The 111,078-nt window shown below is 71.6% G+C and carries 110 protein-coding genes, 3 pseudogenes and 1 riboswitch (2 of these 114 only partly in view); of the genes and pseudogenes, 62 read left to right on the top strand and 51 right to left on the bottom strand.

Going from position 1 to position 111,078, the window contains the following annotated elements:
* The 12 genes from BKA00_RS12565 to BKA00_RS12510 form a co-directional block, all read right to left on the bottom strand.
* Positions 1 to 478 carry the 5' portion of an ATP-binding cassette domain-containing protein gene (locus BKA00_RS12565; protein ID WP_185025071.1) on the bottom strand. The gene continues 308 nt to the left of window position 1, outside the view, so the window shows 478 of its 786 coding nt (coding positions 1–478); its start codon is at positions 476 to 478; its stop codon lies off the left edge, out of view.
* Positions 475 to 1,320 (bottom strand): ABC transporter ATP-binding protein, encoded by an 846-nt coding sequence (locus tag BKA00_RS12560; RefSeq protein ID WP_185025070.1) that lies wholly within the window; start codon positions 1,318 to 1,320, stop codon positions 475 to 477. Before BKA00_RS12560 ends, BKA00_RS12565 begins: the two co-directional genes overlap by 4 nt.
* Positions 1,317 to 2,222 (bottom strand): ABC transporter permease subunit, encoded by a 906-nt coding sequence (locus BKA00_RS38845; protein ID WP_185025069.1) that lies wholly within the window; start codon positions 2,220 to 2,222, stop codon positions 1,317 to 1,319. Before BKA00_RS38845 ends, BKA00_RS12560 begins: the two co-directional genes overlap by 4 nt.
* Positions 2,219 to 3,295 (bottom strand): ABC transporter permease, encoded by a 1,077-nt coding sequence (locus BKA00_RS12550; protein WP_185025068.1) that lies wholly within the window; start codon positions 3,293 to 3,295, stop codon positions 2,219 to 2,221. The genes BKA00_RS38845 and BKA00_RS12550 overlap by 4 nt, the downstream gene beginning before the upstream one ends.
* Positions 3,296 to 3,382: 87 nt before the next feature.
* Positions 3,383 to 5,008, bottom strand: coding sequence for an ABC transporter substrate-binding protein (locus BKA00_RS12545; protein ID WP_185025067.1), 1,626 nt, complete (start codon positions 5,006 to 5,008; stop codon positions 3,383 to 3,385).
* 39 nt (positions 5,009 to 5,047) lie between these two features.
* Positions 5,048 to 6,820, bottom strand: coding sequence for a hydantoinase B/oxoprolinase family protein (locus BKA00_RS12540; protein ID WP_185025066.1), 1,773 nt, complete (start codon positions 6,818 to 6,820; stop codon positions 5,048 to 5,050).
* 20 nt (positions 6,821 to 6,840) lie between these two features.
* Positions 6,841 to 8,895, bottom strand: coding sequence for a hydantoinase/oxoprolinase family protein (locus BKA00_RS38835; protein ID WP_185025065.1), 2,055 nt, complete (start codon positions 8,893 to 8,895; stop codon positions 6,841 to 6,843).
* Entirely contained in the window at positions 8,892 to 10,202 is a 1,311-nt protein-coding gene (locus BKA00_RS12530) for an amidohydrolase family protein (protein WP_185025064.1), read from the bottom strand. Before BKA00_RS12530 ends, BKA00_RS38835 begins: the two co-directional genes overlap by 4 nt.
* 14 nt (positions 10,203 to 10,216) lie before the next feature.
* On the bottom strand, positions 10,217 to 11,395 hold the full coding sequence (locus BKA00_RS12525; RefSeq protein ID WP_185025063.1) for an NAD(P)/FAD-dependent oxidoreductase: 1,179 nt from the start codon (positions 11,393 to 11,395) through the stop codon (positions 10,217 to 10,219).
* Positions 11,392 to 12,822 (bottom strand): FAD-dependent oxidoreductase, encoded by a 1,431-nt coding sequence (locus BKA00_RS12520; RefSeq protein ID WP_185025062.1) that lies wholly within the window; start codon positions 12,820 to 12,822, stop codon positions 11,392 to 11,394. The genes BKA00_RS12525 and BKA00_RS12520 overlap by 4 nt, the downstream gene beginning before the upstream one ends.
* On the bottom strand, positions 12,819 to 13,073 hold the full coding sequence (locus BKA00_RS12515; protein WP_185025061.1) for a (2Fe-2S)-binding protein: 255 nt from the start codon (positions 13,071 to 13,073) through the stop codon (positions 12,819 to 12,821). The genes BKA00_RS12520 and BKA00_RS12515 overlap by 4 nt, the downstream gene beginning before the upstream one ends.
* On the bottom strand, positions 13,070 to 14,035 hold the full coding sequence (locus tag BKA00_RS12510; protein ID WP_185025060.1) for a dihydrodipicolinate synthase family protein: 966 nt from the start codon (positions 14,033 to 14,035) through the stop codon (positions 13,070 to 13,072). Before BKA00_RS12510 ends, BKA00_RS12515 begins: the two co-directional genes overlap by 4 nt.
* Before the next feature lie 173 nt (positions 14,036 to 14,208).
* Between BKA00_RS12510 and BKA00_RS12505 the strand changes: the two genes are divergently transcribed.
* Entirely contained in the window at positions 14,209 to 15,264 is a 1,056-nt protein-coding gene (locus BKA00_RS12505) for a LacI family DNA-binding transcriptional regulator (RefSeq protein ID WP_185025059.1), read from the top strand.
* 77 nt (positions 15,265 to 15,341) lie between these two features.
* Here the strand turns inward: BKA00_RS12505 and BKA00_RS40400 are convergent, their stop codons facing one another.
* Entirely contained in the window at positions 15,342 to 15,740 is a 399-nt protein-coding gene (locus BKA00_RS40400) for an SLC13 family permease (protein WP_338072117.1), read from the bottom strand.
* 28 nt (positions 15,741 to 15,768) lie between these two features.
* A complete protein-coding gene (locus BKA00_RS12500) occupies positions 15,769 to 16,185 on the bottom strand; it encodes a cation:proton antiporter domain-containing protein (RefSeq protein WP_230298998.1) in 417 nt (138 codons plus the stop codon).
* Between the two features lie 107 nt (positions 16,186 to 16,292).
* Here BKA00_RS12500 and BKA00_RS12495 point away from each other — a divergent pair, with 107 nt between their 5' ends.
* Positions 16,293 to 16,439: a CBS domain-containing protein gene (locus tag BKA00_RS12495; protein WP_185025058.1), complete on the top strand. Its 147-nt coding sequence runs from the start codon at positions 16,293 to 16,295 to the stop codon at positions 16,437 to 16,439.
* A 35-nt stretch (positions 16,440 to 16,474) separates the two neighbouring features.
* Here the strand turns inward: BKA00_RS12495 and BKA00_RS12490 are convergent, their stop codons facing one another.
* Both BKA00_RS12490 and BKA00_RS12485 read right to left on the bottom strand, forming a co-directional pair.
* The gene (locus tag BKA00_RS12490; RefSeq protein WP_185025057.1) at positions 16,475 to 17,293 is read right to left on the bottom strand and encodes an ABC transporter permease subunit; all 819 of its coding nucleotides are present in this window, start codon (positions 17,291 to 17,293) and stop codon (positions 16,475 to 16,477) included.
* 38 nt (positions 17,294 to 17,331) lie between these two features.
* Complete coding sequence (locus BKA00_RS12485; RefSeq protein ID WP_230298999.1) at positions 17,332 to 18,231, bottom strand: ABC transporter ATP-binding protein; 900 nt, start codon at positions 18,229 to 18,231, stop codon at positions 17,332 to 17,334.
* Positions 18,232 to 18,319: 88 nt separating this feature from the next.
* On the opposite strand from BKA00_RS12485, the gene BKA00_RS12480 reads away from it, so the two are divergent.
* The 4 genes and pseudogenes from BKA00_RS12480 (at position 18,320) to BKA00_RS12465 (ending at position 21,541) form a co-directional block, all read left to right on the top strand.
* The gene (locus BKA00_RS12480) at positions 18,320 to 18,772 is read left to right on the top strand and encodes a GbsR/MarR family transcriptional regulator (RefSeq protein WP_185025055.1); all 453 of its coding nucleotides are present in this window, start codon (positions 18,320 to 18,322) and stop codon (positions 18,770 to 18,772) included.
* Positions 18,773 to 18,860: 88 nt separating this feature from the next.
* Positions 18,861 to 19,757: an alpha/beta fold hydrolase gene (locus tag BKA00_RS12475; protein ID WP_230299000.1), complete on the top strand. Its 897-nt coding sequence runs from the start codon at positions 18,861 to 18,863 to the stop codon at positions 19,755 to 19,757.
* Between the two features lie 743 nt (positions 19,758 to 20,500).
* Positions 20,501 to 20,599: pseudogene (locus BKA00_RS38830) on the top strand (hypothetical protein); the annotation flags it as partial.
* A 183-nt stretch (positions 20,600 to 20,782) separates the two neighbouring features.
* Positions 20,783 to 21,541, top strand: coding sequence for an FAD:protein FMN transferase (locus BKA00_RS12465; RefSeq protein ID WP_230299012.1), 759 nt, complete (start codon positions 20,783 to 20,785; stop codon positions 21,539 to 21,541).
* A gap of 84 nt (positions 21,542 to 21,625) precedes the next feature.
* Here the strand turns inward: BKA00_RS12465 and BKA00_RS12460 are convergent, their stop codons facing one another.
* Positions 21,626 to 23,983, bottom strand: a complete 2,358-nt coding sequence (locus BKA00_RS12460) for a LuxR C-terminal-related transcriptional regulator (RefSeq protein WP_185025053.1) — start codon at positions 23,981 to 23,983, stop codon at positions 21,626 to 21,628.
* A gap of 548 nt (positions 23,984 to 24,531) precedes the next feature.
* On the opposite strand from BKA00_RS12460, the gene BKA00_RS12455 reads away from it, so the two are divergent.
* Together BKA00_RS12455 and BKA00_RS12450 are read left to right on the top strand one after the other, a co-directional pair.
* The gene (locus BKA00_RS12455; RefSeq protein WP_221493125.1) at positions 24,532 to 24,669 is read left to right on the top strand and encodes a hypothetical protein; all 138 of its coding nucleotides are present in this window, start codon (positions 24,532 to 24,534) and stop codon (positions 24,667 to 24,669) included.
* Positions 24,666 to 25,151, top strand: a complete 486-nt coding sequence (locus tag BKA00_RS12450; RefSeq protein WP_185025052.1) for a hypothetical protein — start codon at positions 24,666 to 24,668, stop codon at positions 25,149 to 25,151. Before BKA00_RS12455 ends, BKA00_RS12450 begins: the two co-directional genes overlap by 4 nt.
* Positions 25,152 to 25,352: 201 nt before the next feature.
* Here BKA00_RS12450 and BKA00_RS12445 read toward each other — a convergent pair whose 3' ends face one another.
* Together BKA00_RS12445 and BKA00_RS12440 are read right to left on the bottom strand one after the other, a co-directional pair.
* Positions 25,353 to 25,715: a winged helix-turn-helix domain-containing protein gene (locus tag BKA00_RS12445; protein WP_185025051.1), complete on the bottom strand. Its 363-nt coding sequence runs from the start codon at positions 25,713 to 25,715 to the stop codon at positions 25,353 to 25,355.
* 191 nt (positions 25,716 to 25,906) lie between these two features.
* On the bottom strand, positions 25,907 to 26,467 hold the full coding sequence (locus BKA00_RS12440; protein WP_185025050.1) for a hypothetical protein: 561 nt from the start codon (positions 26,465 to 26,467) through the stop codon (positions 25,907 to 25,909).
* Between the two features lie 357 nt (positions 26,468 to 26,824).
* Between BKA00_RS12440 and BKA00_RS38825 the strand changes: the two genes are divergently transcribed.
* The 3 genes from BKA00_RS38825 to BKA00_RS12425 all read left to right on the top strand — a co-directional run bounded on the left by BKA00_RS38825 (position 26,825) and on the right by BKA00_RS12425 (position 28,712).
* Positions 26,825 to 27,103 carry a transposase gene (locus BKA00_RS38825; protein WP_185025049.1) on the top strand — a complete coding sequence of 93 codons (279 nt, stop codon included), beginning with the start codon at positions 26,825 to 26,827 and terminating at the stop codon, positions 27,101 to 27,103.
* Between the two features lie 128 nt (positions 27,104 to 27,231).
* On the top strand, positions 27,232 to 27,522 hold the full coding sequence (locus tag BKA00_RS12430) for a DUF3303 family protein (protein ID WP_185025048.1): 291 nt from the start codon (positions 27,232 to 27,234) through the stop codon (positions 27,520 to 27,522).
* A gap of 542 nt (positions 27,523 to 28,064) precedes the next feature.
* Positions 28,065 to 28,712: a TetR/AcrR family transcriptional regulator gene (locus BKA00_RS12425; RefSeq protein WP_185025047.1), complete on the top strand. Its 648-nt coding sequence runs from the start codon at positions 28,065 to 28,067 to the stop codon at positions 28,710 to 28,712.
* Between the two features lie 370 nt (positions 28,713 to 29,082).
* On the opposite strand, the gene BKA00_RS12420 is transcribed toward BKA00_RS12425, so the two are convergent.
* Positions 29,083 to 30,048: a MerR family transcriptional regulator gene (locus BKA00_RS12420; protein ID WP_185025046.1), complete on the bottom strand. Its 966-nt coding sequence runs from the start codon at positions 30,046 to 30,048 to the stop codon at positions 29,083 to 29,085.
* Positions 30,049 to 30,185: 137 nt separating this feature from the next.
* Between BKA00_RS12420 and BKA00_RS38260 the strand changes: the two genes are divergently transcribed.
* A complete protein-coding gene (locus BKA00_RS38260; protein WP_221493124.1) occupies positions 30,186 to 30,581 on the top strand; it encodes a hypothetical protein in 396 nt (131 codons plus the stop codon).
* A 132-nt stretch (positions 30,582 to 30,713) separates the two neighbouring features.
* Here BKA00_RS38260 and BKA00_RS12410 read toward each other — a convergent pair whose 3' ends face one another.
* Positions 30,714 to 31,538 carry an SCO6745 family protein gene (locus BKA00_RS12410; RefSeq protein WP_185025045.1) on the bottom strand — a complete coding sequence of 275 codons (825 nt, stop codon included), beginning with the start codon at positions 31,536 to 31,538 and terminating at the stop codon, positions 30,714 to 30,716.
* 420 nt (positions 31,539 to 31,958) lie between these two features.
* Positions 31,959 to 32,336: a DoxX family protein gene (locus BKA00_RS12405; protein ID WP_185025044.1), complete on the bottom strand. Its 378-nt coding sequence runs from the start codon at positions 32,334 to 32,336 to the stop codon at positions 31,959 to 31,961.
* Positions 32,337 to 32,545: 209 nt separating this feature from the next.
* Here BKA00_RS12405 and BKA00_RS12400 point away from each other — a divergent pair, with 209 nt between their 5' ends.
* Complete coding sequence (locus tag BKA00_RS12400) at positions 32,546 to 32,812, top strand: hypothetical protein (RefSeq protein ID WP_185025043.1); 267 nt, start codon at positions 32,546 to 32,548, stop codon at positions 32,810 to 32,812.
* Positions 32,813 to 32,984: 172 nt separating this feature from the next.
* Here BKA00_RS12400 and BKA00_RS12395 read toward each other — a convergent pair whose 3' ends face one another.
* From BKA00_RS12395 to BKA00_RS12365, 7 genes are all read right to left on the bottom strand, one after another.
* The gene (locus BKA00_RS12395) at positions 32,985 to 33,392 is read right to left on the bottom strand and encodes a nuclear transport factor 2 family protein (protein ID WP_185025042.1); all 408 of its coding nucleotides are present in this window, start codon (positions 33,390 to 33,392) and stop codon (positions 32,985 to 32,987) included.
* Between the two features lie 338 nt (positions 33,393 to 33,730).
* Positions 33,731 to 34,366: a response regulator gene (locus BKA00_RS12390; protein WP_185025041.1), complete on the bottom strand. Its 636-nt coding sequence runs from the start codon at positions 34,364 to 34,366 to the stop codon at positions 33,731 to 33,733.
* Positions 34,363 to 35,448: a sensor histidine kinase gene (locus tag BKA00_RS12385; protein ID WP_185025040.1), complete on the bottom strand. Its 1,086-nt coding sequence runs from the start codon at positions 35,446 to 35,448 to the stop codon at positions 34,363 to 34,365. Before BKA00_RS12385 ends, BKA00_RS12390 begins: the two co-directional genes overlap by 4 nt.
* A 15-nt stretch (positions 35,449 to 35,463) precedes the next feature.
* Positions 35,464 to 36,264 carry a hypothetical protein gene (locus BKA00_RS38255; protein WP_221493123.1) on the bottom strand — a complete coding sequence of 267 codons (801 nt, stop codon included), beginning with the start codon at positions 36,262 to 36,264 and terminating at the stop codon, positions 35,464 to 35,466.
* A 135-nt stretch (positions 36,265 to 36,399) separates the two neighbouring features.
* Positions 36,400 to 36,573: an SRPBCC domain-containing protein gene (locus tag BKA00_RS40815; RefSeq protein WP_185034096.1), complete on the bottom strand. Its 174-nt coding sequence runs from the start codon at positions 36,571 to 36,573 to the stop codon at positions 36,400 to 36,402.
* A 77-nt stretch (positions 36,574 to 36,650) separates the two neighbouring features.
* Entirely contained in the window at positions 36,651 to 38,054 is a 1,404-nt protein-coding gene (locus tag BKA00_RS12370) for a tetratricopeptide repeat protein (protein ID WP_230299001.1), read from the bottom strand.
* Entirely contained in the window at positions 38,054 to 38,410 is a 357-nt protein-coding gene (locus tag BKA00_RS12365; RefSeq protein ID WP_230299002.1) for a cupin domain-containing protein, read from the bottom strand. The genes BKA00_RS12370 and BKA00_RS12365 overlap by 1 nt, the downstream gene beginning before the upstream one ends.
* 1,180 nt (positions 38,411 to 39,590) lie before the next feature.
* Between BKA00_RS12365 and BKA00_RS40395 the strand changes: the two genes are divergently transcribed.
* Both BKA00_RS40395 and BKA00_RS12355 read left to right on the top strand, forming a co-directional pair.
* Positions 39,591 to 40,217: a CdiA C-terminal domain-containing protein gene (locus BKA00_RS40395; RefSeq protein ID WP_221493122.1), complete on the top strand. Its 627-nt coding sequence runs from the start codon at positions 39,591 to 39,593 to the stop codon at positions 40,215 to 40,217.
* Positions 40,210 to 40,581: a hypothetical protein gene (locus BKA00_RS12355; RefSeq protein ID WP_185025039.1), complete on the top strand. Its 372-nt coding sequence runs from the start codon at positions 40,210 to 40,212 to the stop codon at positions 40,579 to 40,581. Before BKA00_RS40395 ends, BKA00_RS12355 begins: the two co-directional genes overlap by 8 nt.
* A 94-nt stretch (positions 40,582 to 40,675) precedes the next feature.
* Here the strand turns inward: BKA00_RS12355 and BKA00_RS12350 are convergent.
* A pseudogene (locus BKA00_RS12350) lies at positions 40,676 to 40,929 on the bottom strand (IS5/IS1182 family transposase); the annotation flags it as partial.
* 109 nt (positions 40,930 to 41,038) lie between these two features.
* Here BKA00_RS12350 and BKA00_RS12345 point away from each other — a divergent pair.
* Together BKA00_RS12345 and BKA00_RS12340 are read left to right on the top strand one after the other, a co-directional pair.
* On the top strand, positions 41,039 to 41,566 hold the full coding sequence (locus BKA00_RS12345) for a GNAT family N-acetyltransferase (protein ID WP_185025038.1): 528 nt from the start codon (positions 41,039 to 41,041) through the stop codon (positions 41,564 to 41,566).
* A gap of 293 nt (positions 41,567 to 41,859) precedes the next feature.
* Positions 41,860 to 43,401 carry a serine/threonine-protein kinase gene (locus tag BKA00_RS12340; RefSeq protein ID WP_185025037.1) on the top strand — a complete coding sequence of 514 codons (1,542 nt, stop codon included), beginning with the start codon at positions 41,860 to 41,862 and terminating at the stop codon, positions 43,399 to 43,401.
* Between the two features lie 251 nt (positions 43,402 to 43,652).
* Here the strand turns inward: BKA00_RS12340 and BKA00_RS12335 are convergent, their stop codons facing one another.
* Both BKA00_RS12335 and BKA00_RS12330 read right to left on the bottom strand, forming a co-directional pair.
* Positions 43,653 to 44,690 carry an LLM class flavin-dependent oxidoreductase gene (locus BKA00_RS12335; RefSeq protein WP_221493121.1) on the bottom strand — a complete coding sequence of 346 codons (1,038 nt, stop codon included), beginning with the start codon at positions 44,688 to 44,690 and terminating at the stop codon, positions 43,653 to 43,655.
* Between the two features lie 458 nt (positions 44,691 to 45,148).
* Positions 45,149 to 45,913, bottom strand: a complete 765-nt coding sequence (locus BKA00_RS12330) for an MBL fold metallo-hydrolase (protein ID WP_185025036.1) — start codon at positions 45,911 to 45,913, stop codon at positions 45,149 to 45,151.
* Positions 45,914 to 46,006: 93 nt separating this feature from the next.
* Between BKA00_RS12330 and BKA00_RS12325 the strand changes: the two genes are divergently transcribed.
* The 7 genes from BKA00_RS12325 (at position 46,007) to BKA00_RS12295 (ending at position 52,398) form a co-directional block, all read left to right on the top strand.
* Complete coding sequence (locus BKA00_RS12325; RefSeq protein ID WP_185025035.1) at positions 46,007 to 46,603, top strand: ABATE domain-containing protein; 597 nt, start codon at positions 46,007 to 46,009, stop codon at positions 46,601 to 46,603.
* 587 nt (positions 46,604 to 47,190) lie between these two features.
* Positions 47,191 to 48,513: a pyridoxal phosphate-dependent decarboxylase family protein gene (locus tag BKA00_RS12320; protein ID WP_185025034.1), complete on the top strand. Its 1,323-nt coding sequence runs from the start codon at positions 47,191 to 47,193 to the stop codon at positions 48,511 to 48,513.
* Positions 48,514 to 48,556: 43 nt separating this feature from the next.
* On the top strand, positions 48,557 to 50,113 hold the full coding sequence (locus tag BKA00_RS12315) for a phenylacetate--CoA ligase family protein (protein WP_185025033.1): 1,557 nt from the start codon (positions 48,557 to 48,559) through the stop codon (positions 50,111 to 50,113).
* A gap of 31 nt (positions 50,114 to 50,144) precedes the next feature.
* On the top strand, positions 50,145 to 50,579 hold the full coding sequence (locus tag BKA00_RS12310; RefSeq protein WP_185025032.1) for a hypothetical protein: 435 nt from the start codon (positions 50,145 to 50,147) through the stop codon (positions 50,577 to 50,579).
* 28 nt (positions 50,580 to 50,607) lie between these two features.
* Positions 50,608 to 51,387 carry a hypothetical protein gene (locus BKA00_RS12305; protein ID WP_185025031.1) on the top strand — a complete coding sequence of 260 codons (780 nt, stop codon included), beginning with the start codon at positions 50,608 to 50,610 and terminating at the stop codon, positions 51,385 to 51,387.
* A 40-nt stretch (positions 51,388 to 51,427) separates the two neighbouring features.
* Positions 51,428 to 51,874, top strand: coding sequence for a hypothetical protein (locus BKA00_RS12300; RefSeq protein WP_185025030.1), 447 nt, complete (start codon positions 51,428 to 51,430; stop codon positions 51,872 to 51,874).
* Positions 51,871 to 52,398, top strand: coding sequence for a hypothetical protein (locus BKA00_RS12295; RefSeq protein WP_185025029.1), 528 nt, complete (start codon positions 51,871 to 51,873; stop codon positions 52,396 to 52,398). The genes BKA00_RS12300 and BKA00_RS12295 overlap by 4 nt, the downstream gene beginning before the upstream one ends.
* A 244-nt stretch (positions 52,399 to 52,642) precedes the next feature.
* Here BKA00_RS12295 and BKA00_RS12290 read toward each other — a convergent pair whose 3' ends face one another.
* Entirely contained in the window at positions 52,643 to 53,218 is a 576-nt protein-coding gene (locus BKA00_RS12290; protein ID WP_185025028.1) for a TetR/AcrR family transcriptional regulator, read from the bottom strand.
* Positions 53,219 to 53,306: 88 nt separating this feature from the next.
* Between BKA00_RS12290 and BKA00_RS12285 the strand changes: the two genes are divergently transcribed.
* The 5 genes from BKA00_RS12285 to BKA00_RS12265 all read left to right on the top strand — a co-directional run bounded on the left by BKA00_RS12285 (position 53,307) and on the right by BKA00_RS12265 (position 58,653).
* Positions 53,307 to 54,743: an MFS transporter gene (locus tag BKA00_RS12285; protein WP_185025027.1), complete on the top strand. Its 1,437-nt coding sequence runs from the start codon at positions 53,307 to 53,309 to the stop codon at positions 54,741 to 54,743.
* Positions 54,744 to 54,929: 186 nt separating this feature from the next.
* On the top strand, positions 54,930 to 55,688 hold the full coding sequence (locus tag BKA00_RS12280; protein ID WP_185025026.1) for an SDR family oxidoreductase: 759 nt from the start codon (positions 54,930 to 54,932) through the stop codon (positions 55,686 to 55,688).
* Positions 55,689 to 56,040: 352 nt separating this feature from the next.
* A complete protein-coding gene (locus BKA00_RS12275) occupies positions 56,041 to 56,280 on the top strand; it encodes a hypothetical protein (protein WP_185025025.1) in 240 nt (79 codons plus the stop codon).
* A gap of 37 nt (positions 56,281 to 56,317) precedes the next feature.
* Positions 56,318 to 57,412 (top strand): ferritin-like domain-containing protein, encoded by a 1,095-nt coding sequence (locus BKA00_RS12270; protein ID WP_185025024.1) that lies wholly within the window; start codon positions 56,318 to 56,320, stop codon positions 57,410 to 57,412.
* Positions 57,413 to 57,711: 299 nt separating this feature from the next.
* The gene (locus BKA00_RS12265) at positions 57,712 to 58,653 is read left to right on the top strand and encodes an RNA polymerase sigma-70 factor (protein ID WP_185025023.1); all 942 of its coding nucleotides are present in this window, start codon (positions 57,712 to 57,714) and stop codon (positions 58,651 to 58,653) included.
* Between the two features lie 114 nt (positions 58,654 to 58,767).
* Here BKA00_RS12265 and BKA00_RS12260 read toward each other — a convergent pair whose 3' ends face one another.
* Positions 58,768 to 59,010 (bottom strand): hypothetical protein, encoded by a 243-nt coding sequence (locus BKA00_RS12260; RefSeq protein WP_221493120.1) that lies wholly within the window; start codon positions 59,008 to 59,010, stop codon positions 58,768 to 58,770.
* Between the two features lie 225 nt (positions 59,011 to 59,235).
* Between BKA00_RS12260 and BKA00_RS12255 the strand changes: the two genes are divergently transcribed.
* Positions 59,236 to 59,964 (top strand): SDR family NAD(P)-dependent oxidoreductase, encoded by a 729-nt coding sequence (locus tag BKA00_RS12255; RefSeq protein ID WP_185025021.1) that lies wholly within the window; start codon positions 59,236 to 59,238, stop codon positions 59,962 to 59,964.
* A gap of 208 nt (positions 59,965 to 60,172) precedes the next feature.
* A complete protein-coding gene (locus BKA00_RS12250; RefSeq protein WP_185025020.1) occupies positions 60,173 to 60,955 on the top strand; it encodes a nuclear transport factor 2 family protein in 783 nt (260 codons plus the stop codon).
* A gap of 56 nt (positions 60,956 to 61,011) precedes the next feature.
* Here BKA00_RS12250 and BKA00_RS12245 read toward each other — a convergent pair whose 3' ends face one another.
* Positions 61,012 to 62,139, bottom strand: coding sequence for a helix-turn-helix domain-containing protein (locus BKA00_RS12245; RefSeq protein ID WP_185025019.1), 1,128 nt, complete (start codon positions 62,137 to 62,139; stop codon positions 61,012 to 61,014).
* A gap of 130 nt (positions 62,140 to 62,269) precedes the next feature.
* On the opposite strand from BKA00_RS12245, the gene BKA00_RS12240 reads away from it, so the two are divergent.
* The 9 genes from BKA00_RS12240 to BKA00_RS12200 all read left to right on the top strand — a co-directional run bounded on the left by BKA00_RS12240 (position 62,270) and on the right by BKA00_RS12200 (position 72,853).
* Entirely contained in the window at positions 62,270 to 63,610 is a 1,341-nt protein-coding gene (locus BKA00_RS12240; RefSeq protein ID WP_185025018.1) for a flavin-containing monooxygenase, read from the top strand.
* Positions 63,607 to 64,437 (top strand): SDR family NAD(P)-dependent oxidoreductase, encoded by an 831-nt coding sequence (locus BKA00_RS12235; RefSeq protein WP_221493119.1) that lies wholly within the window; start codon positions 63,607 to 63,609, stop codon positions 64,435 to 64,437. Before BKA00_RS12240 ends, BKA00_RS12235 begins: the two co-directional genes overlap by 4 nt.
* Positions 64,434 to 65,480 (top strand): MFS transporter, encoded by a 1,047-nt coding sequence (locus BKA00_RS12230; protein ID WP_185025017.1) that lies wholly within the window; start codon positions 64,434 to 64,436, stop codon positions 65,478 to 65,480. Before BKA00_RS12235 ends, BKA00_RS12230 begins: the two co-directional genes overlap by 4 nt.
* Positions 65,481 to 65,924: 444 nt before the next feature.
* A riboswitch (cyclic di-AMP (ydaO/yuaA leader) is annotated at positions 65,925 to 66,090 on the top strand.
* 14 nt (positions 66,091 to 66,104) lie between these two features.
* A complete protein-coding gene (locus tag BKA00_RS12225; protein ID WP_185025016.1) occupies positions 66,105 to 66,794 on the top strand; it encodes a CHAP domain-containing protein in 690 nt (229 codons plus the stop codon).
* Between the two features lie 188 nt (positions 66,795 to 66,982).
* Positions 66,983 to 67,753 (top strand): hypothetical protein, encoded by a 771-nt coding sequence (locus tag BKA00_RS38815; RefSeq protein ID WP_230299004.1) that lies wholly within the window; start codon positions 66,983 to 66,985, stop codon positions 67,751 to 67,753.
* 358 nt (positions 67,754 to 68,111) lie between these two features.
* Positions 68,112 to 69,326 carry a sensor histidine kinase gene (locus BKA00_RS12215; protein ID WP_185025015.1) on the top strand — a complete coding sequence of 405 codons (1,215 nt, stop codon included), beginning with the start codon at positions 68,112 to 68,114 and terminating at the stop codon, positions 69,324 to 69,326.
* Entirely contained in the window at positions 69,323 to 69,997 is a 675-nt protein-coding gene (locus BKA00_RS12210) for a response regulator (protein ID WP_185025014.1), read from the top strand. Before BKA00_RS12215 ends, BKA00_RS12210 begins: the two co-directional genes overlap by 4 nt.
* A 235-nt stretch (positions 69,998 to 70,232) precedes the next feature.
* Positions 70,233 to 71,636, top strand: coding sequence for an MFS transporter (locus tag BKA00_RS12205; protein ID WP_185025013.1), 1,404 nt, complete (start codon positions 70,233 to 70,235; stop codon positions 71,634 to 71,636).
* Complete coding sequence (locus tag BKA00_RS12200; RefSeq protein ID WP_185025012.1) at positions 71,633 to 72,853, top strand: FAD-dependent monooxygenase; 1,221 nt, start codon at positions 71,633 to 71,635, stop codon at positions 72,851 to 72,853. Before BKA00_RS12205 ends, BKA00_RS12200 begins: the two co-directional genes overlap by 4 nt.
* A gap of 130 nt (positions 72,854 to 72,983) precedes the next feature.
* On the opposite strand, the gene BKA00_RS40810 is transcribed toward BKA00_RS12200, so the two are convergent.
* The gene (locus BKA00_RS40810) at positions 72,984 to 73,265 is read right to left on the bottom strand and encodes a TetR-like C-terminal domain-containing protein (protein WP_420829681.1); all 282 of its coding nucleotides are present in this window, start codon (positions 73,263 to 73,265) and stop codon (positions 72,984 to 72,986) included.
* Between the two features lie 19 nt (positions 73,266 to 73,284).
* A complete protein-coding gene (locus tag BKA00_RS12190) occupies positions 73,285 to 74,580 on the bottom strand; it encodes an MFS transporter (RefSeq protein WP_185025010.1) in 1,296 nt (431 codons plus the stop codon).
* A 45-nt stretch (positions 74,581 to 74,625) separates the two neighbouring features.
* On the opposite strand from BKA00_RS12190, the gene BKA00_RS38245 reads away from it, so the two are divergent.
* On the top strand, positions 74,626 to 74,850 hold the full coding sequence (locus tag BKA00_RS38245; RefSeq protein ID WP_221494452.1) for a hypothetical protein: 225 nt from the start codon (positions 74,626 to 74,628) through the stop codon (positions 74,848 to 74,850).
* Here BKA00_RS38245 and BKA00_RS12180 read toward each other — a convergent pair.
* On the bottom strand, positions 74,847 to 75,212 hold the full coding sequence (locus BKA00_RS12180) for an ArsR/SmtB family transcription factor (protein ID WP_185025009.1): 366 nt from the start codon (positions 75,210 to 75,212) through the stop codon (positions 74,847 to 74,849). The two genes, BKA00_RS38245 and BKA00_RS12180, sit on opposite strands and share 4 nt — an antisense overlap.
* 132 nt (positions 75,213 to 75,344) lie before the next feature.
* On the opposite strand from BKA00_RS12180, the gene BKA00_RS12175 reads away from it, so the two are divergent.
* Positions 75,345 to 77,018 (top strand): FAD-dependent oxidoreductase, encoded by a 1,674-nt coding sequence (locus tag BKA00_RS12175; protein ID WP_230299005.1) that lies wholly within the window; start codon positions 75,345 to 75,347, stop codon positions 77,016 to 77,018.
* Positions 77,019 to 77,036: 18 nt separating this feature from the next.
* On the top strand, positions 77,037 to 78,377 hold the full coding sequence (locus BKA00_RS12170) for an MFS transporter (RefSeq protein ID WP_185025007.1): 1,341 nt from the start codon (positions 77,037 to 77,039) through the stop codon (positions 78,375 to 78,377).
* 2 nt (positions 78,378 to 78,379) lie between these two features.
* Here the strand turns inward: BKA00_RS12170 and BKA00_RS12165 are convergent, their stop codons facing one another.
* Positions 78,380 to 78,868 carry a MarR family winged helix-turn-helix transcriptional regulator gene (locus tag BKA00_RS12165; protein ID WP_185025006.1) on the bottom strand — a complete coding sequence of 163 codons (489 nt, stop codon included), beginning with the start codon at positions 78,866 to 78,868 and terminating at the stop codon, positions 78,380 to 78,382.
* 30 nt (positions 78,869 to 78,898) lie between these two features.
* On the opposite strand from BKA00_RS12165, the gene BKA00_RS12160 reads away from it, so the two are divergent.
* From BKA00_RS12160 to BKA00_RS12150, 3 genes are all read left to right on the top strand, one after another.
* Positions 78,899 to 79,999, top strand: a complete 1,101-nt coding sequence (locus tag BKA00_RS12160) for a bifunctional NAD(P)H-dependent oxidoreductase/GNAT family N-acetyltransferase (RefSeq protein WP_221493118.1) — start codon at positions 78,899 to 78,901, stop codon at positions 79,997 to 79,999.
* Positions 80,000 to 80,121: 122 nt separating this feature from the next.
* A complete protein-coding gene (locus tag BKA00_RS12155) occupies positions 80,122 to 80,400 on the top strand; it encodes a hypothetical protein (protein ID WP_221493117.1) in 279 nt (92 codons plus the stop codon).
* A gap of 117 nt (positions 80,401 to 80,517) precedes the next feature.
* Complete coding sequence (locus BKA00_RS12150) at positions 80,518 to 81,048, top strand: hypothetical protein (protein ID WP_185025005.1); 531 nt, start codon at positions 80,518 to 80,520, stop codon at positions 81,046 to 81,048.
* A 158-nt stretch (positions 81,049 to 81,206) separates the two neighbouring features.
* On the opposite strand, the gene BKA00_RS12145 is transcribed toward BKA00_RS12150, so the two are convergent.
* Positions 81,207 to 82,100, bottom strand: a complete 894-nt coding sequence (locus tag BKA00_RS12145) for an NmrA/HSCARG family protein (RefSeq protein WP_338072197.1) — start codon at positions 82,098 to 82,100, stop codon at positions 81,207 to 81,209.
* 144 nt (positions 82,101 to 82,244) lie between these two features.
* Here BKA00_RS12145 and BKA00_RS12140 point away from each other — a divergent pair, with 144 nt between their 5' ends.
* Complete coding sequence (locus BKA00_RS12140; protein ID WP_230299006.1) at positions 82,245 to 82,826, top strand: TetR/AcrR family transcriptional regulator; 582 nt, start codon at positions 82,245 to 82,247, stop codon at positions 82,824 to 82,826.
* A 97-nt stretch (positions 82,827 to 82,923) separates the two neighbouring features.
* On the top strand, positions 82,924 to 85,098 hold the full coding sequence (locus BKA00_RS12135) for an Imm49 family immunity protein (RefSeq protein WP_185025003.1): 2,175 nt from the start codon (positions 82,924 to 82,926) through the stop codon (positions 85,096 to 85,098).
* A gap of 64 nt (positions 85,099 to 85,162) precedes the next feature.
* Here the strand turns inward: BKA00_RS12135 and BKA00_RS12130 are convergent, their stop codons facing one another.
* The gene (locus tag BKA00_RS12130) at positions 85,163 to 86,005 is read right to left on the bottom strand and encodes an EamA family transporter (RefSeq protein ID WP_221493116.1); all 843 of its coding nucleotides are present in this window, start codon (positions 86,003 to 86,005) and stop codon (positions 85,163 to 85,165) included.
* Positions 86,006 to 86,116: 111 nt separating this feature from the next.
* On the opposite strand from BKA00_RS12130, the gene BKA00_RS12125 reads away from it, so the two are divergent.
* The gene (locus tag BKA00_RS12125) at positions 86,117 to 86,713 is read left to right on the top strand and encodes a helix-turn-helix domain-containing protein (RefSeq protein WP_185025002.1); all 597 of its coding nucleotides are present in this window, start codon (positions 86,117 to 86,119) and stop codon (positions 86,711 to 86,713) included.
* 109 nt (positions 86,714 to 86,822) lie between these two features.
* Positions 86,823 to 87,179, top strand: a pseudogene (locus BKA00_RS40805) (SDR family NAD(P)-dependent oxidoreductase); the annotation flags it as partial.
* 273 nt (positions 87,180 to 87,452) lie between these two features.
* Here the strand turns inward: BKA00_RS40805 and BKA00_RS12115 are convergent.
* Positions 87,453 to 88,589: a serine hydrolase domain-containing protein gene (locus tag BKA00_RS12115; protein WP_221493115.1), complete on the bottom strand. Its 1,137-nt coding sequence runs from the start codon at positions 88,587 to 88,589 to the stop codon at positions 87,453 to 87,455.
* Positions 88,590 to 88,775: 186 nt separating this feature from the next.
* Between BKA00_RS12115 and BKA00_RS12110 the strand changes: the two genes are divergently transcribed.
* The 4 genes from BKA00_RS12110 to BKA00_RS12095 all read left to right on the top strand — a co-directional run bounded on the left by BKA00_RS12110 (position 88,776) and on the right by BKA00_RS12095 (position 91,698).
* A complete protein-coding gene (locus BKA00_RS12110; RefSeq protein ID WP_185025000.1) occupies positions 88,776 to 89,192 on the top strand; it encodes a hypothetical protein in 417 nt (138 codons plus the stop codon).
* 52 nt (positions 89,193 to 89,244) lie between these two features.
* Positions 89,245 to 89,475 carry a CocE/NonD family hydrolase C-terminal non-catalytic domain-containing protein gene (locus BKA00_RS12105; protein WP_185034074.1) on the top strand — a complete coding sequence of 77 codons (231 nt, stop codon included), beginning with the start codon at positions 89,245 to 89,247 and terminating at the stop codon, positions 89,473 to 89,475.
* A gap of 100 nt (positions 89,476 to 89,575) precedes the next feature.
* A complete protein-coding gene (locus BKA00_RS12100) occupies positions 89,576 to 90,670 on the top strand; it encodes a TIGR03857 family LLM class F420-dependent oxidoreductase (RefSeq protein WP_185024999.1) in 1,095 nt (364 codons plus the stop codon).
* The gene (locus BKA00_RS12095; RefSeq protein WP_230299007.1) at positions 90,667 to 91,698 is read left to right on the top strand and encodes an ecdysteroid 22-kinase family protein; all 1,032 of its coding nucleotides are present in this window, start codon (positions 90,667 to 90,669) and stop codon (positions 91,696 to 91,698) included. Before BKA00_RS12100 ends, BKA00_RS12095 begins: the two co-directional genes overlap by 4 nt.
* Before the next feature lie 115 nt (positions 91,699 to 91,813).
* Here BKA00_RS12095 and BKA00_RS12090 read toward each other — a convergent pair whose 3' ends face one another.
* Positions 91,814 to 92,752 carry a cyclase family protein gene (locus BKA00_RS12090; protein WP_185024998.1) on the bottom strand — a complete coding sequence of 313 codons (939 nt, stop codon included), beginning with the start codon at positions 92,750 to 92,752 and terminating at the stop codon, positions 91,814 to 91,816.
* Positions 92,753 to 93,102: 350 nt separating this feature from the next.
* Between BKA00_RS12090 and BKA00_RS12085 the strand changes: the two genes are divergently transcribed.
* The 5 genes from BKA00_RS12085 to BKA00_RS12065 all read left to right on the top strand — a co-directional run bounded on the left by BKA00_RS12085 (position 93,103) and on the right by BKA00_RS12065 (position 98,118).
* Positions 93,103 to 93,270 carry a hypothetical protein gene (locus BKA00_RS12085; RefSeq protein ID WP_185024997.1) on the top strand — a complete coding sequence of 56 codons (168 nt, stop codon included), beginning with the start codon at positions 93,103 to 93,105 and terminating at the stop codon, positions 93,268 to 93,270.
* Between the two features lie 298 nt (positions 93,271 to 93,568).
* Entirely contained in the window at positions 93,569 to 94,087 is a 519-nt protein-coding gene (locus BKA00_RS12080) for a peroxiredoxin family protein (protein WP_185024996.1), read from the top strand.
* Positions 94,088 to 94,089: 2 nt separating this feature from the next.
* Positions 94,090 to 95,916 (top strand): ABC transporter ATP-binding protein, encoded by a 1,827-nt coding sequence (locus tag BKA00_RS12075; RefSeq protein WP_230299008.1) that lies wholly within the window; start codon positions 94,090 to 94,092, stop codon positions 95,914 to 95,916.
* A complete protein-coding gene (locus BKA00_RS12070; protein WP_221493114.1) occupies positions 95,913 to 96,335 on the top strand; it encodes a S26 family signal peptidase in 423 nt (140 codons plus the stop codon). Before BKA00_RS12075 ends, BKA00_RS12070 begins: the two co-directional genes overlap by 4 nt.
* A gap of 223 nt (positions 96,336 to 96,558) precedes the next feature.
* A complete protein-coding gene (locus BKA00_RS12065; RefSeq protein WP_185024995.1) occupies positions 96,559 to 98,118 on the top strand; it encodes a serine/threonine-protein kinase in 1,560 nt (519 codons plus the stop codon).
* A gap of 31 nt (positions 98,119 to 98,149) precedes the next feature.
* Here the strand turns inward: BKA00_RS12065 and BKA00_RS12060 are convergent, their stop codons facing one another.
* Genes BKA00_RS12060 through BKA00_RS12030 form a run of 7 tightly spaced genes read right to left on the bottom strand, consistent with a single transcriptional unit; the run spans position 98,150 to position 107,368 of the window.
* Entirely contained in the window at positions 98,150 to 99,274 is a 1,125-nt protein-coding gene (locus BKA00_RS12060) for a TRAFAC clade GTPase domain-containing protein (protein WP_185024994.1), read from the bottom strand.
* Between the two features lies 1 nt (position 99,275).
* Positions 99,276 to 100,538, bottom strand: coding sequence for a hypothetical protein (locus tag BKA00_RS12055; protein ID WP_185024993.1), 1,263 nt, complete (start codon positions 100,536 to 100,538; stop codon positions 99,276 to 99,278).
* Positions 100,539 to 100,571: 33 nt separating this feature from the next.
* The gene (locus tag BKA00_RS12050) at positions 100,572 to 101,156 is read right to left on the bottom strand and encodes a hypothetical protein (RefSeq protein ID WP_185024992.1); all 585 of its coding nucleotides are present in this window, start codon (positions 101,154 to 101,156) and stop codon (positions 100,572 to 100,574) included.
* Complete coding sequence (locus BKA00_RS12045; protein WP_185024991.1) at positions 101,153 to 102,289, bottom strand: hypothetical protein; 1,137 nt, start codon at positions 102,287 to 102,289, stop codon at positions 101,153 to 101,155. Before BKA00_RS12045 ends, BKA00_RS12050 begins: the two co-directional genes overlap by 4 nt.
* Entirely contained in the window at positions 102,289 to 105,003 is a 2,715-nt protein-coding gene (locus BKA00_RS12040) for a hypothetical protein (protein WP_185024990.1), read from the bottom strand. The genes BKA00_RS12045 and BKA00_RS12040 overlap by 1 nt, the downstream gene beginning before the upstream one ends.
* Positions 105,000 to 106,373, bottom strand: coding sequence for a hypothetical protein (locus BKA00_RS40390; protein ID WP_185024989.1), 1,374 nt, complete (start codon positions 106,371 to 106,373; stop codon positions 105,000 to 105,002). The genes BKA00_RS12040 and BKA00_RS40390 overlap by 4 nt, the downstream gene beginning before the upstream one ends.
* A gap of 2 nt (positions 106,374 to 106,375) precedes the next feature.
* Positions 106,376 to 107,368, bottom strand: coding sequence for a hypothetical protein (locus BKA00_RS12030; RefSeq protein WP_185024988.1), 993 nt, complete (start codon positions 107,366 to 107,368; stop codon positions 106,376 to 106,378).
* 668 nt (positions 107,369 to 108,036) lie between these two features.
* Here BKA00_RS12030 and BKA00_RS12025 point away from each other — a divergent pair.
* The 3 genes from BKA00_RS12025 (at position 108,037) to BKA00_RS12015 (ending at position 109,561) form a co-directional block, all read left to right on the top strand.
* Positions 108,037 to 108,387: a TraR/DksA family transcriptional regulator gene (locus BKA00_RS12025; protein WP_185024987.1), complete on the top strand. Its 351-nt coding sequence runs from the start codon at positions 108,037 to 108,039 to the stop codon at positions 108,385 to 108,387.
* A 167-nt stretch (positions 108,388 to 108,554) separates the two neighbouring features.
* On the top strand, positions 108,555 to 109,070 hold the full coding sequence (locus BKA00_RS12020; RefSeq protein ID WP_185024986.1) for a hypothetical protein: 516 nt from the start codon (positions 108,555 to 108,557) through the stop codon (positions 109,068 to 109,070).
* 101 nt (positions 109,071 to 109,171) lie between these two features.
* Positions 109,172 to 109,561: a YkvA family protein gene (locus tag BKA00_RS12015; protein WP_185024985.1), complete on the top strand. Its 390-nt coding sequence runs from the start codon at positions 109,172 to 109,174 to the stop codon at positions 109,559 to 109,561.
* A gap of 181 nt (positions 109,562 to 109,742) precedes the next feature.
* Here BKA00_RS12015 and BKA00_RS12010 read toward each other — a convergent pair whose 3' ends face one another.
* Positions 109,743 to 111,078, bottom strand: the 3' end of a protein-coding gene (locus BKA00_RS12010; protein WP_185024984.1) for a cation-translocating P-type ATPase. The gene runs 3,137 nt beyond the window's last position; only the last 1,336 of its 4,473 coding nucleotides appear in the window; its start codon lies off the right edge, out of view — the gene reads right to left on this strand; its stop codon occupies positions 109,743 to 109,745.

Genomic DNA, 111,078 nt, shown 5'->3' with positions numbered 1-111,078 from the left:
CGGCGAGGGCGCGGGCGATCGCGATGCGCTGCCGCTGGCCGCCGGAGAAGGAGCGCGGATGACGGACCGCGTCGGCTGCGGAGAGCCCGACGGTCTCCAGCAGCGCAGCGGCCTTCGCGGTGCGTCTGCGGGAGTCCGGTTCCAGGCCGTGGACGAGCAGCCCCTCCCCGACCAGGGCGCCGGCGGTCATCCGCGGGTTGAGGGACGAGTAGGGGTCCTGGAAGACCATCTGGACGTCTCGGCGGAGCGTGCGCAGCTCCCGGTGGGACGCGCCGAGCACGTCGCGGCCGCCGAGCAGGACCTGGCCGGAGTTCGGCCTGGTCAGCCGGGCGACGCAGCGGGCCACCGTCGACTTGCCGGAGCCCGACTCCCCGACGAGGCCGAGCACCTCGCCGGGCGCGAGGTCGAACGAGACGTCCTTCACCACCGGACGGCCGCCGTAGCTCTTCACCAGGTTCCGCACGCTGAGGGCGGTCATCGGGCGCCTCCTTCCAGGGCCGCCGGAACGTCATCGACGGTGCTGAGCCGGCGGGACGGGTCGTCGTCGATGCGCGGCACCGAGGCCAGCAGCCCGCGCGTGTAGGGGTGCTTCGGCTCGGCGTAGATCTCGTCGACCGGGCCCTCCTCGACGGGCGCGCCGTGCCGCATGACCACGACGCGGTCGGCGAAGCCCGCCACGATCCCGAGGTCGTGGGTGATGAGCAGCACGGCCATGGAGCGTTCGTCGGCCAGTTCCCGCAGCAGGGTCAGGACCTGCGCCTGCACCCGGACGTCGAGCGCGGTCGTGGGTTCGTCGGCGATGAGCAGCGCCGGTTCGGCGATCACCGCGATGGCGATGACGACGCGCTGGCGCATGCCGCCGGAGAACTGGTGCGGGTAGTCGTCGAAGCGGCGGTCGGCGTCGCGGACGCCGAGCCGGCCGAGCAGGTCGACGCCGCGCCGCCGGGCCTCCTTCCTGCGGACGCCGCGGATGAGGAGCGGCTGCATGATCTGCCAGCCGATCGTCATCACCGGGTTGAGGGAGGCGAGCGGGTCCTGGAAGACCAGCCCGATCCGGGCGCCCCGGACGGCGCGCATCTCGCGTTCGGACAGCGTGAGCAGGTCGGCGCCGTCCAGGGTGGCGCGGCCGGTGAGGTCGGCGTCGCGGTCCAGCCGCAGGACGGCCCGGGCCGTGACCGACTTTCCGGAGCCGGACTCGCCGACCAGCGCGACCTTCTCGCCGGCCGCGATGTCCAGGTCCACTCCGCGCAGGACCTCGACGGGCCCGTCCGGCCCGGGGAAGGCGGCGCGCAGGTCCCGCAGTGACAGCAGTGGCTTCATGGCCGCCTCCCGCGGAGCGTCGGGTCGTTGCGGACGCGGAGCCAGTCGCCCACGAGGTTGAAGGAGACCGCCGTCAGCATGATCGCCAGGCCGGGGAGGGCGACGGCCCACCAGCCGTTGGTGAGGTTCCCGGCGGCTCCGGCGATCATCGCGCCCCATTCGGCCGAGGGGACCTGCGCGCCGACCCCGACGAACGACAGGCCGGAAATGACGAGCATGACCGCCGACACGTCCAGCGTCGTCTGCACGTAGAGGGTATCGAGGGAGTTCGGCAGGACGTGCCGGAACACCAGGCGCGGTGTGGAGACGCCGAGCGTGCGGGCCGCCTCCACGTACTCGGCGTCCCGGACGTCGCGGACCAGGGTGCGGACCAGCCGGGCGTACCCGGGCCACCAGGTGAGGCAGAGGGCGATCACGGCGGAGCGCAGGCCGGGGCCGAGCGCGGCGGCGAGCCCGAGCGCCAGGATGATCGCCGGGAGGGACAGGCCGATGTCGCAGATCCGCATCAGGATCTCGTCGACGACCCGCCCGCCGAGCGCGGCGAGCGTGCCGATCAGGGTGCCGATCAGCGTGGCGACGGCGATCACGGTGACGGTGGCGAGCAGCGACACCCGCGCGCCGTACAGGACGCGGCTGAAGACGTCGCGGCCGTTGGCGTCGGTGCCGAACCAGTGCGCGCCCGAGGGGGCGTGCAGCGCCTGCCCGAGGTCCACCGCGTAGGGGTCGTGGGGTGCCAGGAAGGGCCCGACGAGCGCGACGAGGATCATCAGCGCCGCGACCGCGAGCGCGGCCCGGTCCACGATGGACATGCGGCCCGGTCGCCCGCGCCGGCGCCGCAGCACGGGCCTGCCGCGTCCTGTAGCGGGGTCTCGCTTCGTCGTGGGGGCGACGGCCGTCTTCACGATGCCGCCCCTTCCATGACGCCCTTCTCCAGGGGCTCCCCGCCGGGGGCGGCAGCCGGGCGTGCGCGCGCGGGTTGGCGCAGGCGCGGGTTGAGCCAGAGCTGGACGAGGTCGACGATGATGTTGGCCAGCACGAACACCACTCCGATCACGAGCACGCTGCCGATCACCGCGTACAGGTCGTTTTGCAGGACCGCGTTGACCGCGTAGGCGCCGATCCCCTTGCGCCCGAACACCGACTCGACCAGCACCGTGGAGCCGAGCATCCACCCGAGCTGCATGCCGAGGATGGTGCTGACCGGGACGAGCGCGTTGCGCAGGCCGTGCCGGACCACCACCCGGCGCTCCGAGGCCCCCGTCGCGCGGGCCAGCGTGATGTAGTCCGAGTCCAGCACGCTGATCATGGAGGAGCGGACGGTGCGGGCGACCACCGCGACGAACGCGGCCGCGAGCGTGACGGCGGGCAGCAGCAGGTGGGATGCCGCGTCGCCGAACGCGGCCGGGTCCCCGGCGAGCAGCGCGTCCAGCGAGGTCATGCCGGTGATCTCGGGTACCTCGCGGCCGAAGCCGAGCTGCCCGGTCAGGGGCAGCACGCCGAGCCGGTCGGCGAACACGAGCTGGAGCATCAGCCCCAGCCAGAACACCGGTACGCCGGCGCCGAACAGCACGATCAGCCGGGCCGCGACGTCGGCTGCGCGCCCCCGGCGGTAGGCGGCGTACACGCCGAGCGGCACCGCGACCGCCACGTTGATCAGCATCGCGGCGAGGACGAGCTCGATCGACGACGGCAGCGCGCCGGCGATGTCGTCCAGGACGGGGCGCTGGGTGAACACCGACGTGCCGAGGTCGCCCCGCAGGAGGTTCCCGAGGTAGCGCGGGAACTGCTCCCAGATCGGCCGGTCGAGTCCGAGCCGCGCCGACACCGCGGCGACCTGCTCGGCGGTGGCGTTCCGGCCGGCCGCCGCCCGCGCGGGGTCGCCGGGCAGCACCTGGGTCATCAGGAACGTGACGACGCCAAGACCGAACAGCACGACGACGCTGGTGGCGAGCCGCCTCAGCAGGAAACGCGCCATGCCGTGCCTCCCCTCGCTGGAGATCTCATGGATGGTGCGCCGGGCCCGCGGCGTCCCTGTCGGGTCCGGGGGCCCGGCGCGGGCAGGTCAGCCGACCTTGACGCCGTAGACGTCGACGGTCTGGTGGTGCGACGCCTGGTAGGCGTAGCCCTCGACGCCCTTGCGCAGGACGGTCACGGTCTGCGGGTTGGACATGTTGACCGACGGGACGTCGGCCGCGATGAGCTGCTGCGCCTGCTTGTAGAGGCCGCAGCGCTCGTTCTCATCGGTGAGGGCCTGGGCCTTCTCGACCAGCGAGTCGACCTTCGGGTTGTCGTAACCGCCGGTGTTCTGCCCGTTGTTGATGAACTTGGAGTCGAAGAGCTGGTACAGGACCGAGTCGGGGTCGGGGTTGGGCGGGAAGGCGTAGATCATGGCCAGGTCGGGCGTGGTCCTGTTGCTCTTCAGCCGTTCCACGTGCTCGGGGTAGGTGATCGCCTCCAGCTTCAGCTTGATCCCGACCTTGGCCAGGTCGGACTGGAGCAGCGTGGCGGCCTGTTCCATCTCGGCGGTCGCCTTGAGGTAGGTCATCGTGAGGGAGACGCCTGAGAGCCCGGCGGACTTCAGCGCCGCCTGCGCCTTGGCGACGTCGTACGCCGGCTGGGGGGTGGACGAGTCGAAGCAGGCCATCGTGGACGGCAGCACGCCCACCGCCTTCTTGCCGGCGCCCTTGAGGATCGAGCCGAGGTGCTGGTCGTACTGGTAGGCGGACGCGATCGCCTCACGCAGCGGCCTGCTCGACACCGGCGAGTCCTTCATCTTGAAGAACACGTAGAGCTGGACGTTGGTGTCGGCCTTGTCGACCTTGTAGCCGCCGTTGCCCTCGAAGGACTTCCAGTCGTTGGGGTCGATGTCCATCGCGATGTCGACGTCACCGGCCAGCAGCGAGCTCTTCTGCGTCGCGGCCTGCGGCAGGTAGCGGAACACGACGTTCTCGGCCTGGCCGGAGAAGCCGCCCCAGTACTTGGCGTACTGGGTGTACTTGGCCTCCTGGTTGGCGGTGTAGCCGGTCAGCTTGTAGGGGCCCGAGCCGGCATCGGCGGTGGCGAGCCACTTCTGCCCCTGGTCGTCGCCCTCGTGCGCGCCGACCAGCTTGGCGTTGAGCACGTACACCCGGGTCAGCGCCGGGATCATCGGGGCGTAGGGCCGGGCCAGCTTGATGGTCAGATGGGTGTCGTCGGCGACCGTGGTGGACTCGTAGGGCGTCAGCAGCGACGCGACCCCCACCTTCAGCTTCTTGATCCGGTCCAGGCTGTACCGGACGTCGGCCGCGGTGAGCTTCGCGCCGTCGTGGAAGGTGACGTCCCCGCGCAGGGTGACGTCGATGGAACGGCCGTCTCCGGAGACCTTCCACTCGGTGGCGACGCTCGGAACGATCTTGTTGTTCGCGTCGTACCTGACGAGGGTGTCGTAGGCGGGACGGGCCACCTCGTCGACCGTGGAGTTGTCGGCCTGGACGGGGTCGAACGTCGCGGGCGGCTCGTTCTCGGCGATGATCAGCGTCTGGGTGCGGGCGGAGGTCCCGCCGCCGGAGCCGCCGCACGCGGCGGCGGCGAGCGCCCCCGCCGCGAGGACGGCCGTCAGCCGCAGCCCGGCGCGTCCGCGGATGCGGAGCGGACCGGGGAACCACCTGGTCCTCGACGGCTCACCGGCCGTGACAGTTGTGTGGAGCACTGGTGTCTCCCCTTCGTGGACGTGTCCGGGCGGACGGTGTCAGGTGTCGTGCCGATCGGCGGGGGGCTGCGTCCGGCGCCGTTCGGCGCGGGCCGGGGTCTCGGTGTGGGAGCCGTCGGGGGCGATGACCAGGCCGTAGTCGCGCTCGGCGGCCTGGACGGTGACGTAGCCGTCCAGGACGTCCGCGACGACGGCGGCGGGGTCGCGGTCGAGGGGGTCGCCGTGGCCGCCCCCGCCCGCGGTGCGGTTGACGAACCGGTCGCCGGCCCGCATCGCGGCGCGGTACATGCCGACCCGCTTCTCGCGGTCGGTTCCGGGCCACAGCGTCATCCCGCTGGGCTCGGGCTCCAGCCCGCCGTGCAGCGCCCACGGCCGCGTCTTGCTCTTCTTCTTCATCGACAGCACCTCACCGTCGGCGAGGTAGCGGACCTCGCGCAGGACGCCGACGCCGCCGCGGTAGCGGCCCGCGCCGCCGGAGTCGGGGATCAGCTCCAGCCGCTCGTGGAAGACCGTCGACTTGTGCTCCAGCACCTCGATCGGGGTGTTGCGGACCACGCTCTGCGACGGGTGCTGCTGCGCGTTGGCGCCGTCGTGGTCCCGCCGCGCGCCCCAGCCGATGCCCTCGTTGTTGCTGATGACGAAGTCGTCGCCGGTGCGCGGGTCGTGGCCGAGGGCCATGAATCCGGGCTCGTCGCCCCCGGAGGAGGCCGGGATGGAGTCGAGGACGCCCGCGAGCGCCTTGTGGATCAGCTCGAAGGCGACGATGCCGCTCCACTGGGTGAAGGTCGCGGACGGGTAGACGGCGTGGAAGAAGTTCCCCGGGTCCGCCTTGACGGTCAGGGCCCGGTAGTGGCCGGCGTTGGACGGCTCGTCCGGCGTGGTCAGCTCCTTGAAGGTGGACTTGGCGAGGCTCTCGGTGGCCCCGATCGGGAGGTTCACCGGGCCGAGCACGGCACCGTCCGAGCCGTTGAAGTCGACCTCCATCCGGTCGCCGTCGATGGTGACCCTGGCCTCCATGCGGATCAGGTCGTCGGTGATGCCGTCGTCGTCGCAGTAGTCGGCGGCGGTCCAGGTGCCGTCCGGTAGGGCGGCGACCGCCGTGCGCGCGACGCGCTCGCCGTGCTCGATGATCTGCTTGACGGCCCGGTCCACGACCTCGCCGCCGAACTTGTCCCAGACCTGCGCGAGCCGGTTCTCCCCGGTGCGCAGGGCGGCGAGCTGGGCGTGGAAGTCGCCGACGGTGAGGTCCGGCAGCCGCGAGTTGAAGCGGATCAGCTCGACGACGTCGCGGACGACCTCGCCCCCGTGCACGATCCTCGTGCCGGGGAAGATCAGCCCTTCCTGGTGCATGTCGGTGGAGTCGAGGACGTAGCCCGGGGCCTTCGCGCCGAGGTCCATCCAGTGGGCGCGGACGGCGAGGTAGGCGGACGGCTCGTCGCGGCCCTCCCGGAACACCGGCGCGAACAGCATCGCGTCGTAGGAGTGCGCGCCGCTCCAGTACGGGTAGTTGAGCAGGTAGACGTCGCCCGGCGCGAGGTTCTCCCGGCCCACGTACTCGACGCCCTTGACGATCGCGTGGTCGTTGGCGCCGAGGAACGAGGTGATCCCGGCGGCCTCGGCCATCAGCTCCAGGTCCCGGTCGTAGATCGAGATGCCGAAGTCGAGGACCTCGTAGATCACGGGGTTGAACGCGGCCCGCACCAGCGTGCGGCGCATCTGCTCGCCGACGGAGACCAGGTAGTTGCGGATCACCTCGACGGTCGCGCCGTCCAGCGCGGCCGCCGCCTCTCCGCCGGGCCGGGTCGTGCTCATCGGACCATCTCCTGTCTGGCTCACTGGGCCGTCTCCGGGCTGCTCACCAGCAGGTGGCCGTGGACGTCCACGGTGAGCCGCTGGTCACTGAAGATCACGGTGGTGGAGGTGCCCTCCTCGACGATCGCGGGCCCCGGCACCGCGTGGCCGGGCGCGAGGGCCTGCCGCTCGTAGACGGGGAACGGCACGGTCTCGCCGGTGGCGACGTCGAAGGCGGGGCGGCTCCCGGCGGGGTCGGGCGTGCCGGAGCCGCTGCCGGAGAGCCTGCGCAGGCCGGGCTTCGGCAGGACGCCCACCGCCCGCACCCGCAGCGTGAGGATCTGCCCGCCGTCCGGCATGGCGTGCCCGTAGCGTGCGCGGTGCAGCTCGTGGAACCGGTCGAGGATCGCGGCGGCGTCGTCCCCGGGCCGCAGGTCGATGGCCAGCGTGTGCTCCTGACCGTGGTAGCGGACGTCCAGGCGGCGGACGAGGGTGCGGTCCTCCGGCTTGACGCCTTGGAGCGACAGCACCTCCTCGCCCTGGTTCTCCAGATCGGCGAAGGCCGGTTCCAACTCGGCGAGGGTGGCGTCGCTGAGCGGCTTGAGCACGGTGGTGGCGAACTCGTACTCCAGGTCCGACATGAGCATCCCGAACGCCGAGAACGCTGCCGGGACCTGCGGGACGACGGTCTCGGTGATGCCCATCTCGCGGGCCAGCATCGGGCCGAGCAGCGGGCCGGCGCCGCCGAACGCCAGCAGCGCGAATTCGCGGGGGTCCAGGGCCCGCTCGACCGTGATCTCGCGGAGCGCGCCGACCGTCCGGGCGAGCAGGACGCGCAGGACGCTCGCGGCGGCCTCGGTCACCCCGACGCCGAGCGGGCGGGCGAGCCTGTCCGCCACGGCGGCGCGGGCCGCGTCCGCGTCGATGCTCATGTCGCCGCCGAGGAACGCGGCCGGATCGAGGTACCCGAGCACCAGCGCGGCGTCGGTCACGGTCGGCTCGGTGCCGCCGGCCCCGTAGGCGACGGGGCCGGGCACCGCGCCGGCGCTCTGCGGCCCGACCTTGAGCAGCCCGTGGTCCATCCAGGCGATGGAGCCGCCGCCCGCGCCTACCGTGCGGATGTCGAAGATCGGGATGAGCAGCGGGAAGCCGTCGATCGCGGCCTCGTGCACCTCGCCGGGGGAGCCGTCCTCGATCACGCAGCAGTCCACGCTGGTGCCGCCGACGTCGAACGAGATCAGCTTGTCCCGGCCGAGCTCGCGCGCCAGGAACGAGGCGCCGACCACGCCCCCCGCCGGACCCGACAGGACCGTCATCAGCGGCGCGCGGCGGGCCAGCTCGGCGGTCATCGCGCCGCCGCCCGACCGCATGATGTGCAGCGGGCGGCTGAGCCCGGCGTCGCCGAGGCGCCCCTCCAGGGCCCCGATGTAGTCGCTGAGGACGGGCCGGATGTAGGCGTCCAGGGTCGCGGTGCTCGTCCGCTCGTACTCCCGGTACTCCCGGCTGATGTCGGTCGACACCGAGATCGACACGTCCGGGTGGGCGTCGCGCAGGATCTGCGCCGCGCGCCGCTCGTGCGCGGGCTCGGCGTAGGAGTGCAGGAAGCAGACGGCGAGGGAGCGCAGCCCGTGCTCCTCGACCAGGATCCGGCCCGCCTCGCGGACGGCGTCCTCGTCGAGCGGCTCCACCTCGGCGCCCTGGGCGTCGATCCTGCCGGGCACTCCCGTGCGGTGCCGGCGCGGGACGAGCGGCGGCGGCGGCGCGTAGGCGAAGTCGTACATGTGCTGGCTGGGCACATTGGCGCGGGCGATCTCCAGCAGGTCCCGGAACCCGGCGTTGGTGATGATCCCGACGTCGGCACCGCGGCGCTGCAGGATGGCGTTGAGCCCGAGCGTGGTGCCGTGCACGAACGCCTCGACGTCGTCCAGCCGGCCGGCGAGCCCGCCGACGGCGTCCAGGACACCCCGCGCGGGGGCGTCCGGGGTGGTCGGGGCCTTGTGCAGCCGCAGCTCGCCGGTCGCCTCGTCGTAGGCGATGGCGTCGACGAACGTGCCGCCGATGTCGACCGCGAGCCGGGTACGGGGCGAGGACGTCACAGGGTGCCTCCGGGGGCGTCGGCGGCGGCCCGTCCGGCCGGCGCGGCGGGCAGGTCGTCGCGGACGACGCGTCCGCCCTGCATGACGAAGGGGATGCGGCGCAGCGCGGACAGGTCCGACAGCGGGTCGCGGTCGGTGACGATCAGGTCGGCGAGCAGGCCCTCCTCGACCGCCCCGGCCTTGCCGTGCAGGCCGACGAGCCGGGCGGCGTCGCTGGTGCCGGCGCGCAGCGCCTGTTCCGGGCTCAGCCCGGCCTCGGTGAGGAACTCCATCTCGCGGACGGCGACGACGGTGTCCTCGATGGGCTCGCCCGGCGGGTAGTCCGTGCCGGCGAGCATGGTGATCCCGGGCGCGCCCGGGTCGCGCGGGTCTGCGATGCCCGCGGCGACCGCCCGGCGGATGCTGGCGAGGTGGCCGGGGCCGACCTCCAGGGCGCGCTGGATCTGCCACTCGCTGAAGGAGTGCTCGGCCATCCAGTCGGGGCAGCGGGTGACGCACAGGGTGGGAGTGAGGAAGACGCGCCGCTCGGCCATCTCCTTCGCGGTGGCGTCGTCCAACTCGTACGCGTGCTCGTAGCCGCGGACCCCGGCGGCGAGCGCCTCCCGGATCGCCGACCCCGACCCCGCGTGCGCGGTGACGTAGGTGCCGTGCTCCTCCGCGGCCCGGACCACCCCCCGCATCTCCTCCAGCGTCATCTGGGCGCCGGTGAACGACTCGCCCTCGTGCGCGATGCCGCCGGTGATGAACACCTTGATCAGGTCCGCGCCCGCGGCCAGTTCCGTGCGCGCCGCGCGCAGGAAGCCGTCGTGGCCGTCGGCGTAGGAGCAGGCGGAGCCGTGGCCGTGGCCGCCGGTGGTGGAGACGGCGCGGCCCGCGCCGATGATGCGGGGCGCGTCCACCCAGCCCTGCTCGACGCCGGTGCGGACGAGCAGGTCGGCGCGGTTCTGCTCGTGGACGCAGCGGATCGACGTGACGCCCGCGTGCAGCGCGTCCTGCGCCCGTGACAGGGCTCGCATCGCGGTCAGGCCGGGGCTCTCGGCCTCGTCGGTGGCCGAGAACGGGTACACGACCGACAGGTGCGTGTGCACCGAGATCAGGCCGGGCAGCAGGTACCGGCCGCCGAGATCGACGCGCTGGGCGCCCGGCTCCGGCGCCTCGGTGGTGATCTTCTCGATCCGGCCCGCCGCGACCGCGACGTTGGCGTTGCGGCGGACCGTCCCGCCGAGCACGTCGACGACGTGCCCGCCGGTCAGCCAGAGGGTCCCCTCCCGCGGCACGGGCCGCCGCGCGGTGGTCGTTGTCGGCACCGCTGTCTCCTTTCTCATCGGGCCTCCTCGTAAGGCGCGGCGGGCGCGGCGGGCTCCAGGAGCCGGTCGGGCCCGAGGTCGCGGATGTCGACCGGGGTCGGCTTTCCCTCGACCAGGCAGCGCAGGGTCTCGCCCCACAGCGGGGCGAACGTGAAGGCGTAGGTTCCGCCCGCGACTAGGAAGCCGGGCGCGCCCGGCACCTCCCCGATCACCGGCATCTCATCCGGCGTGGCGGCCAGGGGACCAGCCCACGTCCGCAGCAGGCGCAGGTCCCGCACGAACGGCAGGACACGGGCGGCCTGGGCGACGTTGCCGAGGACGCTGGACAGGCTGACCGGGCTCCGGCCGTCGGGTTCCAGCCGCAGGGCGGGCCAGCCGCCCCCGATCAGCAGGTTCCCCGCGGTGACCTGCTTGACCGACAGGCCCTCGCCGATGTGCTGGACGAGGTGCCGCAGCGTCTCGGGCAGCCGCACGGTCACATGCATCTGGATGGCGACGGGCGTCATCCGCAGGCCGATCCCCGCCAGCGCGGCGATCTCCCCGAGCCAGGGCCCGGCCACGTCGACCACGTGCGGGGCCTCGACGGTGAGGTCCCCGGCAGTGACCCGCCAGCCCGATCCGGAACGTTCCACGGCGCGGACCGGGCAGAACGGGTGCAACCGGGCTCCGTGCCGCACCGCCGCCGCCAGGTAGGCGGGGGTCGTCAGCAGCGGGTTGGCGTACCCGTCCAGCGGACACCAGGTGGCCGCGGTGACGGTGGGGCCGAGCAGCGGCAGCGCGGCGCGGGCCCCGTCGCCGTCCAGGACCTCGGTGCGGATCCCGGCCCGATCCTCCCAGGCGTGCTTGGCGATCAGCTCGGCACGCTGTTCGGGCGTCTCGGCGATGGTGAAACCGCCGCTGCGGCGCAGTTCCACCGAGGTCTCCAGTTCCGCCTCGACCGAGTTCCACCGGTCGCTCGCGGCGCGTTGGAGGGGCAGGAACCGGGCACTGTCAAGCGGGACCTCCTGCCCGGGCCGCCGGGTGTGGACGGCCTGGACGTGCAGGTTACCCGCTGTCGTGCCCGATCCCTCCCGGCCCGGAGCGCCGCGGTCCAGGACGATCACCCGGTGCCCGCCGCGGGCGAGATGGAAGGCGGCCGCGCCGCCCAGTACCCCGGCTCCGATCACGACCACGTCGGCGGTCAGCGCGCTCATCCGTCGCCCCCGTCCTGCTCGCCGAGCGCGAGCAGCGTCTCGACGGGCACGGGGCGGATGGGCTGGCGGGCCGGGAAGACCGGGACACCGCACCGCGCCGCGCCGTCCGCCGCGTCGCCGGCGGCGTCGCGGACGAGGCCGGCGACGGCGAACCCGCAGAAGCGGCCCTGGCAGGGGCCCATCCCGGCGCGCGACCACGACTTGGCGGCGTTCAGGTCGCCGCCCGCCCGCTCGGCGGCGGCTGAGCGCACGGCGGCGGCGGTGACCGCTTCGCAGCGGCACACGATCGTGTCGTCGTCCAAAGTGGCCGCCAGCGCCTTCCGCAGCTCGGCCTGGCTCGGGTACAGGGCGTCGCTGAGCGCGGTGAACCGGGTGAGGGCGCGGCCCCGCGCGGCGAGCCGGGCGATCTCCCGGGGGCCGGGGGCTGCGGGGCTCCCCTCGCGGAGGAGGATGTGCGCGGCGGCCGTCGCGCCGCGGACCAGGGCCCGGTGGACGCCGCCGACGCCGGCCGCCTCGCCGGCCACGTACACGCCGGGCCGGCTCGTGCGGCCGAAGGCGTCGGTGACGGGCTCGGCGTCGCCGGTCACCGCGTCGGCGCGGATCTCGCAGCCGAGCAGGCGGGCCAGGTCGGTCTGCGGCCGGAACCCGTACCCGACGCAGAGGGCGTCGACGTCCACGGTCCGCAGCGGCCGTCCCGGATCGGCGGTGGCGGCGAGCGTGGCCGACGAGACGCGGTCGGCCCCGGACGCCCTGCTCACGACGCGCCCCTGCCAGAGCGGAACGCGCGCGCGGGCCAGCCGCGCCGCGTATCCCGCCAGTTCGCGGAGCCGGGCGGGATGCCGCAGTGCCGTTGCCGCCCGCAGCGACGGCCGGTAGGGGTGCCCGGCCTCCGCGACGCCGACCACGTCGGCGCCGGCGGCGAGCAGGGAGCAGGCGACGGGCAGCAGGAAGGGGCCCGACCCGGCGACCAGCACCCGCCGGCCCGGCGAGGTGCCGTCGGCGGCGGCCAGGTGCTGGGCGAAGCCGGGCGTCGTGACGCTGGGGAGCTGCCAGCCGGGGAACGGGTGGGTCCGCTCGTAGGCGCCGGTGGCCACGATCACGTGGCGTCCGCGCAGCCGGACGGGGGAGCCGTCCGGGCCGGTACCGAGGAGTGTCCGCCCGTCGTCGTCGACCCCCCAGACCAGATGGCCCGTCCGGCAGTCGACGCCGAGGCTCCGGACGCGCGCGACGAGCCGGCCGCCCTCCGGGCGGTGATCTCCGTGCTCGCGCAGCACGGCGGGCGACGGGCTGCGGTAGTACTGGCCGCCGAGTTCGGGCTGCTCGTCGACGAGGGTCACGGCGAGCCCGGCGGCGGCCAGCCTTGCCGCGGCCGACAGCCCGGCCGGGCCACCGCCCACGATCAGCACGTCGCACGCGGTGGTCGTCATGGCGCCCCCGTCTCGACCGCCATGCCGGGCAGGACCCTGGTCAGGCACGCCCGCACACCGGGCCGCCCGTCGACGGTGACCTCGCACTCGAAGCACACGCCCATCCCGCAGAACGGCCCGCGCGGCTCCCCGCTGACCGGGTTGTCGCGCAGCCGCCAGCGCCCGTCGGCCACGAACACGGCCGTCAGGGACGCGCCCGCGGCGGCGTCCACGGGTTCCCCGTCGATGGTGATCCGGGTGCCGGTGCTCATGGCCGCGCCCCGACCGCGCCCCGCTCCGGCGCGAGGGTGTCCGCCAGGCCGGACTCCTCCAGGACCGCGCCGATCGCCTCCAGCGCGGTGCCGGTGACCGGCCGCAGCGGTGGGCGGACGTGCCCGCCCGGCTGCCCGAGCAGGGACATGGCCCCCTTGAGCTGGGCGATCGGCGAGCCGAACACGCCGCTGTAGTCGGGGCGGATGAGCCGTCCCGACAGGCAGGTGTAGCGGTCGGCCCAGGTGCGGGCAGCCGCGCCGTCGCGCCGGGCGACGGCCTCGTAGTAGGGGACGGCGAACGGGGCGCCGAGCCCGCCGCCGTCGATGTTGCCGTCGCCGCCGAGTTCCAGCAGGACGGCCAGGCCGCGGCGGTGCAGGAAGCTGCCGAAGACCCGGACGCGGTCGGCGACCGCCTCGACCGTCGCGAGCATCCGGAGCCAATCCCCGGTGCTGTCCTTGATCGCGGCGACCCGGGGCAGGTCGGCCAGCCGCCGGACCAGATCCGGGTGGTCGCCCATGTCGACGGCGACGCCGCGCGGCCAGTTGTAGACCATGAACGGCAGGTCCGTGGCCGCGCTGACCTCGGCGAAGAACGCCAGGAGCTCCTCCGGGCCGGGGTGGACGTAGGGCGGCGGGGTGGCGAGCACGCCGTCGGCCCCCGCGTCGGCGGCGTGCCTGGCCAGCCCGATCGCCTCGGCCGGGGTGTACGCGGTGACGCCGACGACCACGGGAACCCGGCCGGCCACCTCGGTGACGGCGATCTCGGCGACCCGCCGGCGCTCGGCGGGGCTCTGGCTGAACCACTCGCCGGTGCTGCCGTTGACCAGCACGCCGTGCACGCCCTGCCGCACGTACAGCCGCAGCAGCGCGCGCCAGGCGTCCTCGTCCAGCGCGCCATCCGCGGTGAACGGCGTGGGCGCCGCCGGCCAGTAGCCGTGCCATGAGACGTCGTCGCGATCCAAGATCTTTCCCCGAGTCTGTAGAGCTCATCCCGCTGGGATCGGTTGCACAAGGTTGCGGCAGCGGTAACTCATGTGTCAAGAGTCGCCTTCTAGCTTTTTGTTGCTCCGACCTCGCCCACCCTCCTGTGGCATGATGAGTGCGCTAGTGGGATCGATTGCAGAGACGGAGCACGATGAGCGTCACCCTGAAGGACGTGGCCGCCGCCGCAGGCGTCTCACGCAGCACCGCCTCCCGGGCGCTGAGCGGCTCGTCCCTGATCGCCGCCGAGACGCGCGCCCTCGTCGAGGACACCGCCCGGCGCCTCGGCTACCGGCCGAACCGCGCGGCCAGCTCGCTGCGGTCCCGGCAATCGCACCTGATCGGGCTCGTCGTCGGCAACCTGGTGAACGCCTCGTTCCACACCGTCGCCGAGGTCGTCCAACGCCGCGCCGCGGCCGAGGACTACCAGATGATGCTCTACATCACCGACGCCGACCCGCGCCGCGAGGAGACCATCCTCAGGACGCTCGGCGAGCACGGCGTGGACGGCCTCATCCTGATCGGCACCGGTTCCAACGCCGCCGCCTCCAACGCCCTGCTGGCGGGCGGCACCGCCGTGGTCAACCTCATCCGCGGCGCGGCCGAGAGCGCCGCCCCGACCGTCCTCGCGGCCGACCGCGACGGCGCCCACGAGGCGACCCGGCACCTGCTGGACCTCGGCCACCGCCACATCGGCTACATCGGCGGGCCGCCCGACACGAACTCCGGCCAGGAGCGGTTCGCGGGATACGAGCAGGCCCTGCGCGAGCGCGGCCTCCAGGTGGACGAGCGGCTGGTCGAGCGCGGCCCGTTCGAACCGGCCTTCGGCTCCGACGCGACCGACCGGCTGCTGTGCCGCGCCCCGGAGATGACCGCCCTCCTCGCGGCCAACCACGAGGCCGTCTTCGGCGTCCTGCCCGCGCTCGTGGCCGCCGGCGTCCGCGTCCCGGACGACCTCTCCCTCGTCTGCTACGAGGACATCAGCTGGCTCCGCTGGTGGCACCCGCCTGTCACCGTCGTCGACAATGGCGCCCGGGAACTGGGCGAACTCGCCATGGACCTTCTCCTCCAGCAACTGGAACGCGGCCGCGGCAAAGTCCCCCCCGCCCGGAACAGCCGCACCTACCGCGTCGGCGCCCAACTCGTCCAGCGCGGTTCCTGCGCCCCGCCACCAGACCGCCAATATTCCGAGAACCCGCCCCCCGCCTAACATCCGGCTTGGTGGGCGCCGCGACTGTCATGGCTGTTCTCGGACGTCCGGTTGGCGGCGTCGTTGTTGTCAGAAGCTCAGTGCCCGCCGTAATTCCAGCACGAGGGCAAGCGCCCAAGGCGCCATCCCCATGTCTTCCCAGAGGCTGACAGAGAGGCCTTGAAGCCAGCCACGTACACATAGAGCATGCGATGCGCGAGGGGAGTGACAGGCCCGACGACAAGATGGGAGCGGCTTCTCAGAGAGTCCGTACGGGCCTGGTGCCTCCGGCTACCGTGGATTAGTGCGGTCGTGGCAGCGCGGGCAGTGAATGTGGGAGATCGCAACGGACTCGATCTTCCCTGAGGTGCGCTGGCGATGAGCGGGGCCAGGTTGACCAGGAAGTCGTTGAACGACAGGTCGCCGCGGCCGACGATGATGATGATGTTGGGCGGGTCGCCGACCAGCGTGGCGGTGCCGCCGATGCTGGAGGCCATCACCTCGGCGATCAGGTACGGACGACCTTCAGGGCAAGTCGTTCGCAGACCAGGAAAGTGACCGGGGCGACAAGCAGCACGGTGGGGACGTTGTCCAGCAGCCGTCGTCGAAGCCGCGGGCGACGACGATGTCGGTGGAGGCGTGGGCGAGGATCGACAGGGTGATGGTGACGCCGGCGAGGTGGAAGATCTTCTCGCCGGCCGGGATGCCGGACTCCAGGACCAGCAGCCCGTAGACGACCGAGGCGAAGCCCTTGGGGCCGAACCACACCATCGCCGCCTGCTCACGCGCGGTCAGCCCGGAGCGCAGGAACGACACCCAGATCCCCACCGGCCGGGCGACCACGAGGGCGAGGACGGCGAAGGCCCAGCCCGTCCAGCCGACGTCGCCGAGGAACGCGGGGGACAACAGCGCACCGAACACCACCAGGGCGGCGAGCTTCACGAACGGCAGGACGAGGCCGTCGTTGCAAGCTCGCCGGGAAGGCCGTCGCCGACCTCCTCGCGGAGGAGCGGACGGCGCTGCCCGCAGTCGACGCCAACGCCACCGCCATGGAGATCGCCAGCGTCATGGCGGCCAGTCGCAGCCCCGTCGGCGCGGTCAGCGGCGCACCCGACCGCACCGACGCCCCGATGATCGGTGTCATCACCGTCGCGCACCTCCTCGACCGGCTCCTGCCCGGAGCGACCGCAGTCTAGGAGTCCGCTTCCGGACGACCGCGGCCGGACCAGGATCAGCCGAGGTCGCGGTGGGTGAACCGCCAGGCTCCAGCGATGACGAGGACGGCCGCGGCCGCGGCCAGGATCGCGGTGTCAGCGAACTGGAAGCCGTTCTTCAGCGGCTCGCCGCCGATGTAGTACTGGTACGGGGTCAGATCGCGGAGCCAGGTGGCGCCGATCTGCGGGGCGAAGCCGTGCAGGGCGTAGGCGGCGACGCCGGCCCCGGCGGTGATGCCGAAGACGGTGGGGCGGCTCTTGCGTGTGGCGGCGCCGAGACCGGTGGCGAGTGCGCCGAACACGGTGGCGAGCAGGGCCAGGTTGATCGCCTGGGCGGTGAAGTGGCCGAGGCCGATGGCGTCCAGGCCGGCACTGGAGCGGATGGCCGTCATCGCGGCCAGCACTGCGGCGGCGATGACGGCGGCGCCGGTGGCCAGGGCGGCGAAGCGGTGCAGCAACAGGCGGATGCGGCCGACGGGGTGGGCCAGCAGGAGGTCCAGGTAGCCGGACTCCTCGTCGGCGGAGATCATTCGGGCCCCGGTGGCGGCACCGTAGAAGGTGGCCAAGAGGGGGACGAGGAGGCCGAACACGGCGCCCTGGAGATAGCCGGCGGCGCTGGAGACGTCATTGAGGCCGAAGCCCCGCATGGATTCGGGGACGCTCGCCACGGAGTCGGCGGAGATCTGCGGGTAGAAGCTGCCGTACATCATCGCCAGCAGTCCGGTGGCGGCGGCCCAGGCGGTGAAGACGCGGCGGTTGTCGTACAGGGTCTTGGTGAAGATCGAGCCGCTGAAGGCGCGGGCCGGGCCGGAAATGCCGGGGACGGGGGTGGTCATGGTGCCGCCCTTTCGGGGACGCGGTGGCGGGGGATGGGTCAGGCGGCGCTGGGAGCGCCGGTGTAGTAGGCGTGGAAGAGCTCTTCCAGATCCTGGGTGTCGGCGCGCAGAGCGGTAACCGTGTGCCGGGCCGCGGCCTTGACCAGTGCGTCGGGGGAGCCGTCGACGCGGCAGCTGAGCGTGGGGCCGTCGGTGGTCACTTGGGTGACGCCGGGCAGGGCGGCGAAGTCCTCGGCTCGGACCGGGTCGGCGAAGGTGATCCGCACGGTCAGGAAGGAGCGGGCGCGCAGTTCGGCGACGGTGTCCAGGGCGACCAGCGCGCCGTCGCGGATGATGGCGACGCGGTCGGCGACCGCCTCGACCTCGCTCATGATGTGGCTGGACATGAACACCGTCTGCCCGTCGGCTCGCGCCTCGGCCACCATGTCCAGGAAGGTCTGCTGCACCAGGGGGTCCAGGCCGGAGGTCGGCTCGTCCAGGACGAGGAGCTCGGGCTGGTGCATGAACGCCTGGACCAGGCCGACCTTCTGCCGGTTCCCCTTGGACAGGGTCTTGATACGGGCGGACAGGTCCAGCTCCAGCCGATCGGCCAGCGCCGCGATCCGGTGCGGGGAGACGCCGCCGCGCAGGTTGCCCAGGAACGTCAGGCACTCGCCGGCCTTCTGCCGGCCGTCCACGACGAAGTCGCCGGCCAGGTAGCCGATGCGGCGGTGCAGTTCGACCGCGTTGGCGCGCGGATCCAGGCCCAGCACGCGGGCGGCGCCAGAGGTGGGCCGGATCAGGTCCAGCAGCAGCCGGATGGTGGTGGACTTCCCGGCCCCGTTGGGGCCCAGGTAGCCGAACACCTCCCCGGCCCGTACCTGGAGGGTGAGGCCGCGCAGGCCGCGGCGGGTGCCGTAGGTCTTGGTGAGCTCGGTGAGCTCGATCGCCGTGTTCACGAGGGAGAAACTATCAGAACGTTCAGAGAATTTTGAAGCTTCGGAGCTGTTAGGATTCGATTCCGAGAAATCCGGAGAGGGGACGAGGTTGGCGGACACCACCGAGGCGGCCGAGCACCTGGCGCTGGTGCTGGCCCAGGGCGGCCTGCAGAAGGCCACCGCGCGGGTCCTGGCGGCGTTCATGTTCGCCGACCAGGACAGCATCACCGCACCCGAGTTGGCCGAGCGACTGGGCATCAGCTCCGGCGCCGTGTCCGGGGCGATCAAGATGCTGTCCACCGTCGGACTCATCGAACGTGTCCCGGCGCCGGGCAGCCGGCGCGAGCACTACCGGGTGCGCGAGGGCGCCTGGGCCACCCTGATGTCGTCCCAGAACGGCATGGTCCAGGCGATGTTCGAGGCGGCCGACCGGGGCATCGCCGCCGCTGGGGACGGCAGTCACGCGGCTCGGCGGCTACAGGAGATGCGTGACTTCTACGGGTTCATGTTCCGCGAGATGCCTGCCTTGATCGAACGTTGGCGCAGCGGACGCGGCGCCTGACGGCTTCTTCGGGACGAGGGGACGGCCGCAGGCTGGCCCGCCTCTCCTGGCACCGTCCCGCAGGGCCGTTGGTCACGGTATCCAGCCTTTGACCACCGAGCGGGAGAAGCTCATGGAGCGAGCGACGAAGATGATGGTCCTTCCTGCCGGGCCGGTGGAGTACAGGCTGGAGGAGCGCGGCCCGCGCGTGGTGCTGATGCTGCACGGCGGGCACATGCGCGCCGGGCTGCCGTTGGGTGAGGAGGTGTTCGCCGGCGCCGGATGTACCGTGTTGGCCGTCTCCCGTCCGGGCTACGGACGTACCCCGCTGGCCACCGGCGCCGCACCCGATCAGTTCGCCGCTGTGATCGGCGACCTGTGCCGCAGACTCGGCATCGTCTCCCTGAGCGCCGCTGTCGGACAATCGGCAGGCGGCCCCACCGCGGTGACGCTGGCGGCCTGCCGTCCTGACCTGGTCGAACGCCTCATTCTGGAAAGCGCGGTCGGGCTACTGCCCTGGCCGGACCGACGCACCAGGGCAGGCGCAGGCATCGTCTTCCACCCCCGGGCCGAACCGGTCACCTGGGCACTGCTCCACTTACTGATGCGCCGCGCTCCCGGCCTGGGCCTGAGACTGCTGCTGGCCGGCCTGACCCGCCGTCCGATCACTGAACTGCTCACCGCCCTCAGCACCGCGCAACGTGCCGCGTTGCTGGAGTTGTTCGGTCGGATGCGCTCCGGCGCGGGATTCGGCAACGACATTCGCACCATGACCGCACCGCACCATCTCGCCGCCCTGGCCGCGCATGCCGCGCGGCTGCGTCAACCCACCCTCGTCATCGCCGCCAGGGACGACGGGGCGGTCCCTTACGCCCACGCCGCGTCCCTGGCCGGCGCCATCCTTGAGGCTCGTCTGATCACCAGTACGGCACCCAGCCACATGATCTGGCTCGGCGACGACTACCCCGCCATCACCGCCGCCATCACCGACTTTCTGACCAGCTGACCTGACCCGTCGGCTTGCCGCCCGATCGATCACGCGGATCGAGTAGGTGAACCCAGCGGGTTTCTCAGAGGCGCTCGGCGAAGCGTTCGGCCTTGGTGATGGGCCCGGCGGCAAGAATGACATCGCCGTACTGCACCCGGGACTCGCAGACGACCGGAGTTCCGCAGGGGCGACCCACGCTGACCAGGGAGCGAATCGCCCCAGCGGCCTTGGAGATCCTGGGCGAGGCGGGCCCGGCCGGGTCACGGTGCGCGCCGTCAGCGCCCGCCTTCAGGTGTTGCCGCGCGCGCTCTACAACTACGTCGCCGACCGCCGCGACCTGTTCGCGGAGATGGTGGCGGTGACCCAGAGCGACCGGCCGCAGCCCCCCGGTTGGACCCCGCCCGGTGGTCCGAGAGCCTGCGGGCCTACTGCCGGGAGCTGCGCGCCTGGTCCATCACCGTGCTTCAGGTGGCGGCGCCGAACTCTGGGACGCCTGGCGGCCGAGTCGGCGCACGAATCTCCCGACGCGCTGTTCGAGTCGGTACTGGCCACACTGGTCGTCGGCGTGCGGGCCATGCGGTGACCTCTCACTGGTAACCGATCCCAGGGCTGGCGAGTTACGTCGCTGGCACCGCGCTGCCCATCGACGTCAGCGTGGCCGCTGGCGTTGTCGTCGATGACGCTGGCCAGGCCCCTGATACAGCGGCCACTGGGAAGGGCCGCCCGGCGGCGTCCTAGAGCGAGACGAGGACGTCGAAGCTAGCCTTCGCCGTGAAGTGCGCGAGGAACCCTCCTCTCTTGATGCGATCGGGAGCGTCGGAGTTGTTGGGGTCTCAGACCTACGCAAAACCTCTCCATAGACCTCTGGTGGCGGTTTGGGTGATATGGGGGTTTTCCCCCTGCCGGTTGTTCGGGCCCGCTGAGCATGCTGGACATGAGTCGGCTCCTACGGCGGAGTCAGTTGCCATGTTCTAGATCTTTGGAGCGGTTCGATGAGTTTCGGTAGGGACGACTTCCCCCTGTGGGGTTCCTCGGCCACCGTGATGGTCGAGAAGCCCGAGTGTCTCGACGCGGCCCGGCGTGCTGTCGACTCGGTGGTCGCCGACATCGATGCCGCGTTCGTCCGGGAGGGTTCGGATCTTGCGCGTGTCAACGCCGCCAGCGGCGCTCCCGTGAGGGTCAGCGCCACCTTCCTGGCGGTCCTCTGGACGGCGCTCCACGCGTTCGACCTGACGGAAGGGCTCGTCGATCCCGTCGTGGGCGCCACTCCCGCCGGAGACCGGACGGTCGTGATCGACGAACCGCCCGGCACGGTGATGACGCCCCCGGGGACGATTCTCGACCTGTGGGGCATCGCGCAGGCGTTCGCCGCCGACAGGGCCGCCGAATCCGCGGCCGGGCCGGCCGGATGCGGAGTCTGCGTCTGCCTTCCGGGCAGCTTCGCGACCGCGGGACCGGTGCCCGTCTCGGGCTGGCCGGTGCAGGTGATCAACGGTCGCCGTGAGCGGGACGAGGGAGCTTCCCGCGGCATGAGCCTCGTGCTGCGGACGCCTGGCGGACTGGCCACCTCCGTCCTGGCGGCGCAGGCCCGTGAGTCCGGGCAGGTACCGGCGCGGTCGCTGCCGGCCAATGGTCAGCCCTGGCATGCGGTATCGGTCTTCGGTCTTCGCTGCGTCGCCGCCAAGACCGCCAGCATCGCCGCCCTCTCCTTGGGAGACGCTGCCATCACCTGGCTGGAGGCCCGGGAGTTGCGTGCCCGTATCGTGCACACGAACGGCACTGTGACCACCGTCGGATGCTGACCCATGCTTGCGTGACCATCACTGCCGCTCGTGAAGCTCCGCGGACGGCCCTCGCGGACCGAGTCGGCTTCGCTTTTTCGGGCCTCATCTGGCAGGGCCCGCCTCGTCTCCCCGCCCATGCCTCCAGACCCAGGACGCGATCTGGACGCGGGAGGTGAAGCCGAGTTTGTCCATGATGTGCTCGATGTGCCCTTCGACGGTGCGCGTCGAGATCACCAACCAGGTGGCGATCTCCTTGTTGCTCCCTCCCTCCGCCACCAGGCCGGCGATCTGGGTCTCCCGCGGGGTCAGGGGCGAGGACGTGCCGGGAGCACTGCTCTCGGTGCCCGTGGCCGAAGACTCGCCCAGGGCATAGGCGACCCCTTCCTCGAGGGGCATCTCCAGCCCGCGGCGCAACTCCTTGAGGAATCTCGAAGAGCCGAGTGCGAGGCGGACTTCTTCCTCGCAGGCGTCGTGGTATCGCACCAGGTGCCCGTACCCGGAGAGGGGAGCGCCGAGTGCCTTCCACAGGGCCTGGGCGATTCCCAGGAAGCTCGCCGCTCGCGCATGCCGCCCCTCGGTGGCGTCCACCCAGGCCAAGACCTCCAAGTTGAGGCCCATACCGAAAGGATCTTCCAGGGAGCGGTTAGCGCGCAGGCTGTCCTGCTCCAGCGCGGTTGCGCGGGCCGTGTCGCCTTCCAGCCATCTCTCGACCCCCAGGGCCATCATCGTGTACGACCGATGCCAGGTCTCCCCGTGGGCGTCGCAAATGGCGAGCCCTTCTTCGCCGAGGGAGACGGCGGCCGCCGTCCGGCCCAGATAGGAATAGGCGAGCGAGAGGCGAACCAGGGCGAGTACGTGGCCGACCGGGTCGCCCGTGAGGGTGTGCCGGTCGATGCCCTCCTGGTACAGGAGGATCGCCGTCTTCACATCCTGACGACCCATCGCGACCATTCCGGAGAACACGGCCACATAGCCGAGCACGTGCTCGAGACCGAACCGCTCTCCGATCGCCTTGCTCTCCTCCAGCATCGCGGCCGCGGTGTCGAGGTCGCCCTGGATGATCGCCAGCCAGCCGGCGCACCACAGGGCCCGGGCGCGAGGCTCGTCGGCAGCGGGGGCGCGACCCAGTGCCCGGTCGGTCCAGTGCCTTCCTTCGGTCAAGTAGTAGCTGGTGATCCAGTGGTAGAGCAGGTCGGCGACCATGCCGAGTGCCGCGCGGCCGCCGGAGCGGTCGGACAGGTAGTGCTCCAGGGCGGCGCGCAGGTTGCTGTGCTCCACTTGGAGTTTGCCCAGCCATGCGACCTGGTCAGGCCCGAACAGGCTGGCATTCGCCTTGGTCGCCAGCTTCCGGTAGTAGTCGCGGTGGCGGCGTCTCAACTCGGCCTCTCGCCCGGATTCGGCCAGCCGTTCCCGGCCGTACTGCCGGAGCGTCTCCAGCAGCCGATACCGGACCCTGCCCGCCTGCTCCTCGCGGCTGACGATCGACTTCTCCACCAGCGCGGCGACCACGTCGACGACGTCCGCTCGCTCGACCCCCTCGCCCGAACACACCTCCTCGACGGCCTCCAGATCGCAACCCCCGCTGAAGACCGATATCCCTGCCCACACACTGCGTTCTTGGGGGTCGCACAGTTGGTGACTCCAATCCATCAGCGCCTGCAGCGTCTGGTGCCGCGGCAGTTCAGCCCGTGATCCCCGGGTGAGCAGCCGGAAGCGGTCGTCGAGTCGTTCCAGCACCTCCTCCACCGAGAGCCCGCGCAGGCGGGCCGCCGCCATCTCGATGGCCAGCGGCAACCCGTCCAGGCGCCGGCAGATCGACTCCACCGCCTCCCGGTTGGCCTCGGTGAGCGTGAACCCGGGCAGCACTGCCCGTGCGCGGTCGGCGAACAACTCGGCCGCCTCCGTGGCGCGCGCCGTGGTGGGGTTCCCAGGTGAAGTCCGCTGGTCCAGCGGCAGTGGCGGTACGGGCAGGGTCTGTTCCCCGGCGATCCCCAGAACCTGCTGGCTGGTGGCGAGAATTCGCAACCCCGAGGCCGAGCGCAGCAAGTTCTCGGCCAGAAACGCACATGCGTTGTGAAGGTGTTCGCAATTGTCCAACACAATCAGCATGTGCTTGCCGTGCAGATTTTCGATCAGCACTTCCAGGGGCGGCCGGCCGGACCAATCCCTGATCTTGAGCACCTCCATGAGCGTGGTGGTCAGGAGTTCGGACTCATCGAGGTTGGCGAGTTCGACCATCCACACCCCGTCGGGGAACTCCCGCTCCAAGGTCGTGGCCGTCCGACCGGCCAACCTGGTCTTGCCGACTCCACCCGCGCCCGTCAACGTCACCAGTCGGGACACGGACAGCAGACGCTTGACCTCGGCCGACTCTCGTCGTCGGCCAACGAAGCTCGTCGCCTCCGCGGGGGGCTTGGACAGCTGCCATCTGGTCGCCCCGTTCGGTGCCGCTGAAGCCATCACCATCCCGCCCGGCGTCGCCGCCCAGAGTGCTCTGACCGATGGCCATCCACACTATTGACTTGAATCTCCACACAAACCCATGAAAAGGTTAATTAGCGGTCTGGTGGCGGGGGGTGCGCCGCTGGCCATCGGCCACTGGTCTGTGACGACTGGCCCGCCCTGTGCGCCAGTGAGGCGGCGTTGACAGCGCAGGCGGGCGCTGCGAATCTTCTGTTGTTCCCCGAGAGGCGCCCGGGTGCTGGGCTTTGAGGAGATCGCACAGTCGATCGGCATCTCGGTACCGTCGCGTACCGCATAGCGTCGCTGCTACGGGAGATGGACCTGGTGGAGGAGAGCGGCGGGGGCACAAGCTGTCGCTGCGCGCGTGATCTTGCTCGCCCTCGGCGCCGAGCAGGCATTGCAGGCGTCCAAGGTGCTGCGTACCCTCGTCGAGCGCCTGTCCAACCGTCACGGGCAAGGCGGCCCCGGTGATCCCCGGGTCGGCGATGACGCGACCTGCGTGGAGATGGCGCAGACTGAGCGCACCGCGAACCCAGGAGGGCCACATGATCAACCTGATGGAGTCGGCCCAGGCCCGCCGGCGCGCGATGAACGCCCCGGCGGGCGTGGTCGCCCTCATCCGTGCCGGGGGGCGCTTCGAACGCGGTCGGCTTGTCGAGCGTCCTGAAGGAGCGGCCGCGTGAGCAGCCCCACTGACGGCCCCGCCGAGCCGGACGAGCACCGCCGCTACGCCTGCCACCTGCGGGCCCTGGCCACCGTGGGCGCCGACGATGAGCCCACGTTGGTGAACGAGATCCTGCAGGATCCCGACCAGGCGATGGCACAGTCCGCAGTGGCCCGCCACATCGAGGACCGGGCACGCCTCCTGCTGACCGACGAACGGTTTCCCGGCTGGGTCCACACCATGACCGGCGTCATCGGCGAGCGGGACTTCCTCACCCGCCGCCTGACCGAATGGACGCTGCTGGCTGCCATCGCCCAGGACAAACCATGGGCGCCTGGTCAAGTCACCGCGGCATCCGACTGGTTCCAGCGAAAGGCCGTCGAAATCCTGACATCACCCGATGCCCTTGCCCTCCTTGCCGGCCAAGGAAGGACACGACGGGTTCGGGCGGCAGCCGGCCAACGGCTCCGTCAGCAAGGTCACCAGCACCTCACCACCTAGGTGTACGGGAGTGCCATGCCGATGGGCGAGATGGGAGCGGGCTCTCAGAGAGTCCGGACGGGCCTGAAGCCTCCGGTAACCGGAAGGATCAAGACTGCTTCAACCGATCGGCCCAGGGATCGCGTCGTGCGACGCCTGAGCCGAGTTCGCCGTCGTTCACGGCCGGCAGTACCGGCCGTAGGTCTCGAGAAGCCGACTTCATCATTGGCCTTCGGCCGTCTCCGTGGAGTCCGCGACGCCGTCCAGCCGGGCGACCAGATCGCGCAGGGCGGCCAACTCCTCTGCCAGCGCACGTGACCCCTTCGGGGTCAAACTGAGCCAGGTCCGGGGACGGCGTCCGTGGTAGCCCTTGTGGATCTCGACATAGCCGGCCTCGTCCAGCGTCCGTAGATGCCGGGACAGGTTGCCGTCGGTGAGGTTCAGGGTGCCGCGCAGATACCCGAACTCGGCACGGTCGATCTCGTGCAGCACCGTCATGATGCCGAGACGGGTGCGATGGTGGACGGTGTCGTTGAGGCCTTGCGTGGGGTGCGGTGCCCCCGGCGGCCCGCTGGGCTCCCTCATCGTTGCGGGAGCGCAGTCCGCGCGGGAGGCGCGCGGCTGGTCTCCACCGGGCGCACCGCCGAAGGGACGGAGGTACAGATCCGCGATCCCGCGACAGAGAAGGAGTTGCTGGCAGTCGAGGGGAACGTCTGCACTTGGTATCTCGCTTCCGGAGTCGGCTCAGCCGGTCGCCGGAGAGGTGGAGCATCTGCTCACCGCGGCTGAGTCTTCGGCCTTGTATCCGGAGGGATGTACGTCTGCTCTCTTAAAGGTCGGTTCGACTTCGACGACAACGTCTTCGCCCGGGTCGCGATGTCATCATCTTCCAGGCGTACATGGCGGATGACGAGGTCGGATGTGATCCGGCGTAGTACTTTCAGCCACTCGGCCACGAAGGAGTCGATCCTTACGGCCAATTGGCTTCTCTCGTTGAGAAGAAATTCGTAGCTTCCGTGAACGCTGTCCCAGCGCGAATCGATTCTGAGGAAATCTCCATCGCGTGCGATAGTCCATTCGGTGGAGAACGTGTCGGATCCCCAGTGGATCTGTGCCTGGGAAAACTCCGGGCTTTGGACCTCTTCAAGCAGCGGGACCAAGTCATCAATCAGGGCGGGAATATCGTAACGATATGCGAGTCGCACGGGGACCCGGTTCCAGAACAAGATGGCGTCTTCGGTTTCCATGAGATACATCTGCCCTGTTGCGTCCGCCATGTCTTCGGCCGACCCTACCTCCAAGGTCTCAGGGTTTCCGGTTTGCAGCCGAAAGTTCATGTGTGTCCCTCCCGAGTCAGCGGGTAAGCGTAGACCGTGCCGTTGGGGTATACCTTGACAAAAAGGCTGTCCGGTGTGCTCTTTGTGTCATCTGGCTGATATTCTATGCGGTCATGCCCTTCGGGTGGTCCTGAAAGAGCCCGTTTTCTTTGGTCCTAGTTCGGCCCCGCACTCCGTCGCGTAATGGACGTCTGCGGTGCTGCCGAACTGCCCTTGCGGTCGATCATCTCCTATCGCGCGAGACATTCCTTCAGATCAGTTGACCCCATGCTTCTCGACCTTGAGTAGAGCAGCTTCAGGTTTGCATCTCTGACCGTCTCTTTCGAGGCCTTTGCCGACTTCCTCTGCTGTTTCCTCTTGCTGAGACCGTCGAGATGCTGCTGGGTCGAGGAAATCTCGCGGAAGGTCCGGACCGGCTCGGACCGGCGAGACATGCCCGAACGCCACGGGCCGTGGCAGGCACTCGGTCAGCGGGTCCGTCGCTGGAGCGCGGACGAGACCTGGGAGCGGCTGCTGGCGCACGTCCAAGTGCACGACGACGCGATCGGGGCGGTGGACTTGACGACGGACCAACTCGAACGGCCATCGGCCACCTCATCGACGGCCGACCTCCCGCAGTCGAACGATCTCCCATAACGATGTCCGCAGGGGACGTGTTCGGGGGTGTTTCCGCTAGGCGCCGGTGGGAGATTGGGTGGGACGGCACCGGGTTCACGCAGGCGTGGAGGGGGCCGCGCCGGCCCGGACGCCCGGGGGAGAGCGCGATGAGAGTCATGCTGAGAGCGGTCATGGACACTCAGGTCTCGAACGGCGCGATCAAGACCGGCAGGCTGCAGGAGATCGTGAAGTCACTGATGGACCGGCTCGATCCCGAGGCGGCGTACTTCGGCCCAGGCGACGGCGGGCGCTGCTGCGTCCTCGTCTTCGATCTCCAGGACGCCGCGGCGATACCCGCCATCGCCGAGCCGCTTTTCCAGGAACTGGGCGCGAAGATCGAGATCAACCCGGTGATGAACCGCGAGGACCTGCAGAAAGGTCTCGCCGCGTTGCAGTAGCGCGGAACAGTGCCGCCGCCTCTACCACCTGGCTACCACCTGCCGGTTCGAGGCCGGTCGAGACCTGCTCAGCCGAGAATGAAGGGGACTGGGCGGCGAGACCGCCCAGCTCGGCCCTCTCCGCGGCGGCCGGCGCCCGGCGTCCCGTGCCGACCAGCAGCGCATCCAGATCAGGTCCCGCACGAGCGATTCGGCGCAGCCGGACGGGCGCGCGAAGTCCTCGTCCGGAAGGCTGGCGACCGCCGCGAGCAGGGGCCGTCCACGGTCCAGGACGGTCTTGCGGGTGCGCACGTCCCGGTGACGATGATCCAGTGCGGAGACTTCGCCCGGTTTTAGCCGTCTATGCCTGCTCAGTGGCCTCGGCCGAACGGCGTGCTGCCTCGACGCCCTCGATAGCGGCCTGCCCGGATCAGGCCATGCGATGGCCAACGACCTCATGCGAGGTTTCGTCACGGAAGCCCCAACGTCGACTTTGCCCTCTCGTGCCGGGCCCTTGCCCTGGCGCAGGCTCTGCCTCACCGAACAATGCGTAGCTTGAAACTGTGTCAGATGAGATCGCGCGCTCACACGTCCTTGAGGTCGCCACTCGCCTGTTCGGGCAACTCGGCTATGACGGGACCTCATTGCAGCTGATCAGTGACGTCCTCGGTGTCGGCTCCGCAGTTGTCGCCGAGGTGGCTGGAGACAAGCGCGCTCTCTACCAGGAGGTCATGCGGCAGGCATTCGAGGCGGAACGGGAAATGTTGGAAGCGGCCGTGTCCCGATCGGACTCCGCTCGGTCAGCGGTGCACGAGATCGTCGACTCCTATCTCGATTTTCACGTGGCGAACCCGCAGAACCGCGCACTGTGGGCACATCGGTGGGTGGCCGACGCCGCCGACTTCTCCACCATGGAGGATCAGTACGCCCGGCCGCTGATCCTTCTTGCCGCCCGCAGGATAAAAGACGCGGTGCCGCCGGACGTCAACACCTACTACCTTCTCGGCACCATGGTCTGGTGCGTGCACGGCTTCCTGGGCTCGGGAATTCTCGACCGCTCTCAGGGGATGAAGGACCCGGCTCAGCCAGAGGTCGTCGAGTCATTCCGCGCGCACCTTCACGTCCTTATGGACCGGCTGCTCGCCCCGTGGCACCCGGCCCCCGATGACTCGGATCCACTGACCAGGCTGTCCGCCCCTCCTTCGGAGTAAACCGACCGGTTGGCGCACTATTTCGACTGACCGCCTACCGATACCCCCTGATTACAGCGCGAAGGCCCAGCCGCTCCCGCCTGACGGCAGCGTCCCAAGAGCCGGAGCCTTAACGCGCGAGCGGCTACCTGTCCGAGAGCGCGTTCAGGAACGCGTTCCGCCATGTGGTCGGCTCATCGCCGGCACAGGTCCGGAAGCAGGCCCAGCAGCCACCACGCGTGGCCGCGAACGGAAGCTGATGGACGCGTCCGGTGCTCGGCTGCGCCGCTCACACTGGCGACGAAGACACCAGCGCACCGCCCGCCGACACCATTACCAGCGACGCGGACATGCGTCCTAGGTGCTGGGTCAGTGGGTGGGCATTCGGCGGTCAGTGGTTGCCAGCTGCAAGCAACGCCCCGAGTGCCGCGGACACCGATGACGTGAAGGGCACCTCGGGCGGGAGCCGGTCACGGTTCCAGCCGGGGCCTCCGACCACCACCTGCAGTGCGGGGTGCGTGGCGTGAAGGCCGGTGAGCCAGGACGGGTCACCGGTCTCGGAGGTCTGCGACCACACGAACACCGTGTGCGCCCCGGTACGGGCTACCGCGGCTGCCAGGGCCGACGCAGGCACCCGCGCACCCAGCATGAGTCTCGCCGCGCCGGTCTCGGCCAAGGCGGCTGCCAGCACGAGGACCGGCAAAGCGTGCTCCTCCTCTGGGGCGCAGGCCAGCACCACGGGACTACGAATCCGCCCGGCTGAGAACTGCGCCTGAGGCGACGTAACCGCAAGTAGACAGCGCGATACTACGGCCGACAGTAGATGCTCCACTTCCACGTACTTGCCGGTGGCCGCATGTTTGCTCCCTATGTCGACGAGCACCGGTACGACCACCTGTTCCCATGCCGCAGTGACGCCCTCGTACCGCAGAGCCGATTCCACGATGCCGGTCATCACAAGCTCGTCCATCGCCATCGCCGCATCCGCGAGGTTTCTGATCCGCGTGGCCTGCGGATCGCCGTGCCCGGTGGCAGGGCCCTCAAGATCATCGTGGCTGTCGGCGCCACTGTGGCTCTGCGGTCCTCGGTGCTGTCCGTGCGGTGTGTGCAGGGCCGCTTCAGCGGCCTCCGTCGGGGGCGCTCCTGCGGAGATCATCTGCTGCATGGTTTCCAGCCGGGCAATGTCGGCCTGGGTATAGCGGTGATGCCTGCCAGGGCCGCCGCCCGTTGGGCCCACGCCGTACTGGCGGTCCCAGGTGCGCAGCGTGGAAGGCGCCACGCCCAGCCGACGCGCCACCTCCGCCACCCCCAGCTCGCTCATCTCGGGACCCGCCTCCCCGCCTGTCACGTCGTCCATGCTTACCCTCTACCCAGGAAGGTCACGGAAAAGGTTGGGACCGTAGCTGCACCCGCGCCTGCCGCCCACGGATCCGGGGTTCGCTGGCTGAACCGCCCCGGGCCTGCTGGAGATTCGTGCTCGGAGAGGATCGAGTCATGGCGCCCTCTATCCCGCTGAGGGGCGCAACCGCGCGGTGCGGATGGTCGCCGAAGTCCGAGCGGGGCTACGACACCGAGACCGCCGCGCTTCGAGCGGGGGCGGTCATGCTGGGCGTCCGCTCGTCCGAGACCCCGCGGCCAGGTGTCGCGCCCACCCGCCTGAGGGGTACGGCCACGCTCGGGCAGACGGCGACCGACTCCGTCCTCGACGGAACCAAGGAGGCGCTCCCGCTGCAGGAGATCCCGGGCATCGACGCCTACAGCGGCATCTTCACCCTGCTGGCGTCCCGCTCCGACTCGGCCGTGATGACCGGCACGATGGTGACCGCGGACAGCGGACTCGGCATCCGGGGCATCGCCCGCCCTGGAGGGCGCGTGCCGGCCGCCGGTTGACCGTGCGGCCGGACGGCCGGGACCGCGACCGCCTCGCGGCACAGGCCGCGGTACCGGCTCCGTCGTCGCCAACCCCCCCCGGCGGGCAACGCGATCGGCCAGGAGGTTGTGGCATCTCTTGCGTCTGGCCGCTCAGTCGTCGTGGCTCCGTGCCGCGGCGGCGATCGGCTCGAGTCCTGCGGCCAGCTCGTCGAGCTCGTCCGCGGTGAGCACTTCGTACGGCGGTGCCGCCAGCTCGTCGGTGAGGGTTTCGATCCGCTCTTTGGTCTCCCGGCCGGCGTCGGTGAAGCCGCCGTCGGCGTTCACGAGGCCGCGGCCGCGTAGACCGTCGACGACGGCGGCCAGCTGCGCTTTGGGGAGGTGGTGGATCCGGCCGAACTCCTCCGCCCTCATGCCGAGGGACAGAGCCATGAGGACGTGGGCCTCAGTCCCACCGATGCCGTGGGCGACGAGGGCGGCGTTGTGGCCGTCCCCACGGTGCTCGCGCAGCAGCGTCGTCACGTGCCAGAGCCTGGCCACCGGCTCCTCAGGGACGTCGAGTGCCCGGAGGGCGGCGTACAGCGCTCGGCCCTCGGTCGGCGCGCTGACCGCTGCCCGGGTGGCGAGGTCGGCGGCCCGCACCAGGCCGGGGGAGTCGGCGAGTTGCCCGATCACCTGCCGCAGCGCGGCGGCGCTGCCCCGCTCGCGTACGGCGATCGCCTCCTGCGGGGTGATCTTCCCCCAGACCCACGGGATGTGGCGCGCCACCTCGCCGTCGGCGAAGTTGTAGAAGACCGCGTGCACCACCTCGGCCGGGGCCGGTCCCAGCGGCGCGGCTCGGCCGGCGAAGTATCCGTCCCAGTAGTTCCGCATGCCGAGGGCCAGGAACGCCTCGTTCGGGATCTCGGAGAAGGTGACGGTGGCGATCGGCTCGATGAGCTCGGACATCCGGTGGACCTTGGCCTGTGTGTGCGACATCGGTCGGCATCTCCTGTAGGTGTCACAGCCGCCCTCGCGGGCGGCGTCTCAACCTTGCTACGAACAGCGCGGCCCGGATCCGACAACTTCGGTCGATTCAGCCGAACAATGTCGGGTGTGCCCCGGCCACGGTCGCAAGCCGGGTTGCCGTGCTCGGTCGCCGCCCCGGTCCGTGCCACCGATCGAGGCGGCTCGCGGCCGATCATTCAGATCGGCGGACGCGACCCACTCCCGTCCTCACCGCAGCTTCCCGAGTCGCCAACCTCGGGGCGGTCGCCCCCGAAAATGATCTACAACGTAAAGGTGCTGCCCTGGATTTCGTCATGGACGTGTCGACGCCGGGTCGTTGTGCGGGAGGCCTGCGACGGGCTCGCGGTGTGCAGTGGCACTAGTGGTTTGGACCACAAGGGTGTGGCCGGGTCACCGTTGAGCGGGACGTCCTCGATCGCGGCGTAGACGTTCGCCGGGAACATCGCCACGAACAGCGCGGCGAGGCCGCCGGCAGCGGGTCGCGGTGCGCGCCGGTCCCAGAGCGCCGAGCAGTTCCAGGACGCCGGTCGCGTAGACCATCAGGTGCGGGAGCGGCGCGAACGGCGGGACCATGGCCGTCAGGTCGGCGTGACTGGGCATCACCGTGACGCTGTCGGGAAGGAAGTGCGCGGTGCCGGTACACAGGAGCATGGCGGCCAGCGCGTGGGCCCCGCTGGTCCGCCAGGTGGCGAACCGGGCGACGCCGAGCATGCCGAGCAGGCGGAAAACCAGCCAGGGGCCGAGAAGGAGCATGAGGGTCCCGAACATGATCATCCTTTTCGGGACGGGACGCCCCACGGACGTCCGGTGAAGTGGTGGATGGCGCCGGGGACCAGCCGGGGTCGCCGCGGCGGACGGAGCCGGTCCAGGAGCGGCTACCTGGCGGACCAGGTCGGGGGGGGCACCGTCGAGCATGGGCGCGTGGCGCCAGGCGGCCGCGGTGCGCGCTGGGTGGTCGTCCGGCCGTCGGGCGTCGCGTGGCCGGGGTCGCCGAACCAGCGGTCGGCGATGCGTCCCAGTTCATCCGGGCCGAGCGCCGCCACCAGGTCGTCGAGCGCGTAGAACGCCGCCGCCTCGTCGCGGGTGGCTCCCATCAGCAGTTCGACGTCGTCGGCGCGCGTGCCCGCGACGAGGACGCCCTCTACACCTACCTCAGCGACCGGATCGGATCCCCGGACGGCGTCGAACGCGTGGAGACCAACCCCATCACCTCCTACATCAAATGCGTCGCCCCAACCTCTTGAACAACGCGCGCGTTCATCGAATCCCACGCCGACCGGCTGGTTAGCGCGCCTACGACCTGGGTCCTCGTGGCCGCCGGGGTCAACGGCGGCTATCTGATGAACCGGACGCGGAAACGCCCGCCGATTCGTGGTCGGCGGGCGGCGAGTCGGGGCCGTACTGGTGAGCGGTGAATTACCGCTGATCGTCGAGTGGCCTGTTGGTCTGGTCGATCCGCTGGATCCGGCCGTCGGGTGCCAGCCGGCCGAACATGTAGACCTCGGCGGTGAAAGTCTTGCCCTTGCGCATTCTGGTGCGGAGGGTCCAGCGCGCGCTTATCTGGTCACCGCGGACCAGCGCCTGGTGGATCTCCACCCCGGTGCGTTCGTCGGCTGCCATGGCCGCCCTGTCGACGTTCTTGCGGACGGGGCGGACGTGGTCGATCATCCGCTGCCGGTCGATCACCAGGCCGTCGTTGCAGTACTCGAAGTCCGGAACGAAGTAGCGGTCGAGGATCGCGCCGGGCTCCTCCTCTGACAGGGCCATGTCCCGGGTGTAGGTGACGAGGAAGTCGACGAGGTCGCGCTCGGAGCTGATGCCCATGATGCCCCTGTAGGTGTAGGCAATACGCTCACGCTGGTGACTGTACCGCACCCCCGTAGGGTTTGAATCTCCGGCAAACCGGCGGCCAGCGCACCGCGACCAGGCTTCCCGGCTTGCCGGAAACAGACCCTGACGCGCTTCGGTGAGAGCTACCGCGCGGGCTCGCCGTGGCGGTACACGTCCGCGGCGGTTCGGTGCGTCGGGTCGAGCGGGATGCGCTGACCGAGCCGGGCGGCGGTCAGATCGTGGGTGCGCGCCCGGCCGAACGCCAGGGCATCACCGCGCCAAGGGCACCCGAGCAAACACCCGGCACGCCACCACGACCATGCACGGGGTCGTCAGGCGGGATGGACGAGACGGTGGTCGTAGGCCCAGATGACGGCCTGGACCCGGTCGCGGACGTCGAGCTTGGTGAGGATCCGGCCGACGTGGGTCTTGACGGTGCCCTCGGCCAGGTGCAGGCGGGCGGCGATCTCGGCGTTGGACAGGCCCTGGGCAATGTGGAGGAGGACTTGGCGTTCGCGGTCGGTGAGGGGATCAGGGCCGGTGGGACTCGGAAGACCAGGGGCCACGTGGTCGAGTAGGCGCCGGGTCGTGGAGGGGGCGATGACGGCGTCGCCCTGATGAACGGTTCGGATGGCGGTGAGCATCTCCTCGGCGGGGGCGTCCTTGAGCAGGAAGCCGGAGGCTCCGGCTCTGAGGGCGGCGAACGCGTATTCGTCCAGGTCGAAGGTCGTCAGGGCGAGGACCCGAGGCCCGGCTCCCCGGCAGATCCTCCGGGTGGCCTCGACACCGTCCATGACGGGCATGCGGATGTCCATGAGGACGATGTCGGCGGCGGGAGCCAGGCGGACGGCTTCGGCTCCGTTGGCGGCCTGGCCGACGACCTGCAGGTCGGGCTGCGAGTCGACGACCAGAACGGTTCCGGTGCGGACCAGGTCCTGGTCGTCGACGACCAGGACCTTGATGGTCATGACGTCTCCGGGTACGGAAGGCGGCCTTGCAGGGCATAGCCGTCCTGGGCCGGGCCATTGGTGAGGGAGCCGCCCAGTGCGCTCAACCGTTCACGCATTCCGCTCAGTCCCATGCCGGGTGTGGACGGAACTGCCGTGCCGTTGTCCCGGATGGTGATGGTCAGCGCGTCGATGCCCCAGTCGAGGGCGACGGCCGCTCGGACGGTGGTGCCCCCGTGTTTCATGGTGTTGGTCAGCCCTTCCTGAACGAGGCGGTAGGCGGCCAGTTCCGCGGCGGCGCTGAGTGGACGTGGTGCGCCTTGGTCGGTGCGGTTGACTTCGAGACCGGTGGAGCGGACCTGGTCCAACAATGCTGGTAGGTCGCGCAGAGTCGGCTGGGGGCTCTGGTCGGGGCGCAGTACGCTGAGCAGGCCGCGCACGTCGGTGAGCGCAGCCCGTCCGGTGCCCTCGATGGCGGACAGGGCGTCGGCCGCGTGGTCCGGAGCGTAGCGGCCCGCCTTGGCCTGCGAGACGATGACGGCCAGGGAGTGGGCGATGACGTCGTGCATCTCACGGGCGATGCGGGTGCGCTCCTCATCCCGGGCTCTTTCCGCCGATATCTGGGCGTAGGCGAGCTGGGTACGACGAACCAGGCCCATGCTCCACGCGGCCGCGACGATCGCCAGCAGCAGCGCCAGCAGCAGCCACGGATTCGGCCCGAGGTTCGCGGAGCGGACGCTGTCGTCGGTGGCGAAGCGTGCGGCGACCAGGCAGGAGCCGAGAACACCGGTGGCCGGCGCGACGGCGCGTCGGCCATAGGCCGTCACCGCGTACAGGGACATCGGGAAGACCAGGACCGACGGCAGCACCAGGAACAGGCCGGTGACCGTGGTCTGCGCGGCGAACGCGGCGCAGACCACGGCGTGGGAGACGAGCGGACGGGTGCGGCGTCCGATGAGGGCCAGGTGCGCGACGCCCACCGCGATCAGCAGGATCGTCGCGCGCGCTCCTGGAACCGAGAGGGCGGCGACGAGCGCCGACAGGCTCGCCAGCGGGATGCCGGTGACGAACGCCAACGCCGCGTCCGCACGTGCTGGGCGCATGGGGTGAAGGGTAGATCAGCGGGTGAGCCGCTGGTAGGTCAGGGTCGCGCCGCCCAGGGCCAGGCCGAACAGCAGCCACGACCCGTAGACCGCGCCGACCATCGCGACGGTGGGCGGATCGCCGAAGTCGACCGGGCCGTCGCTGAGCCCAGCGGCTTGTGCGAGGGTGCCGAAACCGGCGAGCGCGCCCATACTGACCAGCGCGCCGGTCGCCGCCCACGCGGGCACCAGCAGCGGCAGGCGGGGCAGGCGCCGTCCCCAGGGCTGGACCAGGGCAAGCGCCAGCGTCGCTCCGCCCAGCAGCATGACCGACTCCATGTACGGGAAGCCTTCGGTGTACGGCTCCGGACGGGCGGCGCTGCCGCCGAACGACCAGTACAACTTCAGCAGCGGGTAGGGGAACGCCAGTGTGAACGCGGTGTAGCCGAGCCACGGTCGCTCACGCCACGGGCCCTGGGCCCGGCGGGCGAGCGCGAGTACCAGCAGGGCCGAGGTCAGCAGGCTGGTGCCGCGGGTGGCCGCGCCGACCCAGTTGACCTGGGCGAAGTCGCCTGCCGGGATGCCGGTCGCCCAGAAGAAGAGGCGGAATCCGTCCAGGACGACTCCGCCGCCCGCCCACAGCAGGAGCACCGCGGCGATCCGGCCGGCCCAGGCGCGTTCCGTCACCGCGAACAGCAGGGCGAACACGACGCCCGCCAGCGTTACCCAGGCGGGGGCGAAGCCCTGGTCGTAGGTGGGGTGATGCGGTGCCAGCAGCGCGACGGCGGTGACGGTCCCCGCCGCGATCACGGCGCGGGTATCAGCGAGAACGTTCATGGCCGCAACGCTGCCGTCGCACGGCGGTCCGGCGCGTCTTCCCACGGACCTGCGAAGCGGTGACCATCGGAGTATTGACAGCGGCGGAACGCGTCAACCGGCGGCGGTTGTGGTGGCTCCGCCGAACGACCAGGCTCAGCGGAGTTCCTGGCGTTCCGCTGTTTCCCCCAGACGATGGAGCAGGTGTGCCCAGCCGTCGCTGGTCTCCTCATCGAGTACGGCGGGAAGACCGCTGTGGCGCAGGGTGAGCTCGGTGCCGTCACCGTCCGGCGTCAGGGTGACTTCGACTCGGGAGGCCTCTGGCGCGATGTCGGGCGCTCCCGGTGTGGCCGACTTTGGCCGCCGTTACCTGGCCACCACGCCACCACGTCCACGCTTTCGGAAGCTCAGGGCCGACGCAGCTTCATCGCGTGCGTTCGGGCGGTGGTCGCGGTGGCCGCATCGCCGAGGGCCTCGGCGACGTCGGCGTGCTTGAGCCAGTTGAACGGGCTGGACGGCCGTACGCTGATCCGCTCGCTGACCAGGACGCGGGCCAGATCGAGGCGGCGGGAGCGGAGGGCGGCCTCCAGCAGGGTCTTCTGCACCGCGTCGCGCTGCGCGTGGCTGCCCCCGAATTCGTTGACGTGGTGCCTGATAGGGGCGAGGAGATCGACGACGGTGGTGTGGTCGCCGCGGCCGAAGGCCACCAGAGCGCGGCAGACCGGAAGGCCGACGCGTGCGGTCATCGCCTGGTTGGTGACGTCGGGCAGGGGAGCGGACAGGTAGGCCTCGCGGTCGGCGATCAGCCGGTCGGCGTCGCCAAGGCGGCCGGCACCGACGAAGGACATCACCGCGTGCATGTCGTTGAACGCGTAGAAAGGCTCCCGGGCTTTGGACGCCCAGCCGTCGGCCAAGGCGTTCCACCTCGCGGTCTGGTCATCGCCTTCGAGAAATAGGCGCCAGAGCAGGGCGGCCGCGTCCAGCAGTTCCATCGCGGTGCCTGTCGAATCAGGGCCGTGGAGCACGGCGTCGTAGATCTCCAGGGCCCGGGCCGTGTCTCCGGCCTCCAGTGCGTAGAGCGCATAGTGCCACCACGCGTGAACGTTGAAGAACGTACCGGTCGACCAGTTGGTCAGACGCTCGTCCATATAGGCGATTCCTTGCCGGAACCGGCCCTGCATCTCGTAGGTGTGGACGACGGCGTGGATGCCCCACACGTCCTTGGGGTCGAGGCCGACCGCGCGCAGGCCGACCTCTTCCGATCGGTCGTAGTGGCCCGCCTCCTCCAATCCGAAGGCGTACATTCCGAGCAACTGGCCGAAATGCCGGTCGGTCTCGCTCCATGCCGTCAAGGCACCGCCGACCCGGTCGCGCAGTGCGCGGGCGTCCCCGGTGAAGTAGTCGATCTGATGGCCGACGAACAGCGCGAGGACGTCGCGCGGGTACTCCTCGCTGATCCTGCCGAGCAGGCGGCCGCAGCCGAGGAAGTCGCCCTTCACCAGGCGCTCGAGCGCCGCGAGGTGTGCCCGCTCCCGTGCAAGGAGCCCGGAGCCGTCCACGCGCGACCGGAAGCGCCGGAACCGCTCCGCCGCCGCCCGCGCGCCGTCGGGCTCGGTGCTCAGCAGTTCGAGGTATGCCGACAGGACGTTGCCCAGCGGGAAGTCGGGATCCGCTTCGAGCGCCCGCTTTGCTTCGACGTCCACCTCTGGGCGAAAGTGCAGCAGTTCATGGATGGCGTTGTCGTAGTGCTCGACGGCGGTGCTGCTGCCCGCCCCGAGGGCCAGCCCGTGCTCGTCGGTCTTCATGGCCATCAGGCGTTCGTCGGGCGATCGACGTCCGCCCACAGGCTGGGAAGGTTGACCACGATTCCCTCCTGCGTGCTGCGTGCGATGACAACGATCGCCTCTTCGTCAGGAGAAGGGTTCTCCTCGCGATGCGGGACGAAGGGAGGGACGAAGATGTAGTCGCCCGGCCGGGTCTCGATGCGGACCTCCTCGGCCCCTTCGGCGAAGACGAAGACCGGGCGCCCGGAGACGATGTAGATCGCCGTCTCCGCCTCGCCGTGGTGGTGGTCGCCGGAGTTGGTCGCGGGCTCGACGTGGGTACGGCCCATCCAGAGCCGCTCCGAGCCCACGCTTCTGCCCGAGATCGCCTCGTACCTACGCATTCCGGGTGTCTGTGCGGTATCGGGGTCCAGGTCGGCGCCGCGGACATGCTCGATACGGCCATGCCAGGCGGCCGTCCCCCGTGCGTGATCAGTCACTTGTATCCCTTCTCTTGGCCGTTTCCAGGGAACCCCGGCGCCGGCCGGTTCCTTAGCCGTCCTCGTGGTCGTCGCCGTCCAGTCCAAGAGGGTGGCCTGGAGGCGGAAGAGATTCTTGTGATGACGATTCAGCGTTGCATGCGGCACTCCATCCGGGCAACGGATCCGCCAGGTGGCGGCGCATCGTTCCCAGCCCGGCACGCCGCGCCTGCACCTCATTCGAGGATGTACGCGCCAGTGCCCCATGGCCACCGGATCCGCCAACCGATCGACGAGATCGAACTCGGAGATCAAGTTCTGGCGACCGACGCGACCACCGGCAGGACGCCGACGCGACCGGTCCTCGGCCCGATCGCCGGCAACGGGAGCAAGCACCTGGCCCATCTCACCGTCGACACCGACCGCAAGCGGAATCCCCCCGGCCGGCTAGGAACCGCGAGCGCCGCTTTGACGCCGTGTGGCGTGAGGTTGCAGCCTGCGTCGGCGACCTGGGCAATCCGAGGCGCCGCCCTCGGCGCACAGCAGCACAATCAGCGCCCGCAACGCGGAAGCCTGTAAGGGCTTGCGGCAGCGCACTCACCTGGTAAGCGCCGACCGCTCCTCATGGGACAACACCACCGGATCCAGCGTCAGGCTCGGCATCCCAGTTTACCGACTAACGCAGGATTACTGGCTCAAGGCACTAGTAGATGCTGGTGAGGGGGAGTTCACGAGGACGGTCGTGTCTCAGCCGAGTGCGTTCTGGCGCGTAGTGATCGGGTAGCGCGTCTGCTGATAAAATGGTCACGAATAGCGGCTCCGTTCTCCCGGCGGAAGGGCAGCAAGCGTGGGTATCGACCGGTCCGGCGGCTCCGAGACCGGAGGGGAGGGCACGGACAGGACCTCGAATCAAGAGCGCCCGCCGCCAGTTGACCGGCCCGGTACCCCTGGGTATCCATCCCGCCTTGAGAGCCTCCGTGGCGCCCGTGAAGCCGCCCTGGCTCGCCAAGCCCAGACGGGTTTCAGAGAAGTTGGCCTGCAGGGAGGCGGCATCCAGCAGCGCGAGGGGCGGGAGACAACGGCTACTTCCTCATCCGCTCAGCCCGTGGAGAAAGGGCAGGTTGCTCAGCCCCGTGCGGAGGTCTCTCGGAGCATTCTGGATGCGGACGAGGCTGACTCGAAGGTGGGCGCCGATGTCACCGGAGATGCTCAGGACATCGCTGAAGGTGCGGAATCTGTCGAAGGTAAGCAACAATCCACGGAAGCGGAGATCGGTGGACTGTCAAAGAAGCTTGCCGCCGAGGGCGAGGATAACAACAGGATCTCCGCGGTGGAGCGTCGTGTGGGTGCTCTCGACGAGACGGAAAAGTCGTTTGATTCTGCCGAGCGGCGCATCGCGGATTTGCTGGTCTCCGAGGGATGCGTGGTGAAGGCTCTTCGTGAGTCAGAAGAACCTGGTGTGCGGACACCCGACGCCCTCCTGGACGGGCGGCCTGCCGAGTTCAAGAGCTTGAGAGAGGGAGCCGGGTCCAATACTGTGAAGAACGCTCTGAACTCGGCTAAGGGGCAGGCCGAGGATGCAATCGTGGACGCGCGTGGAAGCGGTCTGGAGGAAGAGACTGCCCGCTTGGGTTTGGATAGGTTTCTGCGAATAAATCCGGAACGGATGCGCACTATCAGAATCATCGGAGACGGGTACGACATTCAGTGGCCAGGGGAGTGGTATGAGTAGTTACTATCAGATTTTTTTGCGCATCCCTGAAGTGGGTGAGCCGGAGCTCGCCGCGATCGAAGCGGCAGCCGAGTGTCAACTAGGTTCAGTTGGTGGAGGTGGTGACGGCATCGCCTTCGCGGGCAGGAGCGGCTCCAATAAAGTTCAGGTGGAAGCTCCACATGACTTTGATGACGACTATGGGATTGCTTTCTCGCAGTACCCTGTAGTGGTTACGGTGGTCAACCTGCAGCATAATAAGGAACAGGAAGAGGCCTGCGCTAGAGGCATCTTTCGCAAGCTCGTCGAAGATGAGATGTTCTCGATGATGCTGGTGTTCGATCTGTCTGTCCTGATCGATCGTTTTGATCTCGACCCCAAGTAATCCTTCCATGCCGGGAACGGCGTGCTCCGCGCGTTGCGCGGATCTGCCTGTGGAGCTGGTCGTGTTCTTCCTTCCAGTCCGGGAGTTCGGTTCAGCCGCGCTTGCGGCGGCGCTGGAGGACCAGTCCGGTGCCTGGGCATCCGCTGTTGGCCTGGTGGTCTTGCCGACCGCAGCCATGGCGTCGGACTCCTCCCACGCCTTGCAGTGGTTGCGGTTCCTGGCGAGCGGCGTGTCGACCACGACGACCAGGCGGGTGCCGGCATCGATGACGACCTGGTGGTCGGTGGAGTGCCGGTAGTTCTTCGAGCGCTTGGCAATGGTGTGGTCGCGGGGTGGGAACCAGGCGCCGCCGCGACCGGCAGGGGCCGGTTCTCCGGCGGAGGGTTCCATGGGAACTCCGCGTGATCTCACGCAGAATCCGATGGTGTGGCGGGGCTCTGGCGTCAAGAATCACTGGATGCATGAGGTGAAGCTGTCCGACGAGATCATCACTCTGTCCCCTTTGCGCCTGGACGATGTGGAGGCGCACCTCGCGGGGGAGGATGAGTTGCTCGTTCGTTGGCTCAACGGCTGTCCCGGCACGCGGGAGGGCGTCGAAGCGTACTTCCGGCACTGCCGGGAGCAGTGGGAGACCACCAGGCCACTGCGCGCGTTCGGCATCCGGCTGGGTGCTGACGGGGTGCTCGCGGGCACGGTCGACTTGCGGTTCGAAGGAGAGGGGCTGGCGCCCGGCCAGGTGAATGTCGCCTATGGCCTCTATCTGCTCTGGCGGGGCCGTGGTCTGGCGACCCGTGCGGTCCTGCTGGCGTCCCAGTACGCGGCGAGTGAGGGCGGGGTGGAAGCGGTGATCCAGGTGGAGCCGGAGAATCCCGCTTCTGCCGCAGTCGCGCGGCGGGCGGGGTTCACCCCCGGCGAACCGACGCACGGCAAGGACGGGACACGCTTCGACTGGTACATCCGGGACCTGCACGCCGCTGCCCAGTGACAAGCAACAGTTACGGGCCGGTCCCTAGATGGCCACATCAGCGTGGGCGCCGGTAGAACGAGGCGACCGGCCGGTGCTTGCCCGCGTTCACGCCGGTCTTGACGGAGGGCGGGGGAGGTGAGCATGTCGTCAAGCGAACAGCTTCCTCCACGTCAGCCGCCCCGTGGCATGGCCAGCCGGTGCTCGCATCCTTGATGCGCCATTCGATCGTCGGTGCGGAAAACCGATATGACACGGGACCGACGGGACTGCGATCATGCGCGCCATGATCTTGTTGTTTGCGGGGGTGCACCGTGCAGCCACTGCGTCCGGCTGATCCGGCCGCGATCGGCGGCTATCCGCTGCTGGGCCGGTTGGGCGAGGGCGGGATGGGGCTGGTCTACCTGGCGCTGGCCGGAGGCGGCCGGCACATCGCGTTGAAGGTCGTGCGCGAGGGGTTGGACGACCCGCAGGTGCTGGCGCGGTTCCGGCGGGAAGCGCAGACCGTGGCGCGGGTGCGCAGCCGGTATGCGGCGGCGATGGTCGCCTCAGGCCTGATCGAGGAGCCGTTCTGGCTGGCCACCGAGTATGTGCCCGGCCCGACGCTGCGGCAGGCCGTGCAGCGGTTCGGCGCGCCTCCCGCCGGCACCTGCGTGCGGCTGCTGGCCGCGCTGGCCACGGGTCTGGGCGAGGTGCACGCCCAAGGGGTGGAGCACCGCGACGTCAAACCCTCCAATGTGGTGCTGGCCCCCGACGCCCCCAGACTGATCGACTTCGGGATCGCGCGGGGTGAGGACCAGACGCAGATCACCCGCACCGGGGGCTGGAACGGCACCCCCGGCTACGTCGCGCCCGAAGTTCTGCGCGAGCAGGCGTTCGGGCCGCCCGCCGATGTGTTCTCCCTCGGGGTGACGATCGCCTACGCCGCCACTGGCCGTCCGCCGTTCGGGGCAGGTCCGGTCGAGGCGGTGCTGCTGCGCACCATCAACGACGAACCCGACCTGGCCGGGCTGCCCGCCGAGCTCGCCGCACCGCTGGCAGCGGCGATGGCCAAGAACCCCGCTGATCGGCCCACCGCACAAGAACTGGCCGTGGCATGCGGGGCACCTGCGCGAACATCCAGAGCCGATTCCGGCGACCGCCCCGCCGCCCCAGGCGGCCTCCAGGAGGGGTTCGCCAGTGACTCCGCCTACCAGAACATCACCGCGCTGGCAGGGCAGCCAGTCCCGGCGGACGTGGCGACAGCGGTGCGGCAGGGACTGGTACCGGACGGCCACGGGAAGACGGGGAGGCCGCGCCGCGCAGGCGTCATCGCCGGCGCCGCGGCCGCCGTCCTGGTCCTGGGATCGGCGGTCGCCTTCCGCTACATCGGCGGTGGGGACGGCGACGACGGCGACCGGACGCCCACCGGCCGCACCGCCGCAGGCGCGACGGTGACCGCCGACCCCCGGCCGTCGTTCGAGGGGTCGGTCTCCGATCTGAGCGAGGGCCGCTCCGGCTTCGGCTCGTTCCTGAAGAACAACATCGGCCGCAAGGTGCGGCTCAAGGTCGGCCTCAACATGGACATCAAGGTCACCGACGGGAAGGGCGCCGCCATCGACATCAGCGGTGCCGAGCACGACAACGTCATCTTCCAGGTCTGGTCCGCCTGCGAGGGCGGCCTTCCCGAGAACGGAAAGCCCGAAATCGGACGTTGCACCGCTTACCACGTGAACATCGGCAATGACGAGCGCCCCTGGAGGGGACTCAATTTCGTGCACGGCGAGTTCACCTTCCAAGGCAACTTCGAGGTGTCCGGCGGAGCGGACTACCAGGGCCAGACCCTGTACTCGCTGCTCCCCGTGGCTGCCGACTGATCCCCGCCGCCCAGACCGAAGGCTTCCGCGTCAGCCAGGCGTGTGAGGGCCGGTCCGGCCGAGCCGCGAAGTCCCACCAGATGCGCGGGCTACGGGTGCGGCTGGACGTACCCGGCGCAGGCCCCCGCCCTCTTCGACCCGAGTCCAGCCGTCCTGACCGACGCGGCGAGCACTCGGTCCACGTCCACCCCACCACGGTCGTGAGGTGGGAGGGCGGCCCTACGGCGGATAGGGCCGGCTGGGCGTCTCCTTTAGCGCCAGCCGAGTTCGGGTGCCACGTGGGTCAGGATGTTCTCCAGGACGTGTGCGTTGTAGTCGACACCGAGCTGGTTGGGGACCGTCAGCAGCAGCGTGTCCGCGGCCTGGATGGCCTCGTCGTTGGCGAGTTGCTTGACCAGCACGTCCGGTTCGGCGGCGTAGGAGCGTCCGAAGATGGCCCTGGTGTTCTCGTCGATCATCCCGATGTGGTCGCCTGAGTCGGCGTTCCGGCCGAAGTAGGCGCGGTCCAGGTCGGTGGTCAGCGCGAAGATGCTGCGGCTGACCGACACGCGCGGTTCGCGCTGGTGTCCGGCGTCCTTCCACGCCTGCCGGTAGGCCTCGATCTGCTTGCGCTGCTGGACGTGCAGCGGCTCGCCGGTCTCGTCGTCCTTGAGCGTGGAGCTTTGCAGGTTCATGCCCAGCTGTGCGGCCCACACGCTGGTGGCGTTGGAGCCCGAACCCCACCAGATGCGGTCGCGCAGCCCCTCGGAATGCGGTTCGATGCGCAGCAGCCCGGGCGGGTTGGGGAACATCGGCCGCGGGTTCGGCTCGGCGAAGCCTCTGCCCTGCAGCACCGTGAGCAGTACCTCGGTGTGCTTGCGCGCCATGTCGGCATCGGTGTCGCCCTCGGACGGCTCGTACCCGAAGTACCGCCACCCGTCGATGACCTGTTCCGGTGATCCCCGGCTGATGCCGAGCTGGAGCCGCCCGCCGGCGATCAGGTCGGCGGCCCCGGCGTTCTCGGCGAAGTACATCGGGTTCTCGTAACGCATGTCGATCACGCCGGTGCCGATCTCGATGCGCGAGGTCTTCGCGCCGATCGCGGAGAGCAGCGGGAGGGGCGATGCAAGCTGCCGGGCGAAGTGGTGCACTCGGAAGTAGGCGCCGTCGGCGCCGAGTTCCTCCGCGGCCACGGCGAGGTCTATCGATTGCAGCAGTGTGTCCGCCGCCGACCGGGTCCGCGAGCCGGCGCCGTCACTCCAGTGGCCGAAAGAGAGAAAGCCGATCTTCTTCACACTGGCGTCAACCATCTCGGCGCCCACGAGATTCCAGGGCGCTGACCACACGGCCACCGCACGGTCCTCGACCGTCACACATCAAGACCAGTGGGAGCCCTTTGCGATCACCCGGTATGGGCCGGCAGGCCCGGCATGTCCTCGACGATCAGGAAGAGGCTCCCGCCTGGAAGCGTGAGGGTGTTCGGCATCGGCTCCGGAGACCTGGCCACCGGGCTCGAAGCGGGGCCTGGCGCCTGGACCGCAGGGAGTAATGTCCCCGCCGCCCCGGACCAGGACCCGGCGCCCGAGCAGAGACTCGTCGCTGGCGCTGACCTTGCCGATACCCGGAGCGCCGGGAATGAACGGCAACTCGGGGCAGTAGGCGAAGGTCCTGGACATCAGGGTGTGGTCCAGGGCGGGACCCGGTGACGTGGGCAGGAGGTGCCGAGGCCGCTCAGCTCCACCGGTTGATGTAGGTCGAGGCGGCCCGTTCAGTTGAGGGAGAGGCGGTCGTCCAGGCCCGCGGTGGTGAATGCGGCCCGGATGTCGTTGGGGCCCTCGGTGAAGTGGGACCAGCTGTCGATGTGCACTGGGACGATCCGGCGGGCACCGAGCATCGCGGCGGCGGTGGCTGCCTGCTCACTGTCCAAGGTGAGCAGAGCCTGGTCGAGGAGGGGCGTGCGGACGGCGCCCGCGAAGATCACCGCGGTGTCCACGGGGCCCACTCTGCCGGCGATCTCCTGGACGAGTTCCAGTGAGGCGTTGTCGCCGCTGACGTAGACGCTGGGGAGATCTGTTGCGGAGAGCACGAAGCCGGTCACGTCGCCGGTGACGGGTTCGCAGCCCTCAGGACCGTGGCGCGCCGGGACGCCGGTGACGGTGAGCCGGCCGCCGTCGGGGCGGGGGAGTTCACGAGCGTCCCACGGTGCCAGGCCGAGCGCGTTGCCGCCGAGGCGGCGGGCGCCGCTCTCGGTGGTGTAGACGACTGGAACGCTCGGCAGCAGGGCCCGTCCGGCCTGATCGAGGTTGTCCGGGTGCTCATCGTGTGAGAGCAGTACGGCGTCCAGGTGGCCGATCTCGCTCGCCTGGACGGCGGCTGGGGCCGTCTTGCTGAGGAACATGCCGGGGCCCACCTCGTAGTCGCCCGGCTCATCGAACGTGGGGTCGGTCAGGATGCGCAGCCCGCCGATCTCGATGAGGGCGGTGGGCCCGCCGAAGACCCGGACGCGCACGACGTCGGCGGGAGAATCTGACATGAATGCTCCTCACGTTATAAGCGAGTTTTTCCGTGAGGATGCTAACACGGCGTCACGGAAGATCTAGGGAATTGCCATGAGAAGATGAGTCCGATGGACGCTGCGGCCTCACGACACCTCCTGCCCCCTGCCCCGGGCGAAGACGGGCGTCCGGCGCTGGCGCTGGCGAACACGTGGCTGGTCACTCCAGCCGGCACGACCGACATGATCGGTGATCGGGAGCTCGCGACGGCCTGGCTTGTCGAGCAGAACCTGATCGATTCCGCGCTGACGCTCGGTGACCCGTGCACGGCGCGTTTGCGCACGTTGCGGCATAGCGTCCGCGGGTTGCTCACCGCTTTGACGCAGAAGGAGCCCGCGCCTCAGCACGCACTGACCACGGTCAACGACGCCCTGACCGCGGTGCCGCGCGCGCAACTGCTGGCCTGGAGCTCCGAGCAGGGGCTGTATCGCCGTCGACTCCATCCGCTGGACCAGGCCACCGACCACATACTCGCCGAATTGGCCGCAGACGCCGCCGACCTTCTCACAGGACCGGACGTGCCGAGAATCGCCGCGTGCGCTGCCGAGCCCTGCTCTCGATTCCTCGTGCGCACCCATGGAGCACGCCTGTGGTGCTCAGTGCGCTGCGGAGATCGGGTCCGGGCGGCACGGGCCTACGCCCGCCGGCGTCGGCCTTCATCTGGTTAGTTGCGTGCCCGGAGAAGGCGCCGGAACGACGCCCGGTGTCACGCGAGGCGCCTGCCGCCCCTGAGAGGGGCGGATGCACTCATCCCCGGTGAGGCCGGCCCTCGCAGGTCCGCGCACGCCGACTGACTCGCATCGATCCGCCGCCGCATGAGAGTGGTGCTTTTCCGGACCTGGGCGCGTATGCGAATCGACGATGCGCCAGAAATAACCCGATTCTCGACATAAGTTGCCAACTGGATTTAATTGCGTTTCTGAGTGTTCAAAGTATGCGGTATCCCGATGGTTAGCAGTACATGCCCTTGATGGCGTCATTGAATTCTGCCTACACTCGCCTGCGTCGGGTGAGTTTCTGGAGCGGTCAGAGAAATGGAAGGCTGAGTGTGGCCGACGTGTCGGAAGAATGCCCGCCGTCTGTATCGCGATGGGCGGCGCCGGAGAGTTCGTTGTTATCCGCATTCGATCCAGTACTCTTTCGCAGGAATTCCGAGGCGGTCGCCGCGCGCCTGGAATCGCATTTGGCGGACCGGTCCGTCCGGGGCTTGGAACTTGCGGATCCGGGCGTCCTGGCACAGGCGGCGCGGGCGTTGATGACGACCGAGCGTGAGAGCATCGCCGCCTTCGACGAGAAACGGCTGGCGGCGATCGTCGAGCTCTACATCCGTACCGGTATCCAGGTGCACTCGCCCGGATACATGGGACGGCAGTTCTCCGGAACCGTCCCGATGGCCGGCGTCATCGACTTCGTCGGCTCGGTCGTCAACCAGCCCTCGTCCTACTACGAGGCGGGGCAGCTGCCGATCACGGCCGAGCGGATCATGGCCGAGGAGCTCAACCGCTTCATCGGCTGGGACCCGGGCCGCTTCGCGATGGTCACCACGTCGGGGGGCTCGCTGGCCAACCTCACCGCGCTGCTGGCCGCCAGGAACCGCGCCTATCCCGACATCTGGGCGTGCGGCGAGCACGGCGGCCGCGGCCTGCCCGCCATCGCGGTCAGCGAGGAGGTGCACTACAGCGTGACCCGCGCGGCCGGCGTCCTGGGCATCGGCGAGAAGCGGATCGTCCGGCTGCCGGTGGACCCGCGCGGACGCATCGCCGTGAACCGGGTGCCCGCGGTGCTCGCCGCCGCCGAGCGCCGGGGGCTGGAGGTCTTCTGCCTGGTGGCGTCCGCGGGCACCACCGCGCTCGGCGCCTTCGACCCGATCGGCGAACTGGCCGGTATCGCCGCCGAAGGCGGCATCTGGCTGCATGTCGACGGAGCGCACGGCGCGAGCCTGCTGGTGTCGGACGTGCTGCGGCACAGGCTGCGCGGGATCGAGAAGGCCGACTCGCTGACCTGGGACGCGCACAAGCTGATGTTCGTCCCCGCGCCCTGCACCATGCTGTTCTACCGCGACGCGCGGGACGCTCCCCAGGCGTTCGGCCGCGGCGCCGCCAGCTACGTCCTCGACGAGGAGCCCGACGCGCACTGCGCGCTCGACAGCGGCGACAAGAACCTCGAGTGCACGAAACGTCCGATGATCATGCCGTTGTGGGCGCTGTGGGCGGTGTACGGGCGCGCGCTCTTCGCCGAGAAGATCGAGCAGTTGTGCCAGACGGCGCACGAGGCGCACCGCGTCCTGCTCGACGAACCCGATTTCGAGGTGCTGCACGAGCCGGAGGCCAACATTCTCTGTTTCCGTTACCGGCCGGAAGGCGTCGCCGCCGAACGTGTCCATCGCCTGCAACTGCGAATCAGGAAACAGGTAAGGCTGGCCGGGCGGTTCTTCATCTCCAAGGTGGACGTGCAGGGAACCGCGGCGCTGCGCGTCGTCTTCATGAACCACCAGATCAGCGCCGAGCATTTCCGGATGCTCCTCGCCGAAATCAGGAGCACCGGTCAGCGGCTGCTCCGCGGCGACCTCCCCGCATGACGAACCCCCGTGACGAACCCCCCGTGAAGAATAGGAGCGCGACATGACCTCGACGATTCTCAGGCCGGTCGGCCGGTCGCCCGTGGACGGCCCGGAACTGGCGGCGCGGCTGATCCCCGAGGAGGAGATGCGGCCGTGGTCGGTGGACGCCGTCCCGGCGCTGCCGTCCTTCGCGAGCAAGTTGCGCGAGTGCGAGCGGCTCTGCGGCATCCCCTACGCCGAGACCCCGCACGATGTCCAGGACGCTCTGGTCCTGCGCCGCCTCGGCCAGATGATCAACACGGTGCTGCTCAACCCGCTGTGGCGGGAGCGGCTGGCGGCCTCCGGCGTCACCGGTCCGCCCGCCACCTACGAGGAGTGGGAACGGGTGCCGCTGTCGGACAAGACCGTCCAACGCGACATGTTCACGGGGGCGCGCTCCGGGATGGTGGTGCCGCTCGCGCACGGCGGGTTCGAGGTGGTGGCCAGCGGCGGCACCAGCGACGGGCTGCCGCTGGAGATCGTCTACTCGCTGCGGGAGCTGCACGACACCTACCGCATCGCCGGCGCCTTCATGGGCACCTACCAGCTCCGCGACCACCTGGCCGGCGGCGATCCCAAATGGCTGTTCACCAACCTCGCCGACTACCAGATGTGGAGCAGCGGGACCATGGTCGGCGGCGTCCTGCAGCAAGTCCCGGGCGTCAACTACATCGGCGCGGGCCCCGTCACCGGCCCCGTGCTGGAGCACATGTTCTCCTACCCCGGGCCCAAGGCCATGATGGGCATCTCAGCGGGCATCGCGATCCTCAGCGACCTCGGCGCCGGACTGAGCCGCCAGGCGCGGGAGAGCTTCCGCGTCGCGCTGTACGGCAGCGGCGTGCTGCCGCAGCGCAAGCGTGCCGAGCTGCGCGCGGTCTTCCCGAACGTCGCGATCCTCAGCTACTTCGCCGCCACCCAGGCCGAGACCGTCGGGCTCCAGCTGAGCGACGACTCGCCCTGGCTGGCCGCGGTGCCCGGCCTGCACCTCGTGGAGATCGTCGACGGCCAGGGCCGCGCGGTCGCCGAGGGGGAGGAGGGCGAGCTCGTCGTCACCCGGCTGCACGCGCACGAGGCGCCGCTGCTGCGGCTCAAGCTCGGCGACCGGATGATCCGCCGACCCGCCCTCGACGGGCCCGGCCTGAAGACCGGCCGGTTCGAGTTCGCCGGCCGCACCGGCGACGTGCTGCACATCAACGACAGCCAGTACTCGGCGGCGATCGCCTACGCCGCGCTCCGCGACCGGCTGCGCGAGACCACCGGCATGGACCTGGACGCCGCCGCCCACGACATCCAGTTCGTCAACCACCGCGAGCACAAGACCATCACGCTGCTCGCCGCGGTCGACGACGCCGACGGCCTCACCTGCGCGCTGTCGGCCGCTCTCGGCCCGACCGGCGTCCACCAGGTCTTCGTCGGCGCGCTTCTCCGCTCCCTGTCGCTGTTCAACGACCGGGAGGCCACCCCGGAGGCGGTCGAGCGGACCGGCTACCGCTTCCAGCTCGCGTTCGTGCCCCGGTCCTCGCCCGAGATCGAGCGGACGGCCGTCGGCAAGGTTCCCCTGGTCCGAGACCGGGGCTGAGGGACGGCAACCGACCAGAACAGGAGTGCCAGTGAAACCCCACGTCAACATCGTCGTCCTCGTGGACGCCGTCGGAGCCCTGTCCGACGGGACGCTGCACAACGGCAACCTCTCCCTGGTGGACGACGGTGCCTTCGAAAGCCGCGGCCAGGGCACCGTCGACCTGTGCACGATCGTCGTGCCCGGGCAGGTCGTCCAGTGGACCGCGATCGCGGTCGACGTCCAGACGACCGCCGAGATCTCCGCCATCACCTTCCTGCCACCCGGCGGAGCCGCCCCGGAGCGGGCACCGGCTTGGGAGGGGCAGTCCGGCGGCCACGAGAACCTCGACCTCAAGGTGTGGGAGGGCATCGTCCCGGCCCACCTCACCCGCGGCGTCCCCTACCACTACCGGCTGGAAGTGCAGATGCACGAGGGCTCCCACAGCGTCCTGCATCTCGACTCGCCCGCGCTGATGTGCGCGTGACCCCACCAGCGACCCGAAAGGCGCATCCATGGCGCAGCAGCAAGGGATCATCGTCCTCGTCGACATCGCCAACGCGCTCCAGGCCAGAACGCTCACCGGCAACGTCTACCTCTTCGACAACATGGCCTTCCTCGGCTCGACCGGACAGGGCACCGCGGACCTGGTGACCATCTGCCCCGGCACGTACTGGGCGGACGGGTCGCAGGCAACCGAGCAGGTGCTGAACTGGCTGCCCGCCAGCCTCGGCTCCATCCCCCCGACCGTCCCTCGCAGCTACCACGCCGACCGGGCGCAGGCCACCGACCAGGAGGCGCTGGAGGAGATCGCGGGCGTCGCCGACCGGGCCGGGGACCCGTCCGTCGACACGGCGGCCGAACTGGAGGGCCTGCGGCGCCGCGTGGGCGCCCGCGCCCGGCGGCCGCGCGGCGGCCGGGCCCCGGCCATCGGCAAGGTCCTGGACGTCACCGGGAACGTCGTCACCGGCGAGGGGCAGGCCTACAACCACCCCAACCCGGTGATCACTGACATCACCGGACAGGCCGTGGACGAGAAGGTCATGTATCCGGCCCAGTACGGCTCGCCGGACATGGTGTCGGACGGCTGGTACTGGGCGGCATCGGTCGACACGGCCCGTCCCGGAACCTACCGCTACACGATGCACATCCAGTTGCACGAGCTGGTGTGGCGCAACGACGAGCCGGCCTGGGAGCCGGTCGACCTCACCTGCGAGTCCGCCATCAAGGTCATCAGCGACCCCAAGCGCAACGCCTTCACCGGGGCGGGCCTCGGCATGCTGCCGATGCCCTGAGCCCGCGTCCCCCCGAGTCCCGCACCGAACGGAGAAGCCGATGCCCAGCAAGGCCAGACCACCCGAGTCCCGGCCCGTGTCGATCACGGCGGTGATCGATCCGGTCGCGGCCCTCGCCTCCGGCACCCTGGAGGGGAACCTGTACCTGTACGACACCAACAAGGCCGAGGGATCGACCGGCTTCGGCACGGTGGACCTGCGCACCCGGGTGCGCTCCGGCGACCGGATCATCTGGAACGTCGTCGTCCTGGAGTGCGAGACCTACGCCGCCCTCGACGGCATCGTGATCGACGAGAAGTTCTGCGCGCCCGAACGGAAGCTCTACCCCAACACCGACATCGCCTACTGGACCGCGACGGTGAAGCGGCATGTCACCGAGCCCGTCTCGTACCGGCTGAAGTTCCGTCTCGGCACCGTCACGGAGCCGTACGCCATATCGACGCCGGCCCTGGTCGGCCAGAGTGCCACCGGAAGGGGGCACCGGTGACCACCGAGACCCGCGGTCAGCTCAACTCCGTCCAGCTCAACGTCGTCACCCTGGTGAACATGGAACGCGCCGCCCAGACCGGGTCCCTCGACGACGCGCTCTACATGATGGACAACAGCGTCGGCGGAGTCGGGCAGGGCACCGACCATCTCGAGACCATCTGCAAGCAGGGCCAGGTGATCAACTGGATCATCCGCCCGATCGAGATGCACAAGCGCCCCGACGGCACCTGGCCGCCCATGCCAAAGATCAACAACTTGGTGTTCCTGGACACCGAGCGGGGCGACGAGGAGGACGTCGCCGAACGCCGCATCATGACCGAGCTGAAGATCTACGGGATGCCGGACCTGATGCGCTCGCCCTACACGCCGATCTACTACTACTGGGCGGGGGCCGTTCTCAGCACCGCCCGGCCGGGACTGTACCGCTACCGTCTGGTCCTCGAACTGGAGCAGGACGGCACGAAGGAGAGGCTCTACCTGAACACCGAGAACCACCCGTCGCTCCGGGTCCTCAAGGTGTGACGGCCGGCCCCGGTGCCGCGCGGGCCCGGCCGGACGACCGGGCCCGCACGGACGGGCCGCAGCCCTCGGCGTGCCCCGGAGCGGAAGAGCAGGCCCCCAACTCCGCCCGCGCGCCCACAGACGAACCGATCCCCCCTCCGAGCCCAGCGGCGACAACCCGAAAGAGCCGAGCACCGCGACGATCCGGGTGAGCACCGACCCGGCGCGCGGTTCGCCGTGACGACGACCTGGACCGCCGCGCGCATCAGGGCTGCTTCAGCAGTCGGTCGACCAGGCCGGCGATGTAGTCCGGGGTGAGCGGGCCCGCGCCGAACAGGACGCGGATGTACATCGGGGCCATGATGTGGTCGAGCACGCCCAGCACGTCGGGTGGATGCTCGCCGCGGTCGCCGGCGCGGTCGAGCATGGCCTGCACGAAGCGGGTGCGTTCGGCGAGAAAATCGTCACGCGCCCGCAGGCCCCGTTCGCCCCTGTTCGACAGGGCGACGGTCAGGCGGAGCACCGCCAGGCCGTCGGGACCCGTGATCTCGCGTGCCACCTGGGCCGCGTAGGCGTGCAGGTCACCGGCCAGACTCCCGGTGTCGGGCATGGGCGACTGCGCGTTCAGGCGCGTGAGCACCACGTCGGTGAGCAGGGTCTCCAGGGTGCCCCACCGGCGGTAGATGCTGGTATCGGCCACGCCCGCGCGGGCCGCGACGTCGCCGACCGTGAATTCGCCGTAGCCGCGCTCGCCGACCAGTTCCGTGACGGCCTGGTGCACCGCCGCCCGGACGCGGGCGCTGCGCCCGCCGGGCCGCCGGGCCGGCTGCCGCTTCTCCATGGCCCCACCTTAGCGCAGCTCGCAGTTGCGTTAACGGGCTCCGCCCGTTAGCCTCCTAAAGCAGTTATAAGCTGCTTTAGGAGGAACGATGAAGTCTGCACCGCCGGTGGCCGTGCCGAATCGGGCGGCGTTGCTCACGGTGACCTGCCTGGGGCAGTTCATGGTGCTGCTCGACAACACGATCGTCGGGGCGGCGCTGCCCGACATGCGGGAGCGGCTGCACACCCAGTTGACCGGGCTGCAATGGATCGTCGACGCCTATGTGCTGCTGGTCGCCATGCTGTTGCTGTCCGGCGGCGTCTTCGCCGACCGCTTCGGCCGCAAGAGGATGTACCTGGCCGGCGTCGTGGTGTTCACCGCCGCGTCCGTCCTGTGCTCCGCCGCGCCCTCGATCGGCTGGCTGATCGTCGGGCGGGTGCTGCAGGGCATCGGGGCCGCGGCGCTGAGTCCCGCCTCGCTGACCCTGCTCACCGCCGCGTATCCGGTTCCGCGGGAGCGGGTCAGGGCCATCGGGCTGTGGGCGGGACTCAGCGGAATCGGTCTGGCCGCCGGACCATTGGCCGGTGGCGTTCTGGTGGAGGCCTTCGGCTGGCCCGCCATCTTCCTCGTCAACGTGCCCGTCGGCGCGGTCCTGCTGGTCGCCGGCCTGCGCGTGCTGGACGAGTCCCGCAACCCGAGCGCGCCGGCGATCGACCTCCCAGGAACGGTCCTGTCAGTCCTGGGCGTGGGGGCGCTCACCTACGGGCTGATCGAGGGCGGCGCCCGTGGCTGGACCTCGCCCGTGATCCTGAGCAGCTTCGCCGCCGCGGCCGTGATCCTCGCCGTCTTCGTGGTCGTCGAGGGGCGGGTCTCGGCGCCGATGCTGCCCTTGCGGCTCTTCCGGCAACGGCTGTTCACGGTCTCCAACACGGCGATGATCGTGGTCGGCTTCGCGCTCATGGGCTCGTCGTTCTTCTTCTCCCAGTTCTTCGTCTACGTCCAGGGCAGCTCGATCCTGCGAGCCGGGGTGCAGACCCTGCCCGCAACGCTCGCGATGGTCATCGTCAGCCCGTTCGCGGGCCGGTTCGCCGCCCGGTACGGCTTCCGGATCATGGTCACCATCGGCCTGGCGCTGGCCGGGCTGGGACTGCTGGCCCTGGGCTTCGTGCACGCCGACACCGCCTATACGAACGTGTGGTGGCGGCTCGCCGTCGTCGGTATCGGGTTCGCCCTGACCATGTCCCCGCTGACCGGCGCCGCCATCCAGTCGGCCGACCCGCAGGAGGGCGGCCTGGCGTCCGGCGTCAGCAGCACCACCCGGCAGATCGGCGCGGTCCTCGGCGTGGCGGTGCTCGGAGCCGTCGTGCGCACCCGGGAGTCCAGTGGCGCCTCCTTCGAGGAGGGGCTCAACAGCGCCTTCGTCGTTGCCGGTGTCGTCACCTTGGCCACAGCCGTGTTCACGGGCCTGTGGCTGGTCAGGAGCGCCGAATCGCCACGGCCGGCAAGCCAGGCCCCGCGCGTTCGTGAGAACACCATGAGTCACTGACGCGGACAGGGCCCGGTAGTAATCAGGAGCCGACGGCTTCGGCGGTGCCGGTGGTGCAGTGACGGGCGCGGCCCGAAACGGGCGGCCCGCGGAAATCTTCGCGGGAGCTGTCACAGCCCGGACGGGTGCCCTGTCTTAGCTGGCGACCGGGCTGCGACCGACGGCCCGGCGGACAGGAGGGTACTCATGAAGATCGTGGTCATCGGCGGCACCGGCCTGATCGGTTCGAAGGCCGTGGAGATGCTCCGGCAGCACGGGCACGAGGCGGTGCCGGCCGCGCCGAACACGGGCGTGAACACGCTCACGGGCGAGGGACTGGCCGAGGTGCTGGAGGGCGCGTCCGCGGTCATCGACGTGTCCAACTCGCCGTCCTTCGAGGACGCGGCGGTGCTGAACTTCTTCACGACCTCGACCGGCAACCTGCTCGAGGCGGAGAAGAAGGCGGGCGTGGGCCACCACGTCGCGCTGACGATCGTGAACACCGACCGGCGGCCCGACATCGGCTACTTCCGGGCGAAGGTCGCGCAGGAGAGGCTGATCGAGGAGTCGCCGATCCCGTTCTCGCTGATCCACGCGACGCAGTTCTTCGAGTTCGGCCGCAGGATCGCCGACGAGGCCGCCGCCGGCGGCGACACGGTCCCGATGCCGCCGGTGCTGTTCCAGCCCATCGCGGGCGGGGAGGTGTCCCGGATGGTCGCGCGGACCGCGGCGGGCGCGCCGCTGAACGGCCGCATCCAGATCGCCGGCCCCGAGCTGTCGCGGATGGACGAGTTCTTCCGCAAGGCGCTGGCCGCGTGGGGCGACCCGCGCGAGGTGGTCACCGACCCGCACGCGCACTACTTCGGCGCCGAGATGCACGAGCGCGACCTCGTTCCGGACGAGGGCGCCGCGACCCTCGGCGAGATCACGTACGCCGACTGGCTGGCCGCGAACCCGGTCAAGTGACCCCGTCCGCACCGACGAGCCCAGGAGCCACCACCCTGTCCGGCCCTGACGCCACCGCCACCGAGCCGAAGCCCGGATCGACTGCCTGGCAGACCGCGCTCACCACCGTCCAGGAGGTCGAGCCGCCCTTGGATGCCGGACCGCCGGCGCCACGACGGTCCGGCAGTCGGAGAACCGCCGCATCCGTTCCGTACGGGGGCGGCCCCTCCCGACCGCGCGCACGGCTCTGGCGGCCCGCCAGAGCGAGACCCTCACCCGCAGGTTCGCCTCCGGGCAGATCTCCGTGCGGCTGGTCCACGCGACCAGGCGTCCGGGCGGGCGGCCAGCCGAACGATCCGTGTATGGAGGACCGATGAGCACCCCGACCGGCGACGAGTTCGAGATCGGGTTCGAGGCGGAGGTCGAGGCCGAACTGGAGCTGGCCGAGGCGAGCGACCCGGTGCTGGCCGCGGCGCAGCCGGTCTCCGGGTGGCTGTTCGACCCGGCCGAAGCCGAGGCCGAGGAGATCAGGCTCCGCAACCTGCTCGGCGCTGCCGAGGAACTGGAATCCGGTTCCCGGTCCCGGGGGCACCGCCCCGGCGAAGGCGCCTGACCCCTGCCCACCTCACGGCATCCGAAGCGAGACACCCATGAACCACCCGGTCGGGCGGCAGCATGCCCCGGTTCCCGTCCCGTCGACAGGAATCGCCACGCTCGACGATCTCCGCGAGCACCTGCAGTGGGCGATCGAGCTGGAGCACGCGACCCTGCCGCCGTACCTGTGCGCGCTCTACTCGCTCGACCCGGAACGCAACCCCGAGGCCGCCGAGGCGGTGGCGGGCGTCTTCGTCGAGGAGATGCTGCACCTGGTGCTGGCGGCGAACCTCCTCAACGCCGTCGGCGGGAGCCCGCGGCTGGACGCGCCGGAGCTGCTGCCGCCGCACCCACGGCGGCTGCCGCACGGCGACCCCTCGCTGGAGCTGTCGCTGCTCCCGTTCGGCGACGCGGCGCTCGACATGTTCCTCCGCCTGGAGCGGCCGGCGCCGCCCGGCGCCCCCGCCGAAGGCGACCGCTACGAGACGATCGGGCAGTTCTATGAGGCGATCGAGGCCGGGCTCAGCGGCCTGTGCGACCGGCTGGGCGAGGCGGAGGTCTTCTCGGGCGATCCGTCCCGCCAGGTCCACGCCGGGCACTTCCAGCACACCGCCGGACGGATGATCGCGGTCACGGATCCGGCCTCGGCGCTGGCCGCGCTGGAGGAGATCGTCGAGGAGGGCGAGGGCACGTCCCGCGGCGCGGTCTGGGACGGCGACCCCGACGTCCACCACCCCGACCGGGACGAGGTCGCCCACTACTACCGCTTCCAGGAGCTCGAAGCCGGCCGCCGCTACCGCCGCGGCGACACCCCGCGGTCCGGGCCCACCGGCGAGCCGGTCGGCGTGGACCTCGCCGGCGTCCTGCCGATGCGGCCCAACCCCAAGATCGCCGACCACCCGCCGGGCAGCGCGATCCGCGCGGCCCAGGCGGAGTTCAACCGGACGTACTGCACCCTCCTGCACCTGCTGGAGCAGGCGTTCAACGGCAGCCCGCAGCTGCTCGGGGACGCGGTCACCACCATGTACAGGCTCAAGGCGCAGGCCCAGGCGCTGATGCGCACGCCCGACGGCGACGGCACCACGGCCGGCCCCACGTTCGAGTACGTCCCGCCGGATGAGCGCGGTGGGGGCGCCGGCGACGAGCCGTAGCGCATACACGTGCTCCCTCACGGCCCGCACCCCGCGCACGGCGGGGTCCCGCTCCGGCGCGATCGGAAGATCGTCTCTGCCGAGGGCAGCGCGCTCACCTGGCGGACTGGCGACGCCCTGCCGACCGCTGTGTCGCCGCGGCCGATCTCGGTCCAGGTCGCCGCGCGGGCCGCGCTCCCGCAGGCGCTCCGCCATCTCGGAGTGGTAGCGGTTACTGTCACAGAAGTGAGGCCTGCCTTGTCTGAGTTGTCCGAGGGCAGGTGAGACCGGACAGGCCGGCGATCCGAGCGGGGGCGATCATGGTGGCGGACGACGGCCGGGGCGAGGACCCGGCGGCGGGCGGGCCGGCCGCCGACGTTCCGGAGGCGGTGGGCGATCTCGACCACGCCGCGGCGGTCTTCGCCGAGGTGCGGCGGCGGTTGTTCGGGATCGCCTACCGGATGCTGGGCAGCGTCACCGAGGCCGAGGATCTGGTGCAGGATGTCTGGCTGCGGTGGCAGACCTACGACCGCGCTGCCGTGGCCGATCCCGCCGCGTTCCTGGCGACGACCACCACCCGGCTGGCGATCAACGTCCTGCGGTCGGCGCGGGTCCGCAGGGAAAGCTACGTCGGTCCCTGGCTGCCCGAGCCCGTCGATACCGGCTCCGATCCGTACCTGGGCGCTGAACGCGGCGAGGCGCTCAGTTTCGCGGTCCTGATGCTCCTGGAACGGCTGTCGCCGACCGAACGCGCCGCCTATGTCCTGCGAGAGGCGTTCGACTACCCCTATCCGCAGATCGCCGAGATCCTCCAGGCCGGGGAGGCGGCGGTCCGGCAGCTGGTCAGCAGGGCCCGCAAGCACCTGCGGTCCGAGCGGCGGGCACCGGTGACCGGCGCCGAGCAGCGCAGGCTGCTGACCGCTTTCGTCGCCGCCGCCCGCGCCGGCGACATGGCCGCCCTGGAGGAGATCCTCGCCGCGGACGCGGTCAGCTACTCCGACGGCGGCGGCGCCGTCCGGGCGTCCCGTTTCCCCGTGGTGGGCGCGGTCCGTGTCGCCAAGTACGTCCGGGCGTTCGCGAACCAGTTCTGGGACGGGGTCGACGTGGAGTGGGCCACCGTGAACGGCCAGTGGGCCGCCCTGCTCCAGCGCGACGGCCGGACCTTCGCCGTCCTCACCGTCGACGGCTCCGACCAGGGCATCGGCCAGGTGCTGTGGATGATGAACCCCGCCAAGATCACCGCCGCGGCGGCCGTCGCCTGACCGCCCGCGCGACCGGCCGCCCCGTTGGGCGGCCGCACCAAGGCCGGACGGGGGCCGGCCGCCCACGACCTGCTCTGCCGGTCGTGGGCGACGGCTACTTCGCGCTGCGGTCCCTCAAGCCGGTTTGCCGATGTCGATCCACCGCTGGAGCTTCACCAGGTCCGCCTCGGGCCATGCGCCGTCGCATGGCATTCGCCCGCTCAGCAGGGAACCGATGATGGCGTCGGCGTGCTCGGAGACGTCAGCATGATCGAACAGGTCGAAACGGGTCAGCATCGCGGCGCGGTCCTTCGTCCGGAACAGGGGCTTGATGTCCTGCTCGAAGCTGAGCTCGTCGCCTTCAGTTGAGGATGGCACGTCTTTCTCTCCTTTCATGGAATGGCGGCATCGGTCCCCTAGACAGACCGGACAGCCCGCTGATCCGTGACAGGCTCCGCGCCGACGAGGGTGAGCACTTCTCGATGGGCCGTCACAGCCCGGACGGGTCGCCTGTCTTAGCTGGTGACCGGGTGACCCCGGGGCGCGGCGAATCCGTGCTCCGGCGGTCGCCGCGTACCTACTGGAAGGCCGAAAGTGCACGACATGTTCAACGGCAGAGTCGTCCTCGTCACCGGAGCGTCCTCGGGCATCGGCGAGGCCACAGCGCTGGCCTTCTCGGCGGAGGGGGCCCGCGTCGCCGCCGGAGCCCGGCGCGCGGATCGGCTGGAGTCCCTCGCGCGCAAGGCGCCGGGCGAGGTCCTGACCCTCGATCTGGACGTGACCGACCAGGAGTCGGTGCGAGCGGCGGTCGCCGCGACCGTCGAGCGCTTCGGCGCCCTGGACGTCCTGGTGAACAACGCCGGCGTCATGCTCAACGGCCCGATCGCGGGTGCGGACACCGCCGAATGGACACGCATGGTCGAGACCAACCTGCTCGGGTCGATGTACATGGTCCACGCGGCACTGCCGCACCTGCTGAAGGCCAAGGGCACCGTCGTGCAGATCTCCTCGACCTCGGGCCGGGTCGCGTCGGCCTACAGCGGCGTCTACGGCGCCACGAAGTTCGGCATCACCGCCTTCTCCGAGGCACTGCGGCAGGAGGTCACGGCCCAGGGCGTTCGCGTGGTGGTCGTCGAACCCGGCTTCGTCGCGACCGAACTGATCAGCCACAACACAGATCCCGCGATGCGGGCCCTCGCACGGGACATGGCCGCCGCCATGCGCACCCTTCAGCCCGAGGACATCGCCAACGCCGTCGTGTACGCGGTCACCCAGCCCGAGCACGTCGCCGTCAACGAGATCCTCGTCCGCCCGACCGACCAGACCAGGTAGGGGAGCGAGGGTCACAGATCGGTGAGCTGTCCGGTCTTGGCTGGCGACGGTGAAGAGGTGAGGACGACATGCCCACGATCCGGACGGCCGGCGGTCACGCGGACCGTTCCACCACCGGGGAACGGCCCAAGGACGCCTCCCGCTCCCCGGAGCCCCCGTCCCGCAGCGGCGCTGGGAGCGGTGGCCGCGGCGTTGACGACGGCCGTCCATGACCGGCCCGGACGCCGGCGCCCTCGCCTCGCTCGCGGAGATGCTCGACGAACGGCGGCACCTGGTGGACATCGCCACCTGGATGTTCGGCTCCGCCGCCGCGGCCGAGGAGATCGTCCAGGAGACCTACCGTCGCTGGTACGTCCTCGACGACCGCGAACGCGCCGCCATCGCGCTGCCCCGGGCCTGGCTGACGCGGGTGGCGGGAGGCATCTGCCTGGAACTGATCGCCTCCATCGCCGCGGCCGTCCCCGGCGATCCGGCCCTCCCCACCGCCTCGGCCCCCTTCGGTTCCACGGCCGGCGACCGGGATCCCGCCGTCGAGGGGAGTCCGATTCGCCGTCCGGCCCCGTCCAGCACGCCCGACCTCGCCGAGGGCCGACCGCGGCCGGGGCGGGACGTTCCCGACCGTGCGATGCTGCGGAGGCATGATCGGATCGCTCGGCGGTTCGCGGCGGCCTGCGGCGCGGGGGACACGGCCGCGCTGATGGCCGTCCTGGCCGCCGACGCGATCGTGGTCAGCGACGGCGGCGGCAACCTGCGCGCCGCGGTCCATCCCACCCACGGTGCGGACGCCGTGGCCCGGTTCATCACGGCTCTGCTGTCGGGCCGCCCCCGTACCGCCGTGACCGTCGGGTCCGTCAACGGCCGCACCGGCCTCGTCCTGCGCCGCGAAGGACGGAAGGTGGCGGTGGTCAGCGTGAGCACGGCGGGCGACGAGGTCATCGCAGTCTGGATCGTGCTGAACCCCGCCAAGCTGGAAGGCCGGCATCGTCCCTGACGTGCTGACGTTCGCCGGCCGGTCAGAGCGCCTGGATCCCGGAGGTGCCTGGCGACTCATGTCGCTTCCTTGAGCCAGGTGCGGCAGAGCCACCAGCCGTTCATGGCGCCGAAGGTGCTGAACGGGTCGATGCCGGTCACTTCGGTGAAACGCTGGATCCGGTTGCGCACCGTGTTGGGGTGCACGAACAGTGTCCCGGCAGCGGCGGTGACGTCGCGGTCGCTCTCCAGCCAGGCGAGGACGGCGCGCGCCACCGGCTCGGCGCCGGATCCGAGCGCGGCCCAGGAGGACCGGTGGCGGTCGAGCAGCACCGCGGCGAGGTCCGGCCGTTCGGTGAGCGCGGCCAGCGGTGCCACGTCGGCGATGTGGACCGCGCCCGTCCGCCCGGTCGACTCGGCGGCGGCCAGGGCGGCGGCCGCCAGGCGCCGCACCGGGGCCAGTTCCTCCGGCTCGGCGGGGCCGGCGAGCCCGGCCGTGATCCCGGCCGCGGCGACCGCGCGGGAGGGCGTCCGAGGAAGGACGCCGACGAGCAGGTCGTTCACGATCGCGCACAGGACCGGCGGATGCTCTCGCAGAGCCCGCTCCACCGGGACGGCGGCGCCGGGCCGGGCGACGAGCACCCACAGTCCGCCGGTGGCCGGCAGGCCCGCTTCGGCGACCGCCAGTGCGGCCGCCGAGCCGCCCTGCAGCAGCCGCCGCAGGATGGCCGCGTCCCGGTCGCCCGGCAGCGGGTCCGCGCCCGCCCTCGTGGCCCGGTGGGATGTGATCAGCCGGGACCGGACCGTCTCGGCCCAGTCGTCGTACAGCTCCCGCGCATCCAGCAGCCGGTCGGGTCCGACCCCCTCGGCGCGGGCGAGCTCCCGGGCCCGCGCCCAGATCGCGCGCTCGGCGACGTGGACGGCGGCGAGCACCGCCTCGATCGGTATGCCCTGCCGGGCGCGGGTGACGCCGAGCTCCTCCACGAACGACAACTCGGCCTCGGTGGGGCCGCGACGGGCGGCCAGCGCCCGGGTCGCCGCCGCCAGGAGCGCGCGGGTGTGCCCGGCGATGTCGGACGGGGGCAGCGCCGCGACCTCCCGTACCGCCGTGCGGACCCCGGCGATCACCGAGGGGAGCAGGTCCTCCTCGCCCACGACCCGCTCGATGAGGTCGATCACCGCCGTCCAGCTGTCAGGTGCGTCCATTCCGCTCATGCTGCCCGCCGTTGTGGCGGCCCACAACCTCGGCCCCGAACCGCGTGCCGTGGCCCATGTCCAGCCCGGTGGAGCAGGCCCTACGGTTTGGCGAGCGCCACAACGTCCGAGGAGAAAAGCCATGGCCCCTCCCCGCCGTGTCGCCGTGATCGGCGCAGGAGCAGCCGGTCTCGCGACGCTCAAGGCGCTGCTCGACGCCGGCTGCGAGGCCGTCGCGTACGAGAAGGGCGACCGGCCCGGCGGCCTGTGGGCCAGGGACAACAGCAGCGGCTTGTCTCCCGCGTACGCCTCCCTGCACCTGAACACCAGCAAGGGCCGTACGGAGTTCGCCGACTTCCCGATGCCCGCCGCATGGCCCGACTACCCGTCGGCCGACCACATCGCCGGCTACCTGTCCGACTACGCGGGAAGGTTCGGGCTCGCGCCGCACATCCAATTCCGCAGCGCCGTCGCCCGTGTCGAGCACGGGCAAGCGTGGACGGTGACGACCGAGTCCGGCGACACGGAACGGTACGACGCCGTGGTCGTCGCCAACGGCCACAACTGGGACCCGCGCCTCCCTGACCCGATGTATCCCGGGACCTTCGACGGCGTCCAGATGCACGCTCACGACTACCGCACCGCCGACGTCTTCCAAGGCAAGCGGGTACTCGTCGTCGGGATGGGCAACTCCGCCATGGACATCGCCGTGGACGCCTCGTACACGGCCCGGGGCCCGGTCCTGCTCTCGGCCCGGCACGGGGTCCACATCGTCCCCAAGTACCTCTTCGGCCGCCCGTCCGACGCGACCGGCGGCGCCCTCGCCGCCCTGCCGTGGCGGCTGCGCCAACGCGTCGCCGAGACAATGCTGCGGCTGGCCGTGGGGACCCCGCAGAGCTACGGCCTTCCGGCTCCCGCAGGCGGCCTCTTCCAGAACCATCCCACGATCAGCGACACGATCCTGCACCGCCTCACCCACGGCGAGGTGGCCGCGCGCCCCGGCATCGGCCACCTCGGCGGAGACCGGGTCGTCTTCACCGACGGCACCGCCGACCCGGTCGACCTGATCGTGTGGGCCACCGGCTACCGCGTGAGCATCCCGTTCCTGTCCCCGCGCTGGCTGGGGCCCGACCCGGAACGGCTGCCGCTCTACAAGCGGGTCTTCCACCTGGCCGAGCCCAGCCTGGCGTTCGTGGGCCTGATGCAGTCCACGGGCGCGGCGCTCCCCGTGGTGGAGGCCCAGGCCAAACTGGCCGCCGCATACCTGTCCGGCTCCTACGCCCTGCCCCCGGCTGACGAACAGCGCCGCGCCGTCGCCCGCGCTCTGCGCGCCGCCGTCCGGCGCTGGGGTGAGAATGCGCGGCCCCACATGCGCATCGACTTCGACCAGTACGTCGCCGACCTGCCCCGCGAGATCGCGGCCGGCCGCTCCCGCCTCGCCCGCGGGGCACGCCCGTTCACTCCCAAGGAGACCGTCGTATGAGCACCCGCCGCGACCCCCACGGCATGCGCGTCCTCGTCACCGGCGCGTCCGGGACGTTCGGCCGGGCGGTCTGCGCCCGGCTGAGCGGACTCGGGGCCCACGTCGTCGGCCTGGACCTGGCGCCTCGCGAGGACGACCCGGTCGAGGTCCTGGCCTGCGACATCACCGACGACGACGCCGTCCCGGCGGCGGTGGCCGAGGCGATCGGCAGGCTCGGCGGGCTCGACCTGCTGATCAACAACGCCGGCATCGGCGGGCCCGCCCCCGCCGAGCTGCCGCCCGGCGCGGAGGTCCGCCGCCAGCTCGACATCAACCTGCTCGGCACCTGGCGGGTGACCGCCGCATGCGTGGACGCCCTGGTCGCCTCCCGCGGCCGGGTCGTCATGGTCTCCTCGCGGATGGCCGTCATGCAGCTGCCGCTCGCCGCCGCGTACGGCGCCTCCAAGCGCGCACTGGTGGCGTACGCGGACGCGCTCCGCCTGGAGATCGGCACCCACGTCGACGTCACCTGCGTGTACCCGTCCGCCGTACGGAGCCCGATCCACGACTCCACGGCCGCCGCAGGGCTCTCGCTGGAGGGCATGAGCCAGTACGAGCCGCTGGAGGGCGTGGTCCGCACCGTGCTCCGCGCCGCACTGGGCGGACGCCCCCGCCGCGACCTTCCGACGACCCGCCGGGGAGCCGTCGAATTCTTCCTGGCCCGCCACCTGCCCGCACTGACCGACCGGATCGTCGCCCGAACGCTGGCCGACCGGGTCCGCTCCGGCGCGTTCAAGGGCGCCGAACTGGCCGCCGGCGTCGTCGCGCGGCACCGGTCCGCCGGATGACCACGCTGCGCGACCAGGGCGCGGACGCCGGCCAGGACGAACCGCGGACCAGGACGGGCGACCTCTGCGCGTACGCCGCCGGCTCGGTAGGGATGGGCGTATGGGTCACCGTGCCCGGGCTGCTGACGACACCGTCCGATCTGCGCGTCGGCTACCACGAGCGCACCCGCGTCTTCATGTTCCGCATGCTCTTCCTGACCCTGGGGCTCCTCGGCGCCGGTGCCGCGGCCCCCGCGCTGGTGGCCGCGGGGGGACGCGGCGACTACACCCGGATGGCCACGGTCCTCTCCGGCGTCATGCTCGTCTCCGGCCTGGTCTCACTGGCGGGGGTACGGCGCCTCACCGCACACGCCGGTTTCCGGACGCCGCCCGAACGCGCCCACTCCGCCCTCGGCGACATCACCATCGCCTGGCGGGACCGCGGCTTCCGGTCACTGGCGCTCTCCTACCTGTTCACCGGGACCACCACGCACCTGTTCCTCGCCGCCCTGCCCTTCTATACCGAGTACGTCTTCGAGGACACCGGCCTCACGGCGGTGTTCATGGGCGCCTTCCTCGGCCCGGCGGTCGTTGCGGGGCCCGCCTGGGCGGGGCTGTCCCGGCGCATAGGCAAGCAACGCGGCCTGCTGATCTCGCAGGCCGTCTTCATCGCCGGCTCCCTGGCCCCTCTCCTCGGCTACGGTGCGACACCGGCCGTCGCCGTGGTCGCCGTACTGGGCGTCGCGTTCGCCGGCCTCCAACTCTTCGCGTTCTCGATGGTCCCGGACGCCGTCGCGGCCGCCGAGGCACGCGGCACGGCCCGGGCGGGCGCCTACACCGGCGTCTGGACCGCCACCGAGGCCAGCGGCACCGCCATCGGCCCCTACGTGTACTCCGCGGTGCTCGCCCTCGGCGGCTTCGTCTCCACCACCGAGGGCCACACCGTGGCCCAGCCGGACTCCGCCCACACCGCCCTGCTCCTCGGCTTCACCCTCGTCCCGGCCATACTCATGATCATCGCCCTGATGTTCCAGCTCCGCTGCCCACTCGACCAAGGGCGATGACCGGCGGTCCCCGGTGCCTCCGGCTTGCTCCTCCGGCTCCGGCGTTGTTCACCAACGCGCGTCCGGCAGCGCCGTAGGCGGCGGGGGATTCGTCTCCATGCTCGGTACCCGGTCGGCTCAGATCAGCGCCGATAGCTCAAGGGCAACGAGCTGCTTCGTTCGCGAATTTCAGGCGAGGTGGGGTGGTTGTGTGTGGTCGCCTCGGTTGTGAGCGGCCGGCGGCGGAGGAAAATTATGGTCCGGCTTGACTGGCCCGCATCCCCTGCGTTTAGGGGGTTTTAGGGAGTCTTTGCTGGTCGGCCGGGTCTTTGGGACGTGCTTGACGAAATATGGGGCCGCTTGAACCTGTTGTGGGAGTGTGACCGACGGGAAAGCCCGTCCGGAGCGCCCGACCAGATCATGAAGGGCGCATCGAGTCCCTGATCATCAGGACGGCCGATCAAGGCACGTCCGCCGCCGAGTCCGCAGAGAGCCGATCACGGCCGAGCGGAGCCGGGGACCCACCGAAACACCGGGGTGAATCCGCACCCCCGCCGTGCGCGGGGCCGCGGTAGGGCCACTTCCACGCCCGAACCCGACAGCTAACCCGGTAGGCGGACTGGAAGAACTCAGGAGAACCTTCGCATGACCGCTCGTACCTTTGACCTGACCAAGCGCTTGGGCGCCCGCGTCGCCGCGGGAGCCGTCCTCTCCCTGGCAAGTGTGGTCGGGTTCGGCTCGCTCGCCCCGTCCGCCCATGCGGACACCAAGCCCGCGACCACCGCGCACGTCGCCGCCGTTTCCAAGGCCGACGCCAACGGCGCCAAGACCAGCGGCCAGAGCGCCGCGGCCGGCGCCTCCGCGCAGGACGTCATCAAGCTCGCCCGCACGCAGGTCGGCACCCACGAGGACGCGTCGGGCAACAGCAAGTTCAACGACTGGTACGTCGGCTCGCCGCTGGGCGAGCAGAACGCCCACCGCATCGGTGCCAAGAAGGCCTCGGTCTACAAGGGCCAGTCCTGGTGCGACATGTTCGTGTCCTGGCTGGGCCAGCACACCGGCACCAAGGGCATGGGCGCCGACGCCTACACCGTCAGCCACGCCCAGTGGTTCAAGAAGACCGGCCGCTTCGGCGAGACCCCGAAGCCCGGCGCTGTGGTCTTCTTCGCCTGGAACGGCGGCGGCATCAAGGGCGTCGAGCACGTCGGCATCGTCGTGAAGGACAACCACGACGGCACCATCAACACCATCGAGGGCAACACCGGTGACGCGGTGAAGAAGAAGGTCCGCGACACTTCCACCGTCGCCGGCTACGGCTACCCCCAGTACCGGTGAGCCGGGGCCGCTCAGCGGCCCCTCACCCCGCACCGTCCAGTGGTGCTCCCCCCTTCTCCGTTCCCACGCGATCACACCCACGTCGCGAGCACGCCCGTGCCGTGCGCCGGACCCGTCATGCCCGAACGGCGGGCCTTACACGCCCGAAGACGTGACCCGGCGCCCGGACCACCGAGCAAAGGATGAACATGCAGCAGCGAGTCCTCGACAAGGCCCTTATCGGTACCGCCCTCGCGGGCATGCTGGTCACGGGCGTGGCGGCCGGGACCGCCCATGAGGCCATGGCGGACGAGCCGACCGCGCACAAGGTCACCGCGCAGCAGGTCACCGGGCATAAGGCCACGGGGCAGCAGGTCACCGGACACAAGGTCACGGGGCAGCAGGTCACGGGGCACAAGGTCACCGGGCAGCAGGTGATCGAGCAGCAGGTGGCCGGGAAGAAGTTCACCGGGAAGAAGTTCACCGGGAAGAAGGTCACCGGGAAGAAGGCGGCCGGGCAGAAGGCGGCCGGGCAGCGCGACGCGAAGGCCCCCCGCCACACCACCGGCAAGGTCGCTCCGAAGAGCCACACCGTCCTGTCGGGCAGCACCACCGCGTCCTACTTCTGGGACGACGGCTCGGGCGTGAACGGCGACACCGGCGCCCCGGCGGGCGGCAAGCCGATGCAGAAGGGCCTGTTCGCCAGCCCGAGCTGGCCTTTGCACACCAAGGTGAAGGTCACCTACCACGGGCGCAGCGTCACCGGCTTCGTCGGGGACCGCGGACCGGGCGAGCCGTCGCACCGCGGCGTCATGCTCGACCTCGACACCTACACTTTCCGGCACCTGGTGGACGGCAAGAAGCCGAACAGCAAGTACGACACGGGCACCTCGGCGGGCCACCTGAAGGGCGTCAAGTACGAGGTCCTGTCCTGGGGTCACGGCGCCGGCAAGAAGGGCGCCCCGAAGCCCCTCGGCTGACCAGCCCCGCCCAGGTGATCCCTCCAAGTCGCCCCAAGATCCACCACAGGCCCCGCTCCCGTCCCCGGACGAGAGCGGGGTCCGTCACGTCAAACGGTCAACCGTGTCGACGCCGCGACGATCCGGCGCCGATCTCCTCCGCTCGGACGACACCGGCTACCGGGGTATCACTCCGCCATGGCTCGCCAGCGTGACGCCTCCGCCTCGACCGCCTTCCTACCCTCCTCCCGGCCAGCACGGACGAGACTGAGGGAGAAGGACGGATGCGCAGGCTGCGGGACCTCTCTGCCCCACCCCGAATCGGCCACCGTGAGGCAGTCCCCTCCGGACACGCGCGGGCGGCCATAGGCTGGCGCTCATGACGCCCGAGGAACCCCCGCGCGCTCTGCTCGCCGGGGCGTCGCGTCGGTCGGTGCGGCTGTTGCCGTGGGGGGTGGCGTTCGTGCTGTGCGTCGCCCTGCTGCCCACCACGATCACGGTGCTGGGCGTCGACTACGGTCTGAACGGCGGCATCGCGGGCGCGCTGGCCGTCGCGCAGGCGGCCCCGCTGCTGCTCGCCGTCGTCCGGCCGCTGCCTGCCTGGTACGTGATCTTCGCCGCGGACGTGGCCGGGGCGCTCGCGCTGCTCACCGTCGACTTCGAAGAGCGGCTCCTGTGGCCGTTCCCGCCCATGGAGATCGTCGGGTACCTCGGCCTCTGCCTCGCCCTCGGCCTGCGCGAGTCGCGCCGGACGCTGCTGCTGGTGTGGCTGGCGACGGCGGGCGCGAGCGTCGGCCTGGGGTTCGTCGCGCCCCACGGCACGAGCGCCAGGGACGCGCTGCTCACGATCCTGAGCGGCGTCGCGCTCGTGCTCGGCGGTGCGCTCCGCGAGCGGTACGAGGCGCAGCGCAGGCTGGCCGAGCAGGAGACGATCAGCGAGGCCGAGCGCGGCCGGCGAACGCTGCTGGAGGAACGCGCCCGCATCGCGCGCGAGCTGCACGACGTGGTGGCGCACCACATGTCCGTCATCACGGTGCAGGCGGACACCTCGGTCTACCGTCTCGACGGGCTGACGCCGGACGTGCGGGAGGAGTTCACCTCCATCGCGGCGACCGCGCGCGAGTCGCTCGGCGAGATGCGACGGCTCCTCGGCGTGCTGCGGAGCGAGGAGGCGCACGGCGAGCTCGCGCCCCAGCCGGGCCTGGAACGGATCGGGCAGGTGGTGGAGGCGACGGTCAGGGCGGGCGTACCGGTGGAGTTCGCCTCCTGCGACGCCGAGGTGCCCGAGGCGGTGGGGCTCTCCGCGTACCGCATCGTCCAGGAGGCCCTTGCGAACGTCGTGCGGCACGCGCCGGGTGCTCCGACACGCGTGTCGGTGGCGGAGGAAGGGGGCTCGCTCACCGTCCTCGTCGTCAACGGGCCTTCGCCCGAGCCGCCCGCCGCGCCGCTGGAGGAGGGCGGCACGGGCCACGGCCTCGTCGGCATGCGCGAACGGGTGCGGCTCGGCGGCGGCACCCTCGAAGCGGGGCCGCTGCCGGACGGCGGCTTCCGCGTGGCCGCCCGGCTCCCCCTGACGGAAAGGGACTTCACGTGACGACGCGCGTCATCATCGTCGACGACCAGGCCATGGTGCGGGCCGGCTTCGCCGCGCTGCTGGCCGCCCAGAGCGACATCGAGGTGGTGGGCGAGGCCCCCGACGGCGCGCAGGGCGTCGAGCTCAGCCGGCGCACCCATCCCGACGTCGTGTTGATGGACGTCCGCATGCCCGAGATGGACGGTCTGGAGGGCGCGCGCCGCCTCCTCTCGCCACCGCCGGGCGTGACGCACCGACCGCGCGTCCTGATGCTCACCACGTTCGACGTCGACGACTACGTCTACGAGGCGCTGCGGGCGGGCGCGAGCGGCTTCCTGCTCAAGGACGCGCCGCCGGCCGACCTCATCGCGGCGGTGCGCGTCGTCGCCTCGGGCGACGCGCTGCTCGCCCCCTCCGTCACGCGCCGCCTCATCGCGGACTTCGCCCGGCAGCGTCCCCCCGCCCGGGGCAAGCCCGCGCTGCGGCTCAAGGCCTTGACGGAACGCGAGACCGAGGTCCTCACCCTGGTGGCCCGCGGCATGTCCAACTCGGAGATCGCGGAGACGCTGGTGCTGGCCGAGCAGACGGTGAAGACGCACGTGAGCCGCGTCCTCACCAAGCTCGACCTGCGCGACCGCGCCCAGGCGGTGGTCTTCGCGTACGAGTCGGGGCTGGTGACCCCGGGCGAGTAGGACCCCTCTCCTCCACCCCCCACCGCCGTAGCACCCCCACATCGGCTCCCGGGTATGACGCCCGGCGCGCAACCGCCCCCGCACACTCCACCCGATCGGTACGGAGACGACGAGAGGGCGGATGATGAGGCTACGCAGCGGCAAGTGGAAGGCGGGCGGAACACCGGCCCGCCCGGGTCCGGCGAATCCACCTTCCCGCAGCGCGCCGCCGGGCTCGACCGAGGTATGGACATCCATGCCCGTGACTCCGGCTCCCCCCGTTCCCCCGCCCCGCATCCGGAAGGCCGCCGTCGGGGCCCTCGGCATGCTGGCGGCCGCCACCGGAACCCTGGAATCGGTGGTGGCGCCGACACTCCCGCTGCTGCAGCGCGAACTGTCGATGAGCCCTGCCGAAGGGGCACTGCTCAGCATCGCGATGCTCATCACCGGTGCTCTCGTCGCGCCCGTCGCGGGCAATCTCGGTGACCGGCACGGCGGAAAGCGCGTCATGACCCGGCTGATGGCGGTGGTCGCGGCCGGCGGCCTGGTGTCCTCGCTGGCGCCGAACCTGCCGATGCTGCTGCTCGGGCAGGTGCTGCAGGGCGCGATGGTCGGCGCGATGCCGCTCTCGTTCATCCTGGTGCGCAGGCACCTCCCGGCGGGGGAGTCGCAGGTGGCCATCGGGGTGGTCAGCGGGCTGTTCGTGGGCGGCGGCATGCTCGGCACGCTGATCGCCGGGCCCGTCGCGGAAGGACTGTCCCGGCACTGGATGTTCGCGATACCGACGCTCGCGATCGTCGTGGCGACCCTGTCCGTCCACCTGCTGATGCCGGACGACCCGCCGGCCCGCCCGGACGCCCGGATCGACTGGCCCGGCCTGGTCCTGCTGAGCGGCGTCCTGCTGACGCTCATGCTCGGGCTCTCGATGGCGCCCGGCCTCGGCTCGCGACCGCTCGCGCTCGGCGCGCTCGTCCTGGTGCTGGCCGCCTTCACGGCCGGATGGACGGCCGTGGAGCGTCGTACGGCCTCACCGATGGTCGATCTGCGCCTGCTCGCGAGGCCTCCGATATGGAGCTCCTACGTGATCACGTTCGCCGTCTGCGTGGGCACCGCGGTGTCGATGTACCTCGTTCCGCAACTGCTCGCGGTGTCCGGCGACGGGTACGGCTTCGGGGCGGGCTCCACCGACATCGGGCGGTACCTGCTGCCCGGCGCCGTCACGGCGGCTGTCAGCGGGCCGCTCGGCGGAGTCGCGGTGCGGCGCTTCGGCGCGGGTGCGGTGGTCACCGCCGCGATCGGCGCCATGGCGGCCACGCTGGGCGGCCTGGCGCTCCTGCACACCGAGGTCTGGCATCTCGTCGTGGGCAAAGCGCTGATCGCCCTGACCAGTGGCGTCTGCGTCACGGCGATGGTCGTCCGGACGGCCACCTCCGTCGAGCACGGCGACACCGGAACCGCCACCAGCCTGGTCCTGGTGACACGCGTGGTCGGCTTCGCCGCGGGCGCCCAGGTCAGCGGCGCCTTCCTCACCGCCGGGACCCCTTCCGGTTCGGACGTCCCGGCCGAATCGGCCTTCGTCACCGGCTTCGTCATCGCCGGCGCCGTCACGGCGCTCTCCCTGTTCGCCGTCCGCACCATGAGCAAAGGAGCCGAGGAATGACCCGTACTGATGTGATGACTGCCGCCCGCATGGCGCCGAAGCGCAAGGTCCTGATATCGGGGGCAGGCATCGCAGGCCCCGCTCTCGCTTTCTGGCTGACCCGCCACGGATACGCCGTCACGGTGGTGGAGAAGGCGGGCTCCCTTCGCAGCGGCGGCTATCCCGTCGATGTGCGCGGCACCGCACTGGAGGTCGTCCGGCGGATGGGAATCCTGCCGCGGCTGCGGGACGCGCACGTCGACCTGCGTCGGCTGACCTTCCTCGACGGGGACGGCGGCGAGGTTGCCTCGGTCGCCCCGCACACCGTCACCGGCGGCGTCGCGGACCGGGATCTGGAGGTGCGGCGCGGCGAGTTGACCGACGCCCTGTACACGGCGGTCCGGGATGACGTGGAGTTCTTGTTCAACGAATCCATCGACACCCTCGACCAGTCGGGCCACGGAGTCGACGTCACCTTTCACACGGGCGCCACGCGTACGTTCGACCTGGTTTTCGGTGCGGACGGCGCACACTCACGCACCCGGGAGATGCTGTTCGGGCCCGAAGAACGGTTCCACCGCTACCTCGGCTACTGCTTCGCCGTGTTCACCATGCGCAACACTTTCGGGCTCTCCCATGAGACCGTCATGTGGAATACGCCGGGCAGGGCCGCGGCACTTTACGCCGTGGGGGACGACGACGAAGTCCACGCGTTCTTGAACTTCGCTCGACCGGAACCGCCGTTCGGCGCGTTGACGAACCCGGAGGCCCAACGGGAACTGGTCGCCGCGGTCTTCGCCGACGCGGGGTGGGAAGTCCCGGGCATGCTGGTCGCCATGCACGACGCCGACGACCTGTTCTTCGACGGAGTCGGCCAGATCCGGATGCCCCGCTGGTCCAGCGGCAGGGGCGCGCTGGTGGGAGACGCCGCGTATGCGCCCTCGTTCCTCACCGGGCAGGGAACCAGCCTCGCGCTCGTCGGCGCGTACATGCTCGCCGGTTCCCTGGCCGACCGGGACCACGCGGCGGGCTTCGCCGCCTACGAACGCGACACCCGCGGGTTCGTGACCCTGAACCAGGGGCTGGTCCGCGAGGGCGGTGCCGCACTGTTCCCGACCACTGTCCAGGCCCTGGAGCAGCGGAACGAAAGGCTGCGCGGACTCAGTGCCATGCCCGCCGCGGACGGACGACCGGCCCCTTCGGCCCTCACTTTGCCTGAATTCACGCCAATGACGTAAGCCCGAGCCCATGTGTGGTCCGTGCTCTTCGACCTGGCAGCGGAGGCGTCAAGGCATATGGACACTAGTCACGTGTGGCCCTGACCGCTTGCTGCTGCAAGCGTCCACGCTCCCGGTCGCACCGGACCGCTCAGCGACCTGGTCCCGCCGTGCCGCCTGCTCGACCTGTCGGGGGAGAGGCGCGTCGAACCGCTGCGCAGGCGGCGTCAGCAAGGCTGTTCGCTGTCGCGGTCGTCAGGTGGCCGGTGACGAGCCAGTGGTAGATGAGGGGGCCGAAGAGCAGGTCGCGGACCGTGTCAGGGGCGAGCGCGGGGTTGAGGCGGCCCTCGGCCAATCCGCGTTCGATCAAGGCGCGGATGGTGGCGTTCCTGGGGTTCGGGTAGTGGTGCGTAGCGCTTCGGCGATGCGACACCTGCTCAGATCCAGGTCGGTCAGGTGGTTGTCGTGCCGTCGGGCTCGGCCGCTGATACGGCCCACCACAGGGCGGCCAGCGCTATCGCCTGCACGCTCACCACGACCGGCACCAACGCGGCGTGCGCGTGCCCGTAGAGGGCGCCGAGTCCTGCTCCGCCGATGAGCCAGGCGGTTCCGTAGACCGCGGCGAAGGCTCCGTATGCGGTCGGGCGGCGTGCGGCCGGGACGAGGTCGGCTACCGCCGCCCGCATCGTCGATTCCTGTACCCCCATCGCCGCGCCCCACAGCGCCGCGCCGGCCAGCACCGGACCCAGGGAGCCGGCGAACGCCAGGGCGGTGCCGGTGCCGGCCAGCACCGGCAGCGCCACCAGGACGCGCAAGCCCCATCTGTCGAACAACCGGCCCGTGGCCAGCGCCGCGACCGCGTCGACCGCCATCGCGCCGGCGTACACCAAGGGCACCGCCTGCGGACGCATCAGGCCCGCCTCCACCAGATGGAATCCGATCAGCCCGAAAGTGGCGAACCCCGCCATCGTCACGGCGGAGAACACCGCGTAGCGCCAGAAGACCCGGCCCAGTCCCGCGAGCGGTTTGAACCTACGGACGGCCGCGGAGCCCGTCGCCGGAATCTCGGCGGGGATCCGCGCGGCGGTGTCCTCGTAGACCCGCGGGTCGGGGACGCGGCGGGCCAGCCAGACGAGAACGATCAGGACCGCGGCGCCGGGGAGCGCCAGGATCCCGAAGCCGAGGCCGTACCCGTGCCATGCGACGGCGGCCGCGACCAGTAGCGGTCCCGCGAACGCGCCTGTCTGGTCCAGCGCTTCGTGCACCGCGAACGCCGTCCCGCGTCCCACCGGGCTGCCGGCATGGGAGAGCAACGTGTCCTTGGCCGGGCTGCGCGTCGCCTTGCCCACCCGTTCGGCCACCACGAGCGCGCACGCCCCTGCCAGCCCGACCGGCAGCGCCAGAGCGGGCACCGCCACGACCGTCAGGCCGTACCCGGCGATCGTCCAGCCCCAGTACCGGCCCGACCGCTCCGCCGCCGGACCGCTCACCAGCCGTAGAACCAGGCCCGCCGCCTCACCGGCGCCCGTCACCACCCCCACCAGGACGGCGCCCGCGCCGAGCGACCCCAGAAACGGACCGGTGATCGACCGGGCCCCCTCGTAGACGGCGTCCGCCAGGAGACTGACCACGCCGAAGACCATGATGAACCGCCACGGCGACAACGCCGCAGCCGATCCGGAGGTCGCCCGCTCGGCCCCCGCCCCCGGAGTATCACCGGTGGGTTCGGAAGCGTTAGCGCTGGCCATGGGCTCTCCTACCAGGCATACACAAAGGACACCAGGTAGGGACTGTTGGCGGAACCCCACAGCGTCGCCGGGGTCGCCGAGTGGAGCGACGGCACCCGCGAACACGTCGACGTGGTGCTGCTGGCCACCGGGTACCGGCCGTCTTTCGCCTCGGCCACTCTGCGCGGGGTCGCCGCCGATGCCCGGCACGTCCTCACTCGGCTGCGCGAGCAGATGGGCACCGCCGACCGTGCATGGGCCCCTGCCGGCGCCGGACAGGGCTTGGGTTAGGCCGGTGCCAGGGCCGGCAGGGCGAACAGGCCCGACAGGCGGGTCAGCCTGTCCGGCACCACCCGGTAGTACACCCACGTGCCGCGTCGTTCACTCTCGATGAGCCCGGCCTGGCGCAGCACCTTCAGGTGGTGGGAAATGGTCGGTGCGGTGAGGTCGAACGGGCCGGTCAGGTCGCACACGCACGCCTCGCCGCCCTCGGCCGAGGCGATCAGGTTCAGCAGGCGCAACCGCACCGGGTCGGACAGGGCCTTGAACACCTTGGCCAGTTCGGCCGCCTCCGCCTCGCTCAACGCCGGGCCGCTCAACGGTGCACAGCAGACGGGGGCGGTCACGTCCTCAAGCGCCAGCAACTTGGACATGCCTCTAATTTGACATCCATCTATCTAGCGATGCAAGCCGGCGCCTGCTTAGATGAATGTCTAAACAGGGTGAGGACGCTGCTGGGCGCGATCACCGGCGCCGACCTCCATACCGACGGACAAGGAGTCATCGTGAACGACGAGACCGGACGACCCGAGCCCGCCGCGTCCCCGGACGCACGTGTCGGTGAGAGCGGCTGCTGTGGTGTCAGCGCCTGCTGCACCGACGCAGAGCAGGCCCTGGACCCGGGCGTGACCGTCCAGCGGGCCAAGGTCGACGCCGGCTGCGGCTGCGTCCAGGAGGGGAGTCCGGACGGCCTCCCGGTCGTGGTGATCGGCGCAGGACCGGTCGGTCTGGCCGCCGCCGCCCACCTGGCCGAACGCGACCAGGACTTCGTCGTCCTGGAGGCCGGGGGAGAGGTGGGCGCGGCGGTTTCGGAGTGGGGGCACGTCCGGCTGTTCTCGCCATGGCGGTACGACACCGACGCGGCCGCCCGGCGGCTGCTGGAGCCGACCGGGTGGCGGCTGCCCGACCCCGAGGCGCTGCCGACCGGCGCCGAACTCGTCCGCGACTACCTGGCCCCGCTCGCGGCCGTGCCCGCGCTGGCCGACCGGATCCGCACCGGCACCCGCGTGGTGGCCGTGACCCGGCAGGGAGTGGACGTGACCCGCACGGTCGGCCGTGAGGAGCGTCCGCTGCTGGTCCGCGCCATAGGCCCTGACGGCGCCGTGGACGACATCGCCGCCCGCGCGGTCATCGACGCGTCCGGCACCTGGGGCCGCGGCAACCCGCTCGGCCACTCGGGCCTGCCCGCCCCCGGCGAGGACCGGGCAGCCGCCCACATCACGGGCCCGCTCCCGGACGTCCTGGGCCGTGACCGCGCCCGCTTCACCGGCCGCCACACCCTGGTCGTCGGGATGGGGCACTCGGCCGCCAACACCCTGCTCGCCCTGGCCGAACTCGCCAAGAACGAGCAGGGCACCCGGATCACCTGGGCGGTGCGCGGCGCATCGGCGGCCCGGCTCTACGGCGGCGGCGACGCCGACGGCCTCCCGGCACGCGGCGCGCTCGGCACCCGCCTGAAGGCGGCCGTGGACAACGGGGAGATCGACCTGGTCCGCGGCTTCACCATCACCGGCCTGGCGGTGCGGGACGACCGGGCCTCTGCCGGATCGGTACAGGTCACAGGCCAGACGCCGGACGGCCCTCGCGTCCTGCCGGCCGACATCGTGGTCGCCGCCACCGGATTCCGGCCCGACCTGGACATGCTGCGCGAAGTGCGGGCCGAACTCGACCCCGCCACCGAAGCGCCGGCCAAACTCGCCCCGATGATCGACCCCAACTTCCACAGCTGCGGCACCGTCCCGCCGCACGGCGAACGCGACCTCGCCCACCCCGAGCCCGGCTTCTACCTGGCCGGGATGAAGAGCTACGGCCGCGCACCCACGTTCCTGATGGCCACCGGGTACGAGCAGGTCCGCTCCATCGTCGCCGCGCTCGCCGGCGACCGCGAAGCCGCCGACACCGTCCAGCTCGACCTACCCGAAACCGGTGTCTGCTCCAGCAGCCTGGTCACCGAGAACCTGCTGCCGGGCGCCACCGGCCAGGACGACGGCTGCGGAACCTCGTGCGCCACCGAGGCAACGCCCGCCCCTGCCACCCAGGCCGAACCCGTCGGCGGCTCGTGCTGCGGACCCACGGCCCCCGAGCCGGTCAGCATCGGCATCGGCGCACCTGCCGGCCTGGGGTTCGCGACCGGACGCGTGCACGGCCACTCCGGCGAGGCCGGGCACGACGACGCCTGACGGGGTATCGAACATCCGATGAGCCGTGGCACTCCCGCGCCGGTGCCGGCGGCGGACACCTCCGCCGCCGGCACCGCGGTGTCCCGCGTCCCGCTGCTCGCCCTCTGCGTCACCGAGATCACCAGCTGGGGCGTGCTCTACTACGCCTTCCCCGTCCTCTCCCAGGCCGTCACCCGCGACACCGGCTGGCCCACCGCGGCCATCACCGCCGCGTTCTCCGGTTCGCTGGTCATGGCCGCGCTGGCCGGCATCCCGGTCGGCCGCGCGCTGGACCGGCACGGCCCCCGCGTCCCGATGACCGGCGGCTCGGTGCTGGCGGTGCTCGCCGTCCTCGCCGTGGCCGCCGCACCGACCCTGTGGACGTTCGCCGCCGCCTGGCTGCTGGCCGGCATCGCGATGTCCGCCGTGCTGTACCAGCCCGCCTTCGCCGCGCTCACCCGCTACCACGCGCCGCACCACCTCGGTGCTCTCACCACCCTCACGCTGGTCGCGGGCCTGGCCAGCACCGTCTTCGCCCCGCTCACCGCCATCCTGTCGGCCCACCTTTCATGGCGCGGCGCCTACCTCGTGCTGGCCGCGGTGCTGGCCGTCGTGACCGTCCCGCTGCACCTGCTCGCCCTGCGCGGTCCCTGGCCCGCGCCGCCCGAAGCCGCGCCGGAAAGGCCCCGCCGTGCCCGGGCCGGCGTGTCGGCCACCGTGCGCAGCAGGCCGTTCCTCCTGCTGACCGCCGCGCTCACCCTGTCGGCGCTTGCGATGTACGCGGTGGTGATCAACCTCATTCCGCTCCTCACCTCCCGCGGTGCCACCAGCGCCACCGCCGCCCTGGCACTCGGGCTCGGCGGAGTCGGCCAGGTCACCGGCCGCCTCGGCTACCGGACGCTGGTCCGCCGCACCAGCGTCCGCGCCCGCACCGTCTTGATCCTCGCGCTGTCGGCCGCCACCACCGGGGCCCTCGCCGCCATTCCCGGCCCCGTGGCGCTGCTCATCGCCGTCGCCTTCCTGGCGGGGACGACCCGCGGGATCGCCACTCTCCTCCAGGCGACCGCCGTCTCCGACCGCTGGGGCACCGCGTCCTACGGCGCCCTGTCCGGAATCCTCGCCGCTCCCATCACCACCGCCACCGCCGTGTCGCCCTTCGCCGGAGCAGCCCTGGCCGCCGGACTCGGCGGGTACCCCCGCATGTTCCTGGTACTGACCATCGCCGCGGTTCTGGCCGCAGCACTCGCCGCCGGTACCGCACCGGCCCGCACCCCCGCAGGCCACAGAACGCCCGCACTGCCGACAAGCCGCACTGCCGCTCCGCGCCTGGCCCCGCGCAGTGCACCGCGTCCAGGCCACGATCACCGAGATGCGCTTTGAAGTCAGGGCTGGGGTGGTCGGTGCGCCCTGTCTTGGGCCTCCACCTTCCCGGCGATGTGTTCCAGGGCGGTGAGGTCTTCCGGGGCGAGACGGTCGATGAAGTGGTGGCGCACCGATTCCAGGTGTGCGGGGGCGGCGTCGATCAGGGTGTCCAGGCCGTGATCGGTGAGGACGAGGAGGCAGCCCCGTCCGTCGGCCGGGTCGGGTGCGCGCCGGATGAGGCCGCGCGCCTCCATCCGGGTGGCGTGCCGGGAGAGCCGGCTGCGGGACCAGCCCATCTTCGCGGCCTGCTCATGCAGGGTGCCGGCGTGGTCCGGCCGTTCCGACAGCGTGCTGAGCACCTCGTAGTCGGGCTCGGAGAGGCCGGCCCGGGAGAGGTCGCGCGCGGTGCCGGTCTGGACGGCGATCACCATGCGGCGGAAGGCCCGCCACGCCCGTTCCTCGTCCGGGTTCAGCCAGCGCACGGGTCCGTCCGACGATCTCTTTGACATGTAAACAACCTATCCTCTAAGTTCATTTACATGTCAACGAAACAGGTGCGCGTCCTCGTGCTCGTGTGCAGCACCCGTCCCGGCGCCCTCGGCCCTGCGGTGGGGGCATGGCTGACCGAGACGATCACCCCTCGCGCCGCCGAGCTGGGCGCCGAACTGGTGCCGCTGGCCCTCGCCGACCTCGGCCTCCCGTTCCTCGACGAGGAGGAGCATCCGTCGTCGGGCGTGTACCGCAACGAGCACACGCGAAAGTGGAGCGCGATCGTGGACGCGGCGGACGGCTTCATCGTCGTGACGCCGGAGTACAACTACGGGATGCCGGCGTCCCTGAAGAACGCGCTGGACTACCTCTCCCGCGAGTGGGCGTGGAAGCCGGTCGGTTTCGTCAGCTACGGCAACACCTCGGCGGGCACGAGGGCCGTGCAGCACGCCAAGCAGGTGGTGACCACGCTGCGCCTGGTGCCGCTGGGATCCACGGTCGCGCTCCGCATCGCCGACGCCGTGCGCGACGGGGAGGTGCGGCCCGCCGCCGCTGCCGATGAGGCCGCGATCGATGTCCTGGACGAACTGGTCCGGGTCGCGCACGCGCTCCAGCCGATGCGAGAGCGGAATGAGCCCGCCGTACTGGCAGGGCCGGTACCGGGTTCCTACCTGCGGCGATTGACGCCCGAGGATGCCCCCGAGGTGACCGTCCTGCAGCGGTGCTGCTGGGTGGACGAGGCTCTCGCCAACGACCCTCTGACCGTCCCCGCGCTGCACGAGTCCGTGGAGCAGGTACGTGACTGGCTCGCGGCCTGGCACGCGATCGGGCTATGGCGGGACGGACGGCTCCTCGGCATGGTGCGGACCCGCCGTGACGACGCCGAATGGCACGTGGGACGGCTCGGTGTCGTCCCGGACCTGCGGGGGCGCGGCCTGGGACGCTGGCTGCTCCATGAAGCGGAGGCCGCCGCCGACCCGGCCTGCCATCGCATCGTGCTGTCCACGGGAGCGGGCAGCCGGAAGAACATCGCGCTCTACCGGAGTGAGGGATACCAGCCGGCCCCCCTCCCCAGCGAGGACGGCACCATCCTCCTTACCAAGAAGGTCCTCAGCGCTGGTCGGGTGGCCGGCCGAGCGGCACCCGCGTGATCCAGAATCGTCGGGCGTTCGACACGGCCGAGAGAGCTACTCGGCGGGTCTGACCGCGGCGCGGCGGGTTCCGCGCATGAGGGGCAACGCCAGATCGGCGCCGCCGCGACCTGCTGGCGAACATGATCGCCGAACGCGCTCCGCACATCCGGTCAGCCGTGTCGCGGCGGGGCTGCACGCCGTTCTGGAACTGCCGGAGAACACCGAGGAAGCGGCCCTGCGCGCGTCGCGGCTGGCAAGGGCCGGCCTTCGACGGACTGCGCCCCTACCGCCACCCCGACAGCGCCGTACCGCCGCGTGACGGCCTGGTCGGCTACGGAAAGCCGCCGGACCACGCCTTCGCCGCGGCCCTGGACGCGCTGTGCCGGGCCTTGCCGGATCCGCCGCAAAACGATCGTTGACAAAAGCGCGACGGGCCGGGCTCCGACCGCCTCCAGAGGCGCGGCCCTCACCTGCGGAAGCGACGGTGTGACCAGGAAGTGACCGGGCCGATAGCGCCCTGCGGGAACGTGGCCGCCATGAAACCCGAACAGGTTGCACGAAACCGCCGGTACACCGTTCCGGTGGCCTTGGCCGGCGCCGTGCTGGTCTTGACGGCTGTCCCGGCAGGCACCGCGACCGCCGCAGGGAAGCCCGGCCGGACGTCGTCCACCCGGTCGCCGTCTCCGGCCGACTGCGCCAAGTGGTGGAAGGAGAGCCCTGGCGTCGAGGCTCGAAGCGGTGGGAGACGACTGCGGTGCGGCCCTTTGGAGGTCACCGCCAACGGCCGGAGGGTATCGCCTCGGGAGTCACTCACCAGCGGTGCCGCCGCCTCGGCCGGCGCGCAGGATCCATGTATCAGGACGGTCCGCGTGTATCGAGACGACGAGGGTTTCTGGCACGGGGTCGGCTACAACTGCTCCCTGTACGGTGGAAACCGCTCTCTTAGATATGCCGACGGCATGAACTACAGCCAGTGCGCCTTTGTGGAAGGAAAATCATTCCACGATTGGATCATCCCTGACTGGGCGGCCCGGGGGCCGATCACGATGGTCTCCTACTGCATCTAGCCGCCGTCACGCCACGGTCCAAGCCGGCACTTGCTGTGACCATCGACCGGCTCTCGGGGCCGCAAGCTCCGGCCGACCGCTCACGTCTCGGACGACACCGCCGACCCAATGCCTTGCCGCGTCTCGTCCAGACCGCCGAAGCACGGGGCAGTGAGCGCTCATGCGTCCTGGCGGCTCGTGGAACTCAGGAACGCGGAGATCTGGGTCGCGCCAGTGCGCTTCAACCAGGCGTCGAAGTCCATGGCCGTGGGGTGGATGCTTCGGGTGGCGGCCATTTCGGCGCGGTAGCCGAACTCGTTGAGCCATTGGTTGGCGTAGGCGAAGTCCTCGCTGACCTCCCGGATCGTCTCCAGCGGGATCTGTACGTAAGGGAGCGAGATGCCCAGCGCCTTTCCGATGGCCTCGGCGACCTGGACCGGCTTGAGTTCCTCGGCCGCCAGGGACACCGCCCGGCCGATCCACTCCTGCGGTTCGGCGAAGGCCGACGCGGCGATGGCGCCGACGTCGTCGACGGCGATGAGCTGCTGGACGGTGTCCGGTGCGACTCCGGTGGACAGGGTTCCGTCCCGGAGCGCATAGCCGCCGGTGAAGTTCTCCATGAACGAGACCGGCCGCAGGATCGTCGCGGGGAGGCCGAGTTCAGCGATGCGCTGCTCGATTCGCCACTTGCTGACCAGGTTCACCGGCACTTTCTCGCTGAGATGACGGTCCGCGCCGGCCACCGAGGTGAACACCAGGTGCCCGACGCCGGCGGCCTGCGCGGCTTCGGCGACGTTCACGCCCCAGCGCACCTCGTCCTCGGTGGTGAAGTCCGGCGCGGTGCCCGGCGAGCCGACCGTGGGCTGCACGCTGAACAGCCCCCACGTGCCCTCGGCCGCGGCGGTCAGAGAGCCGACGTTCTCCAGCCGCGCCCGAACGACCTGCGCGCCGGCCCGTGCCAGCGCCCGGGCGGGGGCCGCGTCCGGATCGCGAGTGAGCGCCCGCACCTGCCAGCCGTCGCGAAGCAAGTGACGTGCCACGGCCCCGCCCTGCAGACCGGTCGCTCCTACCACCGCGACGATCCTGTTCTTCGGTGTCACTGCTTCTCCTCATATGGAACCTGGGAAGGTGCGTTCACCTAAGTGGGGTGGCCTCCCGGTTAGCGACCGCTACGATATGGGGGGACACCCCGTTTAGCAAGCAGTCAGGAGCCGCTCGTGCCGCAAGGTGCCGACAAGCCAGCCGGGCAGCGGATGCGCGCCGACGCCCGCCGCAACGTCGTCCGGATCCTGGCGGCCGCGGAGGCTCTCATCGCCGAGGACGGCGCCGATGCGTCCCTGGAGGAGATCGCCCGCCGGGCCGGAGTCGGCTCGGCGACCCTGCACCGGCACTTCCCCACCCGGCGGGCACTCCTGGAGGCGGTCTTCAAGGACCGGGTGGCGGCGCTCTGCGCCCAGGCCGACGACCTGGCCACCGCAGCCGATCCGGGAGAGGCGCTGTTCACCTGGCTGCGTGCCGTCGGCGTCCACGCCGCGGCCAACCGCGGCCTCAGCGCGTCACTGACGCGTGACGGCGGTGATCCGGCACTCGGCGGCGGCTGCCATGACATGATCTTGAGCGCGGGCGAGCGGCTGCTCGCCCGCGCTCGCGCGGCCGATGCCGTACGCCCGGAGATCACCGCGCTCCTACTGCTGAAACTCGTCGGCGCCATCTCCCTGGCCAGCGAGCGCGACGCCGACGGCCCCTCCGAGGCGGACCACCTGCTGGCGATCGCCTTCGACGGGGTCCGCCCCCGCTGAAGGCGGCCTCCTCGCGCGCGTCGTGCGAGTTCGGTCCACCAACGAAACACCACCGGCTGACGAAGTGGCGCAGTCGGGAGAGCAAGGGACCCCGCCCGTGTACCAAGTTCCGTGTCACCAGGTCGAAAGCTCGCTCATCGACCAGGCGCTCACCGACATCGAAGGCCGGATTTTCACGCGTTGGCACAGGATGTGCTGGGGGCCCGACTACGATCCCGAAGCGTTCGCCGAGACCTGCGACGAGCTCCTGGACCATGTCGCGGCTTGCGCCCGGTTCGATCCGGCGCTGTCAGAACCTCCGGCACGCGCCGCCCTGCGGACCGCGGCGGAGTGCGCGGCGGCGGTACTGGACCGCAGGCTCTGGCCCAACGGCGACTTCGAGGTCGACTTCCCCGTCCTCACCGCTCGGTATGGCGCCACGAAGCTCACCAGCCCCGAAACGTCCTACTCCATGCAGGCCCCCCAGACGCCGCCGGTCGCCGAATGGGTCCGGTCGTTCGCGCTGTGCCTGGTCAGCAGCACCTTCGAGGAGCCGTGGCGCCGGAACCTCGTCCTCAAGTTCGACGTCGCGCCCGAGATCCACGTCTCGCCCACCGAACCGGCAGCAGGGCTGGCCGAGATGGACGCGCTGGCCGACTACCTTGTCGACGGCGACGAACCCCCTCTGGTCGTCAAACCCGACAGGCAGGCCCGCGTACGCGCCGCGCTCCGGCTGGACGCGGCCGCGCCTCTGACCCCCGACCAGCACCTGTTGCGGGTGCTGCTCGACGACGACCAGCCGGCTTTCGAACAGGCCCTGGCCGACCGCCTCGACCGGTACCGCGAGGACATCGGCGACGATCCCGCCCCCCGGACGCTGCTGCCCCTCGCCGCCATCGCACTGGCGAACCTGGCCGTCCTCGCCCACGGATGGCGCCTCGACGTCCGCTCGGGCTACCTGCCCGAAGGGCTGCTCCCCGAGCCCCCCGCTGACAAGACGCCCGCCGTAGAGCCGGTGCCCGTCCCGGCCCGGCACGGCCTGCCCGACACCGGCGACCGGTTCCGCGATCTCTACGAACACCTCACCGGTGCCCAGCAGCGGACGCTGCGGATGATGCCTCTCAATCCCGGGCCCCAGATCTCCACCTCCGCCCTCGCCGCCCTGACCGGCGTGCCCGCCGCCGTAGCCCTGGCCACGGCGGAGGCACTGGCCCAGATGTCACTGGTGGAGGTGGGGGAGCCGTACGGGTGGTGGCGTCTGCGCGACCCGGTCCGCACGTTCGTCACCGCGCTCGACCCCGCTGAGGACGGAGGGCACGACGACGCGCTCGCACGGCTGCTGGAGCACTACCGGCTCGCGGCCGTCGACGCCGGCCATCAGCTCCGCCCCACCACCCGGGACCGCAAGCGGATGTTCACCGGACGAGGCGACGCGCTGATCTGGCTGGACATCGAGACGCCCAACCTGATCGCCGCGGCGGAAACCGCCGCCGACACCGGCCATCCCCGCATCACTCGTCACATCGCTCTCGCCTTGTTCGAGTACCTGAACCTGCGACGCCGAACTGCCGACACACTCCAACTGTCGACCCTGGCCTTGCGGACCGCCCGCCAGACCGGAGATAAGTTCGCCCAGGCCGACGCGCTCAACTGGCTCGGCGTCGCGTACCGGCATCTCCAGCGGTTCGAGGAGGCCGTCACCGCACTCACGGACGCCGTCGCCATCTCCCGCCAGAACGACGACCGGTCCGGTGAAGGACGGGCGCTGAACAACCTCGGCAGCGCCCTGCTCGTCCAGCAGCGGTACGAAGAGGCCATCACCGCCTACACCGACGCCGGCGCCATCTACCGCCAGGCCGGAGACCGCTACCGTGAGGGGCTGGCCTTGAACAATCTCGGCAGCGCCCTGCGCGACGTGCGGCGGTTCGAGGAAGCGATCAACGCGCTTACCGAAGCCGCCCAGATCTTCCGCCAGGTCGGCGACCGGCGCCGTGAAGCCCTGGCCGTCAACAACCTCGGGAGCGCCTTCAAGAGCACCGGGCGGTTGGACGAGGCGATCACCGCCCACGCCGACGCCACAGAGATCTTCCGCCAGACGGGCGACCGGCACGGCGAAGCCACGGCGTGGCACGGGCTTGGCCTGGCCCGGCGTTCGGCGGGCCGGCCGGACGAAGCAGCGGCGGCGATCGAGAAGGCAGCCGCCGCCTACCTGGAGGCCGGTGACCAGCACTGGCACCAGCGGGCACTGAGTTTGCTGGACCAGATCAAGGCCCACCATCACGACGGCAGGTGACACGCAAAGGCATGGGACGCCTGCCCGACCCTGGTGGCCCTGGCAGGCGGGCCGGCCAAGCGGCTCAGGTCAGGGCGAGGAGGCTGACGGCGGCAGCGGCGGCGCCCAGGCCGATGAGCTGGCCGCGGTGGACGCGTTCGGCGAGCACGCCGCGGGCCAGCAGGACCGTGCCGGCCGGGTAGAGGGCGGTGATCACGGCGACGACCGACAGGTCCCCGCTGCGCGCGGCGAGGAGGAACAGAAGGTTGGCCACCGAGTCCAGCACGCCGGCAGCGGCCGACATCGCGTACGCGGGCCGCTCGGGGCCCAGCTTGCGGCGCATCAGCCCCGCGGCACCCAGGATGATGCCCGAGGAGACGGCGCGGCCGACGATCAGCGGCGCCACTCCGCTGTCGGACGGGCCCTGGTGCAGGAAGACCAACTGGAGGGCGATCGCGGCGCCCGCGCCGAACGCCAGAAGCAGCGCGGTCCGCGAAGGCCGCGCCGAGCCTTCGCCGTGGCCGGCGCTGACCAGTACCACCGCCACCAGCGCGAGCGGCAGCCCCACCAGCCCGGCGACGCCCAAGTGCTCGCCCTGCGTCAGCCCCACTCCTACGGGCAGCGCGGCCGACACCAGCGCCGTCACCGGCGACAGCACGTTCATCGGGCCGATGGCCAGGGTGCGGTAGAGAAGGGCGAACGCGGCGGCCGAGGCGATCCCCGATGCGGCACCCCAGCCGAGGGCCGCAGGACTGAACGAGGCGCCCAGCACCGGCCACAGGAGGAGCTCGACCAGCAGGCTGGCCGGTGCCGCGATCATCACGGTCCGCAGCACGTGGGCCTTGCGGGCGCCCAGGCCGCCGAGGAAGTCGGCGCTCCCATAGGCCAGCGAGCTGCCCAGGGCCAGCAGCAGAGCGAACACGAGCATGCCTCCGTCCAGTAGAACGACCGGATCGTGCGATGGAATGACCGCCAGGGGGTTCAACCAAACGACCGCGCGGTACATTCCAATGGTCGGACTCGTCAGGATGGTGATCTGTTGGCCGAGACGGAAGCGGCTCTCCGGGCCGTCGCCCACAACGTCCGCGCGGCCCGCACCCGCGCGGGTCTCTCTCTGGAGGAGCTCAGCCGGCGCGCCCAGGTCAGCAAAGGAGCGCTGGTGGGCCTGGAGAGGGCCCAGGGCAACCCCAATCTGGCCACGCTGGTCCGGCTCGCCGACACCCTCGGCGTCTCGGTGTCGGCACTGACGCAGGCACAGGCCGAAGGCCGCGTCCGCGTCGTCGCCGCCGACGCGGTGGCGCCGCTATGGACGGGGGAGCGGGGCGGCCGGGCGCGGCTCCTGCTGACCACCCCGGGCCTGGCCCCCGTCGAGGTCTGGCGCTGGGAACTCGCACCCGGCGAGGTCTACCCGAGCCACCCCCACCAGGCCGGAGTCGTGGAGACCGTGAACGTGACATCCGGCCGGATGATCCTGGACGTCGACGGCACCGAGTACCCCGTCGAAGCTGGCGAGACCGCCATGTTCGACGCCGACGTCCCCCACACCTACCGCGGCTCGGGCACCGCTGTCTGCCATCTGATCATGACGGTCCACCTGCCGCCCGGCCCCGGTTCCGCCGACCCGCCACCGCCGTGACCGCCTGTTCGGCGGAAGGCTGATTCCCGGTCTTCCCGGTCACGCTCGTAAATCCTCGCGAGCAGGAGGAGGTCGGTCGCGCCGGTGAAACGGAGAAAGTCGTCGGCAGATCGGTGCCGCCGGTCGAGGGCCGGATCGTGGAGACGCTCCACGGTCTGGGACGAGGCCCGATGCGTGTTCCGGCCTTGGCGAGGCCTACGGGGGCTACGGGACCGACGAGAACGCGCTGGCTGACATGGTCGCCGACGTGCTGGATCGCCACGGCCGCATCGACGTTCTGATCAGCAACGCCGGCGGGGCGATGGCGGCGCCGCGGCCCGCGGAGGAGATCGGTCTCGGCGACTGGAACCGTGCCCTCTCCGGCGACCTGACCGGCACGTGGCCGGCGGCCAAGGCCGTGATCCCCGCGATGAAGCGCGCCGGCCGGGGGACGCTCATCAATGTCTGGTACGACGACGAAGCGCGCCTTTCCCCAGGGCCTGGCGCCCTCCATCGCGGCCAAGGCGGGCGTCGAGGGGCTCACCCGGGCGCTCGGCTGACGTTGATCAGGTCGAGGTCGAGTCCGCCGCCGCGCAGGGCGTCGCGGATGTCGGCCCGGAGCCGGTGCACCGCGTCCAGCATTACGGTGATCCAGGGCGGCCTCCACCGGTGACAGGTTCCCCTTACCGCCCGTAGGCCCCATTGACCGGCGGGCCGGGGGCAGGTTCTCGGCTGCCCGTGGGGGCCTGCTCGAAGGCTTCTAGTCGGTGTCGCGGGCGTGGTCGGCCAAGGCCTGGTTCATTTCGAATTCGCGGTCCTCAAGGTTCCATTGGTCTGCTTGGGCCACCTGGTTGGTGACCCAATAGACCATGGTGCCGTCGCGCAGGACTCGGCTGTAGCTGGCGAAGGACCAGTCGTTGCCGCCGTTGTGCCAGGCGACCCGGCCGTCCTTGGTGTGTAGGACGCCCCAGCCGTATCCGTAGGCGGCCTCGGCGCCGGGGATCCGGGCGTGCGGCTCGAACATCTGGGTTTTGGCGGTGGCGCTGAGGATCGTGTCGCCGAGCAGCGCGCGGTGCCACTTGAACATGTCACGTCCGGTGGACAGCATGCCGCCGTTGCCGCGCAGGTTCCAGTGCGGTCCGTCGGCGGCCCAGGGGTGGTCGAACGGACGGCCCTGGCTCGCGCCGTGCTCGTCGTACTCGACGGCCACCTCCGCACGGGAGAACTTCGGTAGCACGTAGCCCGTTCGGGTCATTCCCGCCGGCGTGAACAGGTGCGTTGCCAGAAACTTCTCGTAGCTGGTTCCCGACACCTTTTCGACGATGGCGGCGAGGACGCTGAATCCCGTATTCGAGTAGTTGAACTTCGTGCCGGGGCGGGAGACCAGCTTGGATTTCAGTGCCTTGTCCAGCATCTCGTCGCGGGAGACGGACTCGTAGTCGTCGCCGAGTCCCTCGGCCAGCCCCGCCGTGTGCGTCAGCAGGTGATGCAGGGTGATGCCGCGTTTGTCCGCGGGCACCGGGCCGAGGATCGTGCTGATCCGGTCGGTCGTCCGGAGCTTGCCCATCATCTCCAGCTTCATGATCGCGGCCGCGGTGAACTGCTTGGTGATCGACATGACGTCGTACACGGTGTCGCAGGTGGCCGGAGTCCCTGCCGCCCGGTCCGCCAGGCCGAAGCCCTTGCAGTGCGCGAGTTCGGCGCCGCGGGCGGCCACCACCGTACCGCCCGTCCCTTGGGGCAGCGTGCGGACGAGGTAGCGGGCGATCGAGCGGTCGACGGGCTCGGCCGCGCCTCGGGCGGCCCTCGGCATGCCGACGGCGCTGCCGCCGCAGCCCGCCACGGCCAGCGTGGCCGAGAGCGCCAGGGCGAAAGAGAGCGAATTGATCCGTTGCATGCGACCTCCAGTGCGGTGTCTCGCGGGGGATGCGCCAGAGGCTGGCCGCGGCGGGCCGCGGTGATCAAGGGGTCATGCCGTTCGAGCTTGTGCGAGACGCTGTACGGCCTGTTCAGCGTGGGGCATAGTGGATCGATCGACGAGCATCGGGGTGAGATCGTGACCGCACCGCCACCGTCACCGGACGTGGCAGCCGACGAGGCGGAGTTCATCGCCGCGCTGCGCCGGCTCAAGGCCTGGTCGGGCCTCAGCTACCGGCAGCTGGAGCGCCGGGCCGCCGACGCCGGGCTAGTGCTGCCCTACTCGACCGCGTCCACCGCCCTCGGCCGCAAGACCCTGCCCCGCGAGGAGCTGCTGGTCGCCTTCGTCCTGGCGTGCGGGCTGGACGACGAAGAGGCGGCGTCCTGGGTGGCCGTCAGGAAGCGCATCGCGGTCGGCGAACCCATCACCGCGACCGAGCCGAGGGCGGCCCGGAGGCCGCGGTGGCGGCCCGCGTTCGGCTTTGCCGCGGTGGCGCTGAGTCTTGCTCTCGCCGGCAGTGCGACGCTCCCCATGAACGTCGGCGAAGAGGTCGAGGCCGTCCAGGCCACCGTGGGCAGGTGACCCCGGGACGCTTCACTCGACCCCGGGCCGGTCGCGCAACCTCTGCGACGGGATCGTCCGCCTGACCCGCGCCGATCCGGCGGACACCGTCGCCACGGTCGACCTGCTCGGCGTCGCCCATCGTTTCGCGCCCGGCCACCGTCTCCGCCTCCAGGTCTCCGGAGGCGCCCACCCCCGCCTCGCACGCAACCCGGGCACCGGGGCCGCCGATGCCGCCGACTCCGAACTCCGCGCCACCACCTACCGCCTCGCGGACACCTCCCACCTGATCCTGCCCACCTGAGCCGTCGGCCTCGCCCCGCGCGGAAGCGACCTGGACAGGCTTTCGGACAGGTGTCCATTTCGGGTACGGTCGAGGCCCGGCGCAGGCGGAGGAGGCCCCGGTGGACGACCTGCCAGAGCTCGGCTGCTACGGGCTGGCCGGGCATTCGAGCACCCCGCGCGACCTGCTCGGCGAGGTCGCCGAGGCCGAGGCCCTGGGGCTCGGCTCGGTGTTCCTCTCGGAGCGCTTCAACACCAAGGACGCGGCGGTGCTGGCGGGAGCCGCGGCGGCGGCCGGCACCCGGATCGGCATCGCCACCGCGGCCACCAACCACAACACCCGCCATCCCCTGGTCACCGCGACGGTCGCCACGACGATGCACCGGATGACCGGCGGGCGGTTCGCGCTCGGCCTGGGCCGGGGCTTCGACATGCTCTTCGACGTGATGGGCCTGCGCCGCGTCACCCAGGCCCAGCTCGAGGACTTCATCGGCATCATGCGCCGGCTGTGGCGGGGAGAGGCGGTCGTCGGGCACGACGGCCCCGCCGGAAGCTATCCGTACCTCAGCCAGGACTCGACGTTCCGGGAGGACATCCCGGTCATGCTCATGGCGATGGGCGAGCGGACGCTCGAGTTCGCCGGCCGGGTCGCCGACGGGGTCGTCCTGCACACCTTCTTCACCGACGAGACCCTGGCCCGTGCGGTCTCCTCGATCCGCCGGGGCGCCGCGGCGGCGGGCCGCGACCCCGGCTCGGTACGGGTGTGGTCGGTCCTGGCCGCGGTCGGCGACCATCTGGACGAGGAGGCCCGCCTGCGCAAGCTCGTCGGCCGCCTGGCCACCTACCTGCAGGGCTACGGTGACCTGCTGGTCCGGGCCAACCGCTGGGATCCGGCCGACCTGGCCCGGTTCCGCGCCGACGACCTGGTCGACGGCTACCCCGGGGCCTTCGACGCGCTCGCCACGCCGGACGAACTGCGCCACCTGGCCGGGCTGCTCCCCCCGGAATGGCTGGAGGCGGCGGCGACCGGCTCTCCCGAACAGTGCGCGCGGCGCGTCCTCGCCCAGTTCGACGCCGGCGCCGACAGCGTCGTCCTGCACGGCGCCACCCCGGTCGAACTGGCCCCGATCATCGACGCCTACCGGGCGGCGCGGCCCGCTGACGGGTTCGAGGGACTGCCCCGCAACCCGGGACGCGCCCGCGCGGGGGACTCGTGACCGGCGGCGAACCCACCCGGCTGAACGCCGCCTGGCTGAGCGACGTGCTCGGCGCGGCGGTGACCGACGTCCGGTGGCGGCCGGTCGGGACGGGCCAGATGAGCGGCTGCTTCCGGGGCGAACTGACCGGGGACGGGGTGCCGGCGCGGCTGGTGGCCAAGCTCCCGGCGGCCGACCAGGCCACACGGGAGATGCTCAAGGGCATCTACCGGACGGAGGTGCGGTTCTACCTCGACGTGGCCCCGACGGTGGCCGTGCGCACCCCGGCCTGCCGGTACGGCATGCTCACCGAGGACGCCACCGACTTCGTCCTGCTCCTGGAGGACCTGCACCCCGGCGCGCAGGGCGACCAACTCGCCGGTTGCGCCGCCGCCGAAGCGCTGGACTGCGTGGTCAACCTGGCCGGACTGCACGGCCCCCGCTGGTGCGACCCGGCCCTGCCGGATCTGGACTGGCTGCACCGCACCGGCCCCGAGGACGGCGACGGAGTGACCGGCGCGCTGGTCCCGGCCACGGAGATCTTCATCGACCGGTTCGCGGACCGGCTGGCCGCCGAGGACAAGGCGACGCTGCGGGCCGTCGCCCTCCGCGCCGGACCATGGATCACGGCGCGTCCGGAGCGCTTCTCCCTCGTCCACGGCGACTACCGTCTCGACAACATCATCTTCGCGGCCGGCGGCGGACCCGGCGTCGCCGCGGTCGACTGGCAGACCCTCACCGTCGGCCTGCCCGCCCGCGATCTTGCCTATTTCCTGGGGACCGGCCTCACCGTCGCAGACCGCCGGACCCACGAGCGCGATCTGGTCGCCGCCTACCACGGCGTCCTGGCCGGTCACGGCGTGACCGGCTACTCCCTTGAGGAGTGCTGGGACGACTACGCCTTCGCCTTCCTCCAAGGCCCCCTGATCACCGTGCTCGGCTGCGCCTACGGCACCCCCACCCAGCGCGGCGACGAAATGTTCCTCGCCATGGCCGCCCGGTCCTGCGCCGCGATCCGCGACCACGGCTCCCTCAACAAGGTCCCCTGACCTGCGGAAGAAGTATCGGCGGTACCAGTCAGAGATTCATGTTCTCGACGTGGTCGAGGCTCGCGTCCGGCCAGGGCGACCAGGTGGCGATCAGCCAGGCCGCCTCGTTCCGCGGTCAGAACGTGGCGATCGGGTTGACCGGGCTGCCGGACGTACCGGAGAAGCGGACCGGCGCGACCGCGAGTTGGAAGTCCCACTGGCCGAGCTCGGCGGCCGTCGTCGCGCACGCCTCCAGGTCGCAGTTGTCGAGCAGCCACAGCCCCATCGCGACGAGGCTCACCGCGTGGACCGGCATCAGCACGTCCTTGTACCCCGAGGGCTGGACGTCCTGGGGGGTGTCGGCGCCGATCAGCGAGACCTCCCGTTCACGCAGCCACGGCAGGCAGGACGCGTGCCAACCGGCCTGCGTGAAGCCGCCGGCCTCACCGGCCTCGTGCCGGAGGCGGCCGTAGCCGGTCCGCAGGAGCACCGCATCACCGGGGCGCACCCGCACACCCTGGCGACGCTCGGCCTCCTCGAGATCCTCGGGGAACACGCCCTGCCCCGGTTCCAGCCACGGCACCTCGCGGACCTTCGCGACGTCCAGCAGGACACCGCGCGTGACGATCCCGTTCGCCGCCGCCGTGACCGCCGCCCACGCCGATCCCTTCTCGGCGTCGACGAGCGAGTGCGACCGCCCGTTGTACATCGTGCCGTCCCAGAAGATGTGGCACGGCGAGTCGAGGTGGGTGAGGGTGTTGCCGTGGAACGTGATGCCGAGCCGCTCGGATGAGAAGCCCCAGCGCCGGTCGTTGCGGAACTCGGGCACCGGCATGTTCTCGGCACCCGGCATCTCGGCGGCGCACGGGCACGCCGTCGTCGACCGCTCCATGTCCTTCGGGACGGCGACCTCCCACGCGCACGACACGCTCCTGCCGTGGCGCACGGCCCGGGCCGCCGCCAGCCGGACGTCGTCGGTGATGTGGTTCAGAGTGCCGAGCTCGTCGTCGCCGCCCCACCGCCCCCAGTTCGACAGCGTGTCGAAATATCCGAGGACGTCGTCCTGTGTTGGCATCGCCCGCCCTGCCGTCATCCCAGCATCGGCCCCTCCGGTAAAGGTTCGGGGCACCAAGCCCCGCTGGACTGGCATGACACTAGATCAGCGGGCCGGCCCGAGAACCGTTTCCTCTCCAAACCACGGAGTTATTGATCATTGCTGCCGCGGTGTTCATCAATATCACACAAAGATCATCTTGTGGTTCACCGAGGGTTGCGGTGTTCGCGGTGCCGGGGGTGATACTTGGGCCAGCCCCGCGCCGGGGAGTAATCCGGACAATAAACGGTGCCGACCGTTGACTTCAGCGCGTGCACGGCCCGGCGACGTTTCGATCCGGTGATTCTCTGGCATTACGAGAAGGAGATGCGATGAGTCGTCTCATCGACCGTGCGCTGGAGCGCATCGTCCCGAAGGCCACCGGATCGGCGTGCAGCGGCACCTACTTCTGCAACGCCCAAGGGCACCCCGGCTACTGGTACCGGTTCTGCTGCGTGGACACGGGCTGCAGCTGGACCAAGGTCCGCAGTAGCTGCTGATCTGATCAGGCTGCGAAACCGGGCGGCGGTGCGGCCGCGCCGCCGCCCGGCGGGCGGAAGAAGCCCTCTGCGGCGGAGCGCGGCCCTTCCAGGGTTTTCGGCTCCTCCGAAATGTGGCTCGCCCTTGTTCGACATGGGTGCGATCCGGTGTTCGCGCCCATCGTGATTCCCCGTGTATCCGGCCCGGCCTGTCGGCGCCGACCGGGCGGAATGGCGACAGCCGCGACCGCCCTTCCGGCTGCGGTGATTCCGGTCTCTCATTCGACGAAATCGCTGGACTCTTCGCTAGGGATTGCTGATGCCATATCTCGTGGCGGCCGTCGTGCTGCTCGGTGTGCTGTGCCTGCTGAACCTGCTGCTGACGGTCGGCATCCTGCGCCGGATGCGGGCGGATGCCCTCCGTTCCGCGGGCCGCGCCGACAGTCTGTTCGCCCTGGAGCCGGGCGCCCCCGTGGGCGAGTTCACGGCGGTGACCGTCGACGGCGACCCGGTGACGCACCGCGATGTGACCGGCGTGGTCGGGTTCTTCTCCGCCGACTGCGCGGCCTGCCACGATCTCCTGCCGTCCTTCGTCGGCCGAGCGCGCGACCTGGGCAGGGAGAGGGTCCTCGCGGTGGTCGGCGGTGACGACCCGGCGACGGTGGCGGCCCTGGCGCCCGTCGCCAGGGTGGTGCTCGCCGACCTCGACGGCGGCCCGATGGCCCGCGCGTTCCAGAACGAGTGGACCCCCGCCCTCTACGTGGTGGACGAGGACGGGCGGATCGCCGCGACCGGCACCCGGATCGACCGGCTCCCGGTGCCGGCCGGCCGGGGCTGAGCGTGTCCGACGCCCCGGCACCGGACCGGCGGATCGGGCCGCGCGAGCTGAGCGCGTCGGCCGCCGCAGCCGTCGCGCTGATCGGTCGGGCCGCCCCCGTCCGGGTTCCGCTCTTCCTGGCCGCCACCGTGGCGGCGGCCGCGACGCCCGTCGCCGCGGCCTGGCTCACCAAACTCGTGATCGACCGCCTGACCGGCTCGCACGGCCCGGTCGCGGGCCTGGCGCTCGGACTGGTCGCCGCGGGGACGGCGGGCGCGTTCCTGCCGCTCGCCGCGAACTACGCGCGGTCCCAGATCGGCCGGGCGGCCGGGGCGGCCGGCACGGACCGGCTGTTCGCCGCCGCCGACCGCCAGGTGGGGCTGCGCGCCTTCGAGGACCCGGCCTTCCAGGACCGGCTACGGCTCGCCCAGCAGGCGGTCCAGCGCCTCCCCGAGATCGTGGACGGTTTCGGCGGGATGCTCGGCGGGCTGCTGTCGCTGGTCGGCTTCCTGAGCTCCCTCGCGGTGCTCAGCCCGGTGATGACCGGGCTGGTGCTCGCCGCCGCCCTGCCCGCCCTCATAGCCGAGGTCCTGCTCACCCGCCGCCGCTCGGCCATGGAGTGGAGCATCGAGCGGTACCACCGCCGCGAGTTCTTCTACGGCCAGCTGCTCACCGGCACGGCCGCCGCCACGGAGATCCGGCTGTTCGGGATCGGCGCGTTCCTGCGCTCGCGCATGATGCGCGAGCGGCGGGACGCCGACGGGGCCACCCGCCGCATGGACCTGCGCGAGCTGCGTACGCAGGGCGGGCTGACCACGGTCAGCGCCGCGGTGACCGGCGCCGGCCTCTGGTGGGCCATCGGCGCGGCCCGCGACGGCGTGCTCAGCGTCGGCGACGTCACCATGTTCCTCGCCGCGGCCGCGGGGGTGCAGACCGCGCTGGCCGGGCTCATCACGGCGGTGTCCGGCGGCCAGGCGCGGCTTCTGGCGTTCACCCACTACGTCGCCGTCGTCAACGCCGGATCCGACCTGCCCCGCGCGGACGGCGCGGACGCGCCGCCGCTGCGCCGCGGGATCGAGGTGCGCGACGTGTGGTTCCGCTACGGCGACGACCACCCCTGGGTGCTGCGCGGCGTGGACCTGACGATCCCTCACGGCGACGCCGTCGCGCTCGTCGGTCTGAACGGCGCGGGCAAGAGCACGCTGGTCAAGCTGCTGTGCCGGATGTACGACCCGACCCGCGGGCGGATCCTCTGGGACGGCACGGACCTGCGCGACATCCCGCCCGAAGCGCTTCGCGCCCGGATCAGCGCGGTCTTCCAGGACCACATGAACTACGAGATGACCGCACGCGACAACATCGCCCTCGGCGACCTGGCGTCCGCGGGCGAGCCGGGCCGGGTGGAGGCGGCGGCCGCCCTCGCCGGCGTCCACGACCGGCTGGCCGCGCTGCCCCGCGGCTACGACACGGCGCTCACCCGCATGTTCGCGCTCGGCGAGGCGGACGAGGCGACCGGCGTGGTGCTGTCCGGGGGGCAGTGGAAGCGGGTGGCGCTGGCCCGGGCGCTGGTCCGCGAGGGCCGGGACCTGATGATCCTCGACGAGCCCGGCGCGGGACTGGACCCCGAGGCCGAGCACGAGGTGCACGCGCGGATGCGCGAGCACCGCCGGGACCGCGCCAGCCTGCTCATCTCGCACCGGCTGAGCGCCGTCCGCGACGCCGACCGCATCGTGGTCCTGCGGGAGGGGCGGATCGTCGAGCAGGGCACGCACGCGGCGCTGATGGCCGCCGACGGCGGGTACGCCCGCCTCTTCCGGCTCCAGGCGTCCGGCTACCAGGAGGTCACGTGATCCGCGCCGCCCTCGCCGCCGGGGCGCTCACCGCGGCCGGGCTGGTGCTCGCGGCGCGCCGCGGCCTTCTGCTGACCACCGTGGACGGGACGAGCATGGAACCCGCCCTGAGCTCGGGCGACCGGATCCTCGTGCGCCGGACCCGGAGGGTCCGGCGCGGCCAGGTGGCGCTGCTGCGTCCCCCCGGCCGGCCCAGCACCACCCTGCTGCTCAAACGAGCCGTGGCCGTCCCCGGCGACCATGTGCCCGGCGGCTGGGCCGACCCGGACGTCGCGCGGATCGGCGGCGCCCCGGTGCCTCCGAGGACGCTCGTCGTGCTCGGCGACAACCGCCCGGCGAGCTGGGATTCGCGGCACTACGGATACGTCCCGCGTCACCGCGTCGTCGGTGTCATGCTCTGCCGCCTGTCCGGTCACTGAGGCGGCGGCCCGGGCCTTCGTCAGGGTCCGGCGGCGCCCGCCCGTCCCACCGCCCTGCCCGCCGCCGCGCGGCCGTCGCGGCGAATAGCTGGGAACGGTGTCGGACGACCCATTTCGGGGCGGTCCGCCGACATAGGATCGGGGCATTCGGGGTGAACGGGGAAAGGGTCGTTCTTTGGGGCTGGTCGGCGGCGCAGGGGAAGCCGATGGCTTTCCGGCGGCCTTGCGGGAGAGATTCCGGCCAGTCCGGATCGAGGCGGTCGGCGCCGAGTCGGTCGTCCATCTGGCCGAGCCGCTCGGCGGCGGCTGCGCGGGCGCCGGCCTGGTCGTCGTCAAGGTGCACCGGGACGCCCGGCTGGAGACCGACCAGCTCGTCGTGCTGGGGCGGCTGGAGGCCACCCGGCACGTCCCCCGGATCCACGACTACGGGAACCTCGTCGTGGACGGCGCCGAGGTCGGCTGGATGGCGCAGGAGTACTGCGCGCACGGTTCGCTGGACGCGCTGATCCGAGACGCCCTCCCGCTCGGCGACGCGGAACTGCGGGCGATCGTCGCCGAACTCGCCGAATGCCTGAACTTCTGGCTGGGCGCCATGGGACTGACGCACACGGACGTGAAACCGGCCAACATCCTGGTGCGGTCCCGGAACCCCTACGAACTGCTGATCGGGGACTTCGGAGGCATAGCCCGCAACGTCCGGGTCCATGGGCGGGATCCGGGCGGGCTGCTGACCACCTGGGCCTACGCCGCGCCCGAGACCGCGCGGGGCCGCCGCGGCGCTCCGGCCGCCTGGTGGGCTCTCGGGATCATCGCCTACCAGCTCCTCCTCGGGCGGACGCCGTACGAGGGGACGCCGTCCGCGCGGGTGCGGGAGCTGCTGCGCGCCGGGCGGCGGCCCGCGCTGGACGCCGTGACCGACCCGGAGTGGCGGCGGCTGATCGACGGGCTGCTCGTCGTCGACCCGGCGCGGCGCTGGACCTACGAGCACGTGGTGGCGTGGGTCGCGGACGAGCACCGGCCGCCGCGGTTCAACGGCCGCACCTACCGGGACGTCCGCGGCCTCACCGACGACCTGGAGCGCAACTGGCGGGACGGCGCCGCCTGGCTGGCCGGCAACGGCGGGCGGCTGGCCGACTGGCTCGTCCGCCAGGGCGCCGACCCCGCCGACGTGCGGTACCTGCGCGGGCTCGGCGGCGGCGGGGCGCGGCGGGCGCTGATCAGGCTGACCGCGCAGGTCATCCCGGACGTGACGCCGCGCTACGAGGGCCGTCCGATCGACGCGCCGGGGCTGCTCGGGCTCGCGCGGGGCGGCCCCGCCGACCGGGAGCTGCTGCGTGAGGTGGTGGACGGCGGCGTGCTGGCCGACGCCGCCCGGCACCGCTGCGGGCATCCCGGCTGCCGGGGGCGCTGCGCCGTCCTGGACCGGGTGCACGCGGACGTCCCGGAGATCGTCGCGCGGGCGGAGGGGAAGCTGAGCTGGTTGCGCGGCCGGGTGCTGCGGACCCGTCCGGGCCGGCCGCCGGCGGAGCTGCCGTCCGAGCGGGAGTGGCCGATGCTGTGGGCGTGGGCGGCGGAGCTCACGCTGCTCGCCGACGCCGCGGAGCGGGTCCGCGCGCTCGCCGCGGCCGTGCCGCGCGACGTCCCGTGGTGGCCGGACCGGCTGCGGCTCGCCGAGTCGGCCGACCCCGCCACCGTGGAGGGGCGCGCCGACCTCGTGGTGGCGCAGCTCCTGGCCCCGCACGCCTGGCGCTCGGCGGGCGGGCACGGCCCGCTCCGGCACTGACCGCCGCGCCGGCGGCGAGCGGGCGGCGGGCTCACAGGTACTGGCCGGGCTCCTCGGTGTCGATCCGGGGGACCAGCCCGGTGGCGCTGAACAGCGACAGCAGCGGGCGCAGCACCCGGGTCGGGCGGAAGTCGCGGTGCGGGAACACGCCCTCCTCAGGGATCGGCGGCACGCCCGACGCGGACGCGAAGTGGAGCGTGGTGGGCGAGCCGGAGTGGAACGGCGCGAGCCACAGTTCGGCGCCGTGGCGGGCCAGGAACGCGTAGGCGGCCTCGTTCTCGTCCTCGACGGTGCGCAGGTCGCCGAGCACCGTCTCGTCGTCCCGCCCGAGCCAGTGCGCGACGGTGCCGTCGAGCCCGGCGAGCATGTCGGACTTGGCGACGACGAGGGCGCCGGGCGGCAGCAGGCCGTCGCGGGTCTGCCGGGTGTGCAGGAGCTGGGTGATCGCGTGCGTGAAGCCGGGGTCGGGCACCCACGGGTTCCAGTCGTCGCCGGTGCGGAGCTGCTGCCCGTCGGCGACGTACAGGATCGCGTCGGCGAGGCTGAGGAACGGGGTGTCCTCGTACTCGTACCGGTGGTAGTGCTCGCCGGGGACGTCGAAGAACCCGACGGCGTGGGTCCGCCCCGTGTACTCGCTGGACACGCGCAGCGCGTACACGAACTCGGCCCGCGCGGAGCGCCGGGTGGCGGGCAGCACTCGGCGCTGCTCCAGGAACGGCCGGATCCGCTCCTCGTAGAACCGCTGCCGCAGGTGCCCGTCGAGCGGTTCGATGCGCAGCTCCGGCGCGAGCATGGCCTTGCGCCGTTCGAGCTGCGCGATCATCGCGGTGAGCAGGTGGGTCTTGCCGGCCGCGCTGGCGCCGACCAGCCCGATGATGAGCGGGTCCAGGTCGCCGTAGTCGGCCGGGAGGGAGTGCGGGTCGCCGTCGCCGTGGCACTGCCGCATCGCGCCGAGCGTGCGGTGCCGCCAGCGGACCTCCGGCTCGTCCGGCGCCCGCGTCAGCACCTCCGGCCCGTCGGGGGTGTTCTTGACGAGCGGGACCTCTCCGTAGTCGGACCAGTCGATGTGGTTCAGGCAGTACGGGCAGAGCGTGCGGGCGCGCGGCTCCGGGCCGGGGTAGGCGGCGGGGCCGGACTGCCAGGGCGGGGCGATCATGTCACAACACCACCAGGAGGATGAGGACGACCAGGACGAAGACCAGGGGCCACACCAGCAGGGGGTGCGGTCTGCGCCTGCCGTCGTCGCCGACGCGGAACGGAAAGTCGCGGGGCAGCGAGGGGACGCCGACCCCCGGAGCCGCGCCCGGCCGTCCGGCTCCCGGGGCCGGTCCCCGTACCGTTCCCGGTCCCGGAGGGAGCGGCGGTGCGGATCCCCTGGACGGGGGCGCGGGCGCGCCCTGCCTCCGCTGGCCGAGCCACTGCTTCTCCCTCCGGTAGTTCTCGATGGCGTGCGAGCCGGCGCCCGTCGCCGGGGGCATCGCCGGGGGCATCGCCGGGGGCACCGGCGGAGGCGGTGCCGGAGGCGGCGGCTTCGGCGCGCTGTGCGTGTTCTGTCCGGGCTGCGCCGCCGGGGCGCCGGGGTGGATCTCGACGGTCCGCGTGTCGTCGTCCTCGGGAGGGTCCTGCTCGGTGGGGGAGTCCTGCCCGGCGGACGCGTCCCGCTCCGTCGTCTCGCCGGAGGGGGGCCACCCGTCCATGCGGGCCAGCACCTCCGCGGCCGTCGGGACCTCCTCGCCGAAGACGGGCCGGAGCACCATGCCGAGGTCGGGGTGGTGCCGGACGAGCCAGCGCAGCTCGCCCTCGTCGGCGGGCCCGGCGCCGTCCGGCCCGAAGGACGACTCCTCGCCCGACGCCAGCCAGAACAGCAGCCCGGCCGCCGCGCGCACGTCCCGCGCCGCCCGGAGGTCGTCCGGCTGCCCGACCGCGTTGCCCAGGTCGGCGATCTGCAGCCGCCTGCCGTCCCACAGGAGCATCCCGGGGGACAGCTCGCCGAGCGCGTAGGCGTTGTCCGCGAGCACCCGGAGCGCGGTGAACAGGTCGTGGACCGGCTCCCGCAGCCGCTCGGAGGTGAGCGGGGACGTCCCGGTGAGCGGACGGCCGCGCCGCGTCTGCACCAGCCGGGCCGGGGCGTCGGGGGAGTCGACGTCGAAGCCGAGCAGCGTCCCGAACTGGTCGGCGCGCACGTCCTCCATGCGGAGGCCGCCCCAGACGGCGACCTCGTTGCTCAGCACGCGCTTCCCCAGGGCGCCGGTGGCGACCTTGTACACGCACTCGACCGCGGCGCCGCCGCCGGCGGGCCGGACCGTGCCGTAGTGGCTCCTGTAGCGGGCGCCGGCGCGGCTCCCCTGGTCGAGGGTCAGCGCGAACTCGACGCGTCCCTCCCCGGACGGTGTTTCGAGCAGTGCGATTTCGGTGGTCACCCCGTCACGTCCCTGTGTCGATCAGCTCTGGGATCAGTTCTGGTAGAAGAAGACGACGAGCTGCACGGAGCCGTCGCCCTCCCCGCCCGTCCACGCGGCCCGGTAGATCGCCTCCCGGAACCGCGGATTGCCGGACTTGACGGCCTTGGCGGCGTTCCTGCCGAGGGTGACGCCGCTGCCGGTGTCGTTCCGCGCGCCGTAGGCGAGGAAGAAGCCGACCTGGAGCTTCTGCTCCAGCTGCTCCAGGCAGGCGCCGCGGGCGTCCTCGCGTCGCATCTCGTCCCCGTACAGCCAGGAAGGGTGCTCCCCGCGCAGCGCCTCGTCGACCTTCCTCAGCAGGTCGGCGCGGGCCCCGCCGGAGCCGGACAGGAGCCCCTCGGCCTGCACCGGGATCAGGAAGTCGCAGAAGTCCTGGCCGAGGACGCGCGGGCCGGACGGCCGCGGCTTCTTCTCCTCCGGCAGGCCGGTGGTGAGCTGCGCGCGGGGCTGCACCGCCATGGCCACGAGGAACAGCACGAGCATCAGGTCGGCGAACAGCCAGCCGGCGAGGTGCGCCGCGCCGAACCGGGAGGTCCGCCGCCCCCGCCGGGACGCGCGCCTCCTCGCGGACCCGGTCACCGGTGCGCACCGCCGTCATGCCGCACGTAGGCGACGAACTCGCGGGTGTCGTCGACGAGGTACTCCAGCTGTTCGAGCGCCTTCGACAGCCGGTCGGTGCCGGCGGAGAGCCGGGCGACCGCGTCGGCGAGCACCGCGTTGCCGGCGTCCTGGTAGTGCTGCGCGGCCTCGGCGTGGTCGGTGGTGGCGAGCGTCGCCCGCTCCACCTGCGTCACCATGGCGGCCAGTTCGGCGCGCAGCTCCCGCTGGCCGGCGGCGATGTCGGACTGGAGCTCCCGGAAGCGCTCCAGGGTCTCGGCGGGCGCCTGCATGCCCTCGATCGCCCGTTCCAGCGACTCGGCCTTGTCGATCCAGGTCTGGACGGCGTCCTCGATCCGCTTGCCGGTGCTGCCCTCCAGGGCCGCGCGGACGTCCTCGGCGGTGCCCGCGAGACGGCCGATGAGCCCGCCCACGCTGGTCTCCATCCGCTGCACCAGCGCCTGGAGGTCCCGGTAGGTGACCTGGCCGTTCCGGGAGCCCGACAGCAGGTGCGACGCGAGCGCGATGTCCTGCGCGATCTGCACGCGCTCGGCCTCGTAGCGCGGGCGGTCGAGGAGGTTCTCGCAGGTGGTCACGACGGCGGTGAACCCGATGACGACGAGGACGGCGAGGACGACCCACCACGCGGTCTCCGAGAGCGGCGCGAAGTCCTGGACGCCGCGCCGGATGTGGTCGGGGTCGAACGAGCCGGCCTGCCAGCCGAGCAGGAACGAGCCCTCGCTGTGGGCCCGGCCGTAGGCGTTCAGGGCGTCGTGCAGCTTCCACCAGGTGACGACGATCGGCGCGAAGACGAGCACGTTCTGGAAGAACCTGCCCCAGGCCAGCGTGGTCTCCAGCCATCGGCGCGGCGCCGGGTCGGGCAGCAGCGCGTCCGCCGGGTAGGCGGTGACGAGGTCGATGCCGGTCGGCGGCGGCCCGCCGGCCGGGTCGAGGTCGTCGGCGAGGCGTTTCAGCAGCGCGGGGCCGCTGGCGGCGTCCCCGGGGGAGTCCCGCAGCGCGCGGTCGGCGTACCGGTGGAACCGCGCGCTGATGCCGCTGAGGACGTCGTCGGAGGTGAGGGGCTCGGTCGGGCTGATCGTCGCTCCAGTCGCCATCAGGGGGTCTTTTCTGTCGTCGGTTGCGGGGACCGGCCGCCGGTCGGCGTCCCGTCCCCGGCGGCCGGCGTCTCGGCGCCGTCCCCCGGGGAGGCGGTCGTCGGGGAGGCGGACGGCGCGACGGTGACGGTCACGGTCGGGGCGACCCGCCCCGGCGGCGGGGTCTCGTCCGAGCCTCCGAACAGCAGGAGGCAGAGCAGGACGACGATCCCGAGGCCGACCACCGCGATCGCCCACTCCTGGAGGGTGCGGTCGGCGATCCAGACGGCGATCGGGTGCCGGCCGTCGTCCGGCGGCTCCTGCTCGGAGCCGGACGGGAAGCGGTCCGGGGGCGCGGTGGGCGGGTCGAACGAGAAGGACTGCGGCGGGATCGGCGGCTCGGGGAGCGGGAGCGGGGGCGCGGTGCGGGCCGGGCCGGGCCCGGCCGGTCGCACCGGGTGCGGGTCCTGCGCGTGCCTCCCCTGCGGCATGCCCGCGGGCGCCGGTTCGGCGGCCCTCCTCCCGGTGGTCCGCGTCTCGGCGGCCCGGAGCGGCCCGCGCACGGTGTAATCGGTGATATCGGACGAGAGGCCGAGGTCGGCCGCCTGCCGGCGAGTCGTGTGCAGCAGGGCGGGCACGACCGCGTCCGGCGCCGCCTGGGCGGCCACGGCCAGCAGGAACGTCGCCGTGCCGCCGGCCCGCACCAGCTCGTCCACCTCCGTGCGCGTGAGCCCGCCGCCGTCCGACCGGTCACCGGCCTGGTAGACGGCCCGGAGAAGGAGCGTGTACGCCCTGAACCGCTGGCCGGGCTCGTCGGGCCACGCCTTCTCCACCAGGCCGGCCAGGAACCGTCCGGCCAGTGCGGCATCGCAGATCGCGCGCTTCTCGGCGGGCGTGCGGGTGCGCCCGGTCAGCACCCGGCACACCGGGTCGAGCAGGCCGGGCTGCCCGGGCTGCTCGGCCAGCCCCTGGACCAGGTCGGTGCTGGACAGGACGCCCAGCATGTCCTCGAGCACCGATGGCGGGGCCTTGCGGCGCCGTGCCTGCGCGGCGAGCTGGAAGACGTGGGCGCGGTCGCCTGCGAGCACGTCGGCGAGCGCCGCCCACGGCCGGAACTGCGTCGCCTCCGCGTCGGCGGGCAGCGCGCCGAGCACCGGGGCCAGGTCCGTGACGGGGTCGCCGTACGCCAGGTGCAGGACGGTCCGGTACAGGTCGTTCTCGTCCTCCGCGCGCAGGCCGCAGCGAGAGACGATGTCGTGGATCGTCTCGTGGAACATCTCGGTCTCGCGCATCAGCGCGCGGACGTCCTCGTCGCCGCGCCGGTCGCCGCGACTCCACTGCCGGTACGCGGCGCGCATGAAGTGCGGGGCGGCCTGGACGTGGTCGCTCGGCGCCAGCAACCTGCTCCACTCCAGCAGGCTGGCCGCCTTCATGCCGGACAGGAGCCGGGCGAAGGTGTCGTCGGACGCGGGGTCGATGCCCGCGCCGAGCGCGAAGTACACGGCGCTGTACTGGTCCGCCGAGGTGACCTTGGACAGCCCGGCGTACCAGTTCGCGAGGACGCGTCTCGCCTCCGTCGCCGTGAGGCCCATCCGGCGGGCGGCCTCGAGCAGCCGGTCGGCGCTGTCGCGGTCCTCGCCGTCATCGGCCATGTACCGCTCGGCGGCGACCTGCCGCAGCGTCCGGGTGGCCTCGGACAGCCCGGGCGGCTTCGCCTCCGTCCAGCGCAGCAGCCGGTCGGTGAGCTGCGCCGTGCCGGCGGTCCGCAGGTCGGCGCGCAGCTGCTCCTGCCCTTTCGGGCCGTTCAGGTAGCGGCGCGCGGGCTCGTCGAGCGTGCCCGCGATCGCCCGGTCGACGAGGTCGAGGCCGCCGGTGGCCCGCTGGTGCTCGGCCTCCACCCAGTCCGCGAGCGCCCCGGTGGACGTCAGCGGCGAGCGCGGCCGGGTCAGCGAGGCGGCCGGCAGGTCGGCGAGGAGCCCGGCCACCCGGGCGACGCCGGGGTCGGCGCCGCCCGTGGTCGTCAGTGGCGTCCGCCCGTTCCTGGCGTCCGGCAGGCCGACCGCGAGCAGCCGGGGCCGCAGCTCGGGACGGGTGACCTGGGCGCCCAGCAGCATCGTCAGCGGCGCCGTCCCGGCGACCCCGTCCAGCCGGTGCACGAGCCCGGCGACCAGGCCGACGTCGTCCGGGGAGATCTCGGCCAGGTAGGAGTCGCTCGGCGCGGCGAGCACCCCGGCGAGCAGTCCGGCCAGCGCGTCGCGGCGCACGGACGGCTCGTCCAGCCCGGCCCGGGCGTGCGCCCACAGCGCCGCCGCGTCGAGCGCTTCGAGCTCCGAGGGCGTCGAGTCGAGCCGGTCCGGCGTGCTCCACTCCGGCCAGCGGTGCAGGCCGAGGACCAGCGCCGCGTTCACCACGGACGCCGAGCCGACGAGCGCGTGCACGAGCTGGGAGGGCCGGCCGTTCGGGTCGCGGGCCGGCACCAGCCGCAGCGCGGCGCCGTGCTCGCCCTGCCGGCCGAACCGCAGCGCGCCGAGCGCCGCGCACTCGGCCGCGCCGGCCAGCCACTGCCCGACGGCGACGTCGCCGCCGGCCAGCCGCTCGTTCCAGACGCGCAGCCCGTCGGTGCCGAGGGACGTCGCGACGGGTCCGAGACCGCGGCCGCCGGCCAGCAGCCGGTCCGACCAGGCGAAGACGATCTGGTCGACGCGGCCGGGCGCGGGGGAGGAACGGGTCGTCATGACGCCACGACCTCCCGGCCGGCGGGCGCGCCGAGCACCTCGCGCGGCAGCACGCCCTTCATCGCCAGCAGCGCCAGCAGGGGCCGCAGCACCCGCTGCCGCCGGAACGACTGCTCGGGGTACTCGCCGCTCTCCATGTCCACGCCGACGCCGGTCGCCGACGCGAAGTGCAGGGTCGCGTCCTCGCACTTCTGGACCGGGACGAGCCACGACCCCGCGCCGCGCGAGCGCAGCAGGGCGTAGGCGTCCTCGGACTCCTCCTCGACCGTGCCGAGTTCGAGGTCGTCCCGGCGGTCGAGCCACCGGTCGACCTCCTTGAACGCGCGCAGCGTGTCCGACTTGGCGATCACCAGCGCGGCGGGCAGCGGCAGGAACTCCAGGCTCCGCCCGGCGCGGACGTGGTCGATATGGCTGAGCACCGCGGTGAACCCCGGGTCGCCGGTGTGCCGGCCGTGCCGGACGTCCAGCTCCGTGCCGTCCGCCACGAAGACCAGCCCGTCCGCGATGCTCATGAACGGGGTGTCGTCGCGGGTGTGGCCCTGGCTGAAGATCTCGCCCGGCACATCGAAGATCAGCAGCGCGTACTGCTCGCCGGTGTGCCCGCTGGTGATCCGGTAGGCGCAGGTGAACTCCGGACTCAGCGCCCGGCGGGTGACCGGCAGCGGCTTGCGGTCGCGCAGCAGGTCGAACCGGTTCCTGGCGAACAGCTCCCGCTGCAGCCGGGGGTCGAGCGGCAGCACGTCCAGCCGGTGCGAGATCTTCAGCGCGGCCTGGTCGAGCTCCTCCGTCATCGCCGCGAGCAGGTGGGACTTGCCCGACCCGGACGTGCCGACCATCCCGACGATCAGGACGGTCATGCCGCCGAGCGACGCGGGCACGAAGTGGTCCTTGCCGGTGGCCTCGCAGACCCGCCAGGCGTGCATCGTCCGGGTGCGCCAGCGGACGTCGCTCTCGCCGGGCTCCCGGGTCAGCGCGATCTCCTCGCCGTCCACGGTGCGATCGACGAGCGGGGCGCTGTTCCAGGCGAACTCGCTCAGGCAGTACGGGCACACCATGGTGCGGTCGGGGCCGTCCGGCGGGCCGGGCACCCGGGGCCGGTGGGGGGACTCCGGGCCGAGGTCGTCGCTCATCTCCGCCTCGGGCGGCTCGTAGGGGGCGCCGTCGGCCGTGGTGCCGCCCGCCGTGGTGCCGTCCGCCGCCGTGCTACCGGCCGCTGTGGCGCCGACGGGCGCGGTGCCGCTCGGCCGGGCGTCCAGGCCCGGGGCCGTGACCGGGTCCAGGTCGAGATCCGGGTTCGCGGCGGGCAGCGGGTAGGGCGGCCTGTCGAGCTTCGGCGGAAGCTTGGGCCTGGGGGGTTCGGGGTCGCTCACGGTCACCTCACGAGCAGGACGGCGCTGACGATCAGGGCCACGGCGAGGACCCCGAGGAAGAGGAAGAGGATCAGGACGCCCCCGCTGCCGGGGGGCGCCGCGTCCGGGGTCCGCCGGGAGGGCGCGGCGGGGCCCGCCTGGACCCGCGCCCGCGGCGGCTCCGCCGCGATCCGGCGGCTCTCGCGGAACTCCCGCTGCCGGCGGCGCAGCTCGCGGAACTCGGCCCGCCCGCCCTCCTCGGCGGCGAGCCGCCGGTCGCGGACGGCCGAAGGCGGCCTGGCCTCGGGCCGCACCGCCTGAGGGGGCGCCTGAGGAGTCGCGCGAGGGGGCGCGGGAGGGTGCGCCGGGGACGGCTGCCGGGGCGGGGCCGCCGGGTCGTGCCGGTCCTCCGGAACGCGTTCGGGCGGCGGCGGCTTCGGGCGGCTCCGCCACAGCCGGTCCCTGATCTCACCGGGGGAGACCTCGTGGCCAGCGGTGGCGTGGAAGGCCGGTTCGAGCGCCTGCGCGAGGTCGGCGTCGACCTCGGCGAACTCCGCGACGAGGGCCGCCGGCGTGCCGCCGGCGGGCGAACCGGTGGCGAGCCGCAGCAGCAGGTGGGCGGCGGCCTGGACGTCCGGGACGCCGCCGGCCGGCGGCCCCGCCGGCGTGCCGAGCGCGGACCCCGCGAGCGCCTCGGACGGGCCGAGCGGCTCCACGTGCCCGAAACCGTGCAGTTCGACGCGCCGTCCGTCCCAGAACACCGTGTCCGCCGAGACGGCCCGGTGCGCGAAGCCGAGGTCGGCGAGGAACGCGAGCGCGCCGAACAGGTCGCGCGCCGCCCGGCCGAGCTGCACGTCGTCGAGCCGCGGCGGCGGTCCGCACCGGGAGACGGGCACGCCGCGGCGGGTGACCATCAGGCACACGGGGCTCTGCGCGGCCTGGAAGCCGATCATCCGCCCGGCGGACGCCTGCCGGCCGCCGATCCGGTCGTAGACCTCGGCCTCGCGGCGCAGCACCTTCGCCCCGGCGGGGGAGAGGGCCGTCTTGAGGAGGACGTCGCGGTCGTCGGCGCGGCCGTAGCGGTGGGTGAGGAGCGCGTCCTCGTGCCGCAGCCCGCCCTGCGTGAAAGTGACCGTGACTCGACCGGATTGCCCGAAAGATGACTTTTGGAGGGTGAATGTCTCTTCCGCTGGCGCCCCAGCCTGTTCCGTATAGATAGTGCCCCCCTCGGGTCATATTCACGGCTTGACGAATAAGTGATGCAAAGGATCCGCTAGGTGTGACGCACGGAGTTGGAGGAAGGTTGCCGCTTTTTTCGGTCTGAGATCGGCGCAGGGCAGAGCGGGCACCGCCCTGCCGCGGCGGCCCGCCGACCGGCCCGGCGGCCTGCGCGGCGCTCCCCGCTCCCGTCCACGTCCCGCCGCCCCTGACGCCGCGACCGGAGATGGACAGATTTCCGCGAGTGTGCGAAACGCAATGGACAGCGTGCTAGGAAATGCCGCACGCCGCGGACCGGGCGCTCGCGCCAACCTTTCAGCCTGCGATGACAGGCCCTCCAAAACGACACCCCGACCGGCCACACGCGAGCGCTGTGAGTGTCGGCCTCGCCGGTCACCTGCGCCAGGACGGTGCCAGGGCTGGCTTGGCGGGGAATGTGTCCCCCGGCCGGGGAGTTCTCCCGGTCATGGGCGACCGGACGGAAGCGGCACGGACGCGCGAGGTGCTGGAGGCCGAGCGCGAGCGCACGCTCGCCGCCGTCCGCGCGCTGGACCGCGACCGCGAGGGCATCGTGGAGTCGGCCCGCCTGTCCGCCGTGGACGACGAGCACGATCCCGAGGGCGCGACACTGGGGTTCGAACGAGCCCACGTGGAGGCGCTGCTGGCGGCGGCCCGGGGCCGTCTCGACGACCTCGACCGCGCGCTCGAACGGCTCGCCGCGGGAACCTACGGAATCTGCGCGTCCTGCGGCGCCCCCATCGGCGCCGGGCGCCTGGCGGCCCGTCCCGCCGCGGCGCTGTGCATCTCCTGTGCCTGATTTCCCGTATGTCCGCTCTTCCGCGACCGGCCTGCCCCACCAGCCACACAGACCTCACCTGTCGGCACGCCGGATGCGGTCACTCTTCGTATTGAGATGAACACGGTGCGGGAAGAAGTGAGCTGACCGCGACGCCGCCCAGAAACACTCGGGAACAGGAAAAGCTCATGCGCCTCTCCACCATTGCTCTGGCCGGCACGGCCGCCGCCCTCAGCCTCGCCTTCACCGCCGCCCCCGCTGTCGCCGGGACCGGTACGGCGCTCACCGCCGCCGAACCCGCCCGGCTCACTTCCCAGGGCTACGGTGCTCTGAAGATCGGAAGTTCCGAGCGGGCCGCGCTCCGCACCGGAATGCTGGTCCGCAAGCTCACCGGACGCTGGTGCGACGGCTTCGACCTGAAGGGCCATCCCACAGGCCGCGACGACGTGTCGGTCTACGTCTCCAAGAAGTACGGGGTCGCGATGATCCAGCCGCCCCGCGGCACCCGCACTCCGCGCGGCGTCCGCGTCGGCTCGACGCTCGCCGAGCTCAAGCGCGCCTATCCGGGCGTCCGGCGCGACATGCACGGCTTCTGGGACGTCACCGCGCCCCGCAACCGCCGCGCGGTCTATCAGTTCGAGGTGGAACGCCGCCACGTCACCATGATGGCCCTGTCCTTGAAGGACCAGGACTGCTTCAACTGATCGGCTTCGGGGGGCGCCGCACCGCTGACGCCGCGCCCCCCGAAGCCGAGTGAACCCGTCTGAAAGGGCAATACCAGAGGACACGTCCCCCGGAGGTGCGCATGGTATGGCTCGGACTTGTCCTCGTCGTCGCGGGTGCCGTCCCGGCTCTCACCGCGGACGGCGAGCTGGGCGGTGTCGACATGACCGTGGCGGGGGCCGCCGTCATGTCCGTCGGCGCGGTGCTGCTGGTCGCGGGCATCCTGCGGCTCCGCGGCCGGCGCCGGGCCGGACCGCCCGGCTCGGCCGCGCAGGCCTACTACCGGACCTCCACCGGCAAGATCGTCGCGATGGTGGTCGCGGTGGTCTACATCGTCTCCCCGATCGACCTGATCCCGGACGTCTTCCTGCCGTTCGGAATCGTCGACGACGCCACCGCCCTCACCTGGCTGCTCTTCGCACTCGGCCAGGAGTACACCCGGCGGTCCCGCAGGGAGCACCGCGCTCCCTGACGCCGTGACGGCCGCGGCCCGCGGACCATGGCGACGGCGCGTCCCGGCGGTGCCGTGCGGAGTCTCGGCCGAGACTCTTCGGGCATCGCCGGACCGCGCCGCCGGACGCCTGTCATCGGTGCCGCGAGTCCCTGCGCCGTTTCGCCCAACCCGCGATCAGCGACCGGGTCCAGGTCCGTCCTCATCCCTGGGCGCCCGCGCCGCCCTGGCCGGCGCCCTGACCCTCGCCGCCGCGGAGTCCGTCCCCTGAGAACAGGAGGCGGCCGCCCGCCATCGCCGCGGCGACGGCCGCCGCGGCGACGGCCCAGGCGAGCGGATCGAGCGGGACGCAGCCGAAGAAGCCGCTGACACCGGGCGTCTGGACGATGACGGCCAGGAGGGCCGCCGAACCGAGCGTGCTGAGCAGGACCGAGCGGTCGTCGTGGCCGGCCATGAGCGTCTGGGCGAGCTGGGTGCCGATGAGCGCGACCAGGCCGATGGTGCGAGCGCGGACGGCGGGGCCGGTGAAGCGCCCGGCCAGCCAGCCCGCCAGGGCGCCGAACGTGGTCACCGCCGCGCGGTGGGCGATGTCGCGGGTCAGGGCGGAGCCGAGCGAGGTCTCCGGGCCTTCCGCCAGCAGGGCCGTGGTGGCCTCCCGGGTGGGGACGCGGACGGCGACGGCCAGGGCGGGGGCCAGGTCGGTGAGCATGTTCATCAGCAGCATCTGGCGGGCCGACAGCGGAGCGCGGCCGGTCATCAGCGAGCCGAGCAGGGTGAAGGCGATCTCGCCGAGGTTGCCGCCGACCAGGATGGCGAGGGCCTCGCGGACCGACGCCCACATGGCGCGCCCCTCCACGAGCGCGGAGACGATCGTCTCCAGCCGGTCGTCGGCGACGATCAGGTCCGCCGACGCCTGCGCCGCGGCCGTGCCCCGCCTGCCGAGCGCGATGCCCACGTCCGCGAGGCGGATGCCGGCGGCGTCGTTGGCGCCGTCGCCCGTCATGGCGACGACGCGGCCGCGCCCGCGCAGGGCGCGCACGACGCGGACCTTGTGGACGGGAGTGCACCGGGCCACGACGTCCACGCCGACCAGGGCCTCCGCCAGGGCGTCGTCGCCGAGCCGGTCGATCTCGTCCGCGGTGATGACGCGGTGCTCGGCGCCCTCTCCGGCGACCTGGTCGGCGATCGCCGCCGCGGTCGCCGGATGGTCTCCGGTGAGCATGATGATCTGGACGCCGGCGGCGCGGAGGTCGGCTACCGCGGGCGCGGCCGTGGCGCGGACCGTGTCGGCGAGCCCGAGCAGCCCGAGGAAGGTCATGCCGGTCACCGCGTCCTCGCCGATCGTCTCGCCGCCGCCCGGCATGCGGCGCTCGGCGACGGCGAGGACGCGGTGGCCGCCGGACGCGAGCCGCTCGACGCGCTTGCGCAGGTGCCGCCGGGCGCGGCGGTCGAGGTCGCCGTCCGGCGTGCGGGCGCAGAGCGGGAGCACGACCTCCGGGGCCCCCTTGACGAACAGGGTGCGGTCGCCGCCGGACGAG

The organism is Actinomadura coerulea, assembly GCF_014208105.1.
Taxonomy (GTDB): domain Bacteria; phylum Actinomycetota; class Actinomycetes; order Streptosporangiales; family Streptosporangiaceae; genus Spirillospora; species Spirillospora coerulea.
The sequence above is the reverse complement of the archived record's forward strand: the minus strand, read 5'-3'. Positions and strand labels throughout refer to the sequence as shown.

What these genes read in the sequence shown, in the direction of transcription:
- BKA00_RS12560 (WP_185025070.1), bottom strand. Translation starts at nt 1,320, where the DNA reads ATGAAGCCACTGCTGTCACTGCGGGACCTGCGCGCCGCCTTCCCCGGG.
- BKA00_RS12550 (WP_185025068.1), bottom strand. Translation starts at nt 3,295, where the DNA reads ATGGCGCGTTTCCTGCTGAGGCGGCTCGCCACCAGCGTCGTCGTGCTG.
- BKA00_RS12540 (WP_185025066.1), bottom strand. Translation starts at nt 6,820, where the DNA reads ATGAGCACGACCCGGCCCGGCGGAGAGGCGGCGGCCGCGCTGGACGGC.
- BKA00_RS12525 (WP_185025063.1), bottom strand. Translation starts at nt 11,395, where the DNA reads ATGAGCGCGCTGACCGCCGACGTGGTCGTGATCGGAGCCGGGGTACTG.
- BKA00_RS12520 (WP_185025062.1), bottom strand. Translation starts at nt 12,822, where the DNA reads ATGACGACCACCGCGTGCGACGTGCTGATCGTGGGCGGTGGCCCGGCC.
- BKA00_RS12515 (WP_185025061.1), bottom strand. Translation starts at nt 13,073, where the DNA reads ATGAGCACCGGCACCCGGATCACCATCGACGGGGAACCCGTGGACGCC.
- BKA00_RS12505 (WP_185025059.1), top strand. Translation starts at nt 14,209, where the DNA reads ATGAGCGTCACCCTGAAGGACGTGGCCGCCGCCGCAGGCGTCTCACGC.
- BKA00_RS40400 (WP_338072117.1), bottom strand. Translation starts at nt 15,740, where the DNA reads ATGGCCTCCAGCATCGGCGGCACCGCCACGCTGGTCGGCGACCCGCCC.
- BKA00_RS12495 (WP_185025058.1), top strand. Translation starts at nt 16,293, where the DNA reads ATGGAGATCGCCAGCGTCATGGCGGCCAGTCGCAGCCCCGTCGGCGCG.
- BKA00_RS12490 (WP_185025057.1), bottom strand. Translation starts at nt 17,293, where the DNA reads ATGACCACCCCCGTCCCCGGCATTTCCGGCCCGGCCCGCGCCTTCAGC.
- BKA00_RS12465 (WP_230299012.1), top strand. Translation starts at nt 20,783, where the DNA reads ATGGTCGAGAAGCCCGAGTGTCTCGACGCGGCCCGGCGTGCTGTCGAC.
- BKA00_RS12460 (WP_185025053.1), bottom strand. Translation starts at nt 23,983, where the DNA reads ATGGCTTCAGCGGCACCGAACGGGGCGACCAGATGGCAGCTGTCCAAG.
- BKA00_RS12455 (WP_221493125.1), top strand. Translation starts at nt 24,532, where the DNA reads ATGATCAACCTGATGGAGTCGGCCCAGGCCCGCCGGCGCGCGATGAAC.
- BKA00_RS12445 (WP_185025051.1), bottom strand. Translation starts at nt 25,715, where the DNA reads ATGAGGGAGCCCAGCGGGCCGCCGGGGGCACCGCACCCCACGCAAGGC.
- BKA00_RS12440 (WP_185025050.1), bottom strand. Translation starts at nt 26,467, where the DNA reads ATGAACTTTCGGCTGCAAACCGGAAACCCTGAGACCTTGGAGGTAGGG.
- BKA00_RS12430 (WP_185025048.1), top strand. Translation starts at nt 27,232, where the DNA reads ATGAGAGTCATGCTGAGAGCGGTCATGGACACTCAGGTCTCGAACGGC.
- BKA00_RS12420 (WP_185025046.1), bottom strand. Translation starts at nt 30,048, where the DNA reads ATGGACGACGTGACAGGCGGGGAGGCGGGTCCCGAGATGAGCGAGCTG.
- BKA00_RS38260 (WP_221493124.1), top strand. Translation starts at nt 30,186, where the DNA reads ATGGCGCCCTCTATCCCGCTGAGGGGCGCAACCGCGCGGTGCGGATGG.
- BKA00_RS12410 (WP_185025045.1), bottom strand. Translation starts at nt 31,538, where the DNA reads ATGTCGCACACACAGGCCAAGGTCCACCGGATGTCCGAGCTCATCGAG.
- BKA00_RS12405 (WP_185025044.1), bottom strand. Translation starts at nt 32,336, where the DNA reads ATGTTCGGGACCCTCATGCTCCTTCTCGGCCCCTGGCTGGTTTTCCGC.
- BKA00_RS12395 (WP_185025042.1), bottom strand. Translation starts at nt 33,392, where the DNA reads ATGGGCATCAGCTCCGAGCGCGACCTCGTCGACTTCCTCGTCACCTAC.
- BKA00_RS12390 (WP_185025041.1), bottom strand. Translation starts at nt 34,366, where the DNA reads ATGACCATCAAGGTCCTGGTCGTCGACGACCAGGACCTGGTCCGCACC.
- BKA00_RS12385 (WP_185025040.1), bottom strand. Translation starts at nt 35,448, where the DNA reads ATGCGCCCAGCACGTGCGGACGCGGCGTTGGCGTTCGTCACCGGCATC.
- BKA00_RS38255 (WP_221493123.1), bottom strand. Translation starts at nt 36,264, where the DNA reads ATGAACGTTCTCGCTGATACCCGCGCCGTGATCGCGGCGGGGACCGTC.
- BKA00_RS12370 (WP_230299001.1), bottom strand. Translation starts at nt 38,054, where the DNA reads ATGGCCATGAAGACCGACGAGCACGGGCTGGCCCTCGGGGCGGGCAGC.
- BKA00_RS12365 (WP_230299002.1), bottom strand. Translation starts at nt 38,410, where the DNA reads ATGCGTAGGTACGAGGCGATCTCGGGCAGAAGCGTGGGCTCGGAGCGG.
- BKA00_RS12355 (WP_185025039.1), top strand. Translation starts at nt 40,210, where the DNA reads ATGAGTAGTTACTATCAGATTTTTTTGCGCATCCCTGAAGTGGGTGAG.
- BKA00_RS12345 (WP_185025038.1), top strand. Translation starts at nt 41,039, where the DNA reads ATGCATGAGGTGAAGCTGTCCGACGAGATCATCACTCTGTCCCCTTTG.
- BKA00_RS12335 (WP_221493121.1), bottom strand. Translation starts at nt 44,690, where the DNA reads ATGGTTGACGCCAGTGTGAAGAAGATCGGCTTTCTCTCTTTCGGCCAC.
- BKA00_RS12330 (WP_185025036.1), bottom strand. Translation starts at nt 45,913, where the DNA reads ATGTCAGATTCTCCCGCCGACGTCGTGCGCGTCCGGGTCTTCGGCGGG.
- BKA00_RS12325 (WP_185025035.1), top strand. Translation starts at nt 46,007, where the DNA reads ATGGACGCTGCGGCCTCACGACACCTCCTGCCCCCTGCCCCGGGCGAA.
- BKA00_RS12320 (WP_185025034.1), top strand. Translation starts at nt 47,191, where the DNA reads ATGACGACCGAGCGTGAGAGCATCGCCGCCTTCGACGAGAAACGGCTG.
- BKA00_RS12315 (WP_185025033.1), top strand. Translation starts at nt 48,557, where the DNA reads ATGACCTCGACGATTCTCAGGCCGGTCGGCCGGTCGCCCGTGGACGGC.
- BKA00_RS12305 (WP_185025031.1), top strand. Translation starts at nt 50,608, where the DNA reads ATGGCGCAGCAGCAAGGGATCATCGTCCTCGTCGACATCGCCAACGCG.
- BKA00_RS12300 (WP_185025030.1), top strand. Translation starts at nt 51,428, where the DNA reads ATGCCCAGCAAGGCCAGACCACCCGAGTCCCGGCCCGTGTCGATCACG.
- BKA00_RS12290 (WP_185025028.1), bottom strand. Translation starts at nt 53,218, where the DNA reads ATGGAGAAGCGGCAGCCGGCCCGGCGGCCCGGCGGGCGCAGCGCCCGC.
- BKA00_RS12285 (WP_185025027.1), top strand. Translation starts at nt 53,307, where the DNA reads ATGAAGTCTGCACCGCCGGTGGCCGTGCCGAATCGGGCGGCGTTGCTC.
- BKA00_RS12280 (WP_185025026.1), top strand. Translation starts at nt 54,930, where the DNA reads ATGAAGATCGTGGTCATCGGCGGCACCGGCCTGATCGGTTCGAAGGCC.
- BKA00_RS12275 (WP_185025025.1), top strand. Translation starts at nt 56,041, where the DNA reads ATGAGCACCCCGACCGGCGACGAGTTCGAGATCGGGTTCGAGGCGGAG.
- BKA00_RS12270 (WP_185025024.1), top strand. Translation starts at nt 56,318, where the DNA reads ATGAACCACCCGGTCGGGCGGCAGCATGCCCCGGTTCCCGTCCCGTCG.
- BKA00_RS12265 (WP_185025023.1), top strand. Translation starts at nt 57,712, where the DNA reads ATGGTGGCGGACGACGGCCGGGGCGAGGACCCGGCGGCGGGCGGGCCG.
- BKA00_RS12255 (WP_185025021.1), top strand. Translation starts at nt 59,236, where the DNA reads ATGTTCAACGGCAGAGTCGTCCTCGTCACCGGAGCGTCCTCGGGCATC.
- BKA00_RS12250 (WP_185025020.1), top strand. Translation starts at nt 60,173, where the DNA reads ATGACCGGCCCGGACGCCGGCGCCCTCGCCTCGCTCGCGGAGATGCTC.
- BKA00_RS12245 (WP_185025019.1), bottom strand. Translation starts at nt 62,139, where the DNA reads ATGGACGCACCTGACAGCTGGACGGCGGTGATCGACCTCATCGAGCGG.
- BKA00_RS12240 (WP_185025018.1), top strand. Translation starts at nt 62,270, where the DNA reads ATGGCCCCTCCCCGCCGTGTCGCCGTGATCGGCGCAGGAGCAGCCGGT.
- BKA00_RS12235 (WP_221493119.1), top strand. Translation starts at nt 63,607, where the DNA reads ATGAGCACCCGCCGCGACCCCCACGGCATGCGCGTCCTCGTCACCGGC.
- BKA00_RS12230 (WP_185025017.1), top strand. Translation starts at nt 64,434, where the DNA reads ATGACCACGCTGCGCGACCAGGGCGCGGACGCCGGCCAGGACGAACCG.
- BKA00_RS12225 (WP_185025016.1), top strand. Translation starts at nt 66,105, where the DNA reads ATGACCGCTCGTACCTTTGACCTGACCAAGCGCTTGGGCGCCCGCGTC.
- BKA00_RS38815 (WP_230299004.1), top strand. Translation starts at nt 66,983, where the DNA reads ATGCAGCAGCGAGTCCTCGACAAGGCCCTTATCGGTACCGCCCTCGCG.
- BKA00_RS12215 (WP_185025015.1), top strand. Translation starts at nt 68,112, where the DNA reads ATGACGCCCGAGGAACCCCCGCGCGCTCTGCTCGCCGGGGCGTCGCGT.
- BKA00_RS12205 (WP_185025013.1), top strand. Translation starts at nt 70,233, where the DNA reads ATGCCCGTGACTCCGGCTCCCCCCGTTCCCCCGCCCCGCATCCGGAAG.
- BKA00_RS12200 (WP_185025012.1), top strand. Translation starts at nt 71,633, where the DNA reads ATGACCCGTACTGATGTGATGACTGCCGCCCGCATGGCGCCGAAGCGC.
- BKA00_RS12190 (WP_185025010.1), bottom strand. Translation starts at nt 74,580, where the DNA reads ATGGCCAGCGCTAACGCTTCCGAACCCACCGGTGATACTCCGGGGGCG.
- BKA00_RS12180 (WP_185025009.1), bottom strand. Translation starts at nt 75,212, where the DNA reads ATGTCCAAGTTGCTGGCGCTTGAGGACGTGACCGCCCCCGTCTGCTGT.
- BKA00_RS12170 (WP_185025007.1), top strand. Translation starts at nt 77,037, where the DNA reads ATGAGCCGTGGCACTCCCGCGCCGGTGCCGGCGGCGGACACCTCCGCC.
- BKA00_RS12165 (WP_185025006.1), bottom strand. Translation starts at nt 78,868, where the DNA reads ATGTCAAAGAGATCGTCGGACGGACCCGTGCGCTGGCTGAACCCGGAC.
- BKA00_RS12160 (WP_221493118.1), top strand. Translation starts at nt 78,899, where the DNA reads ATGTCAACGAAACAGGTGCGCGTCCTCGTGCTCGTGTGCAGCACCCGT.
- BKA00_RS12155 (WP_221493117.1), top strand. Translation starts at nt 80,122, where the DNA reads ATGATCGCCGAACGCGCTCCGCACATCCGGTCAGCCGTGTCGCGGCGG.
- BKA00_RS12150 (WP_185025005.1), top strand. Translation starts at nt 80,518, where the DNA reads ATGAAACCCGAACAGGTTGCACGAAACCGCCGGTACACCGTTCCGGTG.
- BKA00_RS12130 (WP_221493116.1), bottom strand. Translation starts at nt 86,005, where the DNA reads ATGCTCGTGTTCGCTCTGCTGCTGGCCCTGGGCAGCTCGCTGGCCTAT.
- BKA00_RS12115 (WP_221493115.1), bottom strand. Translation starts at nt 88,589, where the DNA reads ATGCAACGGATCAATTCGCTCTCTTTCGCCCTGGCGCTCTCGGCCACG.
- BKA00_RS12090 (WP_185024998.1), bottom strand. Translation starts at nt 92,752, where the DNA reads ATGCCAACACAGGACGACGTCCTCGGATATTTCGACACGCTGTCGAAC.
- BKA00_RS12085 (WP_185024997.1), top strand. Translation starts at nt 93,103, where the DNA reads ATGAGTCGTCTCATCGACCGTGCGCTGGAGCGCATCGTCCCGAAGGCC.
- BKA00_RS12080 (WP_185024996.1), top strand. Translation starts at nt 93,569, where the DNA reads ATGCCATATCTCGTGGCGGCCGTCGTGCTGCTCGGTGTGCTGTGCCTG.
- BKA00_RS12060 (WP_185024994.1), bottom strand. Translation starts at nt 99,274, where the DNA reads ATGATCGCCCCGCCCTGGCAGTCCGGCCCCGCCGCCTACCCCGGCCCG.
- BKA00_RS12045 (WP_185024991.1), bottom strand. Translation starts at nt 102,289, where the DNA reads ATGGCGACTGGAGCGACGATCAGCCCGACCGAGCCCCTCACCTCCGAC.
- BKA00_RS12040 (WP_185024990.1), bottom strand. Translation starts at nt 105,003, where the DNA reads ATGACGACCCGTTCCTCCCCCGCGCCCGGCCGCGTCGACCAGATCGTC.
- BKA00_RS12025 (WP_185024987.1), top strand. Translation starts at nt 108,037, where the DNA reads ATGGGCGACCGGACGGAAGCGGCACGGACGCGCGAGGTGCTGGAGGCC.
- BKA00_RS12020 (WP_185024986.1), top strand. Translation starts at nt 108,555, where the DNA reads ATGCGCCTCTCCACCATTGCTCTGGCCGGCACGGCCGCCGCCCTCAGC.
- BKA00_RS12015 (WP_185024985.1), top strand. Translation starts at nt 109,172, where the DNA reads ATGGTATGGCTCGGACTTGTCCTCGTCGTCGCGGGTGCCGTCCCGGCT.